At 64.5% G+C, this 115,343-nt stretch carries 93 protein-coding genes, 2 tRNA genes, 2 rRNA genes and 1 pseudogene (2 of these 98 running past the window's edge); 42 read left to right on the top strand and 56 right to left on the bottom strand.

The genetic code is table 11. The annotated features are described in order from the left end of the window. From KHO27_RS25985 to KHO27_RS25975, 3 genes are all read right to left on the bottom strand, one after another. Positions 1–2 carry a 2-nt sliver of a DUF3772 domain-containing protein gene (locus tag KHO27_RS25985; protein WP_214500986.1) on the bottom strand. It extends 2,401 nt beyond the left edge of the window, so just 2 of its 2,403 coding nucleotides fall inside the window; the start codon is cut by the window's left edge — 2 of its three bases fall inside, at positions 1–2; the stop codon falls past the left edge of the window. Positions 3–56: 54 nt separating this feature from the next. Beyond that, on the bottom strand, positions 57–1,115 hold the full coding sequence (gene ada, locus KHO27_RS25980; RefSeq protein WP_214500985.1) for a bifunctional DNA-binding transcriptional regulator/O6-methylguanine-DNA methyltransferase Ada: 1,059 nt from the start codon (positions 1,113–1,115) through the stop codon (positions 57–59). 114 nt (positions 1,116–1,229) lie between these two features. Further along, positions 1,230–1,856 (bottom strand): DNA-3-methyladenine glycosylase family protein, encoded by a 627-nt coding sequence (locus tag KHO27_RS25975; protein WP_214502022.1) that lies wholly within the window; start codon positions 1,854–1,856, stop codon positions 1,230–1,232. Positions 1,857–2,023: 167 nt separating this feature from the next. Between KHO27_RS25975 and KHO27_RS25970 the strand changes: the two genes are divergently transcribed. From KHO27_RS25970 to KHO27_RS25960, 3 genes are all read left to right on the top strand, one after another. Then, positions 2,024–2,539, top strand: coding sequence for a sigma-70 family RNA polymerase sigma factor (locus KHO27_RS25970; RefSeq protein ID WP_046857166.1), 516 nt, complete (start codon positions 2,024–2,026; stop codon positions 2,537–2,539). Continuing rightward, complete coding sequence (locus KHO27_RS25965; protein ID WP_214500984.1) at positions 2,526–3,482, top strand: FecR domain-containing protein; 957 nt, start codon at positions 2,526–2,528, stop codon at positions 3,480–3,482. Before KHO27_RS25970 ends, KHO27_RS25965 begins: the two co-directional genes overlap by 14 nt. Positions 3,483–3,578: 96 nt before the next feature. Next, positions 3,579–6,053 carry a TonB-dependent siderophore receptor gene (locus KHO27_RS25960; RefSeq protein ID WP_110702539.1) on the top strand — a complete coding sequence of 825 codons (2,475 nt, stop codon included), beginning with the start codon at positions 3,579–3,581 and terminating at the stop codon, positions 6,051–6,053. Positions 6,054–6,075: 22 nt separating this feature from the next. Here KHO27_RS25960 and KHO27_RS25955 read toward each other — a convergent pair whose 3' ends face one another. After that, entirely contained in the window at positions 6,076–7,233 is a 1,158-nt protein-coding gene (locus KHO27_RS25955; RefSeq protein ID WP_214500983.1) for an MFS transporter, read from the bottom strand. Between the two features lie 714 nt (positions 7,234–7,947). Between KHO27_RS25955 and KHO27_RS25950 the strand changes: the two genes are divergently transcribed. After that, a complete protein-coding gene (locus tag KHO27_RS25950; protein ID WP_110702535.1) occupies positions 7,948–8,190 on the top strand; it encodes a hypothetical protein in 243 nt (80 codons plus the stop codon). Between the two features lie 119 nt (positions 8,191–8,309). Then, entirely contained in the window at positions 8,310–8,573 is a 264-nt protein-coding gene (locus KHO27_RS25945; protein WP_110702533.1) for a DUF3077 domain-containing protein, read from the top strand. Positions 8,574–8,670: 97 nt separating this feature from the next. Here KHO27_RS25945 and KHO27_RS25940 read toward each other — a convergent pair whose 3' ends face one another. Next, positions 8,671–9,885 carry an MFS transporter gene (locus KHO27_RS25940; RefSeq protein WP_214500982.1) on the bottom strand — a complete coding sequence of 405 codons (1,215 nt, stop codon included), beginning with the start codon at positions 9,883–9,885 and terminating at the stop codon, positions 8,671–8,673. A 201-nt stretch (positions 9,886–10,086) separates the two neighbouring features. Here KHO27_RS25940 and KHO27_RS25935 point away from each other — a divergent pair, with 201 nt between their 5' ends. Next, positions 10,087–11,010, top strand: coding sequence for a FecR family protein (locus KHO27_RS25935; RefSeq protein WP_214502021.1), 924 nt, complete (start codon positions 10,087–10,089; stop codon positions 11,008–11,010). A gap of 96 nt (positions 11,011–11,106) precedes the next feature. Further along, positions 11,107–11,183: transfer RNA gene (locus KHO27_RS25930), tRNA-Met, on the top strand. A 103-nt stretch (positions 11,184–11,286) separates the two neighbouring features. Here the strand turns inward: KHO27_RS25930 and KHO27_RS25925 are convergent. The 4 genes from KHO27_RS25925 to KHO27_RS25910 all read right to left on the bottom strand — a co-directional run bounded on the left by KHO27_RS25925 (position 11,287) and on the right by KHO27_RS25910 (position 16,074). Then, a complete protein-coding gene (locus tag KHO27_RS25925) occupies positions 11,287–13,725 on the bottom strand; it encodes a TonB-dependent siderophore receptor (RefSeq protein WP_110702527.1) in 2,439 nt (812 codons plus the stop codon). Between the two features lie 58 nt (positions 13,726–13,783). Then, positions 13,784–14,743, bottom strand: coding sequence for a FecR domain-containing protein (locus tag KHO27_RS25920; RefSeq protein WP_214500981.1), 960 nt, complete (start codon positions 14,741–14,743; stop codon positions 13,784–13,786). Then, positions 14,740–15,225, bottom strand: coding sequence for a sigma-70 family RNA polymerase sigma factor (locus tag KHO27_RS25915; protein WP_178081990.1), 486 nt, complete (start codon positions 15,223–15,225; stop codon positions 14,740–14,742). The genes KHO27_RS25920 and KHO27_RS25915 overlap by 4 nt, the downstream gene beginning before the upstream one ends. A gap of 234 nt (positions 15,226–15,459) precedes the next feature. Beyond that, on the bottom strand, positions 15,460–16,074 hold the full coding sequence (locus KHO27_RS25910) for a LysE family translocator (RefSeq protein ID WP_110702521.1): 615 nt from the start codon (positions 16,072–16,074) through the stop codon (positions 15,460–15,462). A 218-nt stretch (positions 16,075–16,292) separates the two neighbouring features. Here KHO27_RS25910 and KHO27_RS25905 point away from each other — a divergent pair, with 218 nt between their 5' ends. Further along, the gene (locus KHO27_RS25905; protein ID WP_214500980.1) at positions 16,293–17,198 is read left to right on the top strand and encodes a LysR substrate-binding domain-containing protein; all 906 of its coding nucleotides are present in this window, start codon (positions 16,293–16,295) and stop codon (positions 17,196–17,198) included. Here KHO27_RS25905 and KHO27_RS25900 read toward each other — a convergent pair. After that, entirely contained in the window at positions 17,138–17,722 is a 585-nt protein-coding gene (locus KHO27_RS25900; protein WP_178081989.1) for a D-Ala-D-Ala carboxypeptidase family metallohydrolase, read from the bottom strand. The genes KHO27_RS25905 and KHO27_RS25900 overlap by 61 nt on opposite strands. A 65-nt stretch (positions 17,723–17,787) precedes the next feature. Here KHO27_RS25900 and KHO27_RS25895 point away from each other — a divergent pair, with 65 nt between their 5' ends. Continuing rightward, complete coding sequence (locus tag KHO27_RS25895) at positions 17,788–18,951, top strand: hypothetical protein (RefSeq protein ID WP_214500979.1); 1,164 nt, start codon at positions 17,788–17,790, stop codon at positions 18,949–18,951. Between the two features lie 53 nt (positions 18,952–19,004). Here KHO27_RS25895 and rimI read toward each other — a convergent pair whose 3' ends face one another. Both rimI and KHO27_RS25885 read right to left on the bottom strand, forming a co-directional pair. Beyond that, positions 19,005–19,460 carry a ribosomal protein S18-alanine N-acetyltransferase gene (rimI, locus tag KHO27_RS25890; RefSeq protein WP_046857177.1) on the bottom strand — a complete coding sequence of 152 codons (456 nt, stop codon included), beginning with the start codon at positions 19,458–19,460 and terminating at the stop codon, positions 19,005–19,007. Next, positions 19,457–20,248, bottom strand: a complete 792-nt coding sequence (locus tag KHO27_RS25885) for an energy transducer TonB (RefSeq protein ID WP_110703097.1) — start codon at positions 20,246–20,248, stop codon at positions 19,457–19,459. Before KHO27_RS25885 ends, rimI begins: the two co-directional genes overlap by 4 nt. Before the next feature lie 224 nt (positions 20,249–20,472). Between KHO27_RS25885 and mksB the strand changes: the two genes are divergently transcribed. Genes mksB through mksF form a run of 3 tightly spaced genes read left to right on the top strand, consistent with a single transcriptional unit; the run spans position 20,473 to position 25,284 of the window. Beyond that, positions 20,473–21,759: an Mks condensin complex protein MksB gene (mksB, locus tag KHO27_RS25880; RefSeq protein ID WP_094010318.1), complete on the top strand. Its 1,287-nt coding sequence runs from the start codon at positions 20,473–20,475 to the stop codon at positions 21,757–21,759. Then, positions 21,749–22,456 carry an Mks condensin complex protein MksE gene (gene mksE / locus KHO27_RS25875; RefSeq protein ID WP_110702515.1) on the top strand — a complete coding sequence of 236 codons (708 nt, stop codon included), beginning with the start codon at positions 21,749–21,751 and terminating at the stop codon, positions 22,454–22,456. The genes mksB and mksE overlap by 11 nt, the downstream gene beginning before the upstream one ends. Further along, on the top strand, positions 22,453–25,284 hold the full coding sequence (gene mksF, locus KHO27_RS25870; RefSeq protein ID WP_214500978.1) for an Mks condensin complex protein MksF: 2,832 nt from the start codon (positions 22,453–22,455) through the stop codon (positions 25,282–25,284). Before mksE ends, mksF begins: the two co-directional genes overlap by 4 nt. Positions 25,285–25,370: 86 nt before the next feature. Here the strand turns inward: mksF and KHO27_RS25865 are convergent, their stop codons facing one another. The 5 genes from KHO27_RS25865 to rplU all read right to left on the bottom strand — a co-directional run bounded on the left by KHO27_RS25865 (position 25,371) and on the right by rplU (position 29,068). Continuing rightward, complete coding sequence (locus tag KHO27_RS25865) at positions 25,371–25,835, bottom strand: CreA family protein (protein ID WP_110702513.1); 465 nt, start codon at positions 25,833–25,835, stop codon at positions 25,371–25,373. Between the two features lie 5 nt (positions 25,836–25,840). Then, complete coding sequence (gene proB / locus KHO27_RS25860) at positions 25,841–26,959, bottom strand: glutamate 5-kinase (RefSeq protein WP_110702511.1); 1,119 nt, start codon at positions 26,957–26,959, stop codon at positions 25,841–25,843. 87 nt (positions 26,960–27,046) lie between these two features. Continuing rightward, entirely contained in the window at positions 27,047–28,270 is a 1,224-nt protein-coding gene (gene cgtA / locus KHO27_RS25855) for an Obg family GTPase CgtA (protein ID WP_110702509.1), read from the bottom strand. 188 nt (positions 28,271–28,458) lie between these two features. Further along, the gene (gene rpmA, locus KHO27_RS25850) at positions 28,459–28,716 is read right to left on the bottom strand and encodes a 50S ribosomal protein L27 (protein ID WP_003247464.1); all 258 of its coding nucleotides are present in this window, start codon (positions 28,714–28,716) and stop codon (positions 28,459–28,461) included. 37 nt (positions 28,717–28,753) lie between these two features. Further along, positions 28,754–29,068 (bottom strand): 50S ribosomal protein L21, encoded by a 315-nt coding sequence (gene rplU / locus KHO27_RS25845; RefSeq protein ID WP_003247466.1) that lies wholly within the window; start codon positions 29,066–29,068, stop codon positions 28,754–28,756. Positions 29,069–29,312: 244 nt separating this feature from the next. Here rplU and KHO27_RS25840 point away from each other — a divergent pair, with 244 nt between their 5' ends. The 3 genes from KHO27_RS25840 to KHO27_RS25830 all read left to right on the top strand — a co-directional run bounded on the left by KHO27_RS25840 (position 29,313) and on the right by KHO27_RS25830 (position 31,173). Continuing rightward, entirely contained in the window at positions 29,313–30,281 is a 969-nt protein-coding gene (locus KHO27_RS25840) for a polyprenyl synthetase family protein (RefSeq protein WP_102683861.1), read from the top strand. A 153-nt stretch (positions 30,282–30,434) separates the two neighbouring features. Then, complete coding sequence (locus KHO27_RS25835; RefSeq protein ID WP_046857186.1) at positions 30,435–30,776, top strand: zinc ribbon domain-containing protein YjdM; 342 nt, start codon at positions 30,435–30,437, stop codon at positions 30,774–30,776. 151 nt (positions 30,777–30,927) lie between these two features. Continuing rightward, positions 30,928–31,173, top strand: coding sequence for a PA4570 family protein (locus KHO27_RS25830; RefSeq protein WP_038707330.1), 246 nt, complete (start codon positions 30,928–30,930; stop codon positions 31,171–31,173). A 127-nt stretch (positions 31,174–31,300) separates the two neighbouring features. On the opposite strand, the gene bamJ is transcribed toward KHO27_RS25830, so the two are convergent. The 5 genes from bamJ to KHO27_RS25805 form a co-directional block, all read right to left on the bottom strand. Continuing rightward, positions 31,301–31,918 (bottom strand): BamJ family beta-barrel-assembly machinery protein, encoded by a 618-nt coding sequence (gene bamJ, locus KHO27_RS25825; protein ID WP_110702505.1) that lies wholly within the window; start codon positions 31,916–31,918, stop codon positions 31,301–31,303. An 85-nt stretch (positions 31,919–32,003) separates the two neighbouring features. Then, complete coding sequence (locus KHO27_RS25820) at positions 32,004–32,309, bottom strand: DUF6482 family protein (RefSeq protein WP_046857188.1); 306 nt, start codon at positions 32,307–32,309, stop codon at positions 32,004–32,006. Positions 32,310–32,436: 127 nt separating this feature from the next. Beyond that, a complete protein-coding gene (locus tag KHO27_RS25815) occupies positions 32,437–32,925 on the bottom strand; it encodes a TIGR00645 family protein (RefSeq protein WP_023631146.1) in 489 nt (162 codons plus the stop codon). A 179-nt stretch (positions 32,926–33,104) separates the two neighbouring features. Further along, positions 33,105–33,443 carry a PA4575 family protein gene (locus KHO27_RS25810; protein ID WP_023631147.1) on the bottom strand — a complete coding sequence of 113 codons (339 nt, stop codon included), beginning with the start codon at positions 33,441–33,443 and terminating at the stop codon, positions 33,105–33,107. A 163-nt stretch (positions 33,444–33,606) separates the two neighbouring features. Next, positions 33,607–36,045, bottom strand: a complete 2,439-nt coding sequence (locus KHO27_RS25805) for a Lon protease family protein (RefSeq protein WP_110702501.1) — start codon at positions 36,043–36,045, stop codon at positions 33,607–33,609. A gap of 254 nt (positions 36,046–36,299) precedes the next feature. On the opposite strand from KHO27_RS25805, the gene KHO27_RS25800 reads away from it, so the two are divergent. The 4 genes from KHO27_RS25800 (at position 36,300) to KHO27_RS25785 (ending at position 39,752) form a co-directional block, all read left to right on the top strand. Next, positions 36,300–36,788, top strand: coding sequence for a DUF3015 domain-containing protein (locus tag KHO27_RS25800; RefSeq protein WP_023630569.1), 489 nt, complete (start codon positions 36,300–36,302; stop codon positions 36,786–36,788). A gap of 78 nt (positions 36,789–36,866) precedes the next feature. Continuing rightward, entirely contained in the window at positions 36,867–38,720 is a 1,854-nt protein-coding gene (locus tag KHO27_RS25795; RefSeq protein ID WP_214500977.1) for an Lnb N-terminal periplasmic domain-containing protein, read from the top strand. Between the two features lie 115 nt (positions 38,721–38,835). Further along, complete coding sequence (locus KHO27_RS25790) at positions 38,836–39,189, top strand: hypothetical protein (RefSeq protein ID WP_102683867.1); 354 nt, start codon at positions 38,836–38,838, stop codon at positions 39,187–39,189. A 68-nt stretch (positions 39,190–39,257) separates the two neighbouring features. Beyond that, on the top strand, positions 39,258–39,752 hold the full coding sequence (locus tag KHO27_RS25785) for a GreA/GreB family elongation factor (protein ID WP_214500976.1): 495 nt from the start codon (positions 39,258–39,260) through the stop codon (positions 39,750–39,752). A 56-nt stretch (positions 39,753–39,808) separates the two neighbouring features. On the opposite strand, the gene gdhA is transcribed toward KHO27_RS25785, so the two are convergent. From gdhA to KHO27_RS25770, 3 genes are all read right to left on the bottom strand, one after another. Next, entirely contained in the window at positions 39,809–41,149 is a 1,341-nt protein-coding gene (gene gdhA / locus KHO27_RS25780; protein WP_102683869.1) for an NADP-specific glutamate dehydrogenase, read from the bottom strand. Positions 41,150–41,439: 290 nt separating this feature from the next. Beyond that, complete coding sequence (ettA, locus tag KHO27_RS25775) at positions 41,440–43,107, bottom strand: energy-dependent translational throttle protein EttA (RefSeq protein WP_038707327.1); 1,668 nt, start codon at positions 43,105–43,107, stop codon at positions 41,440–41,442. Between the two features lie 203 nt (positions 43,108–43,310). Then, positions 43,311–43,703 carry a hypothetical protein gene (locus tag KHO27_RS25770; protein ID WP_110702493.1) on the bottom strand — a complete coding sequence of 131 codons (393 nt, stop codon included), beginning with the start codon at positions 43,701–43,703 and terminating at the stop codon, positions 43,311–43,313. 1,097 nt (positions 43,704–44,800) lie between these two features. Between KHO27_RS25770 and KHO27_RS25765 the strand changes: the two are divergent. Next, positions 44,801–47,785 (top strand): annotated as a pseudogene (locus tag KHO27_RS25765) (bifunctional diguanylate cyclase/phosphodiesterase); the annotation flags it as partial. Between the two features lie 201 nt (positions 47,786–47,986). Beyond that, complete coding sequence (gene glyA / locus KHO27_RS25760) at positions 47,987–49,240, top strand: serine hydroxymethyltransferase (protein ID WP_094010328.1); 1,254 nt, start codon at positions 47,987–47,989, stop codon at positions 49,238–49,240. Between the two features lie 60 nt (positions 49,241–49,300). Here the strand turns inward: glyA and KHO27_RS25755 are convergent, their stop codons facing one another. The 5 genes from KHO27_RS25755 to KHO27_RS25735 form a co-directional block, all read right to left on the bottom strand. Beyond that, complete coding sequence (locus KHO27_RS25755) at positions 49,301–49,600, bottom strand: helix-turn-helix domain-containing protein (protein ID WP_094010329.1); 300 nt, start codon at positions 49,598–49,600, stop codon at positions 49,301–49,303. Further along, on the bottom strand, positions 49,597–49,953 hold the full coding sequence (locus tag KHO27_RS25750) for a type II toxin-antitoxin system RelE/ParE family toxin (protein ID WP_250888477.1): 357 nt from the start codon (positions 49,951–49,953) through the stop codon (positions 49,597–49,599). Before KHO27_RS25750 ends, KHO27_RS25755 begins: the two co-directional genes overlap by 4 nt. A gap of 113 nt (positions 49,954–50,066) precedes the next feature. Continuing rightward, on the bottom strand, positions 50,067–51,044 hold the full coding sequence (yjiA, locus tag KHO27_RS25745; RefSeq protein ID WP_110702489.1) for a GTPase: 978 nt from the start codon (positions 51,042–51,044) through the stop codon (positions 50,067–50,069). A gap of 78 nt (positions 51,045–51,122) precedes the next feature. Next, positions 51,123–51,320, bottom strand: a complete 198-nt coding sequence (locus KHO27_RS25740; protein ID WP_214500974.1) for a YbdD/YjiX family protein — start codon at positions 51,318–51,320, stop codon at positions 51,123–51,125. A 13-nt stretch (positions 51,321–51,333) separates the two neighbouring features. After that, complete coding sequence (locus KHO27_RS25735) at positions 51,334–53,400, bottom strand: carbon starvation CstA family protein (protein WP_046857199.1); 2,067 nt, start codon at positions 53,398–53,400, stop codon at positions 51,334–51,336. Between the two features lie 164 nt (positions 53,401–53,564). On the opposite strand from KHO27_RS25735, the gene KHO27_RS25730 reads away from it, so the two are divergent. Then, the gene (locus KHO27_RS25730; RefSeq protein WP_214500973.1) at positions 53,565–53,933 is read left to right on the top strand and encodes a PilZ domain-containing protein; all 369 of its coding nucleotides are present in this window, start codon (positions 53,565–53,567) and stop codon (positions 53,931–53,933) included. 261 nt (positions 53,934–54,194) lie between these two features. Then, the gene (locus KHO27_RS25725) at positions 54,195–55,712 is read left to right on the top strand and encodes a nucleobase:cation symporter-2 family protein (RefSeq protein WP_023630301.1); all 1,518 of its coding nucleotides are present in this window, start codon (positions 54,195–54,197) and stop codon (positions 55,710–55,712) included. 99 nt (positions 55,713–55,811) lie between these two features. Here the strand turns inward: KHO27_RS25725 and KHO27_RS25720 are convergent, their stop codons facing one another. The 8 genes from KHO27_RS25720 to radA all read right to left on the bottom strand — a co-directional run bounded on the left by KHO27_RS25720 (position 55,812) and on the right by radA (position 66,991). Beyond that, positions 55,812–57,149: a TolC family outer membrane protein gene (locus KHO27_RS25720; RefSeq protein WP_111533394.1), complete on the bottom strand. Its 1,338-nt coding sequence runs from the start codon at positions 57,147–57,149 to the stop codon at positions 55,812–55,814. Between the two features lie 5 nt (positions 57,150–57,154). Next, entirely contained in the window at positions 57,155–58,486 is a 1,332-nt protein-coding gene (locus tag KHO27_RS25715; RefSeq protein WP_110702485.1) for an HlyD family type I secretion periplasmic adaptor subunit, read from the bottom strand. 4 nt (positions 58,487–58,490) lie between these two features. Next, complete coding sequence (locus tag KHO27_RS25710; RefSeq protein ID WP_214500972.1) at positions 58,491–60,251, bottom strand: type I secretion system permease/ATPase; 1,761 nt, start codon at positions 60,249–60,251, stop codon at positions 58,491–58,493. A gap of 169 nt (positions 60,252–60,420) precedes the next feature. Continuing rightward, positions 60,421–61,038, bottom strand: coding sequence for a heme acquisition protein HasA (locus KHO27_RS25705; RefSeq protein ID WP_102684544.1), 618 nt, complete (start codon positions 61,036–61,038; stop codon positions 60,421–60,423). A gap of 82 nt (positions 61,039–61,120) precedes the next feature. Further along, complete coding sequence (locus tag KHO27_RS25700) at positions 61,121–63,790, bottom strand: TonB-dependent receptor (RefSeq protein WP_214502019.1); 2,670 nt, start codon at positions 63,788–63,790, stop codon at positions 61,121–61,123. 196 nt (positions 63,791–63,986) lie between these two features. Then, entirely contained in the window at positions 63,987–64,979 is a 993-nt protein-coding gene (locus KHO27_RS25695; RefSeq protein ID WP_214500971.1) for a FecR family protein, read from the bottom strand. Between the two features lie 68 nt (positions 64,980–65,047). After that, positions 65,048–65,551 (bottom strand): RNA polymerase sigma factor, encoded by a 504-nt coding sequence (locus KHO27_RS25690; RefSeq protein WP_110704091.1) that lies wholly within the window; start codon positions 65,549–65,551, stop codon positions 65,048–65,050. 72 nt (positions 65,552–65,623) lie between these two features. Then, positions 65,624–66,991, bottom strand: a complete 1,368-nt coding sequence (gene radA, locus KHO27_RS25685) for a DNA repair protein RadA (RefSeq protein ID WP_046857208.1) — start codon at positions 66,989–66,991, stop codon at positions 65,624–65,626. Positions 66,992–67,169: 178 nt separating this feature from the next. On the opposite strand from radA, the gene mscL reads away from it, so the two are divergent. Continuing rightward, positions 67,170–67,583: a large-conductance mechanosensitive channel protein MscL gene (mscL, locus tag KHO27_RS25680; RefSeq protein WP_046857209.1), complete on the top strand. Its 414-nt coding sequence runs from the start codon at positions 67,170–67,172 to the stop codon at positions 67,581–67,583. Positions 67,584–67,651: 68 nt separating this feature from the next. On the opposite strand, the gene KHO27_RS25675 is transcribed toward mscL, so the two are convergent. Then, positions 67,652–68,428, bottom strand: a complete 777-nt coding sequence (locus KHO27_RS25675; RefSeq protein ID WP_110704089.1) for a ferredoxin--NADP reductase — start codon at positions 68,426–68,428, stop codon at positions 67,652–67,654. A gap of 215 nt (positions 68,429–68,643) precedes the next feature. Between KHO27_RS25675 and KHO27_RS25670 the strand changes: the two genes are divergently transcribed. Beyond that, positions 68,644–69,348 (top strand): autoinducer binding domain-containing protein, encoded by a 705-nt coding sequence (locus KHO27_RS25670; RefSeq protein ID WP_214500970.1) that lies wholly within the window; start codon positions 68,644–68,646, stop codon positions 69,346–69,348. A 98-nt stretch (positions 69,349–69,446) separates the two neighbouring features. Continuing rightward, positions 69,447–70,571 carry a methyltransferase gene (locus tag KHO27_RS25665; RefSeq protein WP_214500969.1) on the top strand — a complete coding sequence of 375 codons (1,125 nt, stop codon included), beginning with the start codon at positions 69,447–69,449 and terminating at the stop codon, positions 70,569–70,571. A 63-nt stretch (positions 70,572–70,634) separates the two neighbouring features. Here the strand turns inward: KHO27_RS25665 and KHO27_RS25660 are convergent, their stop codons facing one another. Genes KHO27_RS25660 through KHO27_RS25650 form a run of 3 tightly spaced genes read right to left on the bottom strand, consistent with a single transcriptional unit; the run spans position 70,635 to position 73,233 of the window. Continuing rightward, positions 70,635–70,775 carry a DUF2474 domain-containing protein gene (locus KHO27_RS25660; protein ID WP_102684551.1) on the bottom strand — a complete coding sequence of 47 codons (141 nt, stop codon included), beginning with the start codon at positions 70,773–70,775 and terminating at the stop codon, positions 70,635–70,637. A 12-nt stretch (positions 70,776–70,787) separates the two neighbouring features. Next, on the bottom strand, positions 70,788–71,795 hold the full coding sequence (gene cydB, locus KHO27_RS25655) for a cytochrome d ubiquinol oxidase subunit II (protein WP_102684552.1): 1,008 nt from the start codon (positions 71,793–71,795) through the stop codon (positions 70,788–70,790). 1 nt (position 71,796) lies between these two features. Beyond that, the gene (locus KHO27_RS25650; protein ID WP_110704083.1) at positions 71,797–73,233 is read right to left on the bottom strand and encodes a cytochrome ubiquinol oxidase subunit I; all 1,437 of its coding nucleotides are present in this window, start codon (positions 73,231–73,233) and stop codon (positions 71,797–71,799) included. Positions 73,234–73,574: 341 nt separating this feature from the next. Between KHO27_RS25650 and KHO27_RS25645 the strand changes: the two genes are divergently transcribed. From KHO27_RS25645 to KHO27_RS25625, 5 genes are all read left to right on the top strand, one after another. Then, positions 73,575–74,795, top strand: coding sequence for an MFS transporter (locus KHO27_RS25645; RefSeq protein WP_110704081.1), 1,221 nt, complete (start codon positions 73,575–73,577; stop codon positions 74,793–74,795). Between the two features lie 205 nt (positions 74,796–75,000). Further along, a complete protein-coding gene (locus KHO27_RS25640) occupies positions 75,001–76,296 on the top strand; it encodes an NCS2 family permease (protein ID WP_038707321.1) in 1,296 nt (431 codons plus the stop codon). Beyond that, positions 76,293–77,378 carry a tRNA (uridine(54)-C5)-methyltransferase TrmA gene (gene trmA / locus KHO27_RS25635; protein ID WP_214500968.1) on the top strand — a complete coding sequence of 362 codons (1,086 nt, stop codon included), beginning with the start codon at positions 76,293–76,295 and terminating at the stop codon, positions 77,376–77,378. The genes KHO27_RS25640 and trmA overlap by 4 nt, the downstream gene beginning before the upstream one ends. Before the next feature lie 58 nt (positions 77,379–77,436). Further along, entirely contained in the window at positions 77,437–78,342 is a 906-nt protein-coding gene (locus KHO27_RS25630) for a LysR family transcriptional regulator (RefSeq protein WP_110704077.1), read from the top strand. Positions 78,343–78,444: 102 nt separating this feature from the next. Continuing rightward, positions 78,445–78,882 (top strand): cupin domain-containing protein, encoded by a 438-nt coding sequence (locus tag KHO27_RS25625; RefSeq protein WP_214500967.1) that lies wholly within the window; start codon positions 78,445–78,447, stop codon positions 78,880–78,882. 15 nt (positions 78,883–78,897) lie between these two features. Here the strand turns inward: KHO27_RS25625 and pbpC are convergent, their stop codons facing one another. Beyond that, the gene (pbpC, locus tag KHO27_RS25620) at positions 78,898–81,246 is read right to left on the bottom strand and encodes a peptidoglycan glycosyltransferase PbpC (RefSeq protein ID WP_214500966.1); all 2,349 of its coding nucleotides are present in this window, start codon (positions 81,244–81,246) and stop codon (positions 78,898–78,900) included. Positions 81,247–81,314: 68 nt separating this feature from the next. On the opposite strand from pbpC, the gene KHO27_RS25615 reads away from it, so the two are divergent. Continuing rightward, positions 81,315–81,608 carry a hypothetical protein gene (locus tag KHO27_RS25615; RefSeq protein WP_023631497.1) on the top strand — a complete coding sequence of 98 codons (294 nt, stop codon included), beginning with the start codon at positions 81,315–81,317 and terminating at the stop codon, positions 81,606–81,608. Between the two features lie 92 nt (positions 81,609–81,700). Here KHO27_RS25615 and KHO27_RS25610 read toward each other — a convergent pair whose 3' ends face one another. Further along, entirely contained in the window at positions 81,701–86,605 is a 4,905-nt protein-coding gene (locus KHO27_RS25610; protein ID WP_214500965.1) for an alpha-2-macroglobulin family protein, read from the bottom strand. Positions 86,606–86,815: 210 nt separating this feature from the next. Between KHO27_RS25610 and KHO27_RS25605 the strand changes: the two genes are divergently transcribed. The 9 genes from KHO27_RS25605 to KHO27_RS25565 all read left to right on the top strand — a co-directional run bounded on the left by KHO27_RS25605 (position 86,816) and on the right by KHO27_RS25565 (position 95,201). Next, the gene (locus tag KHO27_RS25605) at positions 86,816–88,153 is read left to right on the top strand and encodes an MATE family efflux transporter (protein WP_214500964.1); all 1,338 of its coding nucleotides are present in this window, start codon (positions 86,816–86,818) and stop codon (positions 88,151–88,153) included. A gap of 124 nt (positions 88,154–88,277) precedes the next feature. Continuing rightward, the gene (locus KHO27_RS25600; protein WP_102684572.1) at positions 88,278–88,883 is read left to right on the top strand and encodes a CDP-alcohol phosphatidyltransferase family protein; all 606 of its coding nucleotides are present in this window, start codon (positions 88,278–88,280) and stop codon (positions 88,881–88,883) included. Positions 88,884–88,913: 30 nt separating this feature from the next. Next, positions 88,914–90,668 (top strand): bifunctional alpha/beta hydrolase/class I SAM-dependent methyltransferase, encoded by a 1,755-nt coding sequence (locus KHO27_RS25595; RefSeq protein ID WP_214500963.1) that lies wholly within the window; start codon positions 88,914–88,916, stop codon positions 90,666–90,668. Continuing rightward, complete coding sequence (locus KHO27_RS25590; protein ID WP_214500962.1) at positions 90,668–92,014, top strand: phosphatase PAP2/dual specificity phosphatase family protein; 1,347 nt, start codon at positions 90,668–90,670, stop codon at positions 92,012–92,014. Before KHO27_RS25595 ends, KHO27_RS25590 begins: the two co-directional genes overlap by 1 nt. Further along, complete coding sequence (locus KHO27_RS25585; RefSeq protein WP_214500961.1) at positions 92,011–92,430, top strand: hypothetical protein; 420 nt, start codon at positions 92,011–92,013, stop codon at positions 92,428–92,430. Before KHO27_RS25590 ends, KHO27_RS25585 begins: the two co-directional genes overlap by 4 nt. A 6-nt stretch (positions 92,431–92,436) precedes the next feature. Further along, positions 92,437–93,057 carry a lysophospholipid acyltransferase family protein gene (locus tag KHO27_RS25580; protein WP_110704062.1) on the top strand — a complete coding sequence of 207 codons (621 nt, stop codon included), beginning with the start codon at positions 92,437–92,439 and terminating at the stop codon, positions 93,055–93,057. A gap of 1 nt (position 93,058) precedes the next feature. Further along, positions 93,059–93,991, top strand: a complete 933-nt coding sequence (locus KHO27_RS25575) for a phosphatidate cytidylyltransferase (protein WP_023631694.1) — start codon at positions 93,059–93,061, stop codon at positions 93,989–93,991. Between the two features lie 10 nt (positions 93,992–94,001). Beyond that, entirely contained in the window at positions 94,002–94,760 is a 759-nt protein-coding gene (locus KHO27_RS25570; protein ID WP_110704060.1) for an aminoglycoside adenylyltransferase family protein, read from the top strand. A gap of 96 nt (positions 94,761–94,856) precedes the next feature. Continuing rightward, on the top strand, positions 94,857–95,201 hold the full coding sequence (locus tag KHO27_RS25565) for a cupin domain-containing protein (RefSeq protein ID WP_023631693.1): 345 nt from the start codon (positions 94,857–94,859) through the stop codon (positions 95,199–95,201). Positions 95,202–95,221: 20 nt separating this feature from the next. Here the strand turns inward: KHO27_RS25565 and KHO27_RS25560 are convergent, their stop codons facing one another. The 3 genes from KHO27_RS25560 to KHO27_RS25550 all read right to left on the bottom strand — a co-directional run bounded on the left by KHO27_RS25560 (position 95,222) and on the right by KHO27_RS25550 (position 99,011). After that, positions 95,222–96,184 carry an IS110 family RNA-guided transposase gene (locus tag KHO27_RS25560; protein WP_214500825.1) on the bottom strand — a complete coding sequence of 321 codons (963 nt, stop codon included), beginning with the start codon at positions 96,182–96,184 and terminating at the stop codon, positions 95,222–95,224. A gap of 399 nt (positions 96,185–96,583) precedes the next feature. Beyond that, the gene (gene mmsB / locus KHO27_RS25555) at positions 96,584–97,474 is read right to left on the bottom strand and encodes a 3-hydroxyisobutyrate dehydrogenase (RefSeq protein ID WP_102684566.1); all 891 of its coding nucleotides are present in this window, start codon (positions 97,472–97,474) and stop codon (positions 96,584–96,586) included. A 10-nt stretch (positions 97,475–97,484) separates the two neighbouring features. After that, on the bottom strand, positions 97,485–99,011 hold the full coding sequence (locus tag KHO27_RS25550) for a CoA-acylating methylmalonate-semialdehyde dehydrogenase (protein ID WP_102684567.1): 1,527 nt from the start codon (positions 99,009–99,011) through the stop codon (positions 97,485–97,487). Between the two features lie 133 nt (positions 99,012–99,144). Between KHO27_RS25550 and KHO27_RS25545 the strand changes: the two genes are divergently transcribed. Then, positions 99,145–100,095, top strand: coding sequence for a LysR family transcriptional regulator (locus KHO27_RS25545; RefSeq protein WP_110704058.1), 951 nt, complete (start codon positions 99,145–99,147; stop codon positions 100,093–100,095). A 40-nt stretch (positions 100,096–100,135) separates the two neighbouring features. Here the strand turns inward: KHO27_RS25545 and yfiB are convergent, their stop codons facing one another. From yfiB to KHO27_RS25500, 9 genes are all read right to left on the bottom strand, one after another. After that, complete coding sequence (gene yfiB / locus KHO27_RS25540; RefSeq protein WP_250888395.1) at positions 100,136–100,636, bottom strand: outer membrane lipoprotein YfiB; 501 nt, start codon at positions 100,634–100,636, stop codon at positions 100,136–100,138. A gap of 3 nt (positions 100,637–100,639) precedes the next feature. Continuing rightward, a complete protein-coding gene (gene dgcN / locus KHO27_RS25535) occupies positions 100,640–101,911 on the bottom strand; it encodes a diguanylate cyclase DgcN/YfiN (protein WP_214500960.1) in 1,272 nt (423 codons plus the stop codon). Continuing rightward, the gene (yfiR, locus tag KHO27_RS25530) at positions 101,908–102,483 is read right to left on the bottom strand and encodes a regulatory sequestration protein YfiR (RefSeq protein ID WP_214500959.1); all 576 of its coding nucleotides are present in this window, start codon (positions 102,481–102,483) and stop codon (positions 101,908–101,910) included. Before yfiR ends, dgcN begins: the two co-directional genes overlap by 4 nt. 69 nt (positions 102,484–102,552) lie before the next feature. Then, positions 102,553–104,628 (bottom strand): exodeoxyribonuclease V subunit alpha, encoded by a 2,076-nt coding sequence (recD, locus tag KHO27_RS25525; RefSeq protein ID WP_214500958.1) that lies wholly within the window; start codon positions 104,626–104,628, stop codon positions 102,553–102,555. Then, complete coding sequence (gene recB, locus KHO27_RS25520; protein WP_214500957.1) at positions 104,625–108,296, bottom strand: exodeoxyribonuclease V subunit beta; 3,672 nt, start codon at positions 108,294–108,296, stop codon at positions 104,625–104,627. The genes recD and recB overlap by 4 nt, the downstream gene beginning before the upstream one ends. Beyond that, positions 108,293–111,775 (bottom strand): exodeoxyribonuclease V subunit gamma, encoded by a 3,483-nt coding sequence (gene recC, locus KHO27_RS25515; RefSeq protein ID WP_214500956.1) that lies wholly within the window; start codon positions 111,773–111,775, stop codon positions 108,293–108,295. The genes recB and recC overlap by 4 nt, the downstream gene beginning before the upstream one ends. A 155-nt stretch (positions 111,776–111,930) precedes the next feature. Then, positions 111,931–112,046, bottom strand: a 5S ribosomal RNA gene (gene rrf, locus KHO27_RS25510). Between the two features lie 137 nt (positions 112,047–112,183). Further along, positions 112,184–115,077 (bottom strand): 23S ribosomal RNA (locus KHO27_RS25505). A gap of 245 nt (positions 115,078–115,322) precedes the next feature. After that, positions 115,323–115,343 (bottom strand) — tRNA-Ala (locus tag KHO27_RS25500) (it continues 55 nt past the right edge of the window).

The raw sequence follows: 115,343 nt of genomic DNA, 5'->3' as shown, positions 1-115,343 counted from the left end.
ATCGAATGTTCCTCTACGCAACTCGACAGGGCGTGAATTCTACTCGGTCCGCGCGCTCAGGAGAGTGCCGTCTCTCGGTCCAGCAGTTGGCGCTTGCGCTCGATACCCCAGCGGTAGCCACTGAGGTCGCCGTCACGGCGCACCACCCGGTGGCAAGGAATCGCCACGGCGATCGCGTTGGCCGCGCAGGCCTGTGCCACCGCCCGCACCGCCTTGGGCGCGCCGATGCGCTCGGCGATGTCGGTGTAGCTGACCGTGGTCCCGGGCGGCACCTCGCGCAGCGCTTGCCAGACCCGCTCCTGGAACGCCGTGCCCTGCACATCCAGGGGCAACGCCAGGCCCAGCGCCGGGGCCTCGACGAAGCCGATCACCTCGGCCACCAGCCGCTCGAAAGTGTCATCGCCGCCGATCAGCCGGGCCTTGGGGAACTTGTCCTGCAGGTCCTTGAGCAAAGGCTCGGGCTCGTCACCCAGCAGGATCGCGCAAATGCCCCGCTCGCTCTGGGCGACCAGGATCGCCCCCAGCGAGCACTGGGCCACGGCAAAGTGGATGGTGGCACCCTGGCCGCCGGCACGGTACTCCCTCGGGCGCATGCCCAGCCGTTCGGCGGCGCTCTCGTAGAAGCGGCTGTTGGAGTTGTAACCCGCCTCGTAGATGGCCTCGGTGACGCTGTCGGCGGCATCCAGGCGCTCGCGTAGACGCTGGGCGCGAAAGGCCGAGGCGTAGGCCTTGGGGGTCAGGCCGGTCTCGGCCTTGAACAGCCGATGCAGATGGAACGGGCTGACGTTCAGCTCGCTGCCGAGCTGGTCGAGGTTGGGCGCGGTTTCACTGGCCTCGATCAGGCGGCAGGCGCGGGCTACCAGGTCGGTGCGCCGACTGCCCTGCGCGGCCTTGCAGCGTTTGCAGGCGCGGTAGCCAGCTGCCTCGGCCTGGCCGGGGTCGGCAAAGAACTCGACATTCTCGCGCTTGGCCAGGCGCGACTTGCAGGCGGGCTGGCAGTAGACGCCGGTGGTGCGCACGGCATAGACGAAATGGCCGGTCGCGGCGGTGTCGCGGGACTGCACGGCGTGCCAGCGTTCAGCGTCGGTGGTGTAGGTGGTCGGGGCGTGGTTCATGGCGCCTCTCCTTGGTTCGATGCGCTGAGCTTGGCGGCTTGGCCGACAGTGAACACTCCGAATCTTGCGTTATCTCAACGGACCCGCGATAGGGCCGTGCAGGCGGATGACACTTCAAGCCCGCCACAGGTACCAGGCCGCCACGGTCCGGTACGGGCTCCACGCCCCGCCCAAAACCCGCATCTGCGCGGGCGTCGGCGCCTTGTCCAGCCCCTTCATGCGCCGATACCCCTCGCGCACGCCAAAGTCGTCCACCGGCAGGATATCCGATCGCTCCAGGCTATAGATCAGCAGCATTTCCACCGTCCAGCGCCCGACTCCGTGCAGCGCCACCAGACGCTCGACCAGTGCGGCATCCGACATATGCAGCGCCTCTTCCCGGCTGGGCACCACACCCTCCACACGCGCCTGGGCGATCCCGTGAACCGTGGCGATCTTGCTCGCGGATAGCCCGCAGGCGCGCATCGCCTCCGGCGTCACCGCCAGCAACTGTTTGGGCGAGGGAAACGCACCTTCCGGGAACAGCGCCAGCAATCGCCCGAGGATCGCCTCGGCCGCCCGCGCATGCAACTGCTGGTAGGCAATGGCCCGCACCAGCGCCTCGTAGGGCTCACGACCGGGGGTAGCCCGATGCAAGCAGGGTCCCACGGCGGCAATATGCCGCGCCCAGTCCGCATCCTGCCCGGCCAGCCAGGCAGCGGCATCGTCAAAGGCCTGCGGGGAAAGGTCTGCAAGGATCATCGTTGGCGTTCGCATGGATACGATCTCCGAGCCTAGCCCAACCATTCATCGGTGAAACGCTCAATCTTGCTTATCTAATCGCTGGCATACCATTGATCCGCCAGTAGCGCCGCGCATAGAATTGAGAACCATTAACAATCACATTATCCGGGTAGGCTCTCCAGACGATGCAGATCGAAGACACGCTGAAACCGGCCGAGGTCGATCTGCTCTATCAGGCCCATCATCGCTGGCTGCGCGGCTGGCTCGGCGCCCGGGTGGGTTGCCGGGAGAACGCCGCCGACCTGGCCCAGGACACCTTCGTGCGCCTGCTCAAGGCGCGCCAGGCCTCGCCACTCAAAGAGCCACGCGCCTACCTGAGCAGCATCGCCCGTGGCCTGATGATCGACCAGTTCCGCCGTCGCGCCCTGGAAAAAGCCTACCTGGAAAGCCTGGCCAACCTGCCTGAACAAGAGGCGCCCAGCGAGGAGCAACGCCTGTTGATCCTCGATACCCTCGAACGCCTCGACCTTGCCCTGCAACGCCTCAAGCCCCGGGCCCGGCAGGCCTTCCTGCTGGCCCAGCTCGACGGCCTCAGCCTGGCGCAGATCGCCCAGCGCCTGGACGTTTCCCGGGCCACCGTGGAACGCGACCTGGCCAAGGCCCTGGGCGTCTGCTACCGGATGCGCTATGCCGACGCCTGACCAGATACCGACCCAGGCCCAGGTCGACCAAGCCATCGAATGGCTGGTCAAACTGCGCTACGACAGCCCCGGCCCACGTACCGAACAGCAGTTCCAGCGCTGGCTGGCCAGCCACCCGCAGCATGCCCAGGCCTGGCAGCGGGTCAGCAGCCTCGGTGACGAACTGGCCAGCCTGCCCGCCGAGTTGAGTCGGCAGACCCTTGCCGGTACCGAGCGCCGACGCATGAGCCGGCGCGACCATCTCAAGCTGCTGTCGGTATTGGCGCTGGGCGGCGCCGCTGGCTGGGCGGCGCGTGAACCGCTGGGCCTGTCGGCCTGGATGGCCGACAGCCGCACCGCCACCGGCGAGCGCCGTGAACTGCTCGGCAGCGACGGCAGCCTGATCCGCCTGAACACCGCCAGTGCCATCGACCTGCGCTACAGCGCCGACCAACGCCGGCTGACCCTGCTGCGTGGCGAAATCAGCCTGGACAGCAACGTCAACGACAACCGCCCGTTCAGCATCGACACCCCGGTTGGCACCCTCGGTACCCAGGGCGGCCAGCTGCTGCTGCGCGAGAACGCCCAGGGCTTGCTGGTGGCCGTGCGCCGCGGCGAGGTGACGTTGTTCCCCGCCTCCAGCGCCGCGCATTCGGTCAAGCCTGGCGAGGTGCTGCAGGTGTTCGCCCAAGGCGACTACCGGCCCGCCACCTTGCATGGCGACCCCTGGGGCTGGACCGACGGCGTACTGAGCGTGCAGCAGATGCCCCTCGGCGAGTTCATCGACGAGCTGTCGCGCTACCGCCCCGGCTTATTGCGCTGTGCGCCGGAGGTGGCCGGGCTGAAGGTTTCCGGCACCTACCAGCTGGCCGACACCGATCAGGTCCTGCTGCTGGTCGCCCGCAGCCTGCCGGTGCGCGTCGACTACCGCACACGCTATTGGGTAAGCATCGGCGCCGCCTGAACAATTGATGAAAATAAATGAGGTGGAATCTCATTCTCGTCCGGCCTGAAGGAAAACAAGCCCGAACAGTGGTCTGACAACCTTCAGGAGCGCTTCATGATTCGCCCGTGTTCCCCTCGCAATGCCACCCTGCGCCATGCCATCCACGCTGCCGCCCTCGGCCTGGGCATGGCCTGCGCAGGCGTGCTGCCGACAGTCGCCGTCGCCGCGCCCGCCAGCCAGAGCCAGCAGCGCGACTGGAGCATTCCGGCCGGCCCGTTGGCCGCCGCGCTGGACCAGCTGGCGCGCCAGGGCGGGCTGAACCTGTCGTTCGACGCCGGCAGCCTGCAGGGCAAGACCACCCAAGGCGTGCAGGGCCGGCATGACAGCGCGCAGGCGTTGCAGATCCTGCTGCAGGGCAGCGATGTGCAGGTCCAGCAGGAAAGCGAAAAGAGCTTCCTGCTGATACCCGCCCTGGAGGTGGGCGATGCCCTGCAACTGGGCGCCACCAGCATATCCAGCAACCGCCTGGGCGAGACCACCGAGCACAGCGGCTCCTACACCACCGGGGCAGTCACCATCGGCAAGACGCCGCAGAGCATCCGCCACACGCCGCAATCGGTGACCGTGGTCACCCGCCAGCGGATCGACGACCAAAACATCACCAACCTCACCAACCTGCTCGAGCAGACCCCAGGCATAGTGGTCAACCTGACCGACAGCGAGCGGGTGCAGTACTACTCGCGCGGCTACCAGATCGACGCCATCCAGTACGACGGCGCCACCGTGGTGCAGAGCAGCGGCGGTGGTTCGTTCATCCAGAGCGATTCGGCAATCCTCGACCGCGCCGAGATCCTGCGCGGCGCCACCGGCATGCTGCGCGGCGCCGGCAACCCCTCCGGCACCGTCAACCTGGTGCGCAAGCGCCCCACCTATGAGTTCCAGGGCGAAGGCAGCGTCACCCTCGGCACCTGGGATGCCCAGCGCTACGTCGCCGACCTTTCCGGCCCCTTGACCGAGACTGGCAACGTGCGTGGCCGGGTGATTGCCGTGCATGACGAGAAGGACCACTTCCAGCAATCGCGCCAGGAGCGCAAGGATGTGTTGTACGGGGTCATGGCCTTCGATCTCGACGACAGCACCACCCTGACCACTGGCCTCGAGTGGACCCAGCTCGACGCCACCGGCGCCTGGGGCAACCTGCCGGCCGACTACGACGGCTCGCCACTGCCGTTCGGCCGCAGCACCTACCTGGGCGCCGACTGGAACCGCTGGAACCGCAGCAACCTGCAGACCTTCGCCGAGCTCGAGCATCGCTTCGACAATGACTGGACGCTCAAGCTGATGGCCCAGCGCACCCACTTCGAGCTGGACGACAACGGCTTCAAGCAGACCTACTTCAGCCGTGCCACCGGCACCGCCAACCCGACCCGCAACCCTTACCTGATGAGCTACCAGGTCACCGAAGGCGATGGCGGCGAGAGCCTGCAGAACAACCTCAGTGCCACCCTCAACGGCCCGTTCGACCTGCTCGGCCGCAGCCACGAACTGATGCTGGGCGTCGAACGCATCCGCAACGACTCCTACGCCTCGGCCACCAACAATGTGCAATCGGGCGTGTTCGACATCCGCACCTGGGACCCGAAGACCAGCCTGGCCAACCCGAGCATCGACATCACCGCCCACCCGGTACGCACACGCACCACCCAGGAAGGTGCCTATGCCACCTGGCGCATCTCCCTGGCCGATCCGCTCACCGCGATCATCGGCGCCCGCGCCAACTGGTACGACTACGAGCAGGAAAACAACACCAAGGCCAACGGCAAGTTCAGCGTCGACAACGAGATCGTGCCCTACGCCGCGCTGATCTACGACCTCAACGAGAACTTCAGCACCTACGCCAGCTACACCGAGATCTTCAACCCGCAGACCAACACCGATGCCGCAGGCTCCGTGCTCGAGCCGGTCACCGGCGAAGCCTACGAGACCGGGATCAAGGGCGAGTTCTACGAGGGCCGGCTGAACACCTCGCTGGCGTTCTTCCGCATCTACCAGGTCGGCAACGCGCTGGACGACCTCAGCGGGCCGAACCCGTGCCTGCCCAACTACACCAGCGGCTATTGCAAGGTCGCCGCGGGCAAGAACCGCAGCCAGGGCTTCGAGCTGGAGATTTCCGGCGAAGTGCTGCCGGGCTGGAACGTGACCGGCGGCTACACCTACAACACCACCGAATACCTCAAGGACACCACCGGCAACAACGGCAACCCGATCCGCACCACCGACCCCAAGCGCATGCTGCGCCTGTTCACCAGCTATCGCCTGCCGGGCGAGCTGCAGGCCTGGACCGTGGGCGGCGGCGTGCAGGCGCAAAGCGCCATCTACAACCGCAGCGGCACAGCCGAAGCTTCGCAGTCGGGGTATGCGGTGTACAACGCGATGGTGAACTACCGCTTCAACGACAACTATTCGTTGCAGTTGAACGCCAACAACCTGTTCGACAAGAAGTACTACCGCCAGGTGGCGCCAACGCCGACCGGGTACTACTGGGGCGACCCGCGCAATGTGTCGGTGACCTTGCGCGGAACGTTCTGAGCTGCCGCGCGATGGCTGGGGGTCAGTCCGCCACCGCCTGAAGCTTGCCCGCCCGGCGATAGGCCTGGCGGGCGAAGCACACGAACAGCCCCGCCATCAGCGCCAGCGCCATGGGCAAGCCATGGGGCGCCACGTCCATCGCCGCGCCGCTGACCAGCGGCCCGACCAGGCTGCCGACGCCCCACAGCAAGCCGACGCTGGCGTTCGCCGTGACCAGGTCCTGGCCTTTGAAGCGCTGCCCGATCAGTACCAGCGCCAAGGTATAGATGCCCCCCGCCACCGCGCCGAGCACCACCAGCAGCGGCCACAGCAGCCAGGTCATCTGCAGCAGCCAGGGCAAGGCGATGCCGATACTCATCGCCACCAGCCCGCACACCAGGTGCAGCCCGGTACGCTCGACCCGGTCGGCGAGCCAGCCCAGCGGCAGCTGGAAGAGCATGTCGCCGGCGAACACCACGGTCACCATCAGCGCCGCCACGCCCACGGCGAAACCATGGCTGGAGGCATACACCGGCAGCAGCGACAGCACCACGGCATCGAAGAACGAGAAGAACAGCACCGCCACGCACAAGGCCGGGGCCACACGGAAGAAACCGGCCAGGCCGAAGCTCTTGGCGTCTTCCTCATGCGCGACATGATCGTTGGGCACGGTGAACAGGATGCACAGCAAGGCCAGGCCATAACAGAGGGTGACCACGCCGGTCAGCCATGGGCTATTGGCGCCCAGCAGCGCCAGCAACGCTGGGCCAAGTACCTGGAAGCCGGTGAAGCTGGTGGCGTACAGTGCCATGATCTTGCCGCGGTTGTGCTCCGGGCACAGCTCGTTGACCCACGACTCGCCAAGGATGATCGCGATGCCCATGCCGATGCCCAGCCCAAGGCGCAGCAGCGCCAACCACAGCATCGAGTCGAAGGCCCACTCGAGCAAGGCGATGCTCAGGGTGCACAGGCTGAAGCTGAGCAGGTAGATGACGCGGCGGGTCAGGTACTTGCAGCAGGCATCGACCATGAACGCCGAAAGCATCATGCCCGCCGCCGGGATCGCCGAGATGATGCCGATCTCCATCGTCCCCGCCCCCGCCTCGTGCAGGCGCAACGACACCAGCGGCAGGCTCGCCCCGAGGCTGAAACCGACCACCGACACGGCGAACAACAGGCCCGCCAGCAAACGCATGTTCATGTACCACTCCTTGCAAGCCGGCGCACAGGGGCTCTGGCCCTGGCCGACTGGAAAATCCGCTGAAAGATGTTCGAACGCAGGCGCCCGCCGTCACGCCGGGAAGGCGCGCTACGCAGGGGCGCGGATCAGTTCAGGGCAAGGTGTGGCGAGAAGGTGAAGGCGAACAGCACGCTGCGTCGACGCTTGAGCACCGTGTCGCTCGGCCACGCGCGGCGCGCTGTCGGGGCGACAGGCTGGCGGTGTGGGCGGAGGCTACGGGTACGGCGCATTGCATCGGCTACGCAGGAATTGAGGAGGCGGCACTCTAGGCCAAGGTGATCCGGACCGTCAATCGCCACAGTGGCTTCGCCCTCTCTGTGGGTGCCGCCGCGTTACAACGCCCGCTGAAAGTCTTGAGCGGAGAAGTGGTGATTTTTTAAGACTTTCCCTATTCCCTGTAGTCCATTTCCCAAACATACTCCCAAGCCCTTTCAAGCCATTGCGGTGCTCTGGGTTGGCCTCTAGTCTCGGGCGGTCGCTGCAAAATCAGCGACCGGCTTTGACAGGCCGCTCTGAACAAACCGCATGGCGCTGCTTTATGGCGGCTGTGCGTGGGGCACCTCGTGTGCGCCGGTTTCTGGTCTTGTTCACCGGTCTGTCAACCCATGTACAGCTGCCACCTTCTTGTTTGACAGCAACCGGTGGTGGTCCCTATCCACGAACAGGACCTTGACCATGCTTAAGATCGTTCCAGATCCACCCCACAACCCTCATTCCCTCGAAGACACCCTCATCCAGGCCAACGAGTACGCCCTGTGCGCGTTGACCGTGGCCCATCATGCCGTGCAGCTCAAGCCCAGGTCGCCGGCCGCCGTGTTGATGATGGCGTCGATGCATGAGATGGAGTCGCTGCGTGTGTTGCTCGAAGCGGCGTTGATCCAAGTACAGATGCCGGCACAGGCACCGACGCTGCATTAAGCCAGATCGCGGGGCAAGCCCGCTCCCACGTAGCCAAGTACTGCGAAGTCCTGGCGTGGGAGCGGGCTTGCCCCGCGATGGCGCCCGCACAGGCACCGACCATTTCAGGGAGAACAACCATGACCACAGACGACATCCACACCACCGTCGGCAAGACCAAGTTCTACCAGGGCGAAGGCATGACCGACCCGCTGTTCTGCATCGAACCCGGCATCCCTTGCCAGCACGCCCGCGATCAGGCCTCGGAGTTGATGGGCTGCGTGCGCGACTTGACCATCACCGGGATCATGGAGGAAAAGCCCCAGCTGCTCTGGGCGTCGTATTACCTGAGCGCGCTGGCCAAGGCGCTGATGGATGATGCCGAGCTAGGCATGAAGCGCTGATACCTCAAAAGCATCGCGCAGGCAAGACACCTGAGCGCAAACGTCTGGGCGCCGGCTTGTCGCGGCGGCGAAAGGGGCGCACAGCGCCCCTACCCTCTCAGCGCTTGCCGGTGGAAGGCAAGAACACCGCCAGCAACCCGAACAATGGCAGGAACGAGCAAACCCCGTACACATACTCGATCCCACGCAGGTCGGCCACATACCCCAGCAGCGCCGCGCCGATCCCGCCAAACCCGAACATCAGCCCGAAGAAGATCCCGGCGATCATCCCCACATTGCCCGGCACCAGCTCCTGGGCATACACCACGATGGCCGAGAACGCCGAAGCCAGGACGAAGCCGATCACCACGCTGAGCACGGTGGTCCAGAACAGGTCGGCATAGGGCAGCGCCAGGGTGAACGGTGCCACACCCAGGATCGAGAACCAGATCACCGCCTTGCGCCCGATGCGGTCACCAATGGGCCCGCCAAAGAAGGTGCCCGCCGCCACCGCGCCGAGGAACAGGAACAGGTGCAGCTGCGAACTGGCCACCGTCAGCTGGAACTTCTCGATCAGGTAGAAGGTGAAGTAACTGGTGAAGCTGGCCATGTAGAAGTACTTGGAAAACACCAGCAGGCCCAGCACCACCAAGGCCATGATCACCCGCTGGCTCGAGATGCCGTGGGTGGCCTGCACCGCCTTGCGCGCCTTGGCCTGGTTCAGGTGCTCCTTGTACCAGCGGCGCAGCATCAGGGTCACGGCAAAGAAGAACAGCCCGGCCACGCCGAACCAGGCCACGTGGGTCTGCCCGAAGGGAATGACGATTGCCGCCGCCAACAATGGGCCAAGGGCGGAGCCTGCGTTGCCGCCGACCTGGAAGCTCGACTGGGCCAGGCCGAAGCGCCCGCCCGAGGCCAGCCGGGCAATGCGCGAGGTCTCCGGGTGGAAGGTCGAGGAGCCGATGCCCACCAGCGCCGAGGCCAGCAGGATCATCGGGAAGCTGCCAACGAAGGCCAGCATCACGATCCCCACCAGGGTGCACAGGGTGCCCAACGGCAACAGGTTCGGCGTGGGCCGCTTGTCGGTGAAGAAGCCCACCCACGGCTGCAATAACGAGGCAGTGATCTGGAAGGTCAGGGTGATCAGGCCGATCTGGGCGAAGCTCAGGTTGTAGTTGGCCTTGAGCATCGGGTAGATCGCCGGCAGCACGGCCTGGATCAGGTCGTTGATCAGGTGCGCCAGGGCGCAGAAACCAATGATGCTCATCACCAGCGGCGTGGCCGGGTTTGCCGGGCTACTCGCGCTGGAAGTCGGTGTGCTGCTGATGGCCATGGGCTGGATGTCCGTCTGCGGGTTGGGATCCGATTATCGTGAAACAAATAGATACGAAGCTACCTTTTTATTTGCGCGAGCCTTCCATCCGACACGTACTTGTAAATAATTCTCAATATATTTAGCATCCTTTCTCCTCTTCCCTGTGAACGCTGGGCGAAACCGCCCGCCCTCTGCGAGCAGACCGATCCCATGAGCCCGATGCCCGCCTTGCAGCCCACACCCGACCCCGAGCAGGAAGCCCTGGACTGGTTCTCGCGCCTGCGCCAACCCGGCTGTGACGAGGCCCTGCGCCAGGCGTTCGCCAACTGGTGCCAGGACCCGCTCAACGCCAGGGCGTATGCCCAGCTCGAAGCTTACTGGCAGCAGTTGCAGGTGCCGGCAGCCCGGCCACGACCACGGGTCGCCAAGGTGCGCCGCAGCCGTGCCGGGCTGTGCCTGGCGCTGCTGTTCCTGATGCTGGTGGCGGCACTCGCCTGGCTTTACTGGCCGCTGATGCAGCGCCTGGGCAGCGAATTGCACACCGACAGCGGCGAACGCCGCAGCGTGCGCCTGGCCGACGGCTCGACCCTGCACCTGGACAGCGCCAGCGCGATAAATGTCGACCTGCGTGGCCGCACGCGCCAGTTGCATCTGGTGCAGGGCCAGGTCTACCTGGAGGTGATGCTCGATGGCCGGGCCATGGAGGTGCAGGTCGATGACACCCGGATCCAGGTGTTCGGCACTCGCCTGCAGATCGCCCGCCATGCCGAGTACGACGAACTGGTGGTGCTCAGCGGCAAGGCCGCGGTCCTGCAGGGTGGCGACCAGCGCCTGGTGAATGCCGGTGAACGGGTGACGTTCAGCGAAAGCCGTATCAATCCGGTCGAAAAGATCGATGCCAAATTGGCCGATGCCTGGCGCAACGGCCAATTGAAGGCCAGGAACCTGCCGTTGAGCGAAGTGCTGGAGCGCCTGGCCGATTACCGTGGCCAGCGTGTCTGGATGATGAACGAGCAAGCAGCCTATCAGCGGGTCAGCGGTGACTTCGACCTCGACCACCCGGCGCAGAGCCTCGAGCGCCTGGCCGCCGATCAGCAATTGCGCCTGCACAGCCTGCTCGGCCACTGGCTGATCGTGCGCTGAGGCGCCCTTCCCGGCTAAGCGTTTGAAAGGTTGGAAAATTTTTTTGAAAACGTTGTTGACAGGATCGCGATTCGAGCTAATAATGCGCGCCAAGTTGGCTACATAGCTCAGTTGGTTAGAGCATAGCATTCATAATGCTGGGGTCCGGGGTTCAAGTCCCTGTGTAGCCACCACCTTTTAAAAGGGCTTATCGAAAGATAAGCCCTTTTTCTTTGCCCGCGAAAAAACCAGCCACCCGCGCCACCTGCCTGAACATCCAGGCAGGTGGCGCAGACCTTACCAGTTGTAGGTCAGGTCCGTGGTCATGGTGCGCCCTTCGCCGTAATAGCAGTCCAGCTCGGTGGTGCAGCTGCTGATGTACTTACGGTCTTCCAGGTTGTGCATGTTCAGTTTCAGCTTCAGGCCACGAACCTGCAGCGGCGACTCGCCAAAGTCGTAGGACAGCATGCCGTCGAATACCGTGTAGGACGGCGTCACGAAGTGCTCCTCGGCGATGTCCGTGCCGTCACTGCCCCGCACGTAGCGAGCGCCGATACCTGCGCCCACCCCGCGCCATGGTGTGTCGCCACGCACCTGATAGTCCACCCACAGCGAAGCGGTCAGGGGAGACGTCCCAGCCATGTGCCGGCCTTCGCGGCCATCGTTGTCCTTGGTGAACTTGACCTGGTTGCGCGCCACCGAGGCGATCACGTTCAGGTCGCTGGCCACGTTGAGCTTGCCTTCCAGCTCCACGCCCCGCGAGCGCAGAGCCCCGGACTGGTTACTGTAGGTCGGGTTGCCGGGGTTGCTGGTCAAAGCGTTCTGCTGGTCGATCTGGTATACCGACAGCTGGACAAAGCTCTCCTGCCCCACGGGCTGGTACTTGATCCCCGTTTCATACTGCTTGCCGGTCGAAGGCTCGAACGGCTTGCCCTCGGCGTCGGTACCGCTCAGCGGCTGGAACGACTCGGCGTAGCTCACATAAGGCGTGACACCGTTGTCGAACTTGTAGCCCAGCCCCGCGCGGCCGCTGAACTGCTCATCGCGGCTGCCACTGCGGGTACCCGCCAGCGGCTGGCGGTTGTCGGTCTTGGCCCAATCGTAGCGCCCACCCACGGTGAGGAACCAACGCCCCCAGTCGAGCTGATCCTGCACGTACAGGCCGGTCTGGTCGACGGTGTTGTCCCAGCGGTTCGGATTGACGTAGTTCGGCCGCTGGCCATAGACCGGGTCATACAGGTCAATGGCCGGCGCGTTGTAGTCGTAGCGGCCGAGAAACTTGGAGTTGGAGTGATAGCGGTCTACACCGATCAGCACGGTGTGCTGGACATCCCCGGTGGCAAAGCGCGCCTGGGCGATGTTATCGATGCCCAGCACCTTGTTGTTCTGCGCCCAGTCCACGCCAAAGCGGGTCATGTAGCGCTGGTCGTCGGCCCCGGTCCTGGGGTTGGTGACGAAACGATAGCCGTGCAACGGGGCGACGTAGCGGTCGTCTACCGCGGCGTAACGGGTGTTCTGGCGCAGCGTCCAGATATCGTTTAGCACGTAGCTCACTTCATAACCGAGGCTGTACTGATCACGGTCGTAACTGTTCAGGCCGGGCTCACCGATGAAGGTGCTGCGCTTGATACGTCCGTTCGGGGTGTTGAAGACCGTGCCGGCGGCCGGCAGCCCCTGGGCTTCAGGCACGTCGTTGTCTTTCTGGAAGTGGCCGTACAGGGTCAGGGTCAACTGCTCGTTGGGCATCCAGGTCAGGCTGGGGGCGAGCATGTAACGCTTCTGCTCGACGTAGTCGATCTCACCGTTCTTGTCGGTGACGGTACCGGTCAGGCGATACAGCCACTGCCCCTGTGGATCCAGTGGCCCACCGAAGTCGAAAGCACCGTAGCGCCGATCTTGGCTGCCACCGCCAAACACGATCTCGTGCACGGGTGTGGCAGTAGGGCGCTTGGACACCATGTTGATGATGCCACCCGGTTGGTTCTGCCCGTAAAGCACCGAGGCCGGCCCCTTGAGCACCTCGATGCGCTCCAGGGTGTAGGGATCGATCTGCATCGCGCCGCCGGTGCTGCCATTGCCATACGGCAGGTGCAGGCCATCGAGGTACAAGGGGGCCGGCAGGAAGCCACGCGAGGTGACCTCGTCAAACAGGCCGACCCGATCCGGAAAGCCACCACCGGTAATGCCTGGGGTGTAGCGCAAGGCCTCGGTCACGCTCTGCGCCCCCTGGGCGGTGATCTGCTGCGCGGTGACGATGTTGACGGTCTGCGGCACCTCCAGCACGGACGTGTCGGACTTGGTGGCCGTGCCGGTACGCTTGGCCACGTATCCCTCAACCGGTCCCCAGGCACTTTCCGCGCCGCGCCCGTCGACCTGGGTCGGCGCCAGCTCCAGCGAATTGCCACTCGACGAGGGCTGCAGGCTCCACGCACCACCCGGGGTGATGCTCAGGACCAGACCGCTGCCGAGCAGTGCTTGCTCAGCAGCCTCACGGCTGCTCATCTGCCCGCGGATGGCAGGCGCCAGATGGCCCCGCACCAAGGCCGGATCCGCCGACAGTACCTGCCCCCCCTCGCGGGCGATGCGCGCGAGCGTGTCACCCAGCGGCCCTGGGGCGATGTCGTAGCTGTACAGGCTGTTGACCGATTCGGCGGCTTGGAGTGAAGCGATCAGGCCACTGCTACCCAGCGCAATGGCCAGGGCCAGAACACTGGGACGAAAGACAAGGTTGGACATGGGTGTCGCTCGAAGTGAGTGGATGTTGCAGACAGGACACGCCAGACTCGCAATCCCCTCACGCGTTTTTCATTTCGATACGTGTCAACCAGAAACCAGTGTTGGAAACCTCGATCGGCAGCGTCTGCGCAAGCGCCAGCAAGGTGCGCTCCACATCGGCCAGCGGGAAGCTGCCGTAGACACGCAAACGCGCCGCCTGCGGGCTGATGCGCAGCAATCCGGCCCGGTAAGGTCGCAAGGCCTCCAACACCTCGCCCAACGGTTCGTCACGCACCTCGAGATAACCTTGTGCCCAGGTGCTGCGCGACCACAACGATGCCGCCTGGGCATCGATCCGCTGACGGTCGAAACGCACCACTTGGCCGGCCTGCAGCAATCGGTTGTCGCCCTGCCCGGCGGTGAGCAGCACGGAGCCCTGCTGCACGCTGAGCACGGTCGCTTCCTGTTGCTGGCGCAACAACAAGGTCGCGTCATTGCACTGCAACTGGCCGTCGCGGCAGCGCACGGTCATTGGCCTGCCCGCCTGCGCAACTGCGTGGAGCAGCAAGGCACCGGCCTCCAGGTACAGCTCGCGCTGCGTGCCGGCCAACCTCACATCGACCGCACTGCGGGCATCCAGCGTGACCCGGCTACCGTCATCCAGCGTGAAGCTTCGCCGCTCACCGGTCCCCGTGCGCAAGTCGGCGAACAGTTGATCCAGCGGCGCCAGACGGTTGAGCCAAGCACCACCACCCAGCGTGAGCAGCAGCCCGGCCAGCCCTCCTCCGACGAGCCGGCGCCGCGAAACCTGCGCACCACTGCGCAGGGCCCGTGCGGCCATTGGCAACTGACCGCTGCAACGCAGATCGGCCACCGGCGCCGCCAGCACCCCATTGACGCGCTGCCAGGCCACCTGATGCACCGGCAGCTGCGCCAGCCAATGGCGGAAGCTGGCGTGGGCCGCATCCTCCGGCGGCAGACGCTCCAGCAGCAGCAGCCAGTCCACCGCGTCGCGGGTAGCCTGCTCGAGATCCGTCATGACGTCAGCCCCAGGCAGTGCAGGAAAGCCCGGCGCAAGTCACGCTCTACCGTGGCCAGCGAAATTCCCAACTGTTCGGCGATGACCGGCTGGCTCAGACCTTCCAGCCGATGCAGAATGAAAGCCTGACGCGCACGCACTGGCAGACCATCGAGCAAGCGATCGATCTCGGCCAAGGCCTCGCGCACCAGGGCCAACTCCTCGGGAGAGGGATGGCAGTGCTCAGGCAGGCTGGCCAGCTCATCCAGATAGGCCTGCTCGAGGGCCCGGCGTCGATACAGATTGCTCAGCAGACGCCGCGCGATCGTGGCCAGAAACGCCTTGGGCTGGCCGATGCTGTTCAACTGCGGCGCATGCAACGCACGCAGGAAGGTATCCTGGGCCAGGTCAGCCGCATCGTGAGGGCAATGCAGCCGCCTGTACAGCCAGGCGCAGAGCCAGCGGTGATTGGCGCGATAGAGGTCAGTTGCGGGGTCGGACACAAGGCAAGCCAGACGCAAATAGGAATATCTATCATTAGCATGGAGCCATACCAGGACACAATCCCTTGCACGCGCGGCCTAGGGTTTGCACGAGAATCGCCGAGGGCGATCAGGCAAGGCGAAAACAGGCGAGGAACGCTCAGAGTCGCGCTCGACTTTGCTAGCTGAAAATGAGCATTCCGAGCCTGTTTTCAACGCAGCATGATCGTCGCGTAGGCACTTTTCATACAAAGCCTAACGAACACCTGCGACCGCAACGGCAAACCCCAGCCCGATCAACGCTACGCCAATGATCCGATCAACCACCACCTGCCGCTCGATCATCGCCCGACGCAGTAGGTGATTGGAGAAGAACACCGCCACCAGGCTGAACCACACCCAATGGGCAAACGACATGAACGCGCCATAGGCGAAGTCCATCGCCAGCGGGCTGCCGGGCTGTACCACCTGGGTGTAGGCACTGACCACGAAGAGCATGGTCTTGGGGTTCAGTGCGTTGGTCAAAAAGCCCGTGCGCAACGCGCTCGCCACGCTGACCTTGCTGTGCGCGAGGCCGTCGAGGCTGATGCGCGTGGTATTGGTCAGCGACTTATAGCCCAGGTACACCAGGTAGCCCGCCCCCACCATCTTCATGGCCAGGAACAGGGTCGGGCTCTGGCTGATGATCACGGCGATGCCGAGCACGGTGTACAGCACATGCACTTGCACGCCCAGGGCAATGCCCGCCGCAGCGGCGAGACCGGCCTTGCGGCCTTGCGCGTAACTGCTGCGGGTAACCATGGCGAAGTCGGCACCAGGACTGATGACGGCCAGGATGGTGAACAGGGCTACGGCGATGAGTTCGTTCACAAACAGGGATCCTCGATGAAAATTCACGGAAGATGGGATTATCCTGTTACCTGGAACGAGTAAAAATCGATTTATAGTCTGGCTGATCTGCTAGTTTTACTCACCTATCTGCATTGAATCGACTGGCCTATCGCGGGGCAAGCCCGCTCCCACGCGTGCTTCACGCTGCACTCGTGGGAGTGGTCTTGCCCCGCGATAAAGCCAGAACAGGCCAGCCCATGAAACAGCCTCCCCTTACCACCTTTCGCTACTTCGACATCGCCGCCCGCACTGAAAGCTTCGTGCGCGCCGCCGAACACCTGCATGTCACCCACGGCGCCGTCAGCCGCCAAGTGCGCCTGCTCGAGGAAAGCCTCGGCGTGGCACTGTTCGAACGGCGCAACCGGGCAATCTTTCTCACCCCCGCCGGGCGCGAGCTGCACAGCACCACCCAGTCGATCTTCGAGCAATTGGAGGGTGCCGTGCAGCGCCTGCAACAGCAGGCTGAAGACAACGTGCTGGTGGTCTCCTGCGAGCCGACCATCGCCATGCGCTGGCTGATCCCGCGCCTGCCGCGCTTTCACGCCGCACACCCCGACCTGCAACTGCACCTGGTGGCGGCCGGCGGGCCGGTGGACTTCGCCCGTGGCGGCATCAACCTGGCACTGCGCCGGGACGACTTCCACTGGGATCGTCAACTGCACAGCCTGAAAATCTGCGATGAGTGGATCGGGCCGGTAGCAAGGCCAGACCTCAACGGCCAACGCCTGCTCCATAGCAGTACTCGCCCCGATGCCTGGGCGACGTGGCTGCGCCTGAGCGGCCAGCACCTCCCGCACAGGACACGCAGCGACTTCGAGCACTTCTACCTGTCGCTGCAGGCCGCCAGCGCCGGCATGGGGATGGCCATCGCCTCGGCACTGATGGTGTGCGATGAGCTGAGCAACGGCCAGATGGAGGCCCCTTTCGGCTTTTTGCGCGACGGCTCCAGCTATCACCTGCTCAGCCCGCTACCACTGGACGACGGCAGCAAGCGCCAGCGCTTCGCCCAGTGGGTCGGTCAAGAATGCCGTATCTGCCTCGCTCACCTGGGCTTGCTGCAGAACGACGAACCGGCCCCGCCATCGCCGCCCCAGGTGCGATAGCCGGCCGTGTCGATATGGATGCGCCCCGAGGGGTAGCGGCCAAGCCCCATGTTCCAGGCCTGGCCGTGCTGCTGCCAGAAACGACACAGCGGGTTCGGGTCGGCCCAGGACGGCAGCAGCAGGTCGACGGCGAAGGCGCGCATGTGCGCGCTGCTCGGCGCGCCGCCGGCACAGGCATTGAGCCGGGGATCGCGGTAGGCCGACACCACTTCGAACTGACGCAGGACACCCTGCTGGTCCAGGGTCTGGATCAAGGCCAGCGTCGAGCGCACCGCCGGCCAATGGCTCGCCGGCGGCACCGCGAAGGGTGAAGCCTTGCACAGCCGCCAGTCCGAGGCCGAGCGCAGCAACTGATGGATCGGCACCACGCCATACAGCCGGGCGTCCACCAGCATTTCACGGAACCGGCGGTTCTCGTGGTCCCCGGCCCACTGGGCGAACATCCACACATCGCGTTCATCGGCCTGGACCGTACCCAGCCCGACCAGCACGCTAGCCAATAGCCATATCCTGGCGCTTTTCATTCCCCCACCTCTTCATCCACCATGGGCGGTCCGCCGTCCTGGCGGCCACTGACAAGGAGTTAAGCATGCACAAGATTGCTGTATCGGGCCTGGCCGCCCTCGCCTTCAGCGGCCTGGCCATGGCCGACGCGCAGATCGACCTGGGCGATGTCCAGCGGGTCACCCGGCTGTTCGCCTACCCCAACAACTGCAACGTGATCTGCTACCGAGACTGGACACTCGAACAGACCGTCGAGCACTACCTCACCCAGAGCGTGCAGCGCGACGGCTATGCCAATGCCAAGGTCACGGTGAACCGCGACAACGACAAGCTGCACGCCAGCATCACCGACGTGCCGGCGAACTACGCCGAACCCTTGCGCAAGCTGCTCGACAGCGGCGAGCTGGCCTACCAGGGCGCCACCCGCCTCAACCAGAAAGGCGGCTGGGACTATAGCTGGTACCTGTTCCTGCCCCTGGGCATGGCCTTGGAGAATCGCCGCAGCATCGAGTTGCTGCACTTCCCGCCGGACTATTCGCTGACCCGCTACCAGGACTACCTCAAGTCCAACACCACCGACCGCTGGGCGGAGCTTCTGACCTTCAATGGTGTCGAGGCTACCCAGACCCCGGCCTACCAGACCATCGTCGATATCGCCCCGATCGCCGCGCCGGCCAGCGCCGGCAAGGACCTGGAAGGGGTCTACAGCTACTTCAGCGACTACCAGGTGCGCATGGTCAAGGAAGTGGCCCTGACCCACGACGGCAAAGGCGCCTTGCCGATGGTCGCGTTCGGCGCGCCGGTACGGGCCTGGATCCAGCAGCAGTATGGGCCGAAGGTCAACGTGCTCGGCCTGGTGAGCATCAGCCCCGAGACCAACAGCGCCAAGGTGCCCGTGCTCGGCGCCAACCACCCGAGCGCGATCTGGTACGCCGCCGACCCGGAAAGCTACGACGGCGACCAGGACAAGGCCGACGCGGCCGGTTTGAAGATGATGGGCCAGGACCTCTCCGCAGCCTGCTGGCAGGCCGGCATGGGGCGCAACCCCCAGGCCGATGCCAAGCTCACCCTGGATGCCTGCACCAGCAAGTGGCAGGTCACCCAGAAGAAGCAGACCTGCGAACTGTTCTACCGCACCATTCGCGAGATGACTCCGGAGCAGGCGGCGGCCAAGTGCAATACCGGGGCGGTGACGCGCAGCTTGCGAGATCTGCGTAAACCAATCGAAGTGCAGCACCCAGAGATCTGAGTCACTTGCACAAGGGGCCGCGTAGCGGCCCCACTACAAGACAGCTCGCGAAATCAATCTTCGAGCAGCGTACAGGCCATCACCAGCGCATCTTCCCGCCCACCCGCCATCGGATAGTAGTCACGGCGCCGACCGACTTCATTGAAGCCATAGCGCTCGTACAAGCGATACGCCGACTGGTTGCTGGCGCGCACTTCCAGGAAACACTCACGACCATTGAGCTGGTAGGCCCGCGCCATCAGGTGTTCGAGCAGGCGCAGGCCCAGGCCACAGCCCTGGTTTTCCGGCTTGACGGTAATGTTGAGCAGGTGCGCCTCATCGATGATCACGTTGATCACGCCGTGGCCGACCTGCTGCTGGCCGTCGAACATCAGCCACACTTCGTAGGACTTCAGTGCATCTTGAAAGATGCCGCGGGTCCAGGGATGGCTGAAGGCGGCATATTCGATCTTCAGCAGGGTATCCAGATCCGCCTCGGTCGCCGGGCGGAAACTGATCGAGTCACTCATTCAACACATTTCCAGCGCGCCATCAGCTGGCGCATGGCTTTCCAGACGTCCGCCTTGCGTTGCGGCTCGTCCATCAACAGTTCAAGGCCGGGCAAGGCCCAGGCATCGCCGAGCAGGTCGACCTTGAGTTCTCGGTAATAGGCTTCGTCGTCGGCCTGGCCGGCGAAGCGAATGGCCGGCAGGCCGATCAGCCACAGGCAGGCGCACGGCGCCTCTTCCAGGCGCGCGGCGATAAAGCCCTGGACAAAGTCCCGGGCGGCGTCCGGGCCCTGGTCCATGTTGCCGCGCATCAGCAACGGCCAGCGTACTGGCTCGCCAATGATCTGCGGGGCGTCCGGCAGGCCGGCGGCGCGTAGCATGTCCTTGAGCAGCAGGTAGGACGGGTCGCGACTCTGCAACGGCTGGCCGGTGGCCAGCTCCACCAGCAACAGGCAGTCGCCGGCACGCAGCAACTGCAGGGCGAAGCGTGGCGGTGGCACAGGCGCCGGACGCGGCGCGGGGGGCTCTGCCTCGGCCTCGATCGGCTTGGCGGCGGGTTTCGGCGCGCTGCCCGGGCGCGGGATCTCGATCTTCGGCCGCTCGGCACGCGCCTGCGGGACTGCCGGGGTGACGCTCGGCGCAGCTGCAGGAGCGGCCGGTCTCACCTCGAAGTCAACCTCATCGACCGGCGCCACCGGTAACAGCAGCTCTGGCCGCGACGGCGCGGCGAACGGCAGTTCGGCGCGCGGCAGCCAGTGCACCACTTGCATGGCGGACAGGTAGGCGCGGCGGCGGGACTCGATCAGCAAGGCGCGGGTATCCGGTGGATAGTCGAAACAGTCGGGCATTCTAACGCTGTTGACCTGGATGCGCCGCAACAGATTGTCGGTCATCGTGCTCCCACGCCCCTTGGTGGGCCGGTGAATCCCCCCTTGAGCATCAGGGTTATCCCCATAACAGACCAAGGGGTGAAATCCTCCCCCCCGGATGCAGTACAATCGCCGCTTTTATTTGGCAACGAGTCGACCCGCCAATGATCGAACCCAAGCGCGTCCTGCGCGCCCTAGCCGAACACTGGGCCTTGATCGAGCCGCTGTGCGAGCGCTTCGACCAGGGCACCCTGAGCCTGGTCGAGCTGCGCCAGCAACTGGCCCGCCAGCAGGTGGAAAGCACCCCGCAGGACATCACCCAGCTGCTTGACGTGTGGATCCGCCTGGACATCCTGGTCCCGGTGGCCAAAAGCCCCAACCGTTTCGAGCTCAACGCGCAGATCCACGACTTCCTCGCCTACCTGCGCCGCGAGCACCGGCTGGGCCTGTGCCTGGAGATCGAGGCCTACCTGCGCCACCTGGAGCGTCTGGCCGGGCATATCCAGGACGCCTTCGACAACCGCGACAGCGACGACCTGGCACGCCAGCTGCGCCTGCTCGACATGCGCGTGCGCGATGTACTGAAGAAGCTCGACAACGACGAGCAGGCGCTGGTGGCCGTGGCCGAGCGAGCCAAGACCAGCAACCGCCAGATCCCCCTGCGCCAGCGCTACGCCGAAGTACTGGCGACCTGGGACGAATACGTCGAGCCGATGATCCAGTTGGTCAACGCCGATGGCGCCTTCGAGCAGGGCGTGCGCAAGGTCGAGACCGTGCTGCTGCGGCTGCTGGGCGAGCAGGCGCGCCTGGGGCATCTGGTCGACGACGACATGCTGCTGCGCACCCACGCGCGCATCCTCGAGATGCAGACCAGCGCCCAGCTGACCCTGCGCCACGCCCGCGAACTGCTGCTGCCGCTGCGTGAAGAGGCGCGCCGGCACAACGCGGTTACCCGAGGCGCCGCGCTGGCCCTGTCGGTGATCCGCAAGAAGGGCATCGACGCCGTGCCCCAGGCCGCCATGCCGCTGTTCACCCGCCCGCAGAGCACCTTCCTCGGCAGCGCCAGCCAGGTCGAGGCCTACGTCTACGCCCTGGCCCGCTTCGAGCCCAAGCCCGCGCGCTTCCCCAAGGCGCACAAGACGCAAAAGGGCCCGCTGCCCCGCGCCCCGCGCACGGTCAAGGAAATGCTCGAGCGCTGCGAAGACGCCCTGCCGCTGCCGGACCTGATGGTCTGGCTGCTGGAGCAGGAGCCTGAAGGCGCCACCGACGAACTGCTGTACTGGTTCTCGCGCCTGTCGCGCGAAAAGCGCTTCAGCCGCGAACGCCTCGATCGCCAGCAATACCTCACCCGCGAACACCTGGTCAGCCTGCGCTCCTTCGCCCTGACCTCCAGCCGCGACAAGCCGGCGACCACGACAGAATCCACCGCGAGCCCCACCCATGCATCTTGATCTTTCCGAACTGTCCCAGCTCGCGCCGATCTTCCGCGAGCTGTTCAAGGGCTTCCACGTCAGCCGCCGCGACCCGGAGCTGTACGCCCAGCTGTCGAACTTCCAGGACCAGTACCGCACCCTGTTCAAGGCCCTGGGCTTCGAGCTGGTGTGCGATACCCGCGGTTTCTACTACTTCGTCCCCGAGCAGGCCGCCGCGCAGGTCAACAAGACCGCCCAGCGCCTGTCGCTGTTCACCTTCATCCTGGTCGAGCACCTCGCCGACCAGGGGCGCGACCCGATGGCCGTGCTCGACGGTGGCAGCATCGGCCGTGACGAACTGCCGTCACTGCTGGACAAGTACCGCGACCTGTTCCTGCAGGCCGAAGTGCAGACCGTCGACGAGCTCGAAGAAAAGATCATGCGCCGCATGAGCCAGCTCGGCTTTGCCCATGAGGAAGGCGGCATCTACCGCTTCCTGCCGCCGATGCACCGCTTTCTCGACGTCTGCCTGTCGGTCCAGCAGGACCGCGACCTGGCCGCGACCCTGCACAGCGACCTGCCGCTGCCGGTACCCGTGCTGGTGGTGGAGGAGACGCCCGAAGAACTCAACCGCACCGACGACCCGCTCGACCTCTCCCCGTTCGACGGCGAGGAAAGCGAAGAGGATGCCCTGGCCCGGGCGATCCGCGAAGAGCAACAGGAGATTGACGCATGAGCCAGGAACGCTACGGCATCCGCCGCTTCGCACTGCTCAACACCGCCGGCTACAGCCTCGGCCTGTTCCCCCTGGAACACCCGCTGTCGGTCTATGGCGCAAACAACCTGGGTAAATCGGCGTCGATCAACGCGCTGCAGTTCCCGATCCTGGCGCGCATGTCCGACATGAGCTTTGGCAAGTACAGCCTGGAGCAGTCGCGGCGCTTCTACTTCGCCAGCGACACCAGCTACATCCTGACCGAACTGAACCTGCCCCACGGCCCCCACGTGATCGGCGTGGTCGGCCGCGGACCGGGCGGCGGCTTCGGCCACCAGTTCTTCGCCTATCAAGGCGAGCTGGACCTGGCCCACTACCAGAAAGACGACACCTGCCTGCGCCAAAAGGAGCTGTTCACCAACCTCGAACGCCATGGCCTCAAGGCCTACGAGCTCAAGCCAGACGAACTGCGCCGGCTGCTGGTCGGCGGCCACACCTCGGTGCCGCTGGACCTGACCCTGATCCCGCTGCGCTCGACCAGCGAACAGAGCCTGAAGACCTTCCGCGCGCTGTTCATCAACCTGCTGCACATGCGCGAAATCACTGCCGCCAAGCTCAAGCAGCTGTTCCTCGACGCCTTCGAACACAGCCTGCGTTCAGGTAGCGTCGACTACATCGCCGCCTGTGAAGAGGCGTTCCGCGACGTGCGCCGCATGGAGGGCGACTACAACGCCCTGGTGGCTGCCGGCCCGCTGGTCGAGGCCCTGGCCGGCGGCGTGGCCCAGCGCGACATCCTGCGCGGCAAGCTGCACCGCATCTCGCCGCTGCTCGACAACCTGCTGGGCACCTGGCAGGAATACGCCATGGCGCGCAAGGAAGAGCTGGTAATCCAATCCGAGCACTACCGTGGCGAGCAGGACCGCCTGCAGAACGACCAGCGCGGCGGCACCCAGGAGCTGATGCGCCTGGAGCGCGAGATCACCGGTATCCAGCGCTGGCTGGGCGAGCTGTCGGTGCTCAAGCACCGCTTCGCCCTGGTCACCGATGTCAAGGCACTGGAGCAGCAGTTGCTGGCCGCCAAGGACGCCCACGACGAACTGGCCGGCGCCCTGGCCCAGTCGCGGCAGTTCTCCGCCGAAGACCTCGACGAGCGCGTGCGCGACCTTGAGAAGCGTGTGAAGGCGGTCAAGCAGCAGCTCGACCACGCCGACAACAACAGCTACGCCCGCCTGCGCGAAGAGTTCTCGCAGCAGGACGTGGACCGCCTGATGCGCCTGTTCAACGGCGCGCTGTTCAGCCTGCCGATGGGTGACCGCGGCATCGAGCTGGACGACAGCGACGTCTGGGTGAAAACCCTGGAAGGCGTGCTCAACCGCTTCAAGGGCGAGCGCTTCGAAGTGCCTGGCCTGTCCATCGACATCTCGCACATCGACCCGCCCGCGTTGCAGGCCCTGGCCGACCGCGCCGCCCTGCGCGACCAGAAGGAACGCCTGGAGAAAGAGCTCAAGCAGCTCAAGACCCAGCAGGCCGTGGCCCTCGACCGCGCCGCCAGCAAGGCGCAGACCGAGGCGCTGTACCAGCAGGTGCTGGACGCGCAGAAGGCCCTGGAGGACTTCCGCCGCACCGAGACCCTGGCCGCCGAAGAGCCGGAAAAAATGGAGCAGTTGGGCCAGCTGGAAGCGGCCCAGGACGAGCTCAAGCGCTCCAGCGACGCCTTCACCGAGCGCGTCCAGCAGCTGTCGGCCAAGCTGCAACTGGTGGGCCGGCAGATCGCCGACCTCGAAGCCAAGCAGCGCACCCTGGAAGACGCCCTGCGCCGTCGCCAGCTGCTGCCGGCCGACCTGCCGTTCGGCACGCCGTTCATGGAAGCCATCGACGACTCCATGGACAACCTGCTGCCGCTGCTCAACGACTACCAGGACAGCTGGCAGGCCCTGCAGCGTGTGGACAACCAGATCGAGGCGCTGTACGCCCAGGTGCGCCTGAAGGGCGTGGCCAAGTTCGACAGCGAAGACGACATGGAGCGCCGCCTGCAGTTGCTGATCAACGCCTACTCGCACCGCACCGAGGAAGCGCTGACCCTGGCCAAGGCCCGCCGCGCGGCAGTCACCGACATCGCCCGGACCCTGCGCAACATCCGCAGCGACTACGACAGCCTCGAGCACCAGCTGGCGCTGTTCAACCGCGAGATCAACAAGCGCCAGGTATCGAACCTGGAGAGCTTCCGCGTGGTCCTGGCACCGAACAAGGAAGCGCTCAAGCACATCGACCAGATCATCCACAGCGCCGGCCAGTACGAGGAGGGCGAGACCCTGTCGGTATTCGACCTGACCCAGAGCGCCGAGCAGGACCACAAGAACGAAGAGGCCAAGGAGTATCTGGCGCGGCTGGTGGCGGCCAACCACAACCAGCTGGGCCTGAAGGACCTGTTCGAACTGGCCTTCGAGATCACCAAGATCAACAGCCAGCCGGTGATTCATGCCGACATCGATGGCGCCGCGTCCAACGGCACCACCATGACCATCAAGGCGCTGACCAACATGTATTTGTTGCTGCACCTGATGGACCGCGACCTGGCCGGGCGCATTCGCCTGCCGTACTACCTCGACGAGGCAGCGGACATCGACGAACGCAACCAGGCGGCGTTGCTGGAAACCAGCCAGCAGCTGGGCTTCGTGCCGATCCTGGCGAGCGTGAAGCCGCAGGTGTCGGCGCGGGTGGCAATCGATCTGGAAGGTGGCAGCGGGCCGAATGGCATCTACATCGACGAGGCGGACTGGAAGTACATCAGCCGTCGCGATGAGGTGAAGGCGATCGTGCGCGAGGATGAGGCCGAGGAGTTGGCCTGATTCAAACCGAAAAGCATCGCGGGGCAAGCCCGCTCCCACAGAGCCTTGTGGGAGCGGGCTTGCCCCGCGATCATTTCAACCGGCTGTTACTGTTGAGCCCAAGGCACGATCGGAATCGCCGTCACCGCATTCTGCGGGCTGCCTTCGATCACGCGGTCGCTGTACACCAGGTACACCAACGTATTGCGCTTCTTGTCGAGAAAACGCACCACCTGCATGGTCTTGAACACCAGCGAAGTGCGTTCCTTGAACACCTCCTCGCCATCCTTGAGCTCACCCTTGAACTGGATCGGCCCAACCTGACGGCAGGCAATCGACGCTTCGGCACGGTCTTCAGCCAGTCCCAACCCACCTTTCAGGCCGCCGGTCTTGGCCCGCGACAGGTAGCAAGTCACGCCATCGACCTTCGGGTCGTCGAACGCCTCGACCACGATGCGGTCATTCGGCCCGACGAACTTGAACACGGTGGACACCTGGCCGATTTCCTCGGCCCCGGCCAGCAGCGGCAGCGCCAGCGCGGCGGCAGCAATCAATCCTTTAAGCACTTGCATCTCCTTCAGACCAACACCAGGTTGTCGCGGTGCACCAGCTCAGGCTCGGCGCTGTAGCCCAGCAGGCTCTCGATGGCATCGGACGGCTGGCCGATGATCTTCTGCGCCTCCAGGGCACTGTAGTTGGCCAGGCCACGGGCCACTTCCAGGCCGTCGGGACCGACGCAGACCACCATCTCGCCACGGCGGAAACTGCCCTGCACGGTCTTCACGCCAACCGGCAGCAGGCTCTTGTTCGATTCGCGCAGCGCCTTCACGGCACCGTTGTCGAGCACCAGGGTGCCACGGGTCTGCAGGTGGCCGGCCAGCCACTGCTTGCGTGCGGCGAGCATGCCACGCTCAGGCGACAGCAGGGTGCCCAGGCGTTCGCCGGCCTTCAGGCGGTCCAGCACGCGCTCGATACGACCACCGATGATGATGGTGTGCGCACCGGAACGGGCGGCCAGGCGCGCGGCGCGCAGCTTGGTCTGCATGCCGCCACGGCCCAGGGCGCCGCCAGTGCCGCCGGCCACGGCGTCCAGCGACGGGTCGTCGGCGCGGGCTTCGTAGATCAGCTGGGCTTCGGGGTTGTTGCGCGGATCGGCGTCGAACATGCCGTCACGGTCAGTGAGGATCACCAGCAGGTCGGCTTCCACCAGGTTGGCCACCAGCGCCGCCAGGGTGTCGTTGTCACCAAAGCGGATCTCATCGGTGACCACGGTGTCGTTCTCGTTGATCACCGGCACCACGCCCAGGTCGACCAGGGTACGCAGGGTGCTGCGGGCGTTGAGGTAACGCTTGCGGTCGGAGAGGTCGTCGTGGGTCAGCAGGATCTGCGCGGTGTGTTTGCCGTGCTCGCCGAAGCTCGACTCCCAGGCCTGCACCAGGCGCATCTGGCCGAGCGAGGCGGCGGCCTGCAGCTCGTTCATCGCGCTCGGTCGCGTGGTCCAGCCCAGCTGGCTCATGCCCGCCGCCACGGCCCCGGAGGAGACCAGCACCAGTTCCACGCCCGCTTCACGCAGGGCCACCATCTGCTCGACCCAAACCGCCATGGCGCCCCGGTCGAGGCCCTTGCCGTCGGCGGTCAGCAGCGCGCTGCCGATCTTCACGACCCAGCGCTTGGCGCCAGTCACCTTGCTTCGCATCTTCTCTTCCAACCTATGTCGAATCTGTAGATACCTTGGATACAAAAACGCCGCTCCAGAGAGCGGCGTTTAGTGTACTGCAACCGATCAGTCGCGCACGTAAATGATTTCCGGGCCGTCTTCGTCGTCCTCGAAATCATCCCAGTCGTCATCGTCGCCGATGTCGTGCACGCTCTTGACGCCGGTGCGACGCAGGGTGCGGGCGTCGTCCAGGGCCTGCAGCTGGGCACGGGCTTCGTCTTCGATGCGCTGGTCGAGCTCGGCCAGCTCTGCGGCGTAGACCGGGTCGTTGGCCAGGCGGTCGGCGCGGTCTTCGAGGTAGCGCATCAGATCATGGCTGAGCTTCTCGGTGCCCTGCTTGGCGATAGCCGAGATCACGTACACCGGGCCATCCCAGTTCAGGCGCTCGACCACTTCCTTGACGCGCTCGTCACGCTCGTCGTCCATGATCATGTCGGCCTTGTTCAGCACCAGCCAGCGCTCACGGTCGACCAGCGCCGGGCTGAACTGCGCCAGCTCGTTGATGATCACTTCGGCGGCGTCGGCCGGGCTGCTGCCATCCAGCGGCGCCAGGTCGACCAGGTGCAGCAGCACGCGGGTACGGGCCAAGTGCTTGAGGAAGCGAATACCCAGACCAGCACCTTCGGAGGCGCCCTCGATCAGGCCAGGAATGTCGGCGATGACAAAGCTCTTCCAGCGGTCGACGCTGACCACGCCCAGGTTCGGCACCAGGGTGGTGAACGGGTAGTCGGCGACCTTCGGCTTGGCGGCCGAGACCGAGCGGATGAAGGTGCTCTTGCCGGCGTTCGGCAGGCCCAGCAGACCGACGTCGGCCAGGACTTTCATTTCCATCTTCAGGTCGCGCTGGTCGCCCGGCTTGCCTGGAGTGGTCTGGCGCGGCGCACGGTTGGTGCTCGACTTGAAACGGGTGTTGCCCAGGCCGTGCCAGCCGCCTTGGGCGACCATCAGCTTCTGGCCCGGGGTGACCAGGTCACCGATCACTTCCTGGGTGGAGGCGTCGATCACGGTGGTGCCGACCGGCACGCGCAGGAACAGGTCCTCGCCTTTCTTGCCGGTGCAATCGGTGCTGCCGCCGTTCTGGCCGCGCTGGGCCTCGTGGTGGCGGGTATAGCGGTAGTCGACGAGGGTGTTGAGGTTCTCGTCGGCCACCATGTACACCGAGCCGCCGTCACCGCCGTCGCCGCCGTTGGGGCCACCGTTCTCGATGAATTTCTCGCGGCGGAAGCTCATGCAACCGTTGCCGCCGTCACCGGCTTTTACCCGGATCGATACTTCGTCTACAAACTTCATTCAAAACCGCCTCTCGTCGGACGACGAGTCGAAAACCAGAAAACCATGAGGCTCTTGCAAAGATGAGCGCGGCGGCCCCGTACGAACCAGAAACCAACGCCGGCAGCCCATTCAAACAGCTTTGCAAGAGGCTCACCACAAACGAAAAAGCCCCGTCGCATGACGGGGCTTCTGGAGCGACGTCGCGATTAAGCGGCGACGATGCTCACGTAACGGCGCATGAACTCGCCTTTCTTCTCGAACTTGATCACGCCTTCGATCTTGGCGAACAGGGTGTGATCCTTGCCCATGCCAACGCCGTAGCCAGCGTGGAATTCGGTGCCGCGCTGACGGACGATGATGTTGCCAGGCTTGATGACCTGACCGCCATACATCTTCACGCCAAGGCGTTTCGATTCTGAGTCGCGACCGTTACGAGTACTACCACCAGCCTTCTTGTGAGCCATGGTTCAATTCTCCAATAAATTCAGGGGATCGGGGCGATTAAGCCTGGATACCGGTGATTTTGATTTCAGTGAACCACTGGCGGTGGCCCATGCGCTTCATGTGGTGCTTACGACGACGGAACTTGATGATGCGAACCTTGTCGTGGCGGCCTTGCGAAACGACTTCGGCCACTACTTTAGCACCAGCAACAACTGGAGCGCCGATGGTGACTTCTTCACCGTTGGCGACCAGCAGAACGCGATCGAAGGTCACGGATTCGCCAGTGGCGACTTCCAGTTTCTCGATCTTGAGGAATTCACCTTCAGCGACTTTGTACTGCTTGCCGCCGGTAACGATTACTGCGTAAGACATGGTATTTCTCCGATAATCCTGCTCACCCAGCGCTTTATATGATGAGTATTGGCTGGCATGGCTGCACAGGGCTGGAACGGCCCAGTGCAATTGCGTAAGGCAGGTGCTGCCCAGGAAGTTAGGGTGCGCGATTGTACGCAACCCCATAAATGCTTGCAAGTACCGGCCCGGGGCCACGGCCACCGCGCCTTGACACACCGGTACCTGCGACCTAGCATGCCGCGCAACCTCAATGGAGCAGCCGATGCAACCCCAAACCTTCTACCGCGCGGTAGCTGATGACTTCAGCGCCGTCGACGAGATCATCAAGAAGCAGCTGACCTCGCGCGTGCCGCTGGTATCGAAGATCGGCGACTATATCACGTCCGCCGGCGGCAAACGCCTGCGCCCCCTGCTGGTGCTGCTGTGCGGCAAGGCCCTGGGCCGCGAGGGCGACGACCTGCGCCTGCTGGCGGCGACCATCGAGTTCCTGCACACCGCCACCCTGCTGCACGACGACGTGGTCGACATGTCCGGCATGCGCCGTGGCCGCTCCACCGCCAATGCCCTGTGGGGCAACGCGCCGAGCGTGCTGGTGGGCGACTTCCTCTATTCGCGCTCGTTCGAGATGATGGTCGAGCTGGGCTCGATGCCGGTCATGCAGATCCTCTCCAAGGCCACCCGGGTGATCGCCGAAGGTGAAGTGCTGCAGCTGTCGCGCGTGCGTGATGCCAGCACCACCGAGGAAATCTACATGGACGTCATCCGCGGCAAGACCGCGATGCTGTTCGAAGCCTCGACCCACAGCGCCGCAGCCCTGGCCGGCGCCACGGACGCGCAGCGCGAAGCCCTGCGCACCTTCGGCGACCACCTGGGGGTGGCCTTCCAGCTGGTCGACGACCTGCTCGACTACAAGGGCGACTCCGAGACCCTGGGCAAGAACGTCGGTGACGACCTGGCCGAAGGCAAGCCGACCCTGCCGCTGATCTACACCATGCGCGAAGGCACCGCGGAGCAGGCCGCGCTGGTGCGCCAGGCGATCCAGAAGGGTGGCCTGGAGGACCTGGAGCAGATCCGCATCGCCGTCGAGGCGTCCGGCGCCCTGGACTACACCGCGCAGATGGCCCGCGACTACGTCGCCCGCGCCATTGCCTGCCTGGAAGTGCTGCCGGCCAGCGAGTACCGGGATGCACTGGTAGAGCTGAGCGAGTTTGCAGTAGCGCGTACGCACTGATACATCGCATCACCCCTATCGCGGGGCAAGCCCGCTCCCACGCCAGCACATCATGGTGTGGGAGCGGGCTTGCCCCGCGATGCTTTTGTGCAGGAAATCACTAAACCCTATACAATGTGCGCCTTTACCCGCCTGTACTTGAAAGGAAAAGCCGTGAGCACTCTGCCACCCTGCCCCCAATGCAACTCCGAATACACCTATGAGGATGGCACCCAACTGATCTGCCCCGAATGCGCCCACGAGTGGTCGGCCAACGGCGAAGCCGAAGCCGCCAGCGACGACGTGGTGAAAAAGGATTCGGTCGGCAACGTCCTGCAGGACGGCGACACCGTTACCGTGATCAAGGATCTCAAGGTCAAGGGTTCGTCCCTGGTGGTCAAGGTCGGCACCAAGGTCAAGAACATCCGTCTGTGCGACGGCGACCACGACATCGATTGCAAGATCGACGGTATCGGCGCGATGAAACTCAAGTCCGAGTTCGTGCGCAAGGTCTGATCGCCTGCCCTACGGGGCTGCCCAACGGGCGGCCCTGACAGATCCTGCAACAGGATCGCCGGGACCATTCGGAAGAATTCTTCCAATAGTCTCTTGCTATTTTGATAATAAGAATTATTCTCATTGGAACCGCTATCCAAGGAGAGTAGCCATGACCTATCTGATCGACGCCTGGCTCGACCGCCCCCACCCTTACCTGCGTATCCTGCATCGCGAGACTGGCGAGGTCTGCGCCGTGCTCGAGGAAGACGCGCTCGATGAACTGCGCGACCAGGGCGACCTGGACCTCATGGGGCTGAATTCGAGTGAGCCAGGAGTGCTCAAGGAGCTGGTGAGGAACCTGTTCCTGTTTTGCTATGCGCGGGCATTGCGCCCGGGGGGAACGGATTGGAACTGAATTTAGCAGGCCTGCCCCCATCGCCGGCAAGCCGGCTCCCACACTGATCGCAACGACCTAAGGTCTTGTGCTGTTCCTGTGGGAGCAGGCTTGCCCGCGAATGGGCCGCAGAGCGGCCCCGAAGGTATTACAGAACGTCGAGCAGCTCGACGTCGAACACCAGGGTGCTGTGCGGCGGGATGCTGCCGACGCCCTGGGCGCCGTAGGCCAGCTCGCTCGGCACGTACAGGCGCCATTTGCTGCCGGCATTCATCAGTTGCAGGGCCTCGGTCCAGCCGGCAATCACACCGCCAACCGGGAATTCGGCAGGCTGGCCACGATCGTAGGAGCTGTCGAACACGGTGCCGTCGATCAGGGTGCCGTGGTAGTGAGTACGCACGTTGTCTTCGCGGGACGGCTTGGCGCCGTCGCCTGCGGTCAGCACTTCGTACTGCAGGCCCGAGGCCAGGGTCACGATGCCTTCACGCTTGGCATTGTCAGCCAGGAATTCCTTGCCGGCGGCAGCGGCGGCTTCGGCCTTGGCAGCAGCTTCGGCCTGCATCACTTCACGGATGACCTTGAAGGCCGCCGACAGGTCTTCTTCGCTGACGCGGCTGTCGGCGCCGTTGAAGGCGTCGGTCAGGCCGGCGACGATGGCGTCCAGGTTGACGCCCGGTGGCGGGTTGTCGCGCAGCTGGCCACCCAGCTGACGGCCGATGCCGTAGCTGACGCGGGATTCGTCGGTGGACAGGATGAGTTCGGACATTGGCGTGCTCCGCTTGAGGGCGCACTGCATCCGCGCCCTGATGAAAAGGGCGAGCAGCCTAGCACACTGGCGCCGCGCGAAGCAGCTACCAGGCCGAACGCTGGGAAATCGGGACTTTGAGGTCTTCTTCCGGGTGCGTGCCCATGCCGCACATCTCGTCCTGCACGGACCAGTGCACCAGGTTCAGCGACAGCAGGGGGATCGATTGCAGAAGCAGGCGCGCATCCTCGACCGAATGCACGCGCAAGCGTTGACCACGCGGGTCGTCGAGTGGGTGGGCGCGGCCCTTGACCCGGGCCTCGAGCAGGTAATCACCGCCTTCGATGGCGATCAGGTTGAGTTCGTCGACATGGCCAGCCCTGGCCTCGGTATTGAGCTGATGCAGGTTCATGGGCGCACCTCGCTGCGGGAACCACGCATGAGTGCTCATTTTTTGTACAGACCTGCTGAAAGTACAAGCCACCATCCGTCAGGAGCTGAAAAGCATCGCGGGACCAGCCCGCGATGAGAGCAGACGATCAGTGCTTGGTGATGCGATCCAGGTAACCCATGACGAATGCCGAAATGACGAAGGTCATGTGAATGATCACGTACCACATCAGGTAGTCGGTGGAGATGTTCTGCGCATCCATGAACACCCGCAGCAGGTGGATCGAGGAAATGGCGACAATCGACGCGGCGACCTTCATCTTCAACGACGAGGAATCCATCTTGCCCAGCCAGTTGAGCTTTTCCTTGCTCTCGTCAATGTCCAGCTGCGAGACGAAGTTCTCGTAGCCGGAGATCATCACCATTACCAGCAGGCCGCCAACCAGCGACATGTCGATCAGTGACAGGATCACCAGGATCAGGTCGGCTTCGGCGAGGGTGAAGACGTTGGGCAGGACATGGATGATTTCCTGGAAGAACTTCAGGGCCAGTGCCAGCAGGCCCAGCGAGAGGCCGAAGTAGATCGGGGCGAGCAGCCAGCGCGAGGCATACATCGCGTTTTCAAGGATACGTTCCATGGACAATAAGGGACTCTGAAGTGACTGGAAAAGCGAGCGCGAGTATATCCAGCCACCTGTGACAGCAAAAGCCTGCGGTCAGTTGCCGCAGGCCCGATACATCCTCGATACCCTATCGTCAGCAAGCCGGCTCCCACAGGTCAGGTGTGTGGGAGCTTGCTGGCGATGCGATCATTGGGTCAGGTTTCGGGATGGAACTGATAATCCCCAAGGTTCCGGCAACGTTCACCATTGATCCGGCGCAACTGCGCCTGCAGGTGCAGGCACCAGATCTGCGGATCTTCAGCGACCTGATAGCCATGGAGGGTGAGGCTGTCGACGATGGCGTTCATCACCGATTCGGCCACCATCGGCCCATGGAATGGGCCCTGGGCCTTGATCGCCGAGGGTTGTTCACCGGCCATGCCGGCGGCGAACAGCAAGGTCCACATGCCATTGTCCCCGGCCAGTGGGCGGATGCTGCATTCGATGCGGGTCACCAGGCCCAGGCACTGGCGGGTGAGGCTGAGGTTGCGCATGGCGGCGTCCCCTCTGTAAAGCCCTGTTCAGCCTGAAACCATCAGGCTGTTTCCATCCTGAACCCTGACAACGTCCTTAAGTTCCACTGTAGCCGAGCCGAGGCAAAAGTTGGAAAACTGGCGCTGAACGGTAGCACTTAGCCTCCAGCGCCAGTTTATTGACTTAAGCGGGCTTGGCCTGGGCGATGACCTCCTCCAGGCGCTCTTTCTCGGCTTCCTTGATTTCTTCTTCGCTGATCATTTCGGCAATCACCCGCAAGCGCTCGACCACCCGGGCGTTGACACTGCCCTCGGCGAACTCGCCCTTGTCATCCATCTCACCAGCCTCCTCGCCAACCAGCAGGCTCAAGGCTTCGTCGGCCTGGCTTACGGCATAGACATGGAAGCGACCGGCCTCGACCGCCTGCACCACCCGCTCATCGAGCATCAGCGTAGCGACGTTGGCACGCGGGATGATCACCCCTTGCTCACCGGTCAGGCCACGGGCTTCGCAAAGACGGAAGAAGCCTTCGATCTTCTCGTTGACCCCACCGACCGCCTGCACCTCGCCAAACTGGTTGATCGAACCGGTAATGGCGAAACACTGCTTGAGCGGGGTGCGCGACAACGCCGAGATCAGCGTGCACGCCTCCCCCAGCGAGGCGCTGTCACCATCGACGTAGCCGTAGGACTGCTCCAACGCGATGCTCGCCGAGATCGCCAGGGGGAATTCCTGGGCATAGCGACTGCCCAGGTAGCCGGTGAGGATCATCACACCCTTGGAGTGGATCGGCTGCCCCAGGTTGACCTCGCGCTCGATGTCGACGATGCCGCTGCCGCCCGGGTAGACGGTGGCGGAAATCCGCGCCGGCATGCCGAACGCCGAATCTCCGACCTCGAGCACGGTCAAGCCGTTGCACTTGCCGATTGCCGCACCTTCGGTGTCGATCAGGATGATCCCGGCGAGCATGTCGTCGAGCACCCGCTGCGACACCCGTCCGGTGCGCTGGGCCTTGGCCTTGAGGGCCCGCTCGATGTGGCCGGCGTCGGTCATGCTCTCGCTGGCCAGCTGGCGGATGAAGTCGGCCTCGCTGACCAGCTGGAACAGGTCGCCGATACGGGCCGACAAGCGCGACTGGTTCTCGGCCAGGCGCGCGCTGTAGGTGGCCAGACGCGCCACCGCATCGCTGGTCAGCGGCGCCATGCCTTCCTCGTTGGTGCGGGTGCGCAGCAACTGGGCGAACTGCTCCAGGTTCTCGTCGACCATGGGCATGTCTTCATCGAAGTCCACCAACACCCGGAACATCTCCTGGAAATCCGGGTCATGGTCCTGCAGCGCGTAGTACAGCTGGCGCGAGCCGATGATCACCAGCTTGACGCTGAGCGGGATCACCTGCGGCGTCAGGCTCACGGTGGCGACACGACCCAGTTCGCCCAGCGGCGACTCCATCTTCAGTTTGCGCGACTGCAAGGCACGCTTGAGCGCGTCCCAGACAAAGGGCTCGCCGAGCATCTTCTCGGCTTCAAGAATCAGGAAGCCGCCATTGGCGCGGTGCAACGCACCGGCGCGAAGCTGGCGATAGGAGGTGTACAGCGCCCCCTGGTCGGTGCTGTATTCGATGCGACCGAATAGGTTGTCGTAGGTAGGATGCGGCTCGAACACCACCGGAGCTCCACCTTTGCCCGGGTGGCCGACCACCAGGTTGGGCGCGTACTGCTCCTCGAGCATCTTGCGCGCCACCGCGTCGGTCTTGCTGTCATCGACCAGTTGCTCGACCACGGTGCGCAGCAGGTTCAATTGCAGCGATTGCAGGTAGGCGCACACCGCTGCGTTTTCCGCGTACTTTTCCGACAGCGGCGCCAGCAGCGGCTGCAGGGCGAGGGTGATGGTCTCCTCGTTGAGCTGGCGCAACTGGTTGTTCGATTCGCGTTTCCATTGCGGCAGGCTGGAGAGCTCCTCGTTCAGGCGCTCCTCGAGTTCGGCGATATCGTCGTGGAAGCGCTCGCGCAACTCCTCAGGCAGTTGGGCGAATTCGGCTTCGTCCAGCGCCTTGCCATCGGCCATGGGGGTAAAGGCGACATTGCTGCTGTCGCGGTACAACGCCACGTCCTTCTCCAGCGAAGCACGCTCGATCACATCCAGCGCCCGGTCATAGCGCTGGTTGAAGGCGCGGTCGATGGCGCTCTTCTTCTGCTGGTAGGAAGGGTGCTCGAACACGGCCGGGAACGTGGCCAACAGGTTGTCGATCAGGCCGTTCATGTCGGCGAGGAACGCCTGGGCGCTGCCAGCCGGAAGTTCCAGCGCGCGTGGCTCGCGGGAGTCCTCGAAGTTGTTGACGTACAGCCAGTCGGCCGGGGTGTGCTGGCGCTTGCCCTCGGCCTTGAGGTAACGCTTGACGAAGGAGAACCGGCCTGTGCCGGGCTCGCCCATCACATACACGTTGTAACCGGGGCGCGGCATCGCCACGCCGAACTGCAGGGCCTCGACGGCACGCTCCTGGCCCAGCACACCACGAAACGGCTCCAGATCGTCGGTATTGGAAAAAGCAAACTGTTCAGCGGAGAAACGCCGGGTCAGGGCTTCTGGCGCGAGACGCAGGCGCGAGGCGACAGGATCGGGCATTGGGTTTCCTTACTTCGGCGGGGCGGATGAAAGGCATTCTGGCGCTGCCAGCGCGCAGCGGCAAGGCTCCGTGGGACTTTATGTCACAGCCCAAGCCAGGCAATCACGCAAGCAATTTTTCGCAATAAACAACGCAACCTTTGGATCGTGCCTAAACTCCAAGCTGCGCAGGGGGATGGAAATCCTCCCGCCCTGGCAACCGCGTTGCCAGAACCCTGACCATTGGTACGTCACTTGAGAAAGAGAACAACGCTATGAAACGGATTCTTCTGGGTACTCTGTTCGCCGCTGTCTCGATCAACGCCATGGCCGAAGCGCCAGGCGGCCCGAACTGCGGCTGGGGCAACCTGCTGTTCGAGGGCCAGCGCGGCACGCCGGCCCACTTCCTGGCCTCCACCACCAACGGCACCTCCGGCAACGCAACCTTCGGCATGACCTCGGGCACCAACGGCTGCTCGACCAAAGCCGCACTCACCTATGGCGGCAAATCCTGGTTCGCCATGAACGGCATGATGAACGAGCTCTCCGAAGACATGGCCCAGGGCCAGGGCGAAGCCCTGACCACCTATGCCGTGGTCCTCGGTGTGGCGCCTGAAGACCGCGCGCATTTCGCCGCTGTCACCCACGAGCACTTCCAGCAGATCTTCAGCAGCGCCGACGTGACTGCCGAGACTGTCCATTCCAACACCCTGGCGGTGCTCAAGAGCGACCCGCAACTGGCCAAGTACGCCACCGAGGCCTGAGTACCACGCCTCCCGCCCCGGTACCGGGGCGGGTTTGGCGCTTCACCTTCCGGCATCATCAGGATGTAGTTGCCCGACATGCTCAAACGCCTCGCTTCCCTGGCGCTGATTGTCAGCGCACCGCTTCATGCCACCCCACAGCTTGACCCGGCCCGCGTCCAGCAGTTGGCGGCCACGCCCTACTGGATCGCCCTCGGACACTACGAGACTGCCAAGCTTGGCGGTTGGCGCAGCTATGTGGACGACCCGCGCTTCTTTCTCGCCGAGGATGGCGCGCACCACCCGGATCAGGAGCTGCAGGCCACGGTCGCCGCGCTGTATGCCCCGGCCAGCCTGGGCGACAAGCACGCCCAGTGCGTGTTCCCCGCGCGGACCCGCTGGCTGCGCGAACAACTGGCCCTCACCGATCTGCCGAGCCCGGCCTGCCAGGAATTCGATACCTGGTACAAGTCGATCGACCCGCACAGCGCGGCGCTGATCTTCCCGGCGGCCTATCTCAACAGCCCGTCGTCGATGTTCGGCCATACGCTGCTGCGCATCGACCAGTCCAATACCCGGCGTGACGACACCACGCTGCTGAGCTACGCGATCAACTTCGGCGCCTACATCGAGGGCAGCGACAACAGCATCCTCTATGCCTGGAAAGGCCTGATGGGCGGCTATCCCGGGCTGTTCGCGATGATGCCCTACCAGGAAAAGCTGTCCGAGTACCGCAGCCTGGAAAACCGCGACCTGTGGGAGTACCAGCTGGACCTGACGCCCGAAGAGACCGGGCGCATGGTCGAGCATGTGTGGGAACTCAAGCAGATCAAGTTCGACTATTTCTTCTTCGACGAGAACTGCTCCTATCGTCTGCTGGAGCTGTTGCAGGTGGCACGCCCCAGCCTGGACCTGACCTCGCAGTTCCCGCTGACCGCCATCCCTACCGACACCGTGAAGGCGGTGAAACAGTCCGGGCTGGTGGCGGACGTGCGCTACCGCCCGTCCCGCGAGCGTGAACTGCTGGCCCGTGCCGAGCCGCTGGACCATGAAGAAAAGCAGCAGGTGCTGGCCATCAGCGCCGACACCGCGCAGTTGCAAAGCCCCTCTTTCACCGCCCTGCCCCGCGACCGCCAGGCGCTGGTGCAGGATGCCGCCTATCGCCTGGAACGCTACCGCGCCAATGGCCAGGAACGTGATCCGGCCCAGGCCGGCCGCAGCTATGAACTGCTCAGGGCGATCAACCGCAACCCGCCGCCGCCATTGCAGATCGAGCGGCCCGGCCTGCCGGAGGACGGCCACCAGTCGCGCACCTGGCAACTGGGGGTGGGTACCCGCGAGGACCGCGCCTACGCCGAGTATGGCCTGCGCATGGCGTACCACGACCTCAACGACAACATGGACAGTTTCCCCCTCGGCGCGCAGATCGAGATCCTGCAACTCAAGCTGCGCCAATACGAGGGCAACGACTGGCAGGTACAACGCCTGGACCTGGCCACCATCCGCTCGCTGACACCGCGCAACGAACTGCTCAAGCCCTGGTCGTGGCAGGTCGCCGGTGGCCTGGAACGCGTGCCGGGCAAGCATGACGACGAGGTGCTGGTCAGCCATGTCAACGGCGGCGCCGGCGGCACCTGGCAACTGGGTGACGACTTGCTGGGCTTTGCCCTGGGCACGGTGCGGGTCGAGCATCACAACGACTTCGCCGAATTCATCTCGCCCGCCGCCGGGTTCAACGGCGGGCTGTTGTGGCGCAACCCGCTGGGCAACCTGACGCTTGAGGCAAAGGGTGATTATTTCACCAACGGCGAAGTGCGGCGCAGCGTGAGCCTGAACCAGCAGTGGGAGATCAGCCGCGACCTGGGCTTGCGGTTGAGTGCCTCGCGACAGTTCAGCCACCTGGCCACGGCGCAGAACGAGGTGATGCTGGAGTTGAAGTGGTATCAGTACTGAGCACCTGGGCCGCTTTGCGGTCCCAGTCCCGGTGCAATCCTTCGACAGCGTTTTGACATCGTGCCAACAATTCCCGACCTAGACTTTGCGGTATCAATCCGAGGGTCCTGTGGTCATGTCGCGGTATTGGTTAGGCTTGTGCTTCTTGCTGCTGGCGGGTTGCGAAACCACCCATGAACAGATGGTCAACCAGGGCTACCCGCCCGCCTACGCCGACGGCTTTCAGGACGGTTGCAGCAGCGGTCGCCAGGCCGCCGGGCTGATGGCCGGGGACTTTCGCAAGGATGTCCCGCGCTACCTGCACAACCGCCAGTACGAAAGCGGCTGGGACGACGGCTTTCGCCAGTGTCACGCCATGCAGTCCAACGAAGACCTGCGCGAGTATCGCGAACGCTATTGGGACGAGCGTGACCGCGACTGGCAGCAAGAGAAGGATCAAGGCGCCGCACGCGCCTATCGCCGCAATTGACGTCGCAAACGGACAACTATTGAAACCCGCAGCCTGCCACCATGGTCTCCAGCACAAGGAGGCCAACCATGAGCCGAGCATTCGTCAATGAAGACCAGGCCGCCGCCCAGGCCAGCCAGCCGGTCGAGCGCCTGGTCAGCGATCAGCCCAACTACGTCACCGCCAACGGCCTGGCACAGTTGCAGCAGCGAGTGGCCGTGCTCAATGCATTGCGCGCCGAGCTGCAGGCCGAGGGCGATGCCGACAAGCAGCGGCTGGCCGATACCGAGCGCGACCTGCGCTATTTCACCGCCCGGGTACAGAGCGCGCAGGTGGTACCTGCTGCAACGTCCACGGAGAAAGTGCAGATCGGCAGCCTGGTGCGGTTCGTCGATGAGCATGACCAGGAGCATCAGGTGCAACTGGTGGGCGAGGATCAGGCCGATGCCGCCCAGGGGTTGGTCAACTGGGGCTCGCCGCTGGGGCGGGCGCTTCTGGGGGCCGGGCCTGGGGATGAAGTGTTGTGGCGACGGCCGGCGGGGGACCAGATGATCGAGGTGCTGGCCATTCTGGGTGAGTGCTGAAATCACCGCAGCCGCTTCGCGCCCCTTTCGGCGCGAAGCGGCCCCAAGTTATCGAATCAGACCACGCCCTGGGCCAGCATCGCGTCAGCTACCTTGACGAAGCCGGCGATGTTGGCGCCCTTGACGTAGTTGATGCTGCCATCGGCCTCTTCGCCATAGTGCACGCAGGCATGGTGGATCGACTGCATGATGTGGTGCAGCTTGCTGTCCACCTCCCCGGCCGTCCACAGCAGGCGCATGGCGTTCTGCGACATCTCCAGGCCAGACACGGCCACGCCGCCGGCATTGGACGCCTTGCCCGGCGCGTAGAGAATGCCGGCCTCGATGAAGATATCCACAGCCTCCAGGGTGGTCGGCATGTTGGCCCCTTCGGCTACGCAGATGCAGCCATTGCGCAACAGGGTACGGGCGTCTTCGGCGCCCAGTTCGTTCTGCGTCGCGCACGGCAGGGCGATATCGCATGCCAGGCTCCAGGGTGTCTGGCCTTTGCGGAACTCCAGGCCGAACTGCTCGGCCAGCTCGCTGATGCGGCCGCGCTTGACGTTCTTCAGCTCCATCACGGCCTCCCACTGGGCGTCGGTCAGGCCGGCTTCGGCGTACAGCGTGCCTTCGGAATCGGACAGCGAGATCACCTTGCCGCCCAGGTCCATGACCTTGCGCGCTGCGTACTGGGCGACGTTACCGGAACCTGAGATCGCCACGCGACGACCGTCGATGCGCTGGTCGCGGCGCTTGAGCATCTCTTCGGCGAAGTACACGCAGCCGTAGCCGGTGGCCTCCGGGCGGATCAGGCTGCCGCCATAGGTCATGCCCTTGCCGGTCAGCACCGAAGTGAACTGGTTGGCCAGGCGCTTGTACTGGCCGAACAGGAAGCCGATCTCACGGGCACCGACGCCGATGTCACCCGCTGGCACATCCAGGTCGGCGCCAATGTGGCGGTACAGCTCGCTCATGAACGCCTGGCAGAAGCGCATCACTTCGGCGTCGCTCTTGCCCTTCGGGTCGAAGTCCGAGCCGCCTTTGCCGCCGCCCATGGGCAGCGAGGTCAGCGAGTTCTTGAACACCTGCTCGAAGGCCAGGAACTTGAGCACGCCCAGGTTGACCGACGGGTGGAAGCGCAGGCCGCCCTTGTACGGGCCGATGGCGCTGCTCATCTGGATGCGGTAGCCGCGGTTGACCTGGACCTTGCCCTGGTCATCGACCCACGACACACGGAACAGCACGGCGCGCTCGGGTTCGACCATGCGTTCGAGAATGCCTGCCTGCAGGTAGTGAGGGTTGGCTTCTAGGAAAGGCCACAGGCTGCGCAGCACCTCCTCCACGGCCTGGTGGAATTCGGGCTGGGCCGGGTCGCGTTGTTGCAGTCGGGCCAGGAAATCGTCGACAGATTCGATCATGGTAGACATCTCACCAAGAGAGGGATTGTTTTTGGTTTTTTCGGGAATGTACCAAGAACCAATCGCACTGGAACAGGGCGCAATGTCGTTTTTATGAAATTAATTGGTGCGTTTTCTATAACTGTATACAAGTTTTCTGGGCGTACTTGTGAGAGAAAACCCGCTCCTCGATCTCCTGTAACGTCGCAATCGCGGGGCAAGCCCGCTCCCACGCAGCCCTCCTCATCCCTGAAAGCCAGGCACAAAAATGGGGCCCCTGAGGGCCCCATCGTTGTGCAGCGAAAACCGGCTTACTGGGCCAGTTTCTTGTGACGCACGCGGTGCGGCTGGGCAGCAGCATCGCCCAGGCGCTTCTTGCGATCGGCTTCGTACTCGGTGTAGTTGCCTTCGAAGAACACCACGCTTGAGTCGTCTTCGTACGCCAGGATGTGAGTGGCCACACGGTCCAGGAACCAACGGTCGTGGGAAATCACGATGGCGGCGCCCGGGAAGTCCAGCAGGGCTTCCTCCAGCGAACGCAGGGTTTCGACGTCGAGGTCGTTGGACGGTTCGTCGAGCAGCAGGACGTTACCGCCCTCCTTCAGGGTCAGGGCCAGGTGCAGGCGGCCACGCTCACCACCGGAGAGGTCCTTGACGAACTTCTGCTGGTCGCCGCCCTTGAAGTTGAAGCGGCCGACGTAGGTGCGCGACGGGATCTCGTAGCTGCCGATGCGGATCTGGTCGGAGCCGTCGGAGATCTGCTGGAACACGGTCTTGCTGCCGTCCAGGTCCTCGCGGCTCTGGTCGACGCAGGCCAGCTGCACGGTTTCACCGATCTCGATGCTGCCCGAGTCCGGCTGCTCCTTGCCCATCAGCATGCGGAACAGGGTCGATTTACCGGCACCGTTACCACCGATCACGCCAACGATGGCGCCCTTGGGCATGGCGAACGACAGGTTGTCGATCAGCACGCGATCACCGTAGCCCTTGGTGACGTTCTTGAACTCGATGACCTTGTCGCCCAGGCGCGGACCTGCCGGGATGTAGATCTCGTTGGTCTCGCTGCGCTTCTGGAATTCCTGCGACTGCATCTCTTCGAAGCGCTGCAGACGGGCCTTGGACTTGGACTGGCGGGCCTTGGCGCCTTTGCGCACCCACTCCAGTTCCTCTTTCATGGCCTTCTCGTGGGCGCTCTGCTGCTTGGATTCCTGCGCCAGACGGTCCGACTTGGCTTCCAGCCAGCCCGAATAGTTGCCTTCGTACGGGATGCCGGCGCCGCGGTCCAGCTCGAGGATCCAGCCGGCGACGTTGTCGAGGAAGTAACGGTCGTGGGTGATCGCCACCACGGTGCCGGGGAAGTCGTGCAGGAAGCGCTCCAGCCAGGCTACCGAGTCGGCGTCCAGGTGGTTGGTCGGTTCGTCCAGCAGCAGCATGTCGGGGGCCGACAGCAGCAGACGGCACAGGGCCACGCGGCGCTTCTCGCCACCGGACAGGTGCTCGATCTTCGCCTCCCAAGCCGGCAGGCGCAGGGCATCGGCGGCGACGTCCAGCTGGCGCTCGAGGTTGTGGCCGTCGGCGGCCTGCAGGATGGCCTCGAGCTTGGCCTGTTCAGCGGCCAGCTTGTCGAAGTCGGCATCCGGGTCGGCATAGGCGGCGTAAACCTCGTCCAGGCGAGCCTGGGCGTCCTTGATCACGCTGACCGCTTCCTCGACCACTTCACGCACGGTCTTGCTCGGATCCAGCTGCGGCTCCTGGGGCAGGTAGCCGACGTTGATGTCGGGCATCGGACGGGCTTCGCCGTCGAATTCCTTGTCGACGCCCGCCATGATCCGCAGCAGGGTCGATTTACCAGCGCCGTTCAGGCCCAGCACGCCGATCTTGGCACCTGGGAAGAACGACAGGGAAATGTTCTTGAGAATTTCCCGCTTCGGCGGCACGACCTTGCTCAGCCGATGCATGGTGTAGACGTATTGAGCCAAAACCAAGCCCTCTATCAGATAGGTAAAGACACGCGCCCCGGCATTGGCCAGGGGATGTGATTACGGGGTCATTGAACAAAGTGGGCCATTCTACGCCAAGTCGCGGCGTTGCACAGATGAGGTAGATGGCGGGACCGCTCGGCGGCCTTCGCGGGGCAAGCCCGCACCCACGCCGGCACGGGTGGGGCGGGCTTGGCGCGGGCTCAGACGTGCGACTGCCTGGCCTTGCCACGTGGCAGGCGGCAACGGTCCGACTGCTCGGCCAGGCGTGCGGCCCAGGCGGACTTGACGCTGAAGCCGCCACTGCGGGCAGGTTTGCCAGCCGGCTTGCTCACGGCCTTGGCAGGCGCGGCAGTGGGCTTGGCGGCGGGTTGAGCGGCAACCTGTGCGACCGGCTCGGCGGCAGCCTTGGCCGATTTGCGCAATTCGGCCAGCGACGGCGTCTTGTTGGCACTGGCGGCAGCCGCGTCCGGCTTGGCCAGCGAGCGCTGGCAGGTCTTGCAGGATACGTCCTCGGCCACGGCAGTGCTGACCAGCGTCTCACTGCTACGCCCGCAGGCGGAATCGAGGCCATTGGTGGAATAGTGGGTAACCAAAACCGTACATCTCCGATGCGTTGACTATGAAGCGGGCGGCATTCTCGCACAGGTTGCAGGGACTTGCCGAACCGGCATGACCAGCTGCCGCCCGGCATCGGACATGCGGACTGGCACTTTGCCATATTTGAAGGCATGCTAGTCGGCTTCCCGCATGCGTCTTATAGTGCGCCCAGCAACCACGGCACGGGCCGTGCATGCCGCGAGAACGCAACCCCTGCCATCGTCAGCCCAATCGCAGGACCCAACGCTTGACCAATCTCACGCAACCGTCATCCCTGCGTCCTGCCGATTCCACGGCCGGCACACACCTGCGTGGCTCGCTCAAGGGGGCTTTGGCCCTGCTCGCCCTGGTTCTGCTGGGTCTGCTGCTATGGCAACTGTTCGCCCAGTTCCGCCATACCCAGGACGACCTGCGCCAGCAAAGCCTGGCCACCAGCGCAGAACTGGCCGACCACCTGAGCCTGAACATGGCGCTCAAGGCCCAGCAATCGTTGAACCTGGTCCAGCCCTACGTCAAACCTCCGGCGCCTGCCGCCCTGCCAAGCCTGCTCGCCACCTTGCAGGCCCGCCTGCCGGCCCTGCGCGACCTGGCCTGGCTTGACGCCACCGGGCAGGTGCGCAGTGACACCCTCGCTGGCTCACCCGACCGTCAGCTGATTGACGACCTGTTGCAACTGAACCAGGGCCGTGCATTTTTCTATGGCAACGATGCCGACAATCAGCGGGTCTACCTGCTGCTGCGCCAGCCGACCGAGCAAGACCGCGGCTACTGGTTGCTGCGCCTGAGCCCCGACTACTACCAGGAGCTGACCCGTCATCTTGACGGCCCCACCCATCCCTTGTGGCTGCTGGAAAACAGCCGCAGCGGCGCGGTCATCGAGCGCCATGGGGACCGGCAGACCAGCGAAGAGCCTCTGCAAAGCGTGATGCTTGCCTTCATCGACAACAGCACCTGGCAACTGCGTGGCCTGTTCGATGCCGGCCTGGCCCGCGACAGGCTGCTCCCGGCGCTGCTCGGCAAATGCGTGCTGGTGCTGTTCTGCGCACTGCTGCCGGTGCTGGCGCTGATCAACATGCGCCGCCGCCAACGCGCCTTGCAGGAAGACCGCCGGCGTTACCAGGAAATCTTCGAGGGCACCGGCGTGGCCCTGTGCGTGCTCGATCTTTCGAGCCTGCCGGGGCAACTCGACCGCTACCACCTGCGCAACCGCGCCGCGCTCAAGCAGAGCCTGGCCCTGGACACCAAGCTGCGCCGCTCGCTGCTCACGGAGCTGAAGATCACCGAGATCAACCAGGTGGCCCGCCAACTGCTCAACGTCGACTGCCACGAAGGCGCCCGGCAGCGCCTGATCGATGGCAGTGGCGACGGCCGCGACAGTGTCGGCATGCAGTTGATCGACGCGTTGATCGAAGAGCGCCCGCAGCTCGAACTGGAGGTGCGCCTGCCGGCCCCGCTGGGCGGCGAACTGCACTTGTGGCTGATGGCCCGCCTGCCACAGCAGCGTCGCGACTACCAGGCAGTGATCCTGAGCATCAGCGACATCACCAGCCGCAAGCAGGTGGAGCTGTCGCTGCTCGAACGCGAGGGCTTCTGGTCGGACGTGGTACGCACCGTGCCCGACCAACTCTACGTGCAGGACGTTGACAGCCAGCGGATGATCTTCAGCAACCGCCACCTTGGCCAGACCCTGGGTTACGACCGCGCGGAACTGGCGCAGATGGGCGACCGCTTCTGGGAGATGCTCCTGCATCCCGGCGACGCCGAGCACTACCGCGACCTGCGCCAGCAGCAGCGTGACACCGGCTACGGCCAGTCACTGCACTGCCAGCTGCGCTTCCGCCACCGCGATGGCGGCTGGCGTTGCTACGACATCCGCGAGCAGGTGCTGACCCGCGACAGTGAAGGCCTGGTCACGCGCATCATCGGCGTGGGCAAGGATGTCACCGTGCAGATCGAGGCCAGCGAGTCCCTGCGCGACAGCGAACAGCGCTACCGCATGCTCGCCGAGAGCATCAGCGACGTGATCTTCTCCACCGACAGCCAGCTGCAGCTCAACTATGTCAGCCCTTCGGTGCAGGCGGTGCTGGGCTACCAGGCCGACTGGATCTTCGCCAACGGCTGGCAGTCGATCATTGCCAACCCGGCCCAGCTCAGCGGTGTCTACAACCTGCTCGAGCGCGTCAGCCAGGTGCTGGACGACAGCACGCAATTGGCCCAGTTACGCAGCACCCTGCCCACGCAGTTGTTCCTGTTCGACTGCCTGCGCGCCGACGGCCGCAAGATCCCCATCGAGCTGCGCCTGGTGCTGGTGTGGGACGAACACGAGCGCTTCGAGGGGGTGCTCGGCGTGGGCCGCGACATCAGCCAGCAACGCCGGGCCGAAAAAGACCTGCGCATGGCCGCGACCGTGTTCGAGCACTCCACCTCGGCGATCCTCATCACCGACCCGGCCGGCTATATCGTCCAGGCTAACGAAGCGTTCACCCGCGTCAGCGGCTATGCCGTGGCCGAGGTGCTCGACCAGCTCCCCGGCATGCTCACCGTCGAGCAGCAACAGAACGCCCAGCAAGGCTACGTGCTCAAGCAACTGAGCCAGCGCGGCAGCTGGGAAGGCGAGGTCTGGCTGAAGCGGCGCAACGGCGAGCACTATCCGGCGTGGGTAGGCATCACTGCGGTGCTCGACGATGAAGGCGACCTGGCCAGCTATGTGTGCTTCTTCACCGACATCAGCGAACGCAAGGCCAGCGAGCAGCGCATCCACCGCCTGGCCTACTACGACGCCCTCACCCACCTGCCCAACCGCACGTTGTTCCAGGACCGCCTGTACACGGCCCTGCAACAGGCCGAGCGGCAGAAGGGCTGGGTAGTGCTGATGTTCCTCGACCTCGACCGCTTCAAGCCGATCAACGACTCCCTTGGCCATGCGGCGGGCGATCGCATGCTCAAGGACATGGCCGAGCGCCTGCTGGCCTGCGTCGACGACGACGACACAGTGGCGCGCATGGGCGGCGACGAATTCACCCTGCTGCTGCAGCCCAAGGCCAGCCGCGAGCAGGCGCTCAACCGCGCCATCCATGTCGCCGAGCACATCCTCGACGGGCTGGTCACTCCGTTCGTCCTGGAAAACCGCGAATTCTTCGTCACCGCCAGTATCGGCATCGCCCTGAGCCCCCAGGATGGCAGCGAGCTCAGCCAGCTGATGAAGAACGCCGACACGGCCATGTACCACGCCAAGGAGCGCGGCAAGAACAACTTCCAGTTCTACCAGGCGGACATGAACGCCAGCGCCCTGGAGCGCCTGGAGCTGGAGAGCGACCTGCGCCATGCCCTGGAGCAGAACGAGTTCATCCTCTATTACCAGCCGCAGTTCAGCGGCGACGGCAAACGCCTGACCGGAGCCGAGGCGCTGCTGCGCTGGCGTCACCCAACCCGCGGCCTGGTGCCGCCGGGCGACTTCATCCCGGTGATCGAGGAACTGGGCCTGGTGGTCGACGTCGGTGACTGGGTGCTGCGCGAGGCCTCGCGCCAGCTCAAGGCCTGGCACCAGCAGAAAGTGCGGGTACCCAAGGTGTCGGTGAACATTTCCGCCCGGCAGTTCTCCGACGGCCAGCTGGGCACGCGCATCGCCACCATCCTCGATGAAACCGGGCTGCCGCCAGCGTGCCTGGAGCTGGAACTGACCGAAAGCATCCTGATGCGCGAGGTCAACGAGGCCATGCAGATCCTCGACAGCCTGAAGAACCTGGGCCTGAGCATCGCGGTCGACGACTTCGGCACCGGCTACTCGTCGCTCAACTACCTCAAGCAGTTCCCCATCGACGTGCTGAAGATCGACCGTACCTTCGTCGATGGCCTGCCCGAAGGCGAGCAGGACGCGCAGATCGCCCGGGCGATCATTGCCATGGCCCACAGCCTCAACCTCGCGGTAATCGCCGAAGGGGTTGAGACCCACGAGCAGCTGGAGTTCCTGCGCGAGCACGGTTGCGACGAGGTGCAGGGCTACCTGTTCGGCCGGCCTATGCCGGCCAACCAGTTCGAGGCACAGTTCAGCAACGAGACGTTGTTCATGTTCCAGTAGTCGCTGCGCGGGCCCTTCGCCCCCACGCAGACCTCTTAACAGCCTGGAAAAAACCGGACCTAGAAGTCAACTCCAGCCCAGTCGCCACGCGGCCTGCAACATGAAGCCCATTGGTCCGCGACTTGATGCCACTTCATATGCCAGCGGCGAATCAATCGGTTAGAATGCTCCCCCAATTCTGCCCGATCCTTGAGGACCGCCATGTTCAGCCGTGATTTGACCATTGCCAAGTACGACGCCGAGCTCTTCGAAGCCATGCAGCAAGAAGCCCTGCGCCAGGAAGAGCATATCGAGCTGATCGCTTCGGAAAACTACACCAGCCCGGCGGTCATGGAGGCCCAGGGTTCGGTTCTGACCAACAAGTACGCCGAAGGCTACCCAGGCAAGCGCTACTACGGTGGTTGCGAGTACGTCGACGTCGTCGAGCAACTGGCCATCGACCGTGCCAAGGAGCTGTTCGGCGCCGACTACGCCAACGTACAGCCGCACGCCGGTTCCCAGGCCAACGCCGCCGTCTACCTGGCCCTGCTGTCGGCCGGTGACACTATCCTGGGCATGAGCCTGGCCCACGGCGGCCACCTGACCCACGGTGCCAGCGTTTCCTCCTCGGGCAAGCTGTACAACGCCATCCAGTACGGCATCGACGCCAACGGCCTGATCGACTACGACGAAGTCGAGCGCCTGGCTGTCGAGCACAAGCCGAAGATGATCGTTGCCGGCTTCTCCGCCTACTCGCAAGTGCTGGATTTCCCACGCTTCCGCGAAATCGCCGACAAGGTCGGTGCCTACCTGTTCGTCGACATGGCCCACGTGGCCGGCCTGGTCGCCGCTGGCGTATACCCGAACCCTGTACCGTTCGCCGACGTGGTCACCACCACCACCCACAAGACCCTGCGCGGTCCACGTGGCGGCCTGATCCTGGCCCGTGCCAACGCCGACATCGAGAAGAAGCTGAACTCCGCCGTCTTCCCGGGCGCCCAAGGCGGCCCGCTGGAGCACGTCATCGCCGCCAAGGCGATCTGCTTCAAGGAAGCCCTGCAGCCTGAGTTCAAGGCCTACCAGCAGCAGGTCGTGAAAAACGCCCAGGCCATGGCCAGCGTGTTCATTGAGCGTGGCTTCGACGTCGTCTCCGGCGGCACCGAGAACCACCTGTTCCTGCTGTCGCTGATCAAGCAGGAAATCTCCGGTAAGGACGCCGACGCCGCCCTGGGCAAGGCCTTCATCACCGTCAACAAGAACTCGGTGCCGAACGACCCACGTTCGCCGTTCGTCACTTCGGGCCTGCGTTTCGGCACCCCAGCCGTCACCACCCGTGGCTTCAAGGAAGCCGAGTGCCGCGAACTGGCCGGCTGGATCTGCGACATCCTGGCCGACCTGAACAACGAAGCGGTGATCGACGCCGTACGTGAGAAGGTCAAGGCCATCTGCAAGAAGCTGCCGGTGTACGGCAACTGATTGGCAGACGCCTGAAATGAAGAAGCCCGGCCTTGTGCCGGGCTTTTTCATGTTTGTGCTTCATCGGGCTGGTGCGACATCCGGTACGAGACGTATTTCCACGCGCTGCCCCAAGGCCCTGGCTGCGCTGGCCAGTGTTGCCAAGGTCATGCCAGCGTCAGTCTGATCCAAGGCTCGATCGACCGCCGCCCGGCTGGTGTGCATACGCTCGGCCAAGGCCTTCTTGCTGATCTTTTGCTGCTTCATCGCCTGCGTCAGTTGCCAGGCGATCACCCGTTTCAGCGCAGCCGCCGTGACCTCTTCGAGGATGCCCTCTTCGGCGAGAAAATCATCGAAGTTCGAACCGATATGCGGGTTCATGTAGTTGACCTCCGTAAGCTGGCCTTGCGTTGCCTGGCCAGAGCCAGATCTGCTGAAGGCGTTTTCTGGCTTTTCTTGATGAATCCATGGAGCATGAACATCACTCCATCCATGATCGTGAACAGTACACGGGCAACGACATGCCCCATGTCGATACGGATTTCCCAAAGCCCGTGCTCCAGCTTTCTGACCAAGGGCATGCCAAGTGGCCATCCCAACTGAACGGTCTTGATTTCCATGCCAATCAGATAGCGTTCTTCACGTGCCAAGCCCTTTAGCCACTCCCTCACGGGCTCATTACCCAACGCACTACGGAAGAACTGCACATTTAGTTTTAGATCCGACGCGGCCAAGTGTACCAAAAAAAGTACCTCCTGCAAGCGGCCACCTCGACTGGCCTGATCGCTGAAACGAGGCCAAAAAAATGCCGCCTTACGGCGGCATCGAACAGTCGGCTGTATCTCAATCAGGCGTGGCTCAAAGCTTCGAAACCAGACCGAATCCTTTCTTCCGGCAGCTCATCGGCAATGAACACCATCACGCTTTCCCGCAGCTCGCCTTCCTTCCACTCGGCGTCCCAGTCGAAGCCGTACAGCTTCAGCACTCCCTGGAACACCAAACGGCGATCTTCACCTGCGATATTCAACACGCCCTTGTAGCGCAACAGCTGCTTGCCGTGCTGCTCCAGCAGCTCGTTCATGAAGTCGCTGAGCCGATCGATATCCAACGGCGTTTCGGTGCGCAGCACCAGCGTCGAAATGCGATCCGGGGTGGCGGGTTTGAGGACCGGGCGCAAGCTGGGCCCGGGGCTGATGCCCAGGTCCGGGTTGAGGTTGAACCCCCGCACATCGAGCAGCTCGGCCAAGTCGATACGCCCATGCTCGACCACGCGGATCGCCGCCCGGCCATTGATGCGCGCCAGGCGCTCGCGCAGGGCATCGACCACCTGCGGCTCGACCAGATCGGTCTTGCTCAGCAGCAGGCGGTCGGCAAAGCCGACCTGGGCCTGGGCGATGGCCTGGGTCAGGTGCAGTTCGGCGTGGGCGGTGTCGACCAGGGTGATGATGCCATCGAGGATATAGCGCTCGCGCAGCTCTTCGTCGATGAAGAAGCTCTGTGCCACGGGTGCAGGGTCGGCGAGGCCCGTGCACTCGATCACCAGGCGATCGAAGGCGATCTCGCCGGCGTCCAGGCGTTCGAGCAGCAGGTACAGGGCACGGGTCAGGTCACCATGGATACTGCAGCACACGCAGCCGTTGGCCAGGGTCATCACCTGCACCGGTTCATCGCCCAGCAGTTGGCTGTCGATGCCTGCCTCGCTGAACTCGTTCTCGATCACGGCGAGCCTCAGGCCGTGCTCGGCCTTGAGCATGTGCTTGAGCAGTGTGGTCTTGCCGGCACCAAGAAAGCCGGTCAGCACGGTAACGGGAATCGGCGTTTGCACGCGGTTGTCTCCTGCAGCTGAAAATGAAAGTGGGAGCCCGGTTGCCCGGGCTCCCACTGGTTCATGCGTGTCGCGGGTTCAACAGCACTTGGGCCCGGACTTGCCACCATAACGCGCTTCCTGGCGCTCGCGGAAGAACGACTCGTAGCTCATCACCGGCTTGTCCGGGTGCTTGGTCTGCATGTGCTCGACATAGTTGTCGTAATCGGGCATGCCGACCATCAGGCGGGCGGCCTGCCCCAGGTACTTGCCCAGTCGACCCAGGTCGTTGAACATCGCGGCATTCCTCTCAAGCGTCAGGCAAAGCCTGGAACGGGGTTTCCTTGTCGCTGCGCTCCTTGCGGCCCCAGGCGGCATAACCGACCTTGAGGGCGAAGAACAGGATGCTGAACACCACCACCAGGAACAGGATCGTCAGGCCGGCGTTGGTGTAGGCGTTGAAGATCACATGCTGCATCTGGCCGATGTCCTTGGCAGGCGCCAGCACCTGGCCGGCGTCCAGCGCGGTGCTGTACTTCTTGGCCAGGGCCAGGAAGCCCACAGCCGGGTTCGGGTCGAACAGCTTGATCAGGCCCGCGGCGGTGGTACAGATCAGCAGCCATACCGCAGGTACCAGGGTGACCCAGATGTAGCGCTGACGCTTCATCTTGATCAGTACCACGGTGCCAAGCATCAGGGCGATACCGGCCAGCATCTGGTTGGAGATACCGAACAGCGGCCACAAGGTGTTGATACCCCCCAGCGGATCGATCACGCCTTGATACAGCAGGTAACCCCACATTGCCACGCAACCGGCGGTAGCGAGCAGGTTGGCACCCCACGACTCGGTGCGTTTGAGTGCCGGGACGAAGCTGCCCAGCAGGTCCTGCAGCATGAAACGCCCGGCACGGGTACCGGCATCTACTGCGGTGAGGATGAACAGTGCCTCGAACAGAATGGCGAAGTGGTACCAGAACGCCATGGTGTTCTCGCCCGGCAACACCTGGTGCAGGATCTGCGCGATACCTACCGCCAGTGTCGGCGCGCCACCGGCACGGGCGAGGATGGTGTGCTCGCCGATGTCGCGGGCGGTGGCCTCCAGTTGCTCGGGGGTAATCATGAAGCCCCAGCTGCTGACGGTCTGCGCCACCGAAGCGACGTCGGCGCCGACCACTGCGGCCGGGCTGTTCATGGCGAAGTACACGCCCGGCTCGATCACCGAAGCGGCAACCATGGCCATGATGGCGACGAACGACTCCATCAGCATGCCGCCGTAGCCGATGTAACGGGCGTTGGTTTCGTTGTCCAGCAGCTTGGGCGTGGTCCCCGAGGAGATCAGCGCGTGGAAGCCGGACACCGCGCCGCAGGCGATGGTGATGAACAGGAACGGGAACAGGGTGCCCTTCCAGACCGGGCCGGTACCGTCGGTGAACTGGGTCAGCGCCGGCATCTTCAGCTCGGGCGCGATGATCAGGATACCGATGGCCAGGCCGACGATCGTGCCGATCTTGAGGAAGGTCGACAGGTAGTCGCGCGGCGCCAGGACCAGCCATACCGGCAGCACGGCGGCGACGAAACCGTAGCCCACGAGCATCCAGGTGATCTGCACGCCAGTGAAGGTGAACGCCGGGCCCCACACCGGATCCGCGGCGATCTGGCCCCCCAGCCAGATCGACAGCAGCAGCAGGACCACGCCGACGATGGAGATTTCACCGATGCGGCCCGGGCGGATGTAGCGCATGTAGATGCCCATGAACATCGCGATCGGGATGGTCGCGATGACCGTGAACATGCCCCACGGGCTCTCGGCCAGGGCCTTGACCACGATCAGCGCGAGCACCGCGAGGATGATGATCATGATCAGGAAACAACCGAACAGGGCGATGGTGCCGGGGATGCGGCCCATCTCCTCACGGACCATGTCGCCCAGCGAGCGGCCGTTGCGACGGGTGGAGAGGAACAGGACCATGAAATCCTGCACCGCGCCGGCCAGCACCACGCCGGCGATCAGCCACAGCGTGCCGGGCAGGTAGCCCATCTGCGCGGCGAGCACCGGGCCCACGAGCGGGCCCGCGCCGGCGATGGCGGCGAAGTGGTGGCCGAAGAGGATGTGCTTGTTGGTCGGGACGTAGTCCAGGCCATCGTTGTTGAGTACAGCGGGCGTGGCCCGGCGAGGATCGAGTTGCATCACCTTGGTGGCGATGAACAGGCTGTAGTAACGGTAGGCAACCAAGTAGATGGCCACTGCCGCGACGACGATCCACAAGGCATTGATCGCCTCACCGCGACGCAGGGCGACCACACCCAGCGCGCAGGCCCCTATGACTGCCAGCGCCAGCCACGGAATGTGGCGTAGCAGGCTATTATTGTTGTTCATGGTTTACTTCCAGCTGGTGGATTGGAAAGACCGCCCATCGAGTCTAGGGCCAGTCAAGACGCATTGCCACACTTGCTTTGGTCTAGAGCCTCTGCGGCCAGATTGCCGTACCTGATGCACATACCAAACTCACTATAGTCAGGATGTCACCCGGAGAAACCACCATGAACGCCCACGACGAACGCCGCCGCTTCCAGCGCATCGCCTTCGATGCCCCTACCGAACTGCGCCAGGGCGAACGTCGCTGGCTGGTGAAACTCCTGGACCTGTCGCTTAAGGGCTTGCTGGTAGAGCGCCCAAGCCCCTGGGATGCCGACCCCACCCAGGACTTCGACGCGATCATCCACCTCAACGACAAGAAAACCCAGGTCAGGATGCAGGTCGAACTGCGCCACGACGAGTCCACCCGCCTGGGTTTTATCTGCCTGTTCATAGATGTCGATTCGATGACTCATCTGCACCGCCTTGTGGAATTGAACCTGGCAGACAGCACCGAAATGATGCGTGAGCTGCGCGAACTCATCGAAGATTGATATCTCTTAGCCTGCTAATGATCTGGCTGTGGCGGCTTTCTTGTCCAGCCAGACAGCTTTCCTGCCTTTACCAGCCTCTTTGTACACACCTCTCTGGAACAGTCTCTCGCAGGTTGGAACGTAATGTGCATCCAGGTTTCAGGCACCTTGGACGCACCCGTTACGGCGCTACAATCAAAACTTTGTATACAATTTTAGTGGCAATTATTTGCACTAGTTGTCTACAGTAGCGACACAACAATAAACAGAGAGCCTGCTCCAATGACCACGTCCCCCAGCACGTCTCCCGCCCCGCGCCCCGAGGACGAAAACCTCGGCCTCGGCGCCAACCTGGCCTACGGGCTGCAGCATGTCCTGACCATGTATGGAGGGATCGTCGCCGTACCCCTGATCCTTGGCCAGGCCGCCGGCCTGGCACCGGCGGAGATCGGCCTGCTGATCGCTGCCTCGTTGTTCGCCGGTGGCCTTGCGACATTGCTGCAGACCCTTGGGCTGCCGTTCTTCGGCTGCCAGCTGCCATTGGTCCAGGGCGTATCGTTCGCGGGCGTGGCGACCATGGGCGCGATTCTCGGCAGCCAGGGCGGCGGTGGCCTGCCGGCGGTGCTGGGCGCGGTAATGGCAGCCTCGTTGATCGGCTTCCTGATTACTCCGGTGTTCTCGCGTATCACCAAGTTCTTCCCGCCCCTGGTGACCGGCATCGTCATCACCACCATCGGCCTCACCCTGATGCCCGTCGCGGCCCGCTGGGTGATGGGCGGCAACAGCGCATCGCCAGAGTTCGGCAGCATGGCCAACATCGGCCTGGCGGCACTGACCTTCGCCATCGTCCTGCTGCTGAGCAAGCTGGGCAGCGCGAGCATTTCGCGCCTGTCGATCCTGCTGGCGATGGTCGCCGGCACATTGATCGCCTGGTCGCTGGGCATGGCTGATTTCAGCAAGGTCACCGAAGGCCCGATCTTCGCCTTCCCCACCCCGTTCCACTTTGGCATGCCGACGTTCCACATCGCCGCGATCCTGTCGATGTGCATCGTGATCATGGTGACCCTGGTGGAAACCTCGGCGGACATCCTGGCGGTCGGTGAGATCATCGACACCAAGGTCGACTCCAAGCGCCTGGGCAACGGCCTGCGCGCCGACATGGCATCGAGTATCCTGGCGCCGATCTTCGGCTCGTTCACCCAGAGCGCCTTCGCCCAGAACGTGGGCCTGGTGGCAGTGACCGGCGTGAAGAGCCGCTATGTGGTGGCCACCGGCGGCGTGATCCTGGTGGTGCTTGGCCTGCTGCCGATCATGGGCCGGGTGATTGCGGCAGTGCCTACCCCGGTACTCGGCGGCGCCGGTATCGTGCTGTTTGGCACCGTGGCCGCCAGCGGCATCCGCACCCTGTCGAAAGTCAGCTACAAGAACAACGTCAACCTGATCATCGTCGCCGCCTCGCTGGGCTTCGGTATGATCCCGATCGCGGCGCCGAACTTCTACCACAGCTTCCCCAGCTGGTTCGAAACCATCTTCCACTCCGGCATCAGCTCGGCGGCGATCATGGCAATTCTGCTGAACCTGATGTTCAACCACTTCACCACCGGCAACTCGGAAAACCAGTCGGTGTTCGCCGCGGCCTACGAGCGCACCATCCAGTACTCCGATATCTCGGCCCTGCGTGATGGCGACTACTTCAAGGATGGCAAGTTGTTCGACGCCGAGGGCAACGAGGTACCGGTGCTGGAACTGGACGAGCACGGCAACGAGACGCCCAGGCGCAAGGCGGTTGCCGAACACTGATCGCTGACCAGGACGGTCATCGAGGGGAGCCGACGCGCATCGTCGGCTCCTTTTTTGTCTGAACAGATGCGTGAAAGCGAGCGCGCTACCACGATCGCCCTAGCCGTGCGCCACGAAGTACCGATTCAACACATTCAGATCACCGGCCTCCAGCACCCCCGCCAGATAGCGCAGCTGCAACCAGGCCCGCAGGTACTCATGCCGTGCCTGGGCCAGGTCGCGCCGGGCACCGAACAACTGTTGCTCGGCATCCAGTACATCGAGGTTGACCCGCTCACCGCCTTGAACACTCTTGCGCGTGGCCTGCACCAAGGCGGTGGCCGCCTTGACCGCCAGGTCGTAGGCGCGGATCTTCGCCGTGCCACTGGCGCACAGGTTGAACTGTCGACGCAACTGGTTGACCGTGTCGCGCAGTTGCGCATCCAGCTCGAAGCCCGCGGCATCACGCTGGGCCCGGGCCTGGCGCACCGACGCCGACACACCGCCACCGGCAAACAGCGGCACGTTCAGCTGCATGCCGATGCTGTCGGTGTCATAGCGCTGGTTGTAGCTGCTCTCGGAACTGGAGCTGGAAATGCCCTTGCTGGCATAGGCGCTCAACGAAGGCAGGTGCCCGGCCCGTTGCCGCTCGATGTTCTGCTCGGCGACCTCCAGCCCATGGCGCTGGCTGGCCAGCTCGGCGTTGCGGGCAACAGCCAGGTCGCGCCAGGGCTCGAAGCGTGCCGGGGTCAGGGGCTGGACGCGGAAATCACCGGTCATCGGCGCCAGGTCATCAACCTCTACCGGCTCGCCGATGATCGCCTGCAAGGCCCGCAACGCCGCATCGAGATTGTCGCCGGCCTCGATCTCCTGGGCCTGGGCCAACTCGTAGCGGGCACGGGTCTCAAGCACATCGGTGCGGGTGCCCTCGCCCCCTTTGACCAGGCGTTCGTTCAGCGTCAGTTGTTCGGCAAAGGTACGCCGCTGGGCCTGGGCCAGGGCGATCTGCTCATTGGCGAACAGCGCTTCGCTGTAGGCGCCGAACAGCCGCACCATCAACTCCTGGCCACGACCACGGTAACGTTCGTCGGCCAGCGCGGCCTGAGCCACGCCACGGCGGTAGTCACTCCAGGCGGCATAGTCGAACAGCGGCTGCTCGAGGGTCAGCGTCGAGCTGTAGCTGCGGTAATCGCGTTGGGTGGTCACGTCGCCGAACTGGCTGCGCTGGGTTACCTCCGAGTCGTTGCGGGCACGGTTGTAGCGGTACGACAGTTTTGGCAGCAGACCAGCGCGGCCGATCGCCCGGTTTTCGAGCCCCGCCTCGCGCTCGGCGATCGAGCCCTGCCAGGTCGGGTCGTTGCGCAGGGCCAGGGCATAGGCATCGCCCAGGTCCAAGGCCTGCGCCGAGAGACTGGTGAGCAGCAGAAACAGGCCTGCGAAACGCAAAGATACCGGCATTACCCTTACTCCTCCGCCAGGGCAACGTGCACCCGGTCGGCCAAAGGCTTGAACAGGTAATTGAGCATCGAGCGTTCGCCGGTGCGCACGAAGGCCTCCACCGGCATGCCGGGGCGGATATCCAGGCCCGCCAGTTGCCCCAGCCCCTGTTCGCTGACCTTGATACGTACCTGGTAGTAGGGCTGCTGGGTCTTCTCGTCCACCAGGCGGTCGGCCGAGACCAGGGTCACCTCGCCGTCCACCCGTGGCGTGGTGCTCTGGTTGAACGCGACAAACATCAGCTCCACCGGCAAGCCGGGGCGCAGGCGATCGATCATCTCCACCGAGGCCCGCGCATCGACCAGCAAAGGCGCATCGCGCGGCACGATCTCCATCAGTTGCTGGCCGCGAGCGATGACCCCGCCGTTGGTGAACACACTGAGGCCGACCACCGTACCGGCCACCGGGGCCCGCACCTGGGCATGGGCCAGCTCGAACTCGGCGCTGCGCAGGCGGTTGCCCAGGTCCTCGGCGCTCGCCTGCAGTTCGGCGAGCTGCTGGCGCACCTCGTTCTGGTACTCCTGCTGGCGCTGGCCGATACGCAGCTTCAGCTCCAGCACCTGGCGCCGGGTGCGGCCAATGTTGCCGAAGTCCTCGGCGATCGAGCCATTGACCTGGGCCAGCAGGCGCTCGCTGTCGAGCAGGCGATTGCGGGCGATGTAGCCGTCCCGGGCCAGCTCGCGCAGGCCGCGCAACTGCTCGTCCAGCGCATCGCGCTGGGCCTGCTTGCTGGCCAGCGAACCCTGCAGCCCCTGCAGCGAGGCTTCGGCACCGGCAATGCTCTCGCGCAGGCCGCCGAGCTCCATGTCCAGCGCCTGGGCCCGGCTGCCACGCAGCTGGCGCTGCCCTTCCAGCACCGTGGCGACCCAGGGGAGGTGTGCCTGGGCCTGCAGGTCTTCGGGATAGGCAAGCGTCGCCCGACCATCGCGCTCGGCCAACAGGCGCGCCTCCCCGGCGCGGGCGTTGACGTACTGCACCCGCAACGAACCGACCTGGGCCTGGGCTTGGGTCGCGTCCATGCGCAGCAGCACCTGCCCGGCGTTCACCGTGTCACCGTCACGCACCAGCAACTGTTCGATCACCCCGCCCGTGGGGTGCTGCACGGCCTGGCGGCTACCGGCGACCATCACGCTGCCGCTGACCGGCACGCCCTTGTCCAAGGGCGCCAGCGCGGCCCACAGCAGAAAGCCGCCGAAACCTGCCAGCACCAGCCAGCGGCCGACACGGCCCGGCCGGTGTTCATCGAGGCTGAGCAGGCTTGCCTCGGTCTTTTGCGTGGAGAGGGCGTGTACGCTCATGAAGTCAGGCTCTTGGCTGGCCGAACGTGACGTTCAGGCCGATGGGGTTGCGGGCGGTGGAGGGGGCGACGGGGGCGGGCCGAGCAGCCCGTTGGGCGTCCTGTAAAACCCTGGCGGTGGGACCGAAGGCTTGCAGCTGGCCGCCCTTGAGCATCAACAGGTTGTCCAGGCCGGCCAGCAGCGAGGACTTGTGGGTGATCAGGATCAGCGTGCGCTTGTGCTCGCGCAGCCTGGCAATCGCCTCGACCAGCGCCCGCTCACCGGCCTCATCGAGGTTGGAGTTGGGTTCGTCGAGCACGATCAGTGCCGGCAGACCGTATAGCGCACGTGCCAGTCCGATGCGCTGGCGCTGGCCACCGGAAAGCCCCATGCCGCCCTCCCCCAGCAGCGTGTCATAGCCATCCGGCAAGGCGAGGATCATGTCGTGCACACCCGCCAGTTGCGCCGCGGCGACGACCTGCTGGGCGTCGACAAGGCCCAGACGGGCGATGTTGTCGGCAATGCTGCCGGCAAACAGCTGCACATCCTGCGGCAGGTAGCCGATGTGCAGGCCCAGCGCGCCACGGTCCCAGGCCCGCAGATCGGCGCCATCCAGGCGTACCTTGCCACTGATCGGAGCGCTGGCGCCGACCAGCAGCCGCGCCAGGGTCGACTTGCCCGACCCGGAAGGGCCGATGATCCCCAGCGACTCGCCCGCTGGCAGCGCGAAGCCCAGGTTGTTCAGGCACAGGCGACTGTTGCCCGGCTGCGTCGCGCCTACCTGCTCGACCGTGAGCTTGCCGAGCGGTGCCGGCAGGGGCATGCCCGCCGGCCGCGGCGGTTGGGCCTGCAACAACTCGCTCAGGCGCTGATAGGCCAGGCGCGCACCGCTCCATTGGCGCCAGGCACCGATCAACTGATCGATCGGCGCCAGCACGCGGGCCATGAGGATGGAACCTGCGATCATCATCCCCGGGGAGATCAACTGTTCGATGGCCAGCCAGGCGCCCAGCCCGAGCACCAGCGACTGCAAGGCCAGGCGCACAGTCTTGGTCAGCGCGGTGACCGCCGCGGTGCGCTCGCTGCCCAGGTTCTGCTGGGCCAGAAACCCATGGTGCAAACGTGCCCAGCGCTGGCGCACGGCGCCGAGCATGCCCATGGCCTCGATCACTTCGGCATTGCGCAGGTTGGCGCTGGCCTCCAGGCCCGCCTGCTGCGACAGTTGCCCGGCTTGTGCAAACGGCGCCTGGGTCATGCGCTCGTTGAGCCACGCCAGCACCGTCAGCAACACCGCGCCCGCCAGCGCCATCAGGCCCAGCCAGGGGCTGAACATGAACATCACCCACAGGTACACCGGGAACCACGGCGCATCGAAGAAGGCGAACAACGCCTGGCCGGTGGCGAACTGGCGCAGCGCGGTCAGATCGGCGAGCATCTGCCCCGCCGCACCTTTGTGCCCGGCCAGGCTGGCCTGGTAGGCCGCCTCGAACACCCGCGGGTTGAGGTCCATGTCCATGCGCGTGCCCAGGCGGATCACCACCTGGCTGCGCAGCCACTCCAGCAGCCCCATGAAGGCGAACACCCCGAGCACCATGAGGCTGAGCATCAACAGGGTCATCTCGTTGCGCGACGACAAAACCCGGTCATAGACCTGCAGCATGTACAGCGCCGGCGCCAGCATCAGCACATTGATCACCGCGGTGAACAACGCGACGTTGCCAAGCCCGGCACGGCAGGCCTTGAGCGCCCGCAGCACTTCATTGGCCGCGGCGGGAGCAGTTCGCATTTGTTGGAAACCTCGTAGAAGGCGCCGACAGGCGATTGCATTCGCGCCATCGTCGCCACAGAATTCGCACCGCCGCAGCCTGGGCCCGGCAAAGACACGGGCTGCGGGGTAAGTGCATCAGATCAGCGAATGGCAGGGTGACCTTCCATTCGCTTTTTCATGCCTGCGCTCAGGCCGCCAGGGCCAGGTCCTCAGGCAGCGCCTGCACGCCGACCGCTTCGGCGGAGGCCGCGTGAGCGGGGCCTGCGGCCAGGGCCGCGCCGATCTCGGCGAAGGTGCTGTTGGTGGACACGCCAAAACCGGCCAGCAGGTTGTCGAGCACGCCCTCCAGGGCCGAGGTGTTGCCCTGCATCAGGCCGTAGATCACGCTCTGCACTTCGTTGCCGGCACGACCTGCGCCCTGCGCGGCATCCAGGTCAAGGCCGTTGAAGCTAACCACGTAGTTGCCCAGGGTGAAGTCGCTGCCGCTGCCGCCGCCGAGCACTTCGCCCAGGGAAACGTTGTCCAGCGAACCCCACAGGTAGTGATTGAGGTTGTCGCCCGGTGCCTTCGATGGGTCGAACACGTAGTGCAGGCCGTTGGCGCTGTCGCTGTCGGCAATGAAGGCGTAATCCGAGCTGTTGCGACCGTGGGTGGCGTATTGGTCGCCGTCGAAGGTGCCGTTGCTGAAGCCGCCGGTGTTGCTGTAGCCGTGGCCGGCGGTGACGAAGCCGGCACTCCAGAAGGCCAGGTAATCGTCGACGGTGGAGCTGGCGAAAGCGGCGTCGTAGTTGACGGAAAGGGTCATGACGGTTCCTCGTTGTTGCACAGTGATGACGAAGGCGTGTTCCGTGCCTTCGCGTCGCCCGGAATGGGCAAACCCGGTTGGATCAGAAGCGATACTCAAGCATGCCGCTCAAGGTGCGGCCACGGGCCAGCGACAGGTTGTTGCCGTCGCCCATGGCCACGAAGTAGGCCTCATCGGTGGCGTTTTCCAGGGAAAGGGCCAGGTTCAGGCTGGAAGTCATCCAGTAGCTGGCGTACAGGTCATAGACGGTGTACTGGGGCCACTGAGCCTGATCGATCTGGTTGTAGGTATGGCTCTTGAGGTTTTCGCCATTGCCTTCGCTGTAGCGCACACGCATGCCTATATCCAGGGTGCGATCGAGCAGGCGCATGCCCAGGGTCAGCGCGCCGCGGTCTGCAGGCATATAGGAGGCGTTGCCCATGATGTCGCCGCAGCTGACGATGCTGTTGGTGTCTGCGGCGCCCTCGGCGCGTGATACCCGCACCGGCAGCATGATGATGCGGCTGCCCACACGGACCGGGCGCATGACAGTGCCGGCACTGACCAGCCGCTGTGCGCCGCCCATGTAGAACTGGTTGGAGCAGAACTCGTTGCTGCCGATCATGTGGGTGTAGCTGAGCTGCCCGTAGTAGGCGCCGGCGTCGTAATCCAGGCTGTATTCCACGCCGCGAAAGCGCGTGGTCTCCAGGTTGTTCTGGTAGGCCGAGCGACCCAGCGCGATACCCGCTACGCTGCTGCCGGGCAACGAGACATTGGTGTCGAGAAACGAGAAGTTGTCGATGCGGGTGTCGAAGTAGGCGACCTTGGCGCCAAACCGATCTCCGTCGCGCAGCAGCGACTCCTTGAAAATGTTCAGCCCCAACTCCCAGTTGTGCGACTCCTCGGCCTTGAGAAACGGATTGGGATAGACCATCTCGGCACTGCCGCCGGCATGTGGGCGTCCGCTCATGAACACCTCGGTCACCGCCGGCGGACGCCAGCCACGGCCCCAGCGGGTGTAGACCTGCAACCAGTCCGGCCCTGGCTTGAGCGCAATACCGAAGGTTGGCGAGAAACGGCCTTCCTCCGTCTGCTCGTCGAAGATCATGTGAGTCTGCTGGCGCGAAAGGCTGACCTCGGTGACCCCCTCGGGGTACATCCAGGTGGTGACGCCGGTCTTGCCGCTCAGCCGGTAGCGGTCATAACGCAAACCGGCATCCAGACTGAGCCAGTCGTCATGCTCGTAGGTGAGATTGCCGAACAGGCTGGCCATGATCCGCTTACCCTTGGGATTGGCACCTTGCACATAGGGCAGCGATTCCACTTCGTTCTGGGCGGCGACACGGTCCGTGCTGGGACGGAAACTGTCCTGGAACAGCTCGGTGCCGTAGTTGAAACTCAAGGTGTCGGCCTGCCCGACGTGCCAGCGCGAGGTGTTCTGCACCTGCAGCCCCCAGGTGTCGGTCTGGAAGCGGTCGGTATAGGCCTCGACACGGTTGCCAGTACCCGCGCTGGACATATTGTCGGCGTTCCAGCGGTCCTGGCGGGTGGTTACGTAATAAAGCTTGGCCTTGAAATCGATCAGGTCGTTGTCGGGCGAGAAGCTGTAGTCGACTGCAGCGTTCTTCGCATTGATGTCATTGGTCCCGGTGACCCGGTAGTAATAGCGGTTACTGTTGCTGTCGTTGTAGGTCCAGGCATCCTTGCTGTCGGCATCGGTCTCGAAGTAGCTGAACTGCAGGCGCTGATGCTCAGGCAGGTTGATGCCGAACTTGAACAGCTGGGAGCGGGTGATGCTGTCCATCGCCCCGACTTCACCGTGCAACCAGCTCTTCCAGGCCTCGCGATTCTCCAGCTTGCCGCGGATTTGCGTGCCCAGGTTGTCGGCATTCTGCGTGCCGCTGCGGTAGTCGCCGAAGTGCCGCTCGCTATAGCCGACGAGGATGTCACCTATCTCGTTGCCGGCAGCGAACAGCGCACTGCCGTTGAAGTACGTGCCATTGCCCAGCTCGCCGATGCCATGGCCAGCGCGCAGGCGACCGCCGACTTCCTTGCCGGCGCCAAGCAAGTCATAGGCCTCGACGGTATTGAAGCTGGCGATGCCACCGATCACCCCGGCGCCCCCCATGCCGGCCGAGGTGCCCTTGTCGATTTCCACGCCCTGGATGAACTCCGGGTCGATGAACATCGTGCCGTTGCGCTGCTGGTGGCCGTTGACGCTGAAGTTCTGGCGCATGCCATCGATGTTCATGTTGACCCGGCCATAGTCCTGCACGCCGCGGATGTTCACCGACAACCCAGGGTCGCGCTGGTTGACCGCCGTATACACCCCGGCAGTCTGCTCGAGCAGGTCGGCAGCGTGGCGCGGCGGGCGCTTGTCGATCTGCTCGCGGGTGATCACGCTGACCGAGCGAGGCGTCTGGTAGACCCAGTCGCCCTCACGCATCGAATCGATATGGGTGGCGCCCAGTTCCATGACCTGGCCACCCTCCGCCAGGCGCTCCAGGCCCACTTGGCCCGGAGCACTGAAGCGATAGCGTACGGGCATGCCGCGCAGCAACCGGTGCAACCCCTCTTCGACGCTGTAGCCGCCGTGCAGGCCTTCGCTCTGCAAGCCAGCCAGGGTTCGGCTGTCGAAGAACACCTGCACCCCGGACTGCTCGGCATAGGCCAGGACGGCGCTGTCCAGAGGCTGGGCGGGAATGTCGAACTGAATGACGTTGGACTTGGTGCTGCTGGTGGCGACAGCGGCCTGCGCCGTGCCGATCCCCATCGACAAGGTACAGGTACCCAAGGCCAGGCTGCCGGCAAGGGCGATGCGGCTCAGAGGTCGGAGGGGTCGAGTTGATTGCGTGCTCACTGCGCGTCTCGTCTGTTGGCGTTTTCTAGTAATGAAAATCAATCTCAACAGTCAGACGAGCAACGCGGGGAAACTCAGTAACGCCAGATGAAAGTTTTTTGCGAAAGACTCAGTAGATCACGGTCAAGCCCGGTAACTGCAGGCGCTTGGCCTTCAACTCGCGGGCAAGGGTATCGGCGGCGGCGGCCAGGTTGTCGAGGCGGAACACCCCGCTCACTTCCCGCTGCGCCAGCGTGCCATCGACCACCATCAGGCGGCCATCGCGATAACGGTTCAGGCGTTCGACCACTTCGGCCAGGGGCTGGCGCTCGAACACCAGCACACCCCGCTGCCAGTCGGTGGCCCGGTGCAGATCGCGGCCATTCCAGGGCCGGATACCCTGGGCCTGGTCGTAGCGCAGCGCCTGCCCCTCCTGCAGGAGCTGACGGGCGGCACCCTGCGCTGGCGCCGTTTGCAGCCGCACGTCGACACTGTGCTCGAGCATGCCCACCCAGCCGCCATCACCCGCCTTGCCCACCACGAATCGGGTGCCCAGTGCCTGGCTGGTGGCACCGGCATATTCGACCACGAAGGGCCGCGGCTCATCCGCGCTGACCGGCGCCGCACTGAACACCGCCTCCCCCGCCAACAGGCGCACCCGGCGCTGCCGACCATCGAAGTCGAGCTGCACGGCACTGCCGCTGTCGAGGTCGACCTGGCTGCCATCGGGCAGGCTTACGCGGCGCACTTCACCAGCGGCGGTGGCGTAGTCGGCACGCCAGTCGAGCAGTACCCGAGGGCCTTGTTCGACGCCCAGGATTGCCAGCAGCAGCAACGCACTGCTGGCCACCGCCCAGCGCAGCCGCGTCGGCCGACGCCAGCCACGCGGACGCTCGGCCCGGGCTACTGGCGCCCGGTGCGGAGTTGTCGGTGCCAGGCTCGTCACCTGCCCGAGATCGGCCCAGGTCGCCTGGGCGAAGGCATAGGCCCGCGCATGGCGCGGATCGCTGCCGCACCACTGCGCCAACGCCAGTTGCTGCGCCGGGCTCAGGGGGCCGTTCCCCTCCAGCACCACCCACTCGGCGGCCTGCTCGCGGATGGCTTGCTCGTTCTGGCTGCTCACACGGTTCTCTCGCGATCTGGTTATGTCTGGGCTGACGTCTGAAGCGGCATTTGTCAGTAAACCGTTGGTCATTCGGTTTCCTGCAGGCACAGCATCACATAGGCCAGGGCCTTGGCCAGATGCTTTTGCACCGAGCTGTCGGAGATCCCCAGTTGCCGGGCAACCTCGGCATGGGTCATGCCTTCCAGGCGGTTGAGGCGGAAGATCTCCCGGGTGCGCTCGGGCAACTCGCCGAGGATCGTCTGCAAGCGACGCAGGTGCTGCTCGCGCACGGCGTGCTCCTCGAGCCCGGGGCCATCCTCGACGAGCGCCTCGAAAGCCTCGTGGGGCACCGTGTCGGTCTTGCGCCTTTGCTGCTGGCGCACGTGATCGATCATCAGGTTGTGCGCGGTGCGATAAAGGTACGCCTGGGCGTTGTCGATGGTCTCGGTACGCTGCTGCTCAGCCAGGCGCAGGAAACTGTCCTGCACAAGGTCAGCGGCCAGCTGTGGGTCGCGCACCTTGCGCGAGAGCAGGCCTTGAAGGTTTTTCGCGTGCTTGAGAAACAGCCGCTTGAGGTCTAACTCCGCCACACGCGCTCCATGAGGTGGTCGCAAGGTGGCGGTATGCTACTCGCTATTGAGAATCACTTACAAGAAAATGACCTACTCGAACAGTGCATCCAGCGCTTGTTCCAGACGGGTCACGGCGATCACCTGCAACCCGGCGGGAGCCTCTTTTGGTGCGTTGCCCTTGGGCACGATGGCACGCTTGAAGCCATGTTTTGCCGCTTCCTTCAGACGCTCCTGGCCACTGGGCACCGGACGCACCTCGCCCGACAGGCCGATCTCGCCGAACACCAGCAGGCCATGGGCCAACGGCCGGTTGCGCAGGCTGGACATCACCGCCGCCAGCAACGCGAGGTCGGAGGCGGTCTCGAGCACCTTCACGCCACCGACGACGTTGAGGAACACGTCCTGGTCGTGGGTGGGGATGCCACCGTGCCGGTGCAGCACCGCCAGCAGCATGGCCAGGCGATTCTGGTCCAGGCCCAGGGTTACCCGCCGTGGGTTGGCCAGGTGGCTGTCGTCGACCAGCGCCTGGACTTCCACCAGCATCGGCCGGGTGCCCTCCCAGGTAGCCATGACCACGCTGCCGGGCACCTCTTCCTGGGTGCGGTTGAGGAAGATCGCCGACGGATTGGAAACTTCCTTGAGGCCGCGGTCGGTCATGCCGAACACGCCCAGTTCGTTGACCGCGCCAAAGCGGTTTTTCACTGCGCGCAGCAGGCGCAGGCGGCCATCGGACTCGCCCTCGAAATACAGTACGGTATCGACCATGTGCTCGAGCACCCGTGGACCGGCCAACGAGCCCTCCTTGGTGACGTGGCCGACCAGGAAGATCGCCGTGCCGCTCTGCTTGGCGTAGCGCACCAGCAATGCCGTACTCTCGCGCACCTGGGCCACGCCACCCGGTGCCGACTGCAGTTGTTCGGTGAAGATGGTCTGGATCGAGTCGATCACCATCACCCGCGGCTTTTCCTGGCGCGCGGTGGCGATGATGGTTTCGATGCAGGTTTCGGTCATGACCTTGAGCTGGTCCTGGGGCAGGCCCAGACGCCGGGAACGCATGGCCACCTGCTGCTGCGACTCCTCGCCGGTGACATACAGCGCTGGCATCTGCACGGCGATGTTGCACAGGGTCTGCAGGAGGATGGTCGATTTGCCGATACCCGGATCGCCCCCGATCAGCACCACCGACCCATCCACCAGGCCCCCGCCCAGGACGCGGTCGAGCTCGGTGCTGCTGGTGGTGAAGCGCGGGATCTCCTCGACGCTCACTTCGGCCAGGGTCTTGATCTGCGCCTGCTGCCCGGTCCAGCCGGTGCGCCCGCTCGGCGCCGCGGCGCCGCCGCTTTCGATCATGCTCTCGACCAGGGTGTTCCAGGCCCCGCATTCGCCACACTGCCCGGCCCACTTGGGGAAGGTCGCGCCGCACTCGGTGCAGCCATACAAACGCTTGGCCTTGGCCATGGGCTGGGTCTCCTGGAAAAAACCGCCATGATAGCCGAACACGGACGTGCCCCGGAGGCCTCGGCGGGCGACAAAACTATTCGCTCTATAAACAGTCTGTAGCTGCGAACGTCACGCATGAAGCGTTTTAGTGGCTTACACTGCGTTTACCTCTCCATTCGTAACAAAGGAATACAGCATGGGCATGCTCAGTGAATTCAAGGCCTTCGCGGTCAAGGGAAATGTTGTCGACATGGCGGTGGGTATCATCATCGGCGCGGCGTTCGGCAAGATCGTTTCGTCCTTCGTCGGTGACGTGATCATGCCCCCCATCGGCCTGCTGATCGGCGGTGTCGACTTCAGCGACCTGGCCATCACGCTCAAGGCTGCCGAAGGTGATGTGCCGGCCGTCATGCTGGCCTACGGCAAGTTCATCCAGACCGTGCTCGACTTCATCATCGTCGCCTTTGCCATCTTCATGGGCGTGAAGGTGATCAACCGCCTCAAGCGCGAAGAAGCCGTGGCGCCGACCGCCCCGCCGGTGCCGAGCGCCGAGGAAACCCTGCTGACCGAGATTCGCGACCTGCTCAAGGCGCAGAATCGCCAGCCCTGAAGCACAAAACGACTGGGGCCGCTTTGCAGCGGCCCCAGTGACGGCGATCCAAAAGGCGCCATTGTTCCTTACCAGTAGTTCTCCACCGCCACCTGCCCCGGCCGCTTGCTCAGGCTCAGTTGCAAGTCCCGCGCCTTGAGCACCTTGCGCGTCTCGTCGATCATCTCCGGGTTGCCGCACAGCATGATCCGTGAATGCTCCGGCGACAGCTCCAGACCCGCCGCTTTTTCCAGCTCGCCGTTTTCGATCAGCGTGGTGATCCGCGCATTCAATGCCCCCGGATGCTGCTCTCGGGTAACCACCGGAATGAACTGCAACTTGCCCGCGTACTCCGCCAGGTAGTCGCGCTGCTCCAGCGCGGCGATTTCATCGACATATGCCAGCTCCTTCGCCTCGCGCACCGAGTACACCAGCTTGATGTTGTCGAAGCGCTCCCAGGCCTCGAAGTCCTGCAGGATCGACATGAACGGTGCGATGCCGGTGCCGGTGGCCAGCAGCCACAAGTCACGGCCGCCAACGAAGCGGTCAAGGGTCAGGTAGCCGAAGGCCTGGCGGTCGATCAGCAGGGTGTCGCCTTTACCGAAGCGGCTCAGCTCACTGGTGAACTCCCCACCGGGCACCACGATGGAAAAGAAGTCGAGATGTTCGTCATGCGGCGCGCTCACCATGGAGTAGGCACGCCAGACAACGCTGCCATCTGCCTTGCTCACACCCAGCCGGGCGAACTGCCCGGCACGGAAGCGAAAGCCTGCGTCGCGGGTAACGCGCAGGGAAAACAGATTGGGGGTCAGGGGCTGGACGCCGAGCAGGGTCTGGCGGGTGAATTTGTCGGCGCTGGCGGTCATGACGGGCTCCACGAATCAAGAGCGCACAGTGTCGCGCAAAGCAGCGGAGATAAACACCGTCGATTTGTAGGGCATGGCATGGCCCGGAGCGTAAACAACTAAGAAAGCGCAACAGCTATAGCAAAAAAAACCAGCACATCTTTAGGAGGTTTCCTACACTACGGACCGTGTAATGCTGACTTTGGATCCACAAAGACGCAACGGGAGCTTCATCGATGCCACATTGGAAGAGTGAGCAACTCCAGCAACTGCTGGAGGAACAGGAGCCGCAACTGTTGTTCGGCCAGGCCGTGAAACTGGCCCAGGCACTGGACATGGAGTTCGTCGGCCTGACGCTGCACCTGCATGTCGCTGCCCGTGGCCCCCTAGTGATCCTCTACAACAATTACCCAAGCGCCTGGAATGCGCGCTACCAGGCTGAAGACTTCATCAAGATAGATCCGACAGTAGCAAAATGCCACAGCACGACGTTGCCGCTGGTCTGGAGCGACGAACTGTTCCACGAGGTGCCTCAGCTGCGTGAGGCTGCCACTGCCTACGGCATGACCCATGGCTGGAGCCAGTCTGTGCACGACCAGCAGCACAACGAAAGCCAGCTAAGTGTCACCAGGGCTCAGGGCGTGGTCTCCCGTGACGAACTGTTCGAGAAGAGCGCCCAGGTGATGTGGCTGTGCAACACCTTGCACGCCGCCCTCAGCACGCACCATCTGGCGAAGTACAGCCCACTGCCGCAACTGAGCGAGCGCGAGCTCGAAGTGCTCAAGTGGTCGGCCGCCGGCAAGACCGCAGCCGACGTGGCGATGATTCTTTCGCTGTCGACCAGCACCGTGAATTTTCATATTCGCAGTGTGATCAGCAAGACCAACGCCTCCAACAAAGCCGGCGCCATCGCCATTGCCGCCCTGCGTGGCCTGCTCTGACAGCTCGCCCCCCACCCAGACACAAAGCCCTGTAGAATCACCTGCCGCAAGCCCGCCGCACCCGCGCGCCGGGCAGATACGCAGCAGAGCCCCACGTCATGCCCCTGTTCAACAGCCCCTTCGCCGACCTCGACCTGATCCGCCAGCCGGAGCAAGCCAACGACCCGCTGCTGGCGTTCAATGCCGCCGACCAGTACCTGCTGGAACACATGGCCGCCCAGGCACCAGGCGCAGGCAGCAAGGTGCTGGTGCTCAACGACAGCTTCGGCGCCCTGGCCGCCAGCCTGGCCGGGCACCTGGACGTGACCAGCAGCGGTGACTCGCACCTGGCGCACCTGGCCCTGGAGAAAAACCTGGCGGGTAACGGCAAGCCGTTCGACAGCGTGCCCTTCATCCCGGCCAGCGAGCCCTTCCAGGGCCCGTTCGACCGCGTGCTGGTGCGCGTGCCCAAGACCCTGGCCCTGCTCGAGGAGCAACTGATCCGCCTGCAGGGCCAATTGGCGCCTGGCGCCCAGGTGATCGCCGGGGCGATGATCAAGCACCTGCCCCGAGCCGCCGGCGACCTTATGGAGAAGTACATCGGCCCGGTGCAGGCGTCGCTGGCGCAGAAGAAAGCGCGCCTGCTGACTGCCACCGTCGCCGAACGCCCGACTGCCCGCTCCCCCTACCCCAGCCGCTATCGTCTGGAGACGCCGGCCCTGGAGCTGGTCAACCACGCCAACGTGTTCTGCCGCGAAGGCCTGGACATCGGCACCCGTGCCTTCCTGCCGCATCTGCCGCGTGACCTGGGTCGCGCCCGCGTAGCCGATCTTGGCTGTGGCAATGGCGTGCTGGCGATTGCCTGTGCCCTGGCCAACCCGGATGCGCAGTTCACCCTGGTCGACGAGTCGTACATGGCGGTGCAGTCGGCGCGGGAGAACTGGCAGGCGGCGCTGGGCGAACGCGAGGTGACGATCAGGGCCGCGGATGGCCTGGCCGGCCAGGAGAAACAATCGCTGGACGTGGTGCTGTGCAACCCGCCGTTCCACCAGCAACAGGTGGTCGGCGACTTCCTCGCCTGGCGCATGTTCCAGCAGGCCCGCGAGGCACTGGAAGTCGGTGGCGCGCTGTACATCGTCGGCAATCGCCACCTGGGCTACCACAGCAAGCTGGCGCGCTTGTTCCGGGGTGTCGAGCAGGTCGCGGCGACGCCGAAGTTCGTGGTGCTCAAGGCCCGGAAATAAAAGCATCGCGGGGCAAGTCGCAGCGGTGCACCGATGCAACTTGCCCCGCGATCACTCAATGGCTCAGTGAGTACTCAGGCCTGCCGCGCTCATGAACATGCGCATGCCATAAGCCACCACCCCAAGCGCTGCCACGCTCACCCCCCAGATCAGCACCAGCCAACCCAGGCGTTGCCACAGCGGTTTCTTCTCTTCGACATTCATCACCCGACGCTCCTAGTGATAGCCGTCTTCATGGGTCACCTTGCCGCGGAACACGTAGTAGCTCCAATAGGTGTACCCGAGGATGAACGGCAGGATGAACAGCGTGCCCACCAGCATGAAGCCCTGGCTTTGTGGCGGCGCCGCGGCATCCCAGATGCTGATCGACGGCGGGATGATGTTCGGCCACAGGCTGATGCCCAACCCGCTGTAACCGAGGAAGATCAGCACCAGCGTCAGCAGGAACGGGGTGTAGTGGGCGTTACGCGCCACCGCCCGCAGCAACCCGTAGAAGGTCACCAGCACCAGGATCGGCACCGGCATGAACCAGATCAGGTTGGGCATGCTGAACCAGCGCTCGGCGATCTGCGGGTAGGCGATCGGCGTCCACAGGCTGACGATGCCGATGACCACCAGCAGCACCAGCGCCAGTGGTCGGGCCATGTCATGCATCTTCTGCTGCAAGGGCCCTTCGGTCTTCATGATCAACCAGGTGCAGCCCAGCAGCGTGTAGGCGACGATCAGGCCCAGGCCCGAGAACACGGTGAACGGGGTCAGCCAATCCAGGGTGCCGCCAGTGAACTTGCGGTCGACCACCTTGAAGCCTTCGATGAACGCTCCCAGCGCCACGCCCTGGAAGAAGGTCGCCACCAGCGAGCCCCAGATGAAGGCCTTGTCCCAGATATGGCGCCTGTGGGCCCGGGCCTTGAAGCGGAACTCGAAGGCCACGCCACGGAAGATCAGGCCCACCAGCATCAGGATCAATGGCAGGTACAGTGCCTCGAGCACCACCGAGTAGGCCAGCGGGAAAGCCCCGAACAGCGCCGCCCCGCCCAGCACCAGCCAGGTCTCGTTGCCGTCCCATACCGGGGCGACCGTGTTCATCATCACATCGCGGTCACGCTCGTCCTGGACGAAGGGGAAGAGCATGCCGATGCCCAGGTCGAAACCATCCATTACCACATACATCATGACGCCGAAGATGATGATCACGGCCCAGATCAGCGGAAGATCGATACCCATCTCAGTTCCCCTTGCTCAGGCTGCTGGAGTCGGCCTCATGGCCTTCATCGGCGGCGGACAGCGGCCGCGCCGGCGTACGTTTCTGGCCAGGGCCACCTGGGGTGTGCTCATCGCCTTCACCAGTCTTGGGCCCTTTGCGCACCAGGCGCATCATGTAGCCCAGACCGGTGCCGAACAGCGCGAAGTAGACCACCACGAACATCACCAGGGTAAAGCCGAGTTGGGCATAGCTATGGTTGGACACCCCGTCGGCGGTGCGCATCAATCCGTAGACCACCCACGGCTGGCGGCCGATCTCGGTGGTGAACCAGCCGGCGAGGATCGCGATCAACCCCGACGGGCCCATCCACAGGGTCAGGTAGAGGAACGGCCGCGAGCTATACAGGGTGCCGCGCTTGCGCAGCCACAGGCTCCACAGGCCGACAAAAATCATCAACATGCCCAAGCCGACCATGACTCGGAACGACCAGAATACGATGGTCGAGTTGGGTCGGTCCTCAGGTGGGAACTCCTTCATCGCCGGCACTTGCTTGTCCAGGCTGTGGGTCAGGATCAAGCTGCCCAAGGCCGGAATCTCGACTTTGAAACGCGTGGTTTCGGCCTGCATGTCGGGAATGCCGAACAGGATCAGCGGCGTCGGCTCACCGGGTTTGTTCTCCCAGTGGCCTTCGATGGCGGCGATCTTCACCGGCTGATGCTTGAGCGTGTTCAAGCCATGGAAGTCGCCGATCACGGCCTGGATCGGCGCCACCACCAGGGCCATCCACATGGCCATCGACAGCATCTTGCGCACCGCCGGGTTGTCCCGCCCGCGCAGCAGGTGCCAGGCCGCCGAGGCGCCGACGAAGAACGCGGTGGCGACGAACGCCGCGGTTGCCATGTGCATCAGGCGATAGGGGAAGGACGGGTTGAAGATCACCGCGAACCAGTCCACCGGAATCACCTGGCCATTGACGATCTCGTAGCCCTGGGGCGTCTGCATCCAGCTGTTGGAGGCGAGGATCCAGAAGGTCGACACCAGCGTGCCGAGCGCCACCATGCAGGTGGCGAAGAAGTGCAACCCCCGGCCGACACGGTGCCAGCCGAACAGCATGACGCCGAGGAAACCGGCCTCGAGGAAGAATGCCGTGAGCACCTCGTAGGTCAGCAGGGGGCCGGTGATGGAACCGGCAAAATCGGAGAACTGGCTCCAGTTGGTACCAAACTGGTAGGCCATGACCAGGCCCGAGACCACCCCCATGCCGAAGTTCACGGCGAAGATCTTCGACCAGAAGTGATAGAGGTCACGGTAGGTGTTGTCGCCGGTCTTCAGCCAAAGGCCTTCGAGGACCGCCAGGTAGCTCGCCAGGCCAATGGTGATGGCCGGGAACAGGATGTGAAAGGACACGGTAAAGGCAAACTGGATTCGGGCGAGCTCTAGGGCTTCCAATCCGAACATGGTGCTTCCTCTTCAGGTAATCCGGCGACCGGGCTCATGGCCTGTCGCCCACTGCCCCCACGGGTATCGAGTGCGGCGCGTTGGAATTGTTCTGTTCGATCGCGGGGATTCCGGCCCGAAGGCCAAGATCGTTGCATCTGGAACGATTGATCCAGATCAACGACTGAATGGAAGCATAGTCCTGAATGCCCCATCCGGATGTGTGGTTGATTGCCGCGTGACCCGTTGCCTCACCCTCTTTTGCGAAGTCGCGATGGTTGATCCACGCGACTTTCAGCAACTATTTGTTACAAACAGATGTTACCCTGCAGGCCCCTCTATCTCGAGGCTGCAGCCCCCCGATGTCCGATTCCGCCCCGCAATTGCTGCGTCATCACCGCCCGTTCCTGGCCTTCTGGCTGGCCCGCGTATTCACTGCCAGCGGCTTCCAAATGCTCACCGTGGCCATTGGCTGGCATCTCTACCAACTGACCGGAAATGTCCTCGACCTGGGCCTGGTCGGACTGGTCGAGTTCGCGCCCCGGGTGCTGTTCATGCTGCATACCGGCCATGTCGCCGACCGCTACGACCGACGCAAGGTGGCCGCCCTGTGCCAGACCCTGCAGGCGCTGATCGCCCTGGCGCTGGCCCTGGGCAGCGTCAGCGACAACGTCAGCCGCGAGCTGATCTTCATCCTCGCCTTCCTGCTCGGCGCCACCCGTTCGTTCGAGATGCCGGCGACCCAGGCGCTGCTGCCCAACGTGGTGCCGCCAGGGCTGTTCCCACGGGCCGTGGCGGCGTCGGCGTCGGCCACCCAGTCGGCGACCATCGTCGCCCCGGCCGTCGGCGGCTTTCTCTACGCCTTCGGCAGTACCTGGGTGTACGGCCCGACCGTGGCCCTCTACCTCATCGCCTGCCTGCTGACCCTGAGCCTCGACGCGCGCCAGCAACTGCCCCAGCGTGGTCGGGCCAACCTGGAATCGCTGCTGGCCGGGGTGCGCTTCATCCGCAGCCGCCCGGACATCTTCGGCGCCATCTCCCTGGACCTGTTCGCCGTGCTGCTGGGCGGCGCCACCGCGCTGCTGCCAGTGTTCGCCAAGGACATCCTGCTCACCGGCGCCTGGGGCCTGGGCCTGCTGCGCTCGGCGCCGGCAGTGGGCGCGCTGCTGATGTCGCTGTGGCTGGCGCGCTTCCCGGTGGAGCGCAAGGTAGGCCTGATCATGTTCGCCTCGGTCGGCGTGTTCGGCGTGGCGACCATCGCCTTCGGCCTCTCGACCTCGTTCTGGTTCTCCCTGGCGGTGCTGGTGGTGCTCGGCGCGGCGGACATGATCAGCATGGTCATCCGCGGCGCCTTCGTGCAGTTGGAGACGCCAGACGAGATGCGCGGCCGGGTAAGCGCGGTGAACGGGCTGTTCATCGGTGCCTCGAACCAGCTCGGCGAGTTCGAGTCGGGGCTGACCGCGCACTGGTTTGGCACAGTCCCGGCGGTGGTGCTCGGTGGCGTGGGCACGCTGCTGGTGACCGGGGTATGGATGAAGCTGTTCCCGACGTTGACCCATCGCGACCGTATGCATAGCGGCTGAAAACCGTGTTCGCCCCCTCGCGAGGCCAAAAACCCGCGAGAGGGCCCGGATGGCCTCTCTCCCAATGGCCATAGGCCCCCGCCATCCTTGCTGGTATGATGCGCGGCTTTTTTCCACCCCACACAAAACCACGGCACCCGGTACGGTCTGTGCTTTGCTGTTGGGGTCGATACATTCACGGCGCGAGGGCGCCCGGGGAGCAGGCATGCTGGAAAGGCTGTTTCAACTAAAAGCACACAACACCAACGTGCGCACCGAGATTCTCGCGGGCGTCACCACCTTCCTGGCCATGGCCTACATCCTGTTCGTCAACCCGAGCATCCTCGGCGAGACCGGCATGGACAAGGGCGCGCTCTTCGTCGCCACCTGCCTGGCCGCGGCCATCGGCTCGGTGACCATGGGCATCATCGCCAACTACCCGATCGCCCTGGCACCAGGCATGGGCCTGAACGCCTTCTTCACCTACACCGTGGTCCTGCACATGGGCCACACCTGGCAGGTGGCGCTGGGCGCGGTGTTCCTTTCCGCGGTGCTGTTCTTCCTGCTGTCGATCTTCCGCATCCGCGAATGGATCGTGAACAGCATCCCGCTGCCGCTACGCTCGGCCATTGCTGCCGGCATCGGCCTGTTCCTGGCGCTGATCGCCCTGCATAACGCCGGCATCGTCGTCGATAACCCGGCCACCCTGGTGGGCCTGGGCGACCTCAGCAAGCCCGCGCCGATCCTCGCCACCCTGGGCTTCTTCCTGATCGTCGCCCTCGAGTCGCTGAAGGTTCGCGGCGCCGTGCTGATCGGCATCCTGGCGGTGACCGTGGCCGCGATCGCGCTGGGCGTCACGCCGTTCGGCGGGGTGGTCTCGATGCCGCCGTCGCTGGCCCCGACCTTCCTGCAGCTGGACATCGCCGGCGCCCTGGACGTCGGCCTGATCAGCGTGATCTTCGCCTTCCTGTTCGTCGACCTGTTCGACAACTCCGGCACCCTGATCGGCGTGGCCAAGCGCGCCGGCCTGATGGGCAAGGACGGCCACATGCCGAAGATGGGCCGCGCCCTGATCGCCGACAGCACCGCCGCCATGGCCGGTTCGCTGCTGGGCACCTCCACCACCACCAGCTACATCGAATCGGCGGCGGGCGTGAGCGCCGGCGGGCGCACCGGCCTGACCGCGATCGTGGTCGCCATCCTGTTCCTGCTGGCGCTGTTCTTCGCCCCGCTGGCCGGCAGCGTGCCGGCCTTCGCCACCGCCCCGGCGCTGCTGTTCGTCGCCGTACTGATGGCTTCGGGCCTGGCCGAGATCAACTGGGACGACGTCACCGAAGCCGCGCCGGTGGTGGTGACCGCCCTGGCCATGCCGCTGACCTACTCGATCGCCAACGGCATCGCCTTCGGCTTCATCGCCTGGACCGCCATCAAGCTGATCTCCGGCCGTCGCCATGACCTGAACCCGGCGCTGGTGATCCTGTCCATCCTGTTCGTCATCAAGCTGGGTTGGTTCCCCGCATGAGTGCTGCCTACGATCCCACGCAATACGACGCGCAACTGGCGGCCAAGGCCGCCCGCCTGCGCGACCTGCTGGCCCCGTTCGACGCGCCGGAGCCGGTCGTGTTCGACTCGCCGCGCGGGCACTACCGCCTGCGCGCCGAGTTCCGCCTGTGGCGCGAAGGCGGCCAGCGCCACTATGCGATGTTCGCCCCGGGCGAGAAGCACAAGGCCATCCTGATCGACGACTTCCCGATCGCCAGCGAGCGCATCAATGCGCTGATGCCACGCCTGAAAGCCGCCTGGCAGGCCAATGAAGACCTCGACAACCGGCTGTTCCAGGTGGAGTTCCTCACCACCCTGGCCGGTGATGCGATGATCACCCTGTGCTACCACCGCCCGCTGGACGAGGCCTGGGAGACCGCCGCGCAGCAGTTGGCCGCCGACCTCGGTGTCAGCGTGGTCGGCCGCTCGAAAGGCAAGCGCGTGGTGTTCGGCCGCGACTACGCGGTGGAGAAGCTCGACATCGCCGGGCGCACCTTCAGCTATCGCCAGCCCGAAGGCGCCTTCACCCAGCCCAACGGCGCGGTGAACCAGAAGATGCTCGGCTGGGCCTTCGAGGCCATGGGCGAACGCCAGGACGACCTGCTCGAGCTGTATTGCGGCAACGGCAACTTCACCTTGCCGCTGGCCACCCGCGCCCGCCAGGTGCTGGCCACCGAGATCAGCAAGACCTCGGTCAACGCCGCCCTGCACAACCTCGACGAGAACGGCGTGAACAACGTGCGCCTGGTGCGTCTGTCGGCCGAAGAGCTGACCCAGGCCCTGAACGAGGTCCGCCCGTTCCGCCGCCTGGAAGGCATCGACCTGAAGAGCTACGAGTTCGGCACGGTGTTCGTCGACCCGCCGCGTGCCGGCATGGACCCGGACACCTGTGAGCTGACCCGTCGCTTCGAGCGCATCCTGTACATCTCCTGCAACCCGGAAACCCTGGCGCAGAACATCGCCCAACTGCACGATACCCACCGTATCGAACGCTGCGCGCTGTTCGACCAGTTCCCCTACACCCACCATATGGAAAGCGGGGTGCTGCTGGTTCGGCGCTGACCCGCGACGACGCGGGGCCGCCAGGGCCCCGCCGTTCGCTGCAAGGAGTGATGTGCCATTGGACCAGTTGAGCGCCATGCAGACCTTCCGCCGGGTCGTCGACCTCGGCAGCTTCAGCGCCGCCGCCCACCAGGCGGGCGTTTCCCACACCGTGCTGTCGCGCCAGGTGAAGCACCTCGAACGCCATCTCGGCACGCAACTGCTCAACCGCACCACCCGGCGCCTGCAAGTGACCGAGGCCGGGGCGCTGTTCTATCGCCACTGCACACGGATTCTCGAGCAGATGCAGGCCATGAACCTTGAACTGTCCGAGCATCAACAACAGCCTAGCGGCACGCTGCGCCTGGGTGTGGCCACTGCCTTTGGGGAGCTGGAGCTGGGACACTGGCTGCCGGACTTCGTCGGACGTCACGAGCGATTGCAGGTGGAACTGCATTGCAGCGACCGCTTCATCGACCTGCTGGAAGAAGACATCGATGTCTGCCTGAGGGTCACCGACCACCTGCCCGACTCCAGCCTGGTGGCCCGCAGGCTGGCGGACAGCGAGGTGGTGCTGGTGGCCGCCCCTTGCTACCTGGAGCGCCACGGTACGCCGACCACACCCGAAGCCCTGGCTGCCCACCCGCTGCTCGGCTACAGCCGCTTGCCGCACCCACAACGCCTGCAACTGACCGGCCCCGCCGGCGAGCGCCGTGAGTTGCTGATGCCCCAGCGGCTGAGCGCCAATTCGCCAATGGCCCTGCGCGCGGCAGCGATCGGCGGGTTGGGGATCGCCAGCTTCGACCGCTTCATCGCCCACGATGCCTTGCGCGACGGGCGCCTGGTGCCGGTGCTGGCGGACTGGTCGCTGCCCTCGCGAACCTTGTACGCGGTCTACCCGCAGAGCCGCTATGTGGCCCCCAAGGTACGGGCACTGCTCGACTACGTGCAGGGGTACTACGCAGAGCCGCGATGGCGGCATTGATTTGTGCTTAGAACGCACAAGACATGGCAAATTTAAGATGTATTTGTGCGCATATTGATTATTTAACCTTCGTCCATTGTCACTTGGCGAAGGAGCCTCCCCATGAAAGCACTGCACACCCTGTTCGCCGGCCTCTCCCTGGCCGCGATTGCCATCACCGCCAGCGCCGCTGGCGACACCCTGAGCTCGGTCCCTGACAGCACCTCGCTGAAATGGCAGCAGGTGCCCGGCACCCAAGGCGCTGTCAGCTACGCCAATGTCGAAGGCGACCTCTTCGGCAAGGGGCCGTATTCGGCCTACGTGAAGTTCCGCAAAGGCACCGACAATGGCCTGCATACCCACAGCCAGACCCTGCCGACCGTGGTGTTGAGCGGAACCTTCTACGCGGTGATCGATGGCAAGCGGGTGGAGTACTCGGCAGGCGCCTACTACAAACTGCCCGCCAACCTCGTGCATGAAAGTGGCTGCACCGCGGCTGCGGATTGCCTGCTGTTCCAGTACCAGGCCAATGCCTTCGACCTGAACCCGGTCAAAGGCTGAGCCTGGGCAACGGGCTCACTCGCTGACCTGGAACTGCACCCGCGCCGTTTCACCGCTTTCATCCAAAGCACTCAACTCGATGCGCCCGGCCTGCTCGAACCTTACCGGCAAGCTGTCCTGCCCTTGGGTCTCGCCCAAGGGCTGGCCATTGAGGAACCACCAGCGCCGCCCTGCCCCGCCCAATGCCGACACACGCAACTGCAACGGCTCGTGGCTGGTGGCCGGGCGGCGCAGGTTGTCGCCACTGCGCACACCGACGATCGACAGCGGTGGCGCGCTGCTCACCACCTGCGGTGGACAGGCGGGATCAACGGCCGGCAGCCGCGCCGCTCGACGTTCGACCCGGGGCAACCACGGCTCGAGCGGGGCCGGCCACAAGGCAATGTCTTGGGCCTTGGCTCCAGGACACGATGCATCGACACGCAGTCCTTGCTCGTTGAGCCACACCGTCTCGCGCAAGCCCAGGCCCAAAGGCTGGTCGGCGGCCTGCAAGGTCGGTGGCGTGGTGGCGTCGAGGGTCCAGGCGAAGCGCTGGCGACGGCAGTTGGGGTCCTGGCGGTTCATCGGCTGGCCCAACGGCCAGCAGATCGCCGCCACACCGACCGACGCCGGCACCGGCTCGACCGGCACTTCGATACCGCGTTGGCTGTCGCGGTTGCTCAGCAGGTCATGCACCTGCAGCATCAAAGGGGCCGCCGAGGCCTGGCCGAACTGGCCCGGCACCGGGGTGCCGTCGGGGCGGCCGATCCACACGCCGATCAGGTAGCGCGGGCCGACGCCCACCGACCAGGCATCGCGAAAGCCATAGCTGGTGCCGGTCTTCCAGGCCAATTGCGGACGCTGCACCAGCTCGGCGTGGGGGTCACGGTCCGGCCGCGCCAAGCCGCTGAGAATGCGCCGGGTGATCCAGGCCGAACCCGGCGACAGCAAGCGGCGCTCCACCAGCGGGTCCTGAGGTTGCAGGCGTACCTGCGCGCTCAGCCCTCCGCGGGCCAGCGCGGCATAGCCTCCGACAAGATCCTCCAGGCGACTGCCTGCGCCACCGAGGATCAGCGACAGATTCGGCTCGGCCAGCGGCGGCAGCACCAGCGGCATCCCGCCCATGCGCATCTGCGCGGCGAAGCGTTTCGGGCCGTAGGCCTCGAGCAGTTGCACCGCCGGCAGGTTCAGCGACAGTGCCAGCGCCGAGCTGGCCGACACCGGGCCGCTGAAGCCCATGGAGAAGTTGCCGGGGCGGTAGTCGCCGTAGCGCCGCGGCACATCCTGCAACAGCGATTCGGAGTGGATCAGGCCATCATCCATGGCCATGGCGTAGAGGAACGGCTTGAGGGTCGAACCGGGCGAACGCAGGGCGTGGACCATATCCACGTGACCGAAGCGGCGCTCATCGTTCAAGTCGATGGAGCCGAGATACGCGCGCACGGCCATGCTCTGTGTCTCGACCACCAGCAACGCCGCCGAGGTGCGCTCGGGCAGGCGGGCACGCCAGCCCATCAGCAAGTCCTCGAGGCGGCGCTGCAAGGCGGCATCCAGGGTGGTACGGATCAGTGGCGGGCTGTTCGGCGTATTCAGGCGCCGGGCCAGCAGCGGCGCCAGCGCCGGCTCCTGGCGTGGCGCCAGCAACAGCGGCTCTTCACGCGCCTCATCGATGCGCTGGGCTGGCCATACCTGGTACTCGGCCAGGCGCTGCAGCACCTTGTCCCGGGCCCGTTGGGCGCGTTCAGGGTGGCGGTCCGGGCGCAGCCGGCTCGGCGCCTGGGGCAGCACGGCGAGCAACGCGGCTTCGGCCGGAGTCAGGTGTTTCGGCGACTTGCCCAGGTACGCCCAACTGGCCGCTGCCACGCCCTGCAAGGTGCCGCCGAACGGTGCCCGGTTGAGGTACAGCTGCAAGATCTCGTCCTTGGACAGGTGCCACTCCAGCTGCGCCGTGCGCCACAGCTGGCGCAGCTTGCCGGGCAAGGTGCGGTCGTGCGGGTCGAGCAGGCGCGCCACCTGCATCGACAAGGTGCTGCCGCCGGACACCACCCGCCCGCCACGCAGGTTGAGCCAGGCAGCCCGGGCCAGGGCCATGGGGTTGACGCCGGGGTGATGATAGAACCAGCGGTCCTCGTAGGCGAGCAGGGCTTCAAGGTACAGCGGCGAGACTTCCTGCGGGCTGACCGGATAGCGCCACACGCCGTCGGCGTCGGCGAAGCGCCACAGCGGTGTGCCGTCCTCGGCCAACACCACCCGCGCCAGGTCGTCGCCTGGCATGGGCAATGGCCAGATACGGTCGGCCAACCACAGCAGGGCCATGCCCAGCAGCACGCTGACGGCGAAACGCCGCAGCAGCCTGGTCAGGCGCGGGCGCGCTAAGCTTGGCATCGGGAACCGACCGGGCCAGGTGATGGCCAAAGGCTGGGAATCGCCGATTCGTTGATCAGGAAGCGACTATGCATGTAGAAGGTTTTTTCGAATGGCTGGGCCAGGCACTGGGTTCGGTGATCCGGTTCATCGTCGATGGCTTGAGCGGGTTGTTCAACCTGCTGGCCAACGCCGGTGGCAATTTCATCGATGGCCTGGCGCGCACGCTTGGAATGGACACCTCGCTGGTGAGCATCCTGGCGCTTATCGTCGGCCTGATGTTGCTGTACTCGGCGGTCCGCGCATTCATGCGCGCATCGATCATCCTCGGGATCATCTGGGCGTTGCTGGGGCTGTGGGTGTTGAGCTGGGTGGTGCATTGAAAGCAGCTGCAAGCTTGGAGCTACAAGCGACAAGTTGAAAGCAGCCTGCGTCGACTGCTTTCTCTTGTAGCTTGCAGCTCACAGCTTGAGGGTCAGCGAGCTCTTACAATCATCTCGCCCTGGCTATCACCTACCGCCTGCAAGTTGGGCCGGTACATCGACTCCACCTGCGGTGGCGGAATGCGGTAGCTGCCCGGCGTCACCGCACGGGCCAGGTACAGCAGGTGGGTGGTGCCGTAGCTGTCGAGCTTGAGCGCGGCCACATAGCGGTCGTCGCGGTACTCCTGGTGCACCACGCTGGCGTTCTGCATCGACTCGCGCCATTGCTTCACCGCGCTGCTGGCGTTGTCCAGGCTGGCGGCGCTCTGCGCCAGGTTCTGGTTCTCCAGCTCCAGGCCTGCCGGCAACAAATCGACCACCAGGGCGTCGGGCACCTGGTCCTGCGCCTTGAGCGCCAGGTGCACCAGCACCAGGTCACCGCTGCGCAGGTTGCGCACATCCAGCGTCTGGCCATTCATGCCCAGGTATTCGCGACGGATTTCCAGGCCATTGCCGCTGGCGGCCGGCGCCTGGCGCGGGTAGCCGGACAGGGTCAGCTGCTGGTACAGGGTCTCGCCACCCTGGTTCTGCACGGTCAATGGCGAGGCCAGCAGCGGGCCCTCGAGCTTCATCCCCGAGTCATTGTTGTCGAACTCGCGGACCTCACCGGCGCTGTCCAGGCGGGCCTTCCAGTTGCCTTCCGGCTTGCCCAGCAGGCCACGCCCGGCGAGGAACAGCGCGTTGCGCTCCTGGGTGGAGAGCCAACGGTTGGCGGCCAGCTCGTCGGACAGGCCGAACAGGCGCTGATCGACCTGATTGGCGGCCAGGTTGTTCTCCTGCAGCAGGGCCAGGATCAACGCCTGGTCACGCAGGGCGCTGCCGTAGTCGGCCAGCCAGCCTTTGCCGCGGGTGACCGCCAGGCCCGCCTGCAGCGCCTGCTGCGAACGCTGCTTGTCGCCCATCTTGTCCAGCGCCACCGCCAGTTGCACCAATGGCAAACCGGAGCGGGCGTCAGCGCGGCGCTCGAACAGGCTGCGCAAGGCGCCCAGCGGCGCTTGCTGGCTGCGCGCCAGCACCAGGCCAGCGTAGGTCTGCACGGCGAAGCGGGTGTGGTCGGCGTTCTGGCTGTAGTCGACTTCGATCAGGTTGCGCTCCTGCACATAGCGCAGCAGGCGCTCGCTGGCTTTCTTCAGCGCCTCGGCCGGTACGCCGTAGCCTTGCTCGCGGGCGCGCAGCAGGAAGTCGGTGACGTAGGCGGTCAGCCAGTATTCCTCCTCGCTGTCCGAACTCCACAGGCCGAAGCTGCCGTTGTAGCGCTGCATGCCCAGCAAGTGCTCGATGCCCATCTCGATCTTGCGCTTGCGCACATCGGCCGGCTCACCCTTGATGCCCAGGCGCTTGAGGCTGTCGGCATCGGCATACAGCGACGGGTACAGGCCACTGGTGGTCTGCTCCAGGCAGCCGTAGGGGTAAGCCTCCAGGGCACGGATCTGCTCGGCAAGGTTCAGTGGTGGGCGGCTCGACAACGCCAGGCTGGCCTCCAGGCCCGCAGGCTCGAACTCGGCCAGGTCGCTGTCGGGCAGGCTCCAGGGCTGGTCCTTGAGGGCCACGCGGTAGTGCTTGAGCATCGCCGGGTAGGCCGGGCGAATACCCAGGGTCCATTCACGCTCGAAGGTACTGGCCGGCTCACCCGGCAGCTGCAGGCCGTTGACCTGCACGCGGACCTTGCCCTGGCCCAGGCCACCCTGGGCCTGCACCGGGATCATCAGGGTGGTGCGCTGACCTTCGGCGAGGCTGAAGTTCTGCTGCGCGCCACCAACCAAGCTCAGCTGGCCTTCGCTGGACACCTGCACGCTCAGTTGCTGGGCGCGGCCGGACAGGTTGGCCAGGTCCAGCGCCAGGCGGGTCTGGTCGCCACCGGCGAGGAAGCGCGGCGCGGACAGCTCGGCGATCAGCGGCGCGGCGACCACGGTCTTGCCTTCAGCCATGCCGAAGTGTTCCTCGGTCCAGGCCTGGGCCATCAGCCGCAGCTCACCGTTGAAATCGGGAATATCGACGCTGGCCTGGCCCTCGCCTTTTTCATCGAGGGTGACCGGCAGGCTCTGCTGGGCGACGATGGTCACCGTGGTGTTCGGGCGCTTGCCGCCCTTGGCCATGGCGGCGTCACCGCCGAAGGCCAGGCTGGCCAGGCGGCCCTGGCCGGCTTCGATCAACTGGCCATAGATGTCCAGCTGGTCGGCGCCGTAGGCCTTGCGGCCGAACAGGCTGGCGAACGGATCGGGGGTCTTGAAGTCGGTGATGTTGAGGATGCCCACGTCCACCGCCGACAACAACACATGCACCTGCTTGGGCACGCTGCCATCGGCGTTGACCGCCTTGACCTTGACGGTCAGCGGTTGCTTGGGCCGCATTTTCTCCGGTGCCTGCAGCGATACGGCCAGCTTACGCTCGGCGCGGTCCAGCGGCAGGTGCAGCACGCCCACGGCACGTTTCGGCGTGGCGTTGGCCTTGCGCTCACCCGGGCGGATCACCAGGGCGCTGATGTACAGGTCGTGGCGCGCCCACTTCTTGTCCAGTTCGACATCGAAGGTCTTGCCCTCGGCCGGCACCTCGATTTCCTGCCACCACAGCGGGCCGTCGGCGGACTCGATCATCAGGTAGCCGCTGCCGGCGGCCGGCGGGGTGACGGTGACCTTGGCGGTGCCGCCTTCCTGGTAAGCTGGCTTGTCCAGGGCGATCTTCACTTGGTCAGGGCGCACGGCGCCGCCCTCGGCGTTGTCCTGGGCGCGGTAGCCGGCCCAGAAGCGGGCGCTGGAGACCAGGCCGGTCTGCGGGTCTTCCACCTCGACGCGGTACGGGCCCCACTCCACCTGGAAGTTCAGCTTGGCGGTGGAACCTGCCTTCACGCTGACGGTTTCTTCAGCCTGGGTAAGGAATTTCTCGTTGTAGTTGTAGCTCCAGCCATCGCTCTGCGAGTAGTTCCAGTAGTAGTCGCGGCGCTCGCGGATCAGCCGCACTTTCAGGTTGTCGGCGGCCAGCTTCTTGCCGTTGCGGTCAGCCACCAGGAACTCGAATTCTACCGGGCCATCGCCGTCGGTTTCTTCGCCGTCGAACAGGCCGCGCAGGCCCGGCAGGCGCTCGGCAGGCCAGATCGGCTGCTCCAGGCGCCGGGTGATCGGCCGACCACCGGACTCCTGCAGGCTGGCCTGCACGGTCAGTTGCAGCGGCGAGCGGGCTTCAGCCCAGCGGCTTTCGATGTCGATGCGGGCCTTGCCGTTCTGGTCGAGGGTGACTTCGTCCAGTTCCAGGTCCTGGTTCAGGTCGGTCTCGGTGACCGCGCCGAACTGGTAGCCCGGCAGCGCCTTCACCGCTTCACGCAGCGGGCGCACGTACGCCTGGCCACTGAGGCGGTTGCCGGTGGCAGGCGCACCATAAAGGTAACGGCCATTGACCTGGATCGTGGCGGTTTGGTCCGGCGCCAGCGGCGCGGCACTGCCTTTGAGCTCCAGCGCCAGGCGCTCGGGGAGGAAGTCCTCGACAAGGAATTCGTAGACCTGCTTGCGTCCACCGCCCATGTCGAGCAGCAACTGCCAGCGGCCGGTCGGCGCTTCGCTGGCCAGTTGCAGCTGGTACTGGAACAGACCGTTCTGGTCGGCCTCCCAGACGAACTTGCGGCTGATCTGCTCATCGGGGCGGCGTACTTCCACGTTCACCGGCTGGGCCTTGACCGGCTTGCCGTCCTGGTCGCGCAGCAGGCCGTTGAGCAGCACGGTCTCGCCTGGTCGGTACAGGTCGCGCGGGCCGAAGATGAAGAACTGCAGCGGGTTGGCCTGGGGGCCGGCGATGTCGAACTCGGCCAGGTCCAGCGCCGCGGTGTTCAGGCGCAGCAGGGTGGTGTGCACGCCCTGGGTGGCGATCAGCGTATCGGCCTTGGCGGTGATCGGCAGCTGCGCATGGCCGTCGCCGTCGGTCTTGGCCTGGGCCAGCAGCTTGCCCTTGTCGTCGTGCAGCTCGAGGGTGACGTCCTTGAGCGCCTTGCCGCCCTCCAGGGCCTGGGTGAACACGTCCAGGCGGTCGCGATAGCGGTGCGCCGAGACACCGATGTCACTCAGGGTGAACAGGGTCGCCGGTTGCGAGTAGTCATAGGTGCCCGAGGCACGCATGACTGCCAGGTACACGCCAGGCTCCTGCAGCGGCTTGATCCCAGCGATCGGCAACAGCACGGTTTCGCGGGTATTGCGCGCCGGGTTGAGGTCGAAACGGCCGCTGTAGACCAGCTCGGCCATCTCCAGGGTTTCCTTGGACTGGTAGTAGTAAAGGCTGCTGTTGCGCCCCCAGTTGACCAGGAAGCTCGAGAGCATGTCCGGCTTGATGCGGAAGAACTCGACATCGACCTTGTCGACGTTCAGGGCAATCACCGGCAGGCCTTCGGCCAGGCGCGTGGGCAGCAGCGAACCGCGGCTGGCGAAGCCCACCGTGGCCTGCATGTCGCGGGTCTCGAAGCGGCTGACCGATTCGGCCTGCAGCTGGTTGCCGTTGACCGAGAGCAGGCCCTTGTCGATGGTCAGGACCATCTTGCGCTGCGGCTCCAGGTGGCGCAGGCGCAGTTCCATCTGGTTGTCCGAGAGCTCCCAGGCGCCGTCGACCTTGCCCTTGACGGTATCGACCAGGTGCAGCTTGCCGGCAAAGTCCTGGTTGGCGTCCAGTGGCGCGGAGACGCTGACCGACAGGGTACTGGCGCCGTCGAGCTGCACTTCCGAGACGTCCAGCACGGTCAGCTCGCGGCCGGCGTAGCGCTTGGCGAGCACCGCCGGATCTTCGCGCTTGGCCGTCCTGGTTTCGACGGGCGCGACGGCAGTGGCGGCATCGGCAGGCACCGAAGGCTTGTCCGGGGTGGAGGAATCACAGGCACTGAGCAGGGCCAGCGCGCAGGCCAGCAACAATCCTTTGTTGAGCATTTGAGAGAGAACTCTTCGGCAGCGTGTACATGAGGGAGGCAACTATAGCGCAACGGCTCGAAGCTTACCTGGCGATGCGCGGCAAGTGAGACTGTGTTCGCGCCAATAGGTTGCCGGGCCGGTACAATCCGTTCGGCAATCGCGGGGCAGTCCAAAGCGTGGGAGCGGGCTTGCCCCGCGATTGCCCTACTGCACCCCGCTGGAGCCCGCATGTCTTCACTGTCCACCGCCTGGCGCAACCGCCCCACCCACCACAAGGTCTGGGCCCTGGCCGCGCCGATGATCCTGTCCAACATCTCGGTGCCGCTGGTGGCGCTGGTCGACAGCACGGTGATCGGCCACCTGCCCCATGCCCATCAGTTGGGCGCGGTGGCCGTCGGCGCCACGCTGTTCACCTTCATGGTCGGCCTGCTGGGCTTCCTGCGCATGGGCTCCACCGGCTTCGCCGCCCAGGCCGCCGGCCGCGCCGACGGCGCCGCGCTGCGCCAGGTACTGGTGCAGGGGTTGCTGCTGGCGCTGGCTTTCGCCGTGCTGATCGGCCTGCTGGCCCTGCCCTTCAGCCAGCTTGCACTGCAGGCGATGCAGCCTAGCGAGGCGTTGCATGCCTCGACCGAAGCCTTCTTCCACACCCGCCTGCTCGGCCTGCCGGCAGCACTGGCCAGCTATGCCCTGGTCGGCTGGTTCCTCGGCACCCAGAACGCCCGGGCGCCACTGGCGATCCTGCTGACCACCAACCTGCTCAACATCGCCCTGAACCTGTGGTTCGTGCTTGGCCTGGACTGGGGGGTGGTCGGCTCGGCGCGGGCCTCGGTGATCGCCGAATGGAGCGCTGCCCTGCTCGGCCTGGCCCTCACCCGCCCGGCCTTGCGCGCCTACCCCGGGCAGGTCGTCTGGGCCGCGTTGAAACGCTGGCAGAGCTGGCGGCCGCTGCTGGCGGTCAACCGCGACATCTTCCTGCGCAGCCTAGCCCTGCAACTGGTGTTCCTGCTGCTCACCGTGCAGGGTGCGCGCCTGGGCGAGGCGACGGTGGCGGCCAATGCCCTGCTGCTCAATGGCCTGATGCTCACCGCCTATGCCCTCGATGGCCTGGCCCATGCGGTCGAGGCCCTGTGCGGCCATGCCATCGGCGCCCGTGACCGCAGTGCCCTGAAGCAGGCACTGGTGGTGGCCTGCGGCTGGTCACTGATCGTCAGCCTGGTGTTCGCCGTGCTGTTTTTGCTGGGCGGGCACCTGTTCATCGACCTGCAAACCGACATCGCCAGCGTGCGCGACGCGGCATATCCCTACCTGCCTTACCTGGCGGTGCTGCCATTGGTAGCCGTGTGGAGCTACCTGCTCGACGGCCTGTTCATCGGCGCGACGCGGGCCCGCGAGATGCGCAATGCGATGCTGCTGTCGGTGGCAGTTGCGCTGCCCCTGGCGCTTGCCATGCGCGGGTTCGGCAACCATGGGCTGTGGTGGGCGTTCCTCGGCTTCATGGTGCTGCGGGCAGTAACGCTGGGGTGGCTGGGGTGGCGTTTGCAGCAGCGCGACCGCTGGATTCCCTGAGAGCGGCGCCGCTTTGCAGCGCTGCGTCACGAAACCAGGAGAAAGCCCTCACCTGCCCCCTTGCCTGCGCCCGGCCTGATTCCCCACAATCGCGCCCATGCCGCACCATGACAGGGAATTCGCCGTGCCATCCATCTACCAGCTCAAACCCCGCTTCCAGGCGCTGCTGCGCCCTTCGGTGCAGCGCCTGTACGACCGTGGCGTCACCGCCAACCAAGTCACAGTCGCCGCCGCCGCGGTCTCCATCCTCCTTGGCCTGCTGCTCGCCTGGCAGCACCAGGTCTCCTGGCTGTTCATCCTGATACCGCTGTGGATGCTGCTGCGCATGGCGCTGAACGCGGTCGACGGCATGCTCGCCCGCGAGTTCGGCCAGCAGTCCAGGCTCGGCGCCTACCTCAATGAACTGTGCGACGTGATCGCCGACACCGCGCTGTACCTGCCGTTTGCCTTGCTGCCGGGCGTTTCGCCGACACTGGTGGTGCTGGTGGTGGTGTTCGCCGTGATCAGCGAATACGCCGGGGTAATGGGCCCGCTGGCTGGTGCGTCACGCCGCTACGACGGGCCGATGGGCAAGAGCGACCGGGCCTTCGCCTTCGGCGTGCTGGGCACCGGCGTGGCGTTCGGGCTGCTGGCCGCGAGCTGGATCAATGGCCTGTTGCTGGTGATCCTGCTGCTCTCGCTCTATACCCTGTACAACCGGGTTCGCCACGGCCTGGCCGAAACCCGCTGAGCCCCTCGCTGCCGGACAAGGATATTCGCCATGCGCCAAGCGCAATCGCTGCATTTCTGCACCCATGACGGCGTCGAGCTGCACTATCGTCACTGGCCCGCCACGCGCAACGAGCATCAACCACGCCGCGCCGTGGTGATGTTCCACCGCGGCCACGAGCACGGCGGGCGCATGGCCCACCTGGCCGACGAACTGAACATGCCCGGTTATGATTTCTTCGCCTGGGACGCCCGTGGTCATGGCCAATCGCCAGGAGCACGCGGCGACAGCCCGGGCTTCGCCACCAGCGTGCGCGACGTACAGACCTTCATCGAGCATCTTCAGGCCCGTCACGGCATCGCCGAGGCGGACATGGTAGTGCTGGCGCAAAGCGTCGGCGCGGTACTGATCGCCACCTGGGCCCACGACTATGCGCCCAGGGTGCGCTGCCTGGTGCTCGCCTCGCCGGCGTTCAAGGTCAAGCTCTACGTGCCCTTCGCCCGCCCCGGGCTGAAGCTGCTCAAGGCCCTGCGCGGCAACTTCTTCGTCAACAGCTACGTCAAGCCGCGCCTGTTGACCCATGACCCGGAGCGGGTCATGTCGTATGTCGCCGACCCGCTGATCAGCCGGCCCATTTCGGTCACCATGCTGCTGGGCCTGTATGACGCCGCCGACCGCGTGGTGGCCGACGCCCAGGCGATCCAGGTGCCGACGCAACTGCTGATCTCCGGCGCGGACCTGGTGGTCGAGCGCAAGCCGCAGGAGCAGTTCTTCGATCGCCTGGGCAGCGCACGCAAGGAAAAGCACATCCTGCCCGGCTTCTTCCACGATACCCTCGGCGAGCGCGACCGCGCCCACGCCCTGGCGCGGATCGAGCGCTTCATAGCGCACTGCTTCGACGCGCCGCCAGCGCGGCCGGCGTTGCTCGACGCCGACCGCAGCGGCGCCAGCTGCGCCGAGGCCGAGAGCCTGGCTGCGCCGTTGCCACGCCATTCGCCACGCGACCTCTACTGGCGCGCCACCCGTGCCGGCCTGCGGCTGGGCAAAGGCCTGTCCGAGGGGGTGAAACTGGGCTTCGACACCGGCTTCGACTCCGGCTCCACCCTCGACTACGTCTACCGCAATACGCCGACCGGCAAAGGCCGGTTGGGCGAGCTGGTCGACCGGAACTACCTGGACGCCATCGGCTGGCGCGGTATCCGCCAGCGCAAGCTGAACGTCGAGGAGCTGTTGCGCCTGGCCATCGCCCAGTTGCGCGAGCAACAGCGCCCGGTCCACATCGTCGATATCGCCGCCGGCCATGGCCGCTATATCCTCGAGGCCTTGCAAGGCCTGCAGCAACTGCCCGACTCGATCCTGCTGCGCGACTACAGCGAGTTGAACGTGCAACAGGGCAATGCACTGATCACCGAGAAGGACCTTGGCGAGATCGCCCGCTTCATCCAGGGTGATGCCTTCGATCGGCAAAGCCTGGCCAGCCTCACGCCGCGCCCCACCCTCGCGGTGGTCTCAGGGCTCTACGAGCTGTTCGCCAGCAACGAGCTGGTCGGCAATTCGCTGGCGGGCTTGGCCGATGCCGTCGAGGACGGCGGCTACCTGGTCTACACCGGCCAGCCCTGGCATCCGCAGCTGGAGATGATCGCCCGCGCCCTGACCAGCCACCGCGGCGGCCAGGCCTGGGTGATGCGCCGACGCAGCCAGGCAGAGATGGATCAGTTGGTCGAGGCCGCAGGGTTCCGCAAGATCACCCAGCGCATCGATGAATGGGGCATCTTCAGCGTCAGCCTGGCGCAGCGGGCGCGTTGATGGCCCGTGAAGCCGGGCTGATCCGCCGCGGCGTGCTCTGGCTGCTGTTGCTCGGGCCGTTGTTTTTCCTCAGCTATGGCCTGGCCAACACCTACACGGCCGGACGCGACGATATCGGCAGCCTGGTGTTCGCCTGGGAACGTCACATGCCGCTGTGGCCGTGGACGATCATCCCGTACTGGTCGATCGACCTGCTGTACGGGTTGTCGTTCCTGCTGCCGCGTACACGTCGCGAGATGGACCGACATGCCCTGGCATTGCTCACCGCACAGGTGATCTGCGTGGCCTGCTTCCTGCTCTGGCCGCTGCGCTTCACCTTCGAGCGCCCCGAGCTGTCGGGGTTGTTCGGCTGGCTGTTCGATGTGCTGATGGGCTTCGACAAGCCCTACAACCAGGCGCCTTCGCTGCATATCGCGCTGTTGGTGATCATCTGGACGATGTTTGCCCGCCATACACGGCATCCAGCCAGGCGCTGGCTGGTGCACGGCTGGATGGGGCTGATCGGGCTGTCGGTCCTGAGCACCTGGCAGCATCACTTCATCGATGTACCGACCGGGGCGTTGGCCGGGTTCGTCTGCCTGTGGCTGTGGCCGCAACAAGGGCCGCTGCCCTGGCAGCAGGCGCGCCTGGCACGCGACCCCAAACGCTGGCGGCTGGCGTTGCGTTATGGACTGGGCGCGCTGGTGCTGGCCGTGCTCGGCTTCAAGCTGGGACACACCGCCTTGTGGCTGCTCTGGCCTGGGTTTTCACTGCTGTTGGTAGCGTTGAACTATGCGCTGTTCGGGCCGCAAGGTTTCCAGAAAGGCAGCGATGGCCGGCTGTCGGTCGCGGCGACGGCATTGCTGGCGCCTTACCTGATTGGGGCCTGGATCAATTCAAGGCTGTGGACCTGGCGGCACCCGCAGGCGGATGAGGTGTGCGAGGGGGTGTACCTCGGGCGTGTGCCGGGCGCGGATGATGCGGTGCAGTTCCCGGTGGTGATCGACCTCAGCGCGGAGCTGGCCTGCGGGGTCCTCCTCGCGGGGCAAGCGCGCTCCCACGAGCAGACGCCACAGGCTTCGCAGTCCTACCTGAATCTGCCGTCACTGGACCTGGTCGCCCCTGACACGCAGACCTTGCAGCAAGCTGCCGAGGCTATCGAACACCTGCGCCGGCACGGCCCGGTACTGGTCTGCTGTGCGCTCGGCTACTCGCGCAGCGCCAGCGCGGTCGCCGCCTGGCTGGTGGTCAGCGGCCGCTGCAAGGCAATCGCGCATGCCGAAACACTGATGCGCCAGGCGCGACCCGGCGTGGTATTGCATCCAGCCCACCGCCAGGCCCTGCAGCCGTTGGAGACCCGGCCATGAACCTGCTCGTCGTCGCCAGCCTGCTCGCCCGTGGTCGCCAACTGGAGCGCTGGTCGGACGGCATCACCTTGCTGGCCCTGGCCTGCAGCCTGGTGCCCATGCTGGGCGCGCCGTTGCCAGCGCTGCCCCGAGTGTTCTGCGCAGCGTTGCTGGCGCTTGGCCTGGCACACAAGTACTGGGCCATACGCGTTGCCCTGGATGCCGAGCTGTTCGCCCGGCTCGCCAACTGCGACGACCTGCCCGCCGATACCCTGGCCCTGGACCGCGCCCTGTTCGAACTGCGCCTGAAACCGACCGCCGACGATCCACGCGGCTGGCCTGCACGCAGCGAGGCCGCCCTGGCCCTGCTGCGCCGTCAGGCCTTGTGCCTGGCCGCGCAGGTGCTGCTCGCCGTCACCCTCCCCTTCACCGGATAACCCCCGATGCTCGCCAGCCTGACTGCCTTCGTCATCACCTCCGCCGCCCGCCTGATCACCGGCGCCCGCGCCCTGTGGCTGGGCTGCACGCCGCAACCGGTGCAGCGCCTGTACTTCGCCAACCACAGCAGCCACGGCGACTTCGTGCTGCTCTGGGCCGCGCTGCCCGAGCCGCTGCGCCGCCGCACCCGGCCAGTGGCCGGCGCCGACTACTGGTGCAAGCCTGGCATCCGCGATTTCCTGATCCGCCAGGTGTTCAACGGCGTGCTGATCGATCGCCAGCAGGCCAGCGAGGGCAACCCGCTGCAACCGGTGCTGGACGCCTTCGCCCAGGGTGACTCGCTGATCTTCTTCCCGGAAGGCACCCGCAACCTCACCGACGACCCGCTGCTGTCTTTCAAGAGCGGCCTGTTCCACCTGGCCTCGGCCAACCCGCAGGTGGAGCTGGTGCCGGTGTGGATCGCCAACCTCAACCGGGTCATGCCCAAAGGACGGGCCCTCCCCCTGCCGCTGCTGTGCACCCTGAGTTTCGGCGAGCCGCTGCACCTGCAGCCGGACGAAGCCAAGCACGCCTTTCTCGAGCGGGCCCGCCAGGCCCTGCTGAACCTGGCCCCGAAGGAAGCCTGAGATGGATCACAACACCCTGTCGCTGTTCGCCGGTATCGGCGCCCTGCTGCTGCTCGCCAGCCTCGTCGGCCGCCTGCTCAAATGGCGTGCCGGCCCCGCGCCGCATGCGGTGATCGACAACCTCAACGCGCGCATCAATGCCTGGTGGGTGATGGTGCTGGTGATCGGCATCGCCTTCCTGTTCGGCAAGTACGGCGTCATCGTGCTGTTCTACGGCGTCTCGTTCTACGCCCTGCGCGAGTTCATGACCCTCACCCCGACCCGACGCAGCGACTACCCCGCCCTGGTGGCGGCGTTCTACGTAGCGTTGCCGGTGCAGTACCTGCTGATCGCCATGGACTGGTACGGCCTGTTCAGCATCTTCATCCCGGTATACCTGTTCCTGTTGCTGCCGATCCTCGCCAGCTTCGGCGGCGACACCACGCGCTTTCTCGAGCGCGCCTCGAAGGTGCAGTGGGGCCTGATGATCGCGGTGTACTGCGTGTCCTCGGTGCCGGCGCTGATGACCCTGGACATCCCCGGCTACGAAGGCCGCAACCTGCTGCTGATCGCCTGGCTGATCCTGGTGGTACAGATCAGCGACGTGCTGCAGTACGTCTGCGGCAAGCTGTTTGGCAAGCGCAAGGTGGCACCCAACCTGTCGCCGTCGAAGACCGTCGAAGGCCTGGCCGGCGGCGTGGCCTTGGCTACCCTGGTCGGCGCGCTGCTGTGCTGGATCACCCCGTTTACCTTCTGGCAGGCGGCGCTGATGGCGCTGACGGTCAATGCCATGGGCTTCTTCGGCGGGCTGGTGATGTCGGCGATCAAGCGCGACCGTGGAGTGAAGGACTGGGGCCACATGATCGAAGGCCACGGCGGCATGCTCGACCGCATGGACTCGGTGTGCTTCGCCGCGCCGGTGTTCTTCCACTTCGTGCGTTACTGGTGGGCGTGAGGCGCACATCATGATCGACGCTCAACTGCACGCAACCCAGGAGGTTCTCACCCGACACCTGGGCGAGCACCTGCTGTCCATCCATCTTTACGGGTCCGCAGTGGCCGGTGGCCTGAAGCCCGAGAGCGATCTGGACCTGCTGGTGACCGTGGCGAGCCCATTGGCCCCTGAGGCGCGCCATGCGCTGATGCTCGACCTGCTCGATGTCTCGGCCCCACCTGGCAGCCGCCCTGACCTGCGAGCACTCGAAGTGACGCTGCTGGTTCACGATGAGATTCATCCCTGGCGCTATCCTGCCCGGCGTGAACTGCAGTTCGGTGAATGGCTGCGCACGCCCTTGCTGGCAGGTGAAGTGGAGCCGGCACAGGTCGACCCCGACCTGGCCATTTTGCTGACAAAGGCCCGCCAACATAGTATTGGCCTGCTGGGGCCCAGCGCCGTTCAGTGGTTTGACCCCATTCCCCAGGAGGATCTGGTCAGAGCATTGCGTGACACCCTCGCGCAATGGAACAGCCCTGACGACTGGACCGGCGATGAGCGCACCGTGGTCCTGGCTCTGGCGCGTATCTGGTACAGCCTGGAAACTGGAGATATCGCAGCCAAGGACGTGGCCGCCGACTGGTTGCTGCCACGCCTGCCCCAGACTTATCGCCAAGTGTTGGCCAATGCGCGTGCCGCCTACCTGGGCGAGGCTGCCGAGCAGCTTGCAGCCTGGCCCGAACAGGTGGCGGCTTACGTTTATTACTGCAAGGCGCAGATGCCGGCATAGCGCAGGCAGGCAGTTGGACGTCGAGCCCAGGCAACTGCCCGTACGTCGATGGCCCTATGGTGACGCGTCATCTCACCTGTTACCTGGAGCCACGCCATGTCCGATTTCATCACCGTCCTGCGCGAAACCTGCCCGACCCCGGTGGTCGACGCGACCAAGTGGAAGCGCATCGGCGGCGATCCGCACACCGTCAACCTCAACGCCTACCTGTCCGCCGACGGCAGCAAGATCATGGGCACCTGGATCTGCACGCCGGGCAAGTTCGAGGTTAACTACGAGAAGTGGGAGTACTGCCATTTCCTCGATGGCTACTGCATCGTCACCCCGGAAGGCGAGGAGCCGAAGCATCTGAAGGCGGGGGATGTGTTCGTGATCGAGCCGGGGATGAAAGGGACCTGGGAAGTGGTCGAGACGGTGCGCAAGTACTTCGTGTTTGCCTGAAGCGGTAATCGTGGGAGATTCTATGGTTTGCAGCAAGCCAGTTTTCCACCTTTGGTGACATATTCGTCCTGATTTTTCATCAGGGCGAATGCCACCCGTGCAAGCTTTCTAGCCAGGATTACCAGCGCTTGTGTCGTTGCTTTACCGGCTTTCCGATACTGTTCGTAGACGTCTTTCCAAGCAGCCGATCGGCTCGCCGCCATGGCGGCGTTATGCAATAGACGCCTGATCTCCGAGCAGCCTCGTTTCGTCAGGCGGCGGCGTCCACTCTTCTGCCCTGAATCACTGACTCGTAGATCCATTCCCAGGAATGCAATATACGAGTCACTGCCTTTGAACTCGCCCCGCATAAAGGCCATCACCAATGCCGTAGCGGTGAGAAAACCAATGCCCTCTATTGCTTGGCAGCGGGCAACTTGTTCGTGCAGGCCAGCTTCTCGCAGCACCTCCTTAATCTTCTTTTGGATCAGCAGATCCAGCCGGTCTATGGATTTTACAAAGGTTTTGAAGGCGGCTTTCAACAAGGCTTCATTAGCCCAGCTCTGCGTCATTGCAGTGCGAGCAGTCACCAAGGCCGATCTACGTCGAAGAAGGCTCTGTAGCTTGCCGTAGACGGCGGGAGGAGGAGTCCAAGGGCGAAGGTCTTCCCCCTCGTTTTTCAAAAACCGGGACAGCAGCCGAGCATCAGAAGGATCCGTTTTTACTCGTCCACCCACGCTTTTCCGGTAGTTGCTCAGCTGGAATCCATCAATGACATACACCTCGAAGCCCAGGCTATGAGCCAGTTCAACCAGATCGAGGTGATAAACATTAGTCGCCTCAACAGCAATAGCCGTGTTGAGGGGCTGTCGCTTCAGCCATCTTTTGATTTCGAGTTTGGAGTTTTTCAGCCTGATGACCTCATCGCGATCATCGTGATGAATCACCAGTTCAGCTTTCGCGACATCCGCACCCACGATCAGCTTGCCAACCTGCATTGCCATGGGCGCTTCCTCACGTTATGGTTTTTGGGCTTGAAGGGGTTTCACCAAGAGGCGCTGGCTTGCTTCTATCGTCGCTTGCAAACGATGCATTCTTTATCGGCGCTTTGGTGGAAGGGGTGGGGCGATGTCTCCCACGGTCTGTACTGATGCGAACAGTCAGAATCGGGCATTTAGTCCCACCACCCCTTCAAGTCTAACCATACAAGCGGGCTTGCCCCGCGATGACGTCAGGCGGGACAACGCCGTCGCCTGATTTGAAGTCATCGCGGGGCAAGCCCGCTCCCACGATCCAAACGCCCGTTCTGCCGAAAAAAAAATCGCGAATCGCATGCTCTTCCCCCAAGGTGCGCAGTTACAAGGGGGAAGGCCATGCGATCCGCGATCAAGTCCACTCGCGGGTCAATCCTTCTTGCGGTACCCCTCGACGATCGCCGAGAAATCCTTGCCACCCTCGCCGCGCAGGCTCATGGCCTGGTACAGCTGCTGGGCCACGGCACCCAGGATCACCGGCTGGTGCGCCTGGCGCGCGGCCTCGGTGGCCAGCCCCAGGTCCTTGAGCATCAGCTCGGCGCCGAAGCCGCCGGTGTAGCCCCGTGAAGCCGGGGCAGTCTCGATGATGCCGGGCCACGGGTTGTAGGTGTCCGAACTCCAGCAACGTCCGGTCGAGCTGTTGATGATCCCGGCCAGCACCTTGGTGTCGATGCCCAGCGCATTGCCCAGGGCCATGGCCTCGGACACGCCGATCATCGAGATGCCCAGCAGCAGGTTGTTGCAGATCTTGGCGATCTGCCCGGTGCCGACTTCGCCGCAATGCACGATATTGCGGCCCATCTGCTCCAGCACCGGCTTGAGGGTGGCGAACAGCTCGGCGCTGGCGCCGACCATGAAGGTCAGGGTGCCGGCGGCTGCGCCACCGGTGCCGCCGGAGACCGGCGCATCACCCATGTCGATGCCCTTGGCCGCCGCGGCCTTGGAGACCTCACGGGCGGTCTGCGGATCGATGGTGCTGCAGTCCACGGTCGGAGTGCCGGGGTGAATGCCGGCCAGCACGCCGGTTTCTTCGTCCAGGTACACGCCACGCACATGAGCGGCAGCCGGCAGCATGGTGATCACCAGCTCGCTGTTGGCGGCGGCGTCCTTGGGCGAGGTGCTGACCTGACCGCCCAGCTCGGCGAGCTCGGCCAGCACGGTCTTGTTCAGGTCGAACAGGTTGAGCTGGTGCCCGGCCTTGATCAGGTTGCGGGCCATGGGCGCGCCCATGTTGCCCAGGCCAATGAATGCGATACGCATGACGAGCTCCTTAGCGCAGGCTGATGGTGGTGTTCACACCGTCATTGACGCTGTCATCGTCGAACCAGCGGGCGGTGACGGTCTTGGTCTGAGTGTAGAACTGCACCACCTGCTTGCCGTACGGGCCGAGGTCGCCGAGCTTGGAACCGCGGGAACCTGTGAAGCTGAAGAACGGCACCGGTACCGGGATCGGGATGTTGATGCCGACCTGGCCGATGTCGATCTCGCTCTGGAACTTGCGCGCCGCCGCGCCGCTCTGGGTGAACAGGCCGGTGCCATTGCCGAACGGGTTGGCGTTGACCAGGGCGATGGCCTCGTCGAGGGTGTCGACCTCCAGGGTCACCAGCACCGGGCCAAAGATTTCCTGGGTGTAGACCTGCATGTCGGTCTTCACCCCGGAGAACAGGGTCGGGCCGACGAAGTTGCCTTGCTCGTAGCCCGGCACCTTGACGTCACGGCCGTCCAGTTCGAGCTTGGCGCCTTCCTTGATGCCGCTCTCGATCAGGCCCAGCACGCGCTCCTTGGCGCGCTTTGAAACCACTGGGCCGACATCGGTGCCCGGCTCGTTGCCGGCGTTGACCTTGAGCTTGCTGGCCGCGTCCTTGATATCCGGCAGCCATTCGCGGGCCTTGCCCACCAGCACCGCCACCGAGGTGGCCATGCAGCGCTGGCCGGCCGCGCCGAAGGCGGCGCCGACAAGAGCGTTGATGGTCTGGGTACGGTTGGCGTCGGGCAGCACCACGGCGTGGTTCTTGGCGCCCATCATCGACTGCACGCGCTTGCCGTGCTGGCTGCCCAGGTTGTAGACGTGGGTGCCGACTTCGGTCGAGCCGACGAAAGAGATCGCCTTGATGTCCTGGTGGGTACAGATCGTGTCGACCACCTGCTTGCCACCGTGCACCACGTTGAGCACACCGGCGGGGATGCCAGCCTCCAGCGCCAGCTCGACCAGCATCATGGTCGACAGCGGGTCCTGCTCGGATGGCTTGAGCACGAAGGTGTTGCCGCAGACGATGGCCATCGGGAACATCCACAGCGGGATCATCGCCGGGAAGTTGAACGGGGTGATGCCGGCGCACACGCCGATCGGCTGGCGCAGGGTATAGGTGTCGACGCCGCCGGCGACGTTTTCGGCGAACTCACCCATCTGCAGGGTGCCGATGGAGGCGGCGTGCTCGACCACTTCCAGGCCGCGGAAGATATCGCCCTCGGCGTCGGCGATGGTCTTGCCCTGTTCGGCGCTGAGGGTCACGGCGATGCGCTTGCTGTGTTCGCGGATCAGCGCCTGCAGCTTGAGCATGATGCGCATGCGCGCGCCGATGGGAGTGTCGCGCCAGGTCTTGAAGGCACGCTCGGCAGCGGCTACCGCGGCGTTCACTTCCTCGACGGTAGCGAACGGCACCCGCGCCAGCACTTGCTGGGTGGCCGGGTTGACGATGTCACGCCACTCGGTGGTCTTCGACTCGACCCATTGGCCGTCGATCAGCAGCTTGACCTGCTCGACCTTGGTCTGGTCGGGCGTCTGGGGTGCGTTCATCTGCGCTCTCCTTGGAATTATTGTCGGAACGAGGACGCCTACGCCGGAGCGAACACGGGGTGGCGCTTAGGGGCTGAGTTCGAGTATAGATGTGCAAACATCCAACAAGAATGCACAAAAAAACCGGATCATCATGCAAAAAGACCTCACCTCCCTGAGCGCGCTGAACTGGGACGACCTCAAGTTCTTTCTTGAGGTAGCGCGCACCCGCAAGGCCAGCAGTGCGGCCAAGCGCCTGGCCGTGGACTACACCACGGTGTCGCGGCGCATCGGTTCACTGGAAGGGGCGCTGGGCACTTTGCTGTTCGAGAAGTCGCGGACCAACGGCTTCGTCCTCACCGCCGAAGGCCAGCGCCTGCTGGGCTATGCCGAGTCGATCGAGAGCACCCTGCACATGGCTTGCGAGCAAGTCTCGGGCTCGGGCGTGGCATTGTCGGGGCATGTGCGCATGGGCTGCACCGAAGGCTTCGGCAGCTTCTTCGTCACCCCGCAGTTGAGCCACTTCGTCGATGCCTGGCCGGCGATCTCGGTGGACATCCTGCCGTTGCCGCACTTCATCAGCCTGTCCAAGCGCGAAGCCGATATCGTCATCGCCCTGGAGCGCCCGGAACACGGTCCTTACGTGTGCTGCAAGCTGTGCGACTATCGCCTGCGCCTGTATGCCACCCAGGACTACCTGGATCTCCACGAGCCAATTCGAGAGATCGCCGACCTGGGGCGCCACCCGTTCATCAGCTACGTGGACGACCTGGCCTTCAGCTCGGAGTTGCTGTACCTGGCCAACTTGATCCCCAACGCCAACGCGCACCTGCGCAGCACCAGCGTGATCGCCCAGTACACAGCAGCGTTGCAGGGGCGTGGGCTGGCGATCCTGCCGTGCTTCCTGGCGGCGCAGGATCCACGCCTGGTGACGGTGCTGCCGAAGCAGATCGAGGTGACGCGGCAGTTCTGGATGTACTGCCGGGAGGACCTGCGCAAGTTGAAGCGGATCACCCTGCTGTGGGATTACATCCGTGAGGTGACCGAGGCCAATGCGCCGTTGTTGATGGGGGAGACGCGGGAGATGAAGTTCGCTCGGGATTGAGGGTAGGCATCATCGCGGGGCTTGCCCCGCGATGTCGGTATCACTCCGACCCCACCACGATCGACACGCGGCGATTCTCCATGCGCCCTGCGGCGGTACGGTTGTCCGCCACCGGCTGGCTGCTGCCCATGCCGCGGGTCTGGATGTTCTGCGGCTGCATGCCGATGCCGGCCAAAGCCTTGGCCACGCTCTGCGCGCGGCGCTCGGACAACTGCTGGTTGTAGGCGGCCTTGCCCGAGGCGTCGGCGTGGCCGTCGATGCGCACGCGCTGGATATCCACCGAAAGCAACGCCTTGCCGATGCGCTCGACGATCGACTCGCTCTGGCTGTTGAGGCTGTCCAGGTCGCTGCCGAACAGCACCTTGCCGGACAGGTCGAACGCCCAGCCGTCATCGGTCGGGGCGAAGCCCTCGCGCTTGAGCACGGCGACCTGTTCGGGTGTCAGCCCCTTGGGCGGCACGCTCTGGCAGCCGGTGAGGGCGAACAGCGCCAGCAGCAGGGTGAATAACGGGAAACGCAGTAGGGAAAAACGCTTGGTCACGGTTCAGCTCCTGTTCTTTGCATCGTTGGCACAGCGTTCCGTCTGTGCCACTTGCCAATGGCCGCGGCGATTGCGCTTGGCCTGGTACATCGCCGCATCGGCGGCATTGAGCAGACTGGCCGGGTCACGGCCGTCGTCCGGGTAATAGGCTATTCCCACGCTCAGCGACGTGGTGAGGCTGTTGCCGTCCTCCAGCTGCACCGGCAGCCTCATGCTGGCGACGATTTTCTCGGCGATGCGCTTGGCATCCTCACGCGAGTGCAGCGGCGTCAGCAGCACGGCGAACTCGTCACCGCCCAGGCGCGCCACCAGGTCATGCTCGCGCAGTTGCGCACGCACCCGGCTGGCCACGCTGATCAGCACTTGGTCACCCACCGCATGGCCGAGGCTGTCGTTGATCTGCTTGAAATGGTCGCTGTCGAGGAACAACAGGGCCAGGTGATCTTCCGTGCGTGCGGCGTTGCGCAGGCTGCGACTCAGCCGTCCTTCGAAGAAGGCGCGGTTGGGCAGGCCGGTCAGGCTGTCGTGGCTGGCCTGGTGGGCGAGGGTTTCGTTCTCGCTTTGCAGGTGGCTCTGCCACACCTCCAGCTCATCGAGCAGGGCATTGAAGTCGTTGCCCAGCTCGTTGAGCTCGGCGATCTGGGTTTCCGGCACGCGGCGGTCGAAACTGCGCTCGCGCCGCGCCGCATGGGCAACACTGGCCAGGTTGCGCAGGGGCCGGATGATGTCGCCGAACAGGCGCCGAGACAGGTACAGCGCCAGCACCGCACTGAGCACCGTGCACACCAGGATCCCGACCAGGCCGCTGAGCAGGAAGCGCACCAGGCTACCGCCCTGTCCGGTCAACTCGATATGCCCGACGCGCTGGCCCATGTGTTGCACCGGCATGTTGATCGGCTCTTCCAGCAGGCTGCGCGCCACCAGGGTCTGCAACTGCGCCATCACGCCGGGCGTATCACGCTGCCAATGGGCGAGCAGTTCGCCATCGTTGTCGTAGACCTTGGCGTCGGCGACTTCCTCGGTGGAGGCGATCAATGCCAGTGCTTCATTGGCCGCGGCACTGTCGTCGAACACCACCGCAGCTTCGACGGTGTAGTTGATGGAGCGGGCGATCAGGTGCAGGTTGTGATTGGCATAGACGCGCAACGCCGCCACGCCGAGCAGGGTCACCAGCACACCGGCCAAGCCTGCGGCGAGCAGCGCCACGCTCAGGTGACGACGGCCGAGCACGGCACGCAGGGTCGGCCGGCTGAAGCGCTTGGCTGAACGCTTCATGGCTGCCCTGCCCGCCGTCGCGACAGCTGCAGCACGCTGGGGTGGATGCGCACACCGCTGCGCGCTACCGAGTCGAGGTTGACGTCGAACGCCACCTGCTGGTCGCTGACCCGCAGGCAGAACAGGCTACCCACCGTGCACGGGTCATCGGCCTCGCTGATGCTCAGCAGCGGATGACCGTTGACCCGCTGGAACAGCCGCTCGCGCTCCAGCTTGTCGAGCTTGCCCAGATAGATGGCATCGCAGGCGCTGGCCACGCTCGGGTCGTCGGCCAGCAGACGACGCACCTGCAGGGGTTGCCCGGAGTTCTGCACGTTGCCCTTGATCAAGTCATCGGCGTACTCGGTGGGGCCGACCAGGCACAGGCGCAAGGGGTTGGGGTCGGCAGGCCAGCGTGCGTAGCTGAGGATCCCCAGTACCACCTGGGTCACGGCCCTGGCCCGTTGCTGCGCCTGCGCGTCCGACACGGCAGTGCCCGCCCAGGCGGGAGCGCCGGTCGACAACAGTGTGGCCATCAGCAGCGAGAGCGCACAACCCGTCACTCGTCTCAAGACCGAGACAGCCACAGTCATGGGGGAAAATCTCACAAAATGTTTGCGGATAATGCCGCAACGATAGCATATCGGCGGCGAACTCCAGAGTCAGACTTGCTCCAGCATCAGCCCCGAGACACGCCTGACCTTGCGCTCCACCGCTTCCTCGAACACCCCGGCGCGCGGCTCAATCAGGCTGAAGCATTGCTTGGCGCGGGTGATGCCGGTGTACACCAGTTCCTTGGTCAGCACCGGGTTCAAGGCATCGGGTAGCACCAGCGCGGTATGGCTGAATTCCGAGCCTTGGGACTTGTGCACGGTCATGGCGAACACGGTTTCCACTTCGCTGAGCCGGCTGGGCAGGACGAAGCGCACCCCACCGCTGCCATCGTTGCGCGGGAAGGCCACGCGCAGCAGCGCCTCGCCCTGCTCGTCCGGCAGGCGCAGGGCAATGCCGATATCACCGTTCATCAGGCCGAGACCGTAGTCATTGCGGGTGACCAGTACCGGGCGGCCCTCGTACCAGGGTTGCTGGCTATCGATCAGCCCGGCATTGTGCAGCACCCGCGCCACGCGTTCGTTCAGGCCTTCGACGCCCCAGGCGCCCCTGCGCACGGCGCAAAGCAGCTGGAAGGCTTCAAAGCTCTGCAGTACCTCGGCCGCCCAGCGCTCCCAGCGCGGATCGTCGCCCGGCGTGCCAGGTGGCGGGCGCAAGCGGCCGATGGTGCGCAGGTAGCCACGGTAACCCTGCGGCCCTTCGCCGCCCTGGCCAAGACCGTCGAGCAACAGGCGATCGAAGCGCTTGTCGTGTTCGCCGCCCAGGGTCAGGCAATGAACGTCCGCAGGCCGGGTCGCCAGCAGCGCCCGCGCCTCCAACGCCTGCTGGCGATTGACCAGGCGCGCCAACTGGCCGATACCGCTGCCTTCGCCGAAACGCCGCGAATGACGCAGCATCACGATCTGCTGGGCCAACGGATTGCGCTGGCCATCGCCCGGTTTCAGGCCGATGCCCGCCAGCGACTGCCCGCCCACCTGCTCCAGCCAGGCCAGGGTCTGCGGCCAGTAGCAGCCTTCCTCGGCGTCGCGGCACAGATCGCCCAGCACCGCCCCGGCTTCCACCGAGGCCAGCTGGTCCTTGTCGCCCAGTAGCACCAGCCGTGCAGTGGGCGGCAGGGCATCGAGCAGGTTGGCCATCATCTCCAGGTCGATCATCGAAGCTTCATCGATTACCAATACGTCCAGCGGCAACGGGTTGCCCGCATGATGGCGAAAATGCCGCGAGCCCGGGCGGCTGCCCAGCAGGCGGTGCACGGTGCTGACCTCGGTGGGGATCTGCGCCCGGACCTCAACGTCCACCTGCAGGCGCTCGACTTGCTGGCCGATGGACTCGGTCAGGCGTGCCGCAGCCTTGCCGGTCGGTGCCGCCAGGCGGATACGCAGCGGTCGGCCTTGCTCGACCGCCGGACCCTGCAACAACGCCAGCAGGCGCACCACGGTGGTGGTCTTGCCGGTGCCGGGGCCGCCGGTGATCACACTGAAACCCGCTCGGGTGGCCAGCGCGCAGGCCAGTTTCTGCCAGTCCACCTCGCCGGCCGCCGAGCCGCCGTCGAACAGTTGCGCCAAGCGCTGGGCCAGATCGGCGGGCTGAGGCTGACGGCGTGCCAGGCGCTCATGCAGGGCGCCGTCGATCCGCCGCTCGTAGGCCCAGTAGCGGCGCAGGTACAAACGCTCGGCGCTGAGCACCAGTGGCCGGGCGCGCTGTTCGACGCTATCGCCCGCCGCGACCAGCGGGCTCTCGGCAATCCGTTGCAGCCAGGTGCCCAGGTCAAGGCTGGCCAGCAGTTGCGAAGGCAGCAGCAGCGGTCCGGCCAGGGCATCGCCTTCCGGGGGCAGCGACAGGGCGAAGTCCGGCTCGGCGAGGGTCTGGCGCAGGTCCAGGCAGACATGCCCATGCCCCAGCTGGTGGCTGGCCAGCGCCGCAGCGAGCAGGACCAAAGGATCACTGCCTGGCGCCCGCTCCTCGAGAAAGCTCACGAAGGCCCGGTCCAGGGCACGCAACCAACCGCGCTCGACCCAACGATCGAGCAACGCCAGCAGGTCCTGGCTGGCGCTCAGCGGCGCCAGGGCGCTCAGATGCTCCGCCTGCAACGGCGTGGGCAGCAGGTCATCGAGGTTGCGGCTCATGGCGCGGCTCCGGCAAACAGGTCCTGTTGTTCAGGTTCTTTCTCACCCCGGAACATCGCATCGAGCTGCTCGATCAGCGCCCGGGGTGGCCGCGCATGATACAGCCCGTGGCCCGCCGACGTGACGCCGCGCAGGAAGATGAACACGGCGCCACCGACATGCCGATCGTAGTCGTAGTCAGGCAGGCGGGCACGCAGCTGGCGATGCAGGGCCAGCAGGTAGAGCACGTACTGCAGGTCGTAGCGGTGCTCGAGGATCGCCTGCTCCATCGCCAGGTCGCCATAGGCTTCGGCGTCGGGGCCAAGCCAGTTGGACTTGTAGTCGGCCACGTAGTAGCGCCCATCGAGCTCGAACGCCAGGTCGATGAAGCCCTTGAACATGCCATTGAGCAAGGTCGGCTGCGCGGCCGGGCGCGCCGCGCCGCCATGGGTATGGCGCGTCACCTGGTAGTCGAGGCGCAGCGCGTCGACCTGGTGGCTGGCGAACCAGAACTCCATTTCGATCTGGTATTGGTTCAGTTGCGCCAGGGTCAGGGTGGCACCCTGCAACGGCATGGGTTGCAGCAGCAGTTGCTGCAGCCACTGCGTCAGCGTGGGGATCCAGCCGGTCCAGTCGCGTCGATTGCAGCGCCGCCCCACGGTGCGCTCGATCACCTCGGCCTGGCAGCCGATCTCGGCGAAACCTTCGCGACCCGCCCATTCGAGCAGGCCATGGAGGAAGGTCCCCGGGTTCGGCCCACGGGGGAAGCGGTGGATATCGCCCGCCTCGGCCGGGACCTCGCGCAGCAGCTGGCTGTCCAGCACCTCGTCGTCCAGCAGTTGCTGGGCCTGGGAGCTGTCGGCGATCAGCGTCTGGTCGCCCACCCGCAGGGCACTGTAGGAGGCAATCCACCAGTGTTCCGCGGCGGCACGCCGTGGCTTGCGCGGCGGCAGGAGTTCGCGCTGGCTGTCCGGCGTGCGATAGCTCTGTGTCTGTACTTCGGGCAGCGCCTCCCGGCTGATGGCCGGGTTGCTCGCTGCCAGTGCCTGGAGCCACTCGCCCAGCTGGCTGGAGGAAGGCAATGGCAGCCCGCCGCCGAGCAGGTAACCCAGTGCCGAACGGTGCAGTTGCGAGCTGCGCTGGGTACCGCGCTTGAGGTCGGCGACGCCCAGCCAGCAGGCGTATTGGGCACGGGTCAGGGCGACGTAGAGCAAGCGCAGGTCCTCGGCCAGGCGCTCGTCGTCGGCGCGCTCGATCTGCTCGGCATTCGGCGTCAGGGTCAGGTGCGCCACGCCTTGGTCATCATGCCAGCCCAGGGGCAGGCGCTGGCCGTCCACCGGTTTGCTGGTGCAGATGAAAGGCAGGTACACCAGCGGGTACTCCAGGCCCTTGGATTTGTGGATGGTCACCACCTTGACCAGTTGCTCGTCGCTTTCCAGGCGCAGGATCTGCTCCTCGCCCGCTTGCCCGGCGTTGGCCAGGTGCTCGGTAAGGTGACGGATCAGCGCTTGCTCGCCATCCAGCTCGCCCGCCGCCTGCTGCAACAGCTCGGCCAGGTGCAGCAGGTTGGTCAGCACGCGTTCGCCGTCACTGCGGCCCATCAACGCGCGGGGCAGCTGGAAGTCATGCAGCAGGCGGCGCAGCATCGGCAGCACGCCCTGGCGTTGCCAGATGTCGCGGTAGCGGCGGAAACGCATGACCCAGCTCTCCCAGACCCGCTCGTCCTGGTTCAGGCGCTCCAGTTCGACCAGCGGCAGGTCGAGGGTCAGGCTGGCCAGGGCGGCCTTGAGCAGGCGCTCCGAGTCCGGCTCGGCGCAGGCCTTGAGCCAGGCCAGCAGGTCGTGGGCCTCCTGGGCGGCGAACACCGAATCTTTGTCCGACAGGTACACACTGCGCACATCGCGGGCGGCCAGCTCGGCGCGGATCAGCTGGGCCTCGCGGCCGTCGCGCACCAGGATGGCGATATCGGAAGGCAAGCAGGGCCGCAGCTTGCCAGCAGCATCAGCGAAACCACTGACGCCTTGCTGCCCGCCATTGAGCAGTTCGACGATATGGCTCGCGCAACTGGCCGCCAGCTGCTGGCGATACAAAGTACTGGAGACCGGCTCATCACTTTCAAGTTGCCAGCAACAAAGGGCTGCGCTCGGCTGACCGGCCACCAGCAATTGCTCGCCACGGCCCTTGGCGCGTACTTCGACGAAAGGCAGCGGGTTATCGCCATGGGCCCGGAACAGGAATGCCCCACGGCCCTCGGCACGCTCCTCGGCCTGGAGGAATACCCGGTTCACCGCCGCGACCATGGCCTGGCTGGAGCGGTAGTTGGTGTCCAGGCTGTGCAGGCGCCCGGCGGTGGCGCGGCGCGCGGCCAGGTAGGTGAAGATGTCGGCGCCGCGGAAGGCGTAGATCGCCTGTTTGGGGTCGCCGATCATGAACAGGCCGGTGTCCGGGTTGTTCTCGCTGATACGGTAGATGCGTTCGAAGATGCCGTACTGGACGGGGTCGGTGTCCTGGAACTCGTCGATCAACGCGACCGGGAACTGCTCGCGGATCAACGCGGCCAGGCGCTCGCCGGCATCGCTGCCCAGGGCATGCTCAAGGCGCAGCAGCATGTCGTCGAAGCCCATTTCGGCGCGTCGACGCTTCTCCACCTCGAAGCGCGCCGAAACCCAGGCGGCAGCATGCTCCAGAAGGCGCGCATCGGGGCTGGCCAGCCCCTGCAACTGTTCACGCAGGGCCGCCATGGCGTGCAGCGCCGGGTGCTGCGGCGGCTCGCCGGCCTTCCACGCTTCGGCCATGCCCGCCGGGGTAAGGCGGGTAAAGCCGGTGCCCAGGTCCAGCTCCATGGCCTGCTCATCACCGGCCCAGGCGCGCAGCTTGTCGAACCAGGGCTCGAAGTAGCGGGCCTGCAACTTGCGCCCATCCGCCTGCTTGGCCGCCACGGCATCGCGGCAGATCTGCTGCAACTCATCCGCCCAGGCGGCCCAAGGGGCCTTGAGCTGGGCCAACTGCTCGGTGCGCTGGCGCAGGGTCGCCTCGATCAAGGCTTGCGGCTCCTGATCGTCCACCTGGCCACGCACTCGGCCGAACAGTGGCCTGATCCTTGGCAACAAGGCATCGGGGCTGCCCCAGTTGCCACGCACCCAGGCCAGCGACTCGCCACGCATGCAGTAGCAGAAGCGCCGCCAGTAGTCGCGCATGACCTGGCCCAGCAACTCGCTGTGATCGGTTTCCAGGCTCTGGGTGAACAGGCTGCCACTGTCGAACGCATGCTCGCGCAACATGCGCTGGCACCAGCCGTGGATGGTCGACACCGCCGCTTCGTCCATCCATTGCACGGCGATTTCCAGACGGTTGGCACAGCGTGGCCAGTGCGCCGGTGGATAATCCTCGCGCAGCAGGTGCAGCAAGGGGTCGGCGTCCTCGAGCTCGCCGCGGAAAAAGCGCGCCGTTTCAGCCAGGCGCGCACGGATACGCTCGCGCAGTTCCTTGGTTGCCGCATCGGTGAAGGTCACCACCAGGATCTGCGGCGGCAGCAGCTCGCGGGCAAAGCCCTGCTCGCCGCCATGCCCGAGGATCAGGCGCAGGTACAGGGCCGAGATGGTGAAGGTCTTGCCGGTGCCGGCGCTGGCCTCGATCAGTTGGCTGCCGTGCAAAGGAAAGCTCAGCGCCAGGGGGCGGGCTTGGGTCATTGGGCGCTCTCCGGGTTACCCAGGGTTTGCCAGGGCGCCGCGAACAAGGGGCGATACAGGGTTTCGCACCAACCCTCGAAGGTTTCCTCGAGGGCCAGTGCGGCGAAGTCACGGTATTGACGGGCCAGGGCCAGGCTCTCGCTGCGCTCGCCAAAGCTGTTCTGACCGTCACCTTCGTAGGCCCGGGCCGCGGCAGCCAGGGCCTTGTCCGGGTCCTCCTGGGCCAGCCAGGCGAAGGCGGTCTTGGCCGCGACGGGCAAGGGCGCGTTCATCCCCGCCTGGCGTGCCACCAGCAGCTCGCCCAGGCGCTGCGTCGCATCGGCCTGCGGCAGCGGTGCCAGCAGCAAGGTCAGGTCGCTGGCCACCAACGCGCTGTGCAGCGGATAGCCCGAGGCGCAGGCGGCAAGGTGCATGACCCAGGCCGGAATCAGGCGATGCCATTTCAGGCTGTTGCGCCCGGCACTGAGGGTATTGGGCACGGTGGCGATGCTCAGCAGGCTTTGGTCTTCGCCCTGGTACACACGACCGAGCCAGCCTTCCAGGCGCTGCGCGCCCTGTTCGAAGTGAATCGGCAGGGCACCCTCGACCAGCGTCGGCCAGCGCTGCAGCAACTGTCGATGGCGTTGCAGCAAGTCCGGCAGCGGCTGGATCAGCTCCGCCTGCAAGGCCTCACCGAACCCGGCCAACGGCAGCAGCCCGCAGGCCTGCAGCCTCCGGGCCTGGGCTTGCAGGGCTCGCTCAGCGTTGTCGGGGTCGGCCAGCGCGGCGCCGAGCAGGCTTTCACTCAGGCCATAGCGTTGCAGGGCATCCAGGACGAAGGGTTCTTCGTCCGGCGTCGGCGCTTCCAACGTTTCGAAGAACACTTTCAGGCGCTGGCTGAAAAAATGCCGTACCGGGTGGCGCAGGAAGTCCTGAAGCTGCACCAGGTTCAGCGGTTCATCGCTGACGTAGGGCGACAGCCCGATAGCGGCGGTCGCTGCGCCGTCCTCGGCCTGATGCAAGGCCAGCCACTCATGGGCAAAACTGAACAGCGGGCTGCCTTTCTGGAAATAGCGCTGGCTGAACGGCTGCAGCGGATGCTCCTGGGTCAACGCATGCAGCAACTGCTGTCCAGCGTCATCGCGCAACCCGGCCTTGGCACCGGCGAGCTGCCAGCCGGCGGCCAGGTGATCGCGCAGTTGCCCGATCAGCACCGAGGCTGGACGCTCGCTGTTGTCGCGGATACTGCGCCCGACCCAGCTGACATAGAGCTGGTCACGTGCCGACAGCAAGGCTTCGAGCAATAGGTAACGGTCATCCTCTCGCCGGGAGCGATCGCCCGGACGATAGTCGCTGGCCATCAGGTCGAAGTCCAGGGGCGGCTGGGCGCGTGGATAGTCACCATCGTTCATGCCCAGCAGGCAGACCACACGGAACGGGATGGCGCGCATGGGCATCAGGGTGCAGAAGTTCACGGAACCGGCAAGGAAGCGTTGCGACAACTTGCCCTGGTCCAACCCCGACAGCCAGGCCTCGCGCACCACCGTGAGCGGCAGCAGGTCTTGCAGGCCCACCGCCTCGCAAGTCTCCAGCCAGGTGTCGCGCAGATCCTGCAGTTGCACCAGGAGCAGCTCATCGTGTTCGTTCTCGGCCAGGAAGAAGATCTGCAGCAGGGCGTGCAGCCGTGCGCCCCAGTCTGGCGCAGAGGCCGGCTGGGTCAGGGCCTGGCAAGCGACCTCCAGGGCATCGAGCAAGGCGACCAGCGGCCCGATCAATGCGGCATCGAGGCCGCCAATCTCGTCATAAGGCTCGATGCCGTCACAGCCTTCGCCCACCCCGACCGCGTACCCCAGCAACATCCGGCGCAGGCCGAATCGCCAACTGTTCTGCTCCAGTCCTTCCGGCAGCCCCAGGCTGGCGCGCTGTTCGGCACTCAGCCCCCAGCGGATACCCGCCCCTTCGATCCAGCGATGCAGCGTCGGCAGGTCGCCTTCCTGGATGGCGAAACGGGCGCGCACGGCCGGTACATCCAGCAGATCGAGAACTTCACTGACGGCAAAGCGGCTGTCGGGCAGCTTGAGCAGGTGCTCCAGCGCAATCAGCAAGGGGTCGCGACCACGCTGGCCCTGGTCGGTCAGGGTGAAGGGGATGTAGCGCGGGTCGTTGCGATCGAGCTGGCCGAACACGGCACGGATATGCGGTGCGTAGGTGTCGATGGCCGGCAGCATGACGATGACGTCGCGCGGGCGCAGGGTCGGGTCGGCGCTGAAGCGGGCGAGTAACTGGTCGTGGAGGATCTCGACTTCGCGCTGCGGGCTATGGGCCAGGTGGAAGCGCACGGAGCGGTCCTTGGCCGGATCGACTGCTGGCCATTGCGTACGCGTCTCGGCCAAAGGCCGCAGCTCGAGGATATCGTCCTGCAGCTGGTTGAGCAGGGTCTCGGGTTGTGCATCACTGAACAGGTCGATACGGCCTTCGCTGAAGACATTCTGGTAGCTGCCTGGGTCGTCGTAGCTGTCGAGCAGGTTGATGTAGTCGCGCCCCTGCTTGCCCCAGGCCGCCAACAGCGGATGGGCATGCTGATGCAGCAGTTCGTCGTCCAGCTGCAAAGGCATGCCCTGCTTGCGTTGCTGGCGTTTGTACTGGTGCCGCAGCAGGTCCTTGTCGGCGACGATATCGCCCCAGTGGTGACGACAGGGGTTGTGCACGCACAGCAGCACCTGGCTGAAACGGGCAAGACCTGCCAGGGCTTCCAGAATCTGTGCCGGCAGCGACGAAATGCCGAACACGATCAATCGCGCCGGCAGCCCTGGGGGCGCCTGCTCCAGGCTGTTGATACGTTCGATGAAGCGCTGGTGCACACCGGCTCGGCTCTGGGCCATGCCCTCCTCGCCCACGTCCTCGAGCAGGAGCCGCCACAGCTCGGCCTGCCAGCGATTGCCAGCAGCCAAGGGCTTGCGCTCGCAACGGGCGGTATTGAGTACATGGGCACCATCTGCCCAGTCCTTCAACCAGTCGGCGCGGTAGACCTGGTACTGGTCGAACAGGTCGGCAAGGCGCTCAGCTAGCTGGTAACGCTTGCGCAGGTCGCTGTCGTCGGTGAGGAAGCGGCGCAGCGGTTCGAAGTGCGGGCGCTCGATCACTTCCGGGAGCAGACGCATCAGGCGCCAGGTCAGAGGAGCCTTGTCGAGCAACGAAACCTCGGGGATTTCATCTCGGCCCAACACGCGGCGGTACAGCTGCCACATGAAGCTGCCTGGAAGCTGCACATCGATGGCAGCGGCGATGCCGCAACCGCCCTGATCGTCGTCTTGCGGGTCCTCGGCCAGCGCCAGTTTCAGCCATTGGGCGATACCGTTGCTCTGTACCAGCGCAATCTCGTTCTCCAGCGGCGCGAGGGGATAGCGGCGCATCACGCTCACCACCAGATTGCGCAGCTCGTCCAGGCGATTGCCCTGGACGATCATGAAACCCGGGTGGAGTGAGGTGGTCTGCGGCATAGGTGCTCTCGGGAATGCGGTTGATGCTGACGGGAAACCTTATCACGGAGACAGCAGGCGGGGTCTCGCGATGCTGCCCGGTCAGGCCATGAGTTTTCCGGGCACAAAGACAAAACCCCTACCTGCTCGCGCAGATAGGGGTTTTGCGAAATGAATCTTGACGATGACCTACTCTCACATGGGGAAACCCCACACTACCATCGGCGATGCATCGTTTCACTGCTGAGTTCGGGATGGGATCAGGTGGTTCCAATGCTCTATGGTCGTCAAGAAATTCGGTTGCCAGTACGTCTTTGCAGACATGCCAGCCAATTCGGATATGCGATATGTGTGGTTCGTCGCGAACTTTCGGTTCGTTTCGTCTTCACCACCACAATTTGGCCTCAGCGCAAATTGCTTGGGTGTTATATGGTCAAGCCTCACGGGCAATTAGTATTGGTTAGCTCAACGCCTCACAGCGCTTACACACCCAACCTATCAACGTCGTAGTCTTCGACGGCCCTTCAGGGAGCTCAAGGCTCCAGTGAGATCTCATCTTGAGGCAAGTTTCCCGCTTAGATGCTTTCAGCGGTTATCTCTTCCGAACATAGCTACCCGGCAATGCCACTGGCGTGACAACCGGAACACCAGAGGTTCGTCCACTCCGGTCCTCTCGTACTAGGAGCAGCCCCTCTCAAATCTCAAACGTCCACGGCAGATAGGGACCGAACTGTCTCACGACGTTCTAAACCCAGCTCGCGTACCACTTTAAATGGCGAACAGCCATACCCTTGGGACCGGCTTCAGCCCCAGGATGTGATGAGCCGACATCGAGGTGCCAAACACCGCCGTCGATATGAACTCTTGGGCGGTATCAGCCTGTTATCCCCGGAGTACCTTTTATCCGTTGAGCGATGGCCCTTCCATACAGAACCACCGGATCACTAAGACCTACTTTCGTACCTGCTCGACGTGTGTGTCTCGCAGTCAAGCGCGCTTTTGCCTTTATACTCTACGACCGATTTCCGACCGGTCTGAGCGCACCTTCGTACTCCTCCGTTACTCTTTGGGAGGAGACCGCCCCAGTCAAACTACCCACCATACACTGTCCTCGATCCGGATAACGGACCTGAGTTAGAACCTCAAGGTTGCCAGGGTGGTATTTCAAGGATGGCTCCATGAGAACTGGCGTCCCCACTTCAAAGCCTCCCACCTATCCTACACAAGCAAGCTCAAAGTCCAGTGCAAAGCTATAGTAAAGGTTCACGGGGTCTTTCCGTCTAGCCGCGGATACACTGCATCTTCACAGCGATTTCAATTTCACTGAGTCTCGGGTGGAGACAGCGCCGCCATCGTTACGCCATTCGTGCAGGTCGGAACTTACCCGACAAGGAATTTCGCTACCTTAGGACCGTTATAGTTACGGCCGCCGTTTACCGGGGCTTCGATCAAGAGCTTCGCTTGCGCTAACCCCATCAATTAACCTTCCGGCACCGGGCAGGCGTCACACCCTATACGTCCACTTTCGTGTTTGCAGAGTGCTGTGTTTTTAATAAACAGTCGCAGCGGCCTGGTATCTTCGACCGGCGTGGGCTTACGCAGCAAGTGCTTCACCCTCACCGGCGCACCTTCTCCCGAAGTTACGGTGCCATTTTGCCTAGTTCCTTCACCCGAGTTCTCTCAAGCGCCTTGGTATTCTCTACCTAACCACCTGTGTCGGTTTGGGGTACGGTTCCCAGTTATCTGAAGCTTAGGAGCTTTTCTTGGAAGCATGGCATCAACCACTTCGCGCTCTAATGAGCACTCGTCATCAGCTCTCGGCCTTAAGATCCCGGATTTGCCTAAGATCTCAGCCTACCACCTTAAACTTGGACAACCAACGCCAAGCTGGCCTAGCCTTCTCCGTCCCTCCATCGCAATAACTGGAAGTACAGGAATATTAACCTGTTTTCCATCGACTACGCTTTTCAGCCTCGCCTTAGGGACCGACTAACCCTGCGTCGATTAACGTTGCGCAGGAAACCTTGGTCTTTCGGCGTGCGAGTTTTTCACTCGCATTGTCGTTACTCATGTCAGCATTCGCACTTCTGATACCTCCAGCAAGCTTCTCAACTCACCTTCACAGGCTTACAGAACGCTCCTCTACCGCATCACCTAAAGGTGATACCCGTAGCTTCGGTGCATGGTTTGAGCCCCGTTACATCTTCCGCGCAGGCCGACTCGACTAGTGAGCTATTACGCTTTCTTTAAAGGGTGGCTGCTTCTAAGCCAACCTCCTAGCTGTCTAAGCCTTCCCACATCGTTTCCCACTTAACCATGACTTTGGGACCTTAGCTGACGGTCTGGGTTGTTTCCCTTTTCACGACGGACGTTAGCACCCGCCGTGTGTCTCCCATGCTCGGCACTTGTAGGTATTCGGAGTTTGCATCGGTTTGGTAAGTCGGGATGACCCCCTAGCCGAAACAGTGCTCTACCCCCTACAGTGATACATGAGGCGCTACCTAAATAGCTTTCGAGGAGAACCAGCTATCTCCGAGCTTGATTAGCCTTTCACTCCGATCCACAGGTCATCCGCTAACTTTTCAACGGTAGTCGGTTCGGTCCTCCAGTCAGTGTTACCTAACCTTCAACCTGCCCATGGATAGATCGCCCGGTTTCGGGTCTATACCCAGCGACTAAAGCGCCCTATTAAGACTCGCTTTCGCTACGCCTCCCCTATTCGGTTAAGCTCGCCACTGAATATAAGTCGCTGACCCATTATACAAAAGGTACGCAGTCACCTAACAAAGTAGGCTCCCACTGCTTGTACGCATACGGTTTCAGGTTCTATTTCACTCCCCTCTCCGGGGTTCTTTTCGCCTTTCCCTCACGGTACTGGTTCACTATCGGTCAGTCAGTAGTATTTAGCCTTGGAGGATGGTCCCCCCATGTTCAGACAAAGTTTCTCGTGCTCCGTCCTACTCGATTTCACTGGCAAGAGATTTTCGTGTACGGGGCTATCACCCACTATGGCCGCACTTTCCAGAGCGTTCCACTAATCTCAAACCAGCTTAAGGGCTGGTCCCCGTTCGCTCGCCACTACTAAGGGAATCTCGGTTGATTTCTTTTCCTCAGGGTACTTAGATGTTTCAGTTCCCCTGGTTCGCCTCTTGCACCTATGTATTCAGTACAAGATAACCAGCTTATGCTGGCTGGGTTCCCCCATTCAGAGATCTCTGGATCACAGTCTGTTTGCCGACTCCCCAAAGCTTATCGCAGGCTACCACGTCTTTCATCGCCTCTGACTGCCAAGGCATCCACCGTATGCGCTTCTTCACTTGACCATATAACCCCAAGCAATCTGGTTATACTGTGAAGACGACATTCGCCGAAAATTCGCACGTCGCTCTTTCGAGCAGAACTCACAAATTTTACCTTAGCCTGATCCACCCGCAGTGAAACGGGTGTTCAGTCTATTTCTATCACATATCCGAATTTTTAAAGAACGATCTGACAAAAGTCAGAAATCAACATTCATTGCCGAATGTTCATTTCTAAGTTCTGAGCAGTGCTGCGAAACCTGAAAGAGTGGTGGAGCCAAGCGGGATCG

This window comes from Pseudomonas sp. RC3H12 (assembly GCF_018596375.1).
Lineage (GTDB): Bacteria > Pseudomonadota > Gammaproteobacteria > Pseudomonadales > Pseudomonadaceae > Aquipseudomonas.
The sequence above is the reverse complement of the archived record's forward strand: the minus strand, read 5'-3'. Positions and strand labels throughout refer to the sequence as shown.

What these genes read in the sequence shown, in the direction of transcription:
- rpmA (WP_003247464.1), bottom strand. Translation starts at nt 28,716, where the DNA reads ATGGCTCACAAGAAGGCTGGTGGTAGTACTCGTAACGGTCGCGACTCA.
- KHO27_RS25895 (WP_214500979.1), top strand. Translation starts at nt 17,788, where the DNA reads ATGCACAAGATTGCTGTATCGGGCCTGGCCGCCCTCGCCTTCAGCGGC.
- KHO27_RS25705 (WP_102684544.1), bottom strand. Translation starts at nt 61,038, where the DNA reads ATGACCCTTTCCGTCAACTACGACGCCGCTTTCGCCAGCTCCACCGTC.
- KHO27_RS25830 (WP_038707330.1), top strand. Translation starts at nt 30,928, where the DNA reads ATGACCTATCTGATCGACGCCTGGCTCGACCGCCCCCACCCTTACCTG.
- KHO27_RS25665 (WP_214500969.1), top strand. Translation starts at nt 69,447, where the DNA reads ATGCCCCTGTTCAACAGCCCCTTCGCCGACCTCGACCTGATCCGCCAG.
- mksF (WP_214500978.1), top strand. Translation starts at nt 22,453, where the DNA reads ATGAGCCAGGAACGCTACGGCATCCGCCGCTTCGCACTGCTCAACACC.
- KHO27_RS25585 (WP_214500961.1), top strand. Translation starts at nt 92,011, where the DNA reads ATGAACCTGCTCGTCGTCGCCAGCCTGCTCGCCCGTGGTCGCCAACTG.
- KHO27_RS25625 (WP_214500967.1), top strand. Translation starts at nt 78,445, where the DNA reads ATGAAAGCACTGCACACCCTGTTCGCCGGCCTCTCCCTGGCCGCGATT.
- mscL (WP_046857209.1), top strand. Translation starts at nt 67,170, where the DNA reads ATGGGCATGCTCAGTGAATTCAAGGCCTTCGCGGTCAAGGGAAATGTT.
- KHO27_RS25675 (WP_110704089.1), bottom strand. Translation starts at nt 68,428, where the DNA reads ATGACCGCCAGCGCCGACAAATTCACCCGCCAGACCCTGCTCGGCGTC.
- KHO27_RS25640 (WP_038707321.1), top strand. Translation starts at nt 75,001, where the DNA reads ATGCTGGAAAGGCTGTTTCAACTAAAAGCACACAACACCAACGTGCGC.
- radA (WP_046857208.1), bottom strand. Translation starts at nt 66,991, where the DNA reads ATGGCCAAGGCCAAGCGTTTGTATGGCTGCACCGAGTGCGGCGCGACC.
- KHO27_RS25810 (WP_023631147.1), bottom strand. Translation starts at nt 33,443, where the DNA reads ATGCGCAACCTCAGCCTCACCCGCCAGTGCCTGGGCCTGGTGACCCGC.
- KHO27_RS25710 (WP_214500972.1), bottom strand. Translation starts at nt 60,251, where the DNA reads ATGCGAACTGCTCCCGCCGCGGCCAATGAAGTGCTGCGGGCGCTCAAG.
- mksE (WP_110702515.1), top strand. Translation starts at nt 21,749, where the DNA reads ATGCATCTTGATCTTTCCGAACTGTCCCAGCTCGCGCCGATCTTCCGC.
- KHO27_RS25955 (WP_214500983.1), bottom strand. Translation starts at nt 7,233, where the DNA reads ATGAACATGCGTTTGCTGGCGGGCCTGTTGTTCGCCGTGTCGGTGGTC.
- KHO27_RS25580 (WP_110704062.1), top strand. Translation starts at nt 92,437, where the DNA reads ATGCTCGCCAGCCTGACTGCCTTCGTCATCACCTCCGCCGCCCGCCTG.
- recB (WP_214500957.1), bottom strand. Translation starts at nt 108,296, where the DNA reads ATGACCCAAGCCCGCCCCCTGGCGCTGAGCTTTCCTTTGCACGGCAGC.
- KHO27_RS25785 (WP_214500976.1), top strand. Translation starts at nt 39,258, where the DNA reads ATGAGCCGAGCATTCGTCAATGAAGACCAGGCCGCCGCCCAGGCCAGC.
- ada (WP_214500985.1), bottom strand. Translation starts at nt 1,115, where the DNA reads ATGAACCACGCCCCGACCACCTACACCACCGACGCTGAACGCTGGCAC.
- KHO27_RS25975 (WP_214502022.1), bottom strand. Translation starts at nt 1,856, where the DNA reads ATGATCCTTGCAGACCTTTCCCCGCAGGCCTTTGACGATGCCGCTGCC.
- KHO27_RS25615 (WP_023631497.1), top strand. Translation starts at nt 81,315, where the DNA reads ATGCATGTAGAAGGTTTTTTCGAATGGCTGGGCCAGGCACTGGGTTCG.
- KHO27_RS25700 (WP_214502019.1), bottom strand. Translation starts at nt 63,790, where the DNA reads ATGGGGATCGGCACGGCGCAGGCCGCTGTCGCCACCAGCAGCACCAAG.
- rimI (WP_046857177.1), bottom strand. Translation starts at nt 19,460, where the DNA reads ATGAGTGACTCGATCAGTTTCCGCCCGGCGACCGAGGCGGATCTGGAT.
- KHO27_RS25935 (WP_214502021.1), top strand. Translation starts at nt 10,087, where the DNA reads ATGCCCGCCTTGCAGCCCACACCCGACCCCGAGCAGGAAGCCCTGGAC.
- recD (WP_214500958.1), bottom strand. Translation starts at nt 104,628, where the DNA reads ATGAGCCGCAACCTCGATGACCTGCTGCCCACGCCGTTGCAGGCGGAG.
- KHO27_RS25815 (WP_023631146.1), bottom strand. Translation starts at nt 32,925, where the DNA reads ATGGAACGTATCCTTGAAAACGCGATGTATGCCTCGCGCTGGCTGCTC.
- trmA (WP_214500968.1), top strand. Translation starts at nt 76,293, where the DNA reads ATGAGTGCTGCCTACGATCCCACGCAATACGACGCGCAACTGGCGGCC.
- KHO27_RS25740 (WP_214500974.1), bottom strand. Translation starts at nt 51,320, where the DNA reads ATGTTCAACGACCTGGGTCGACTGGGCAAGTACCTGGGGCAGGCCGCC.
- pbpC (WP_214500966.1), bottom strand. Translation starts at nt 81,246, where the DNA reads ATGCCAAGCTTAGCGCGCCCGCGCCTGACCAGGCTGCTGCGGCGTTTC.
- KHO27_RS25755 (WP_094010329.1), bottom strand. Translation starts at nt 49,600, where the DNA reads ATGAACCCGCATATCGGTTCGAACTTCGATGATTTTCTCGCCGAAGAG.
- KHO27_RS25840 (WP_102683861.1), top strand. Translation starts at nt 29,313, where the DNA reads ATGCAACCCCAAACCTTCTACCGCGCGGTAGCTGATGACTTCAGCGCC.
- KHO27_RS25925 (WP_110702527.1), bottom strand. Translation starts at nt 13,725, where the DNA reads ATGTCCAACCTTGTCTTTCGTCCCAGTGTTCTGGCCCTGGCCATTGCG.
- KHO27_RS25720 (WP_111533394.1), bottom strand. Translation starts at nt 57,149, where the DNA reads ATGCCGGTATCTTTGCGTTTCGCAGGCCTGTTTCTGCTGCTCACCAGT.
- KHO27_RS25865 (WP_110702513.1), bottom strand. Translation starts at nt 25,835, where the DNA reads ATGCAAGTGCTTAAAGGATTGATTGCTGCCGCCGCGCTGGCGCTGCCG.
- KHO27_RS25790 (WP_102683867.1), top strand. Translation starts at nt 38,836, where the DNA reads ATGTCGCGGTATTGGTTAGGCTTGTGCTTCTTGCTGCTGGCGGGTTGC.
- KHO27_RS25545 (WP_110704058.1), top strand. Translation starts at nt 99,145, where the DNA reads ATGCAAAAAGACCTCACCTCCCTGAGCGCGCTGAACTGGGACGACCTC.
- KHO27_RS25940 (WP_214500982.1), bottom strand. Translation starts at nt 9,885, where the DNA reads ATGGCCATCAGCAGCACACCGACTTCCAGCGCGAGTAGCCCGGCAAAC.
- KHO27_RS25575 (WP_023631694.1), top strand. Translation starts at nt 93,059, where the DNA reads ATGGATCACAACACCCTGTCGCTGTTCGCCGGTATCGGCGCCCTGCTG.
- recC (WP_214500956.1), bottom strand. Translation starts at nt 111,775, where the DNA reads ATGCCGCAGACCACCTCACTCCACCCGGGTTTCATGATCGTCCAGGGC.
- proB (WP_110702511.1), bottom strand. Translation starts at nt 26,959, where the DNA reads ATGCGAAGCAAGGTGACTGGCGCCAAGCGCTGGGTCGTGAAGATCGGC.
- KHO27_RS25595 (WP_214500963.1), top strand. Translation starts at nt 88,914, where the DNA reads ATGCGCCAAGCGCAATCGCTGCATTTCTGCACCCATGACGGCGTCGAG.
- KHO27_RS25820 (WP_046857188.1), bottom strand. Translation starts at nt 32,309, where the DNA reads ATGAACCTGCATCAGCTCAATACCGAGGCCAGGGCTGGCCATGTCGAC.
- KHO27_RS25570 (WP_110704060.1), top strand. Translation starts at nt 94,002, where the DNA reads ATGATCGACGCTCAACTGCACGCAACCCAGGAGGTTCTCACCCGACAC.
- KHO27_RS25590 (WP_214500962.1), top strand. Translation starts at nt 90,668, where the DNA reads ATGGCCCGTGAAGCCGGGCTGATCCGCCGCGGCGTGCTCTGGCTGCTG.
- mmsB (WP_102684566.1), bottom strand. Translation starts at nt 97,474, where the DNA reads ATGCGTATCGCATTCATTGGCCTGGGCAACATGGGCGCGCCCATGGCC.
- KHO27_RS25670 (WP_214500970.1), top strand. Translation starts at nt 68,644, where the DNA reads ATGCCACATTGGAAGAGTGAGCAACTCCAGCAACTGCTGGAGGAACAG.
- KHO27_RS25795 (WP_214500977.1), top strand. Translation starts at nt 36,867, where the DNA reads ATGCTCAAACGCCTCGCTTCCCTGGCGCTGATTGTCAGCGCACCGCTT.
- KHO27_RS25945 (WP_110702533.1), top strand. Translation starts at nt 8,310, where the DNA reads ATGACCACAGACGACATCCACACCACCGTCGGCAAGACCAAGTTCTAC.
- KHO27_RS25900 (WP_178081989.1), bottom strand. Translation starts at nt 17,722, where the DNA reads ATGAAAAGCGCCAGGATATGGCTATTGGCTAGCGTGCTGGTCGGGCTG.
- glyA (WP_094010328.1), top strand. Translation starts at nt 47,987, where the DNA reads ATGTTCAGCCGTGATTTGACCATTGCCAAGTACGACGCCGAGCTCTTC.
- KHO27_RS25715 (WP_110702485.1), bottom strand. Translation starts at nt 58,486, where the DNA reads ATGAGCGTACACGCCCTCTCCACGCAAAAGACCGAGGCAAGCCTGCTC.
- KHO27_RS25725 (WP_023630301.1), top strand. Translation starts at nt 54,195, where the DNA reads ATGACCACGTCCCCCAGCACGTCTCCCGCCCCGCGCCCCGAGGACGAA.
- mksB (WP_094010318.1), top strand. Translation starts at nt 20,473, where the DNA reads ATGATCGAACCCAAGCGCGTCCTGCGCGCCCTAGCCGAACACTGGGCC.
- KHO27_RS25645 (WP_110704081.1), top strand. Translation starts at nt 73,575, where the DNA reads ATGTCCGATTCCGCCCCGCAATTGCTGCGTCATCACCGCCCGTTCCTG.
- KHO27_RS25650 (WP_110704083.1), bottom strand. Translation starts at nt 73,233, where the DNA reads ATGTTCGGATTGGAAGCCCTAGAGCTCGCCCGAATCCAGTTTGCCTTT.
- KHO27_RS25965 (WP_214500984.1), top strand. Translation starts at nt 2,526, where the DNA reads ATGCCGACGCCTGACCAGATACCGACCCAGGCCCAGGTCGACCAAGCC.
- KHO27_RS25605 (WP_214500964.1), top strand. Translation starts at nt 86,816, where the DNA reads ATGTCTTCACTGTCCACCGCCTGGCGCAACCGCCCCACCCACCACAAG.
- cydB (WP_102684552.1), bottom strand. Translation starts at nt 71,795, where the DNA reads ATGGGTATCGATCTTCCGCTGATCTGGGCCGTGATCATCATCTTCGGC.
- bamJ (WP_110702505.1), bottom strand. Translation starts at nt 31,918, where the DNA reads ATGTCCGAACTCATCCTGTCCACCGACGAATCCCGCGTCAGCTACGGC.
- KHO27_RS25560 (WP_214500825.1), bottom strand. Translation starts at nt 96,184, where the DNA reads ATGGCAATGCAGGTTGGCAAGCTGATCGTGGGTGCGGATGTCGCGAAA.
- rplU (WP_003247466.1), bottom strand. Translation starts at nt 29,068, where the DNA reads ATGTCTTACGCAGTAATCGTTACCGGCGGCAAGCAGTACAAAGTCGCT.
- dgcN (WP_214500960.1), bottom strand. Translation starts at nt 101,911, where the DNA reads ATGAAGCGTTCAGCCAAGCGCTTCAGCCGGCCGACCCTGCGTGCCGTG.
- KHO27_RS25565 (WP_023631693.1), top strand. Translation starts at nt 94,857, where the DNA reads ATGTCCGATTTCATCACCGTCCTGCGCGAAACCTGCCCGACCCCGGTG.
- KHO27_RS25610 (WP_214500965.1), bottom strand. Translation starts at nt 86,605, where the DNA reads ATGCTCAACAAAGGATTGTTGCTGGCCTGCGCGCTGGCCCTGCTCAGT.
- KHO27_RS25735 (WP_046857199.1), bottom strand. Translation starts at nt 53,400, where the DNA reads ATGAACAACAATAATAGCCTGCTACGCCACATTCCGTGGCTGGCGCTG.
- KHO27_RS25970 (WP_046857166.1), top strand. Translation starts at nt 2,024, where the DNA reads ATGCAGATCGAAGACACGCTGAAACCGGCCGAGGTCGATCTGCTCTAT.
- KHO27_RS25550 (WP_102684567.1), bottom strand. Translation starts at nt 99,011, where the DNA reads ATGAACGCACCCCAGACGCCCGACCAGACCAAGGTCGAGCAGGTCAAG.
- gdhA (WP_102683869.1), bottom strand. Translation starts at nt 41,149, where the DNA reads ATGATCGAATCTGTCGACGATTTCCTGGCCCGACTGCAACAACGCGAC.
- cgtA (WP_110702509.1), bottom strand. Translation starts at nt 28,270, where the DNA reads ATGAAGTTTGTAGACGAAGTATCGATCCGGGTAAAAGCCGGTGACGGC.
- KHO27_RS25950 (WP_110702535.1), top strand. Translation starts at nt 7,948, where the DNA reads ATGCTTAAGATCGTTCCAGATCCACCCCACAACCCTCATTCCCTCGAA.
- KHO27_RS25660 (WP_102684551.1), bottom strand. Translation starts at nt 70,775, where the DNA reads ATGAATGTCGAAGAGAAGAAACCGCTGTGGCAACGCCTGGGTTGGCTG.
- KHO27_RS25905 (WP_214500980.1), top strand. Translation starts at nt 16,293, where the DNA reads ATGAAACAGCCTCCCCTTACCACCTTTCGCTACTTCGACATCGCCGCC.
- KHO27_RS25805 (WP_110702501.1), bottom strand. Translation starts at nt 36,045, where the DNA reads ATGCCCGATCCTGTCGCCTCGCGCCTGCGTCTCGCGCCAGAAGCCCTG.
- KHO27_RS25730 (WP_214500973.1), top strand. Translation starts at nt 53,565, where the DNA reads ATGAACGCCCACGACGAACGCCGCCGCTTCCAGCGCATCGCCTTCGAT.
- KHO27_RS25800 (WP_023630569.1), top strand. Translation starts at nt 36,300, where the DNA reads ATGAAACGGATTCTTCTGGGTACTCTGTTCGCCGCTGTCTCGATCAAC.
- KHO27_RS25960 (WP_110702539.1), top strand. Translation starts at nt 3,579, where the DNA reads ATGATTCGCCCGTGTTCCCCTCGCAATGCCACCCTGCGCCATGCCATC.
- yfiR (WP_214500959.1), bottom strand. Translation starts at nt 102,483, where the DNA reads ATGACTGTGGCTGTCTCGGTCTTGAGACGAGTGACGGGTTGTGCGCTC.
- KHO27_RS25920 (WP_214500981.1), bottom strand. Translation starts at nt 14,743, where the DNA reads ATGACGGATCTCGAGCAGGCTACCCGCGACGCGGTGGACTGGCTGCTG.